At 74.1% G+C, this 111,580-nt stretch carries 106 protein-coding genes and 1 tRNA gene (2 of these 107 running past the window's edge); 61 read left to right on the top strand and 46 right to left on the bottom strand.

The features are described 5' to 3' along the window. Positions 1-468: the final stretch of a Fe2+-enterobactin ABC transporter substrate-binding protein gene (fepB, locus tag ACIRPH_RS18255; RefSeq protein WP_402915769.1), read on the top strand. Its footprint begins 522 nt before the window's first position; the window shows 468 of its 990 coding nt (coding positions 523-990); the start codon falls outside the window, past its left edge; its stop codon occupies positions 466-468. Between the two features lie 165 nt (positions 469-633). Next, a complete protein-coding gene (locus ACIRPH_RS18250; RefSeq protein ID WP_402916019.1) occupies positions 634-3,177 on the top strand; it encodes a penicillin acylase family protein in 2,544 nt (847 codons plus the stop codon). A gap of 84 nt (positions 3,178-3,261) precedes the next feature. Here the strand turns inward: ACIRPH_RS18250 and ACIRPH_RS18245 are convergent, their stop codons facing one another. Beyond that, positions 3,262-4,155, bottom strand: coding sequence for an oxidoreductase (locus ACIRPH_RS18245; RefSeq protein ID WP_402915767.1), 894 nt, complete (start codon positions 4,153-4,155; stop codon positions 3,262-3,264). An 82-nt stretch (positions 4,156-4,237) separates the two neighbouring features. Here ACIRPH_RS18245 and ACIRPH_RS18240 point away from each other — a divergent pair, with 82 nt between their 5' ends. From ACIRPH_RS18240 to ACIRPH_RS18220, 5 genes are all read left to right on the top strand, one after another. Next, the gene (locus tag ACIRPH_RS18240) at positions 4,238-4,828 is read left to right on the top strand and encodes a TetR/AcrR family transcriptional regulator (protein WP_402915765.1); all 591 of its coding nucleotides are present in this window, start codon (positions 4,238-4,240) and stop codon (positions 4,826-4,828) included. 799 nt (positions 4,829-5,627) lie between these two features. Beyond that, on the top strand, positions 5,628-6,770 hold the full coding sequence (locus tag ACIRPH_RS18235) for a sensor histidine kinase (RefSeq protein ID WP_402915763.1): 1,143 nt from the start codon (positions 5,628-5,630) through the stop codon (positions 6,768-6,770). Then, the gene (locus tag ACIRPH_RS18230) at positions 6,767-7,411 is read left to right on the top strand and encodes a response regulator transcription factor (protein ID WP_402915761.1); all 645 of its coding nucleotides are present in this window, start codon (positions 6,767-6,769) and stop codon (positions 7,409-7,411) included. Before ACIRPH_RS18235 ends, ACIRPH_RS18230 begins: the two co-directional genes overlap by 4 nt. A gap of 304 nt (positions 7,412-7,715) precedes the next feature. After that, a complete protein-coding gene (locus tag ACIRPH_RS18225) occupies positions 7,716-8,507 on the top strand; it encodes a BTAD domain-containing putative transcriptional regulator (RefSeq protein WP_402915759.1) in 792 nt (263 codons plus the stop codon). Between the two features lie 195 nt (positions 8,508-8,702). Beyond that, positions 8,703-9,359 carry a MerR family transcriptional regulator gene (locus ACIRPH_RS18220; protein WP_402915757.1) on the top strand — a complete coding sequence of 219 codons (657 nt, stop codon included), beginning with the start codon at positions 8,703-8,705 and terminating at the stop codon, positions 9,357-9,359. Here the strand turns inward: ACIRPH_RS18220 and ACIRPH_RS18215 are convergent. The 7 genes from ACIRPH_RS18215 to ACIRPH_RS18185 form a co-directional block, all read right to left on the bottom strand. After that, positions 9,348-10,538, bottom strand: a complete 1,191-nt coding sequence (locus tag ACIRPH_RS18215) for a lactonase family protein (RefSeq protein ID WP_402915755.1) — start codon at positions 10,536-10,538, stop codon at positions 9,348-9,350. The two genes, ACIRPH_RS18220 and ACIRPH_RS18215, sit on opposite strands and share 12 nt — an antisense overlap. Positions 10,539-10,709: 171 nt before the next feature. Then, positions 10,710-11,771 carry a hypothetical protein gene (locus tag ACIRPH_RS18210; RefSeq protein ID WP_402915753.1) on the bottom strand — a complete coding sequence of 354 codons (1,062 nt, stop codon included), beginning with the start codon at positions 11,769-11,771 and terminating at the stop codon, positions 10,710-10,712. 59 nt (positions 11,772-11,830) lie between these two features. Next, complete coding sequence (locus tag ACIRPH_RS18205; RefSeq protein WP_402915751.1) at positions 11,831-12,817, bottom strand: ACP S-malonyltransferase; 987 nt, start codon at positions 12,815-12,817, stop codon at positions 11,831-11,833. An 84-nt stretch (positions 12,818-12,901) separates the two neighbouring features. Next, positions 12,902-13,360: an ester cyclase gene (locus ACIRPH_RS18200; protein WP_267947875.1), complete on the bottom strand. Its 459-nt coding sequence runs from the start codon at positions 13,358-13,360 to the stop codon at positions 12,902-12,904. A gap of 122 nt (positions 13,361-13,482) precedes the next feature. Further along, positions 13,483-14,184, bottom strand: a complete 702-nt coding sequence (fabG, locus tag ACIRPH_RS18195; RefSeq protein ID WP_402915749.1) for a 3-oxoacyl-ACP reductase FabG — start codon at positions 14,182-14,184, stop codon at positions 13,483-13,485. Further along, entirely contained in the window at positions 14,181-14,843 is a 663-nt protein-coding gene (locus ACIRPH_RS18190) for an HAD family hydrolase (protein WP_402915747.1), read from the bottom strand. Before ACIRPH_RS18190 ends, fabG (ACIRPH_RS18195) begins: the two co-directional genes overlap by 4 nt. Next, a complete protein-coding gene (locus ACIRPH_RS18185; RefSeq protein ID WP_402915745.1) occupies positions 14,840-15,820 on the bottom strand; it encodes an AfsA-related hotdog domain-containing protein in 981 nt (326 codons plus the stop codon). The genes ACIRPH_RS18190 and ACIRPH_RS18185 overlap by 4 nt, the downstream gene beginning before the upstream one ends. 232 nt (positions 15,821-16,052) lie before the next feature. Between ACIRPH_RS18185 and ACIRPH_RS18180 the strand changes: the two genes are divergently transcribed. The 14 genes from ACIRPH_RS18180 to ACIRPH_RS18115 all read left to right on the top strand — a co-directional run bounded on the left by ACIRPH_RS18180 (position 16,053) and on the right by ACIRPH_RS18115 (position 29,080). Beyond that, positions 16,053-16,328: an acyl carrier protein gene (locus ACIRPH_RS18180; RefSeq protein WP_267947871.1), complete on the top strand. Its 276-nt coding sequence runs from the start codon at positions 16,053-16,055 to the stop codon at positions 16,326-16,328. Further along, positions 16,321-17,538 carry a beta-ketoacyl-[acyl-carrier-protein] synthase family protein gene (locus ACIRPH_RS18175; protein WP_402915743.1) on the top strand — a complete coding sequence of 406 codons (1,218 nt, stop codon included), beginning with the start codon at positions 16,321-16,323 and terminating at the stop codon, positions 17,536-17,538. Before ACIRPH_RS18180 ends, ACIRPH_RS18175 begins: the two co-directional genes overlap by 8 nt. Then, complete coding sequence (locus ACIRPH_RS18170) at positions 17,535-18,680, top strand: beta-ketoacyl synthase N-terminal-like domain-containing protein (RefSeq protein ID WP_402915741.1); 1,146 nt, start codon at positions 17,535-17,537, stop codon at positions 18,678-18,680. Before ACIRPH_RS18175 ends, ACIRPH_RS18170 begins: the two co-directional genes overlap by 4 nt. 103 nt (positions 18,681-18,783) lie before the next feature. Continuing rightward, the gene (locus ACIRPH_RS18165) at positions 18,784-19,188 is read left to right on the top strand and encodes a MaoC family dehydratase N-terminal domain-containing protein (RefSeq protein ID WP_402915739.1); all 405 of its coding nucleotides are present in this window, start codon (positions 18,784-18,786) and stop codon (positions 19,186-19,188) included. Continuing rightward, positions 19,185-19,622, top strand: coding sequence for a MaoC/PaaZ C-terminal domain-containing protein (locus tag ACIRPH_RS18160; protein WP_402915737.1), 438 nt, complete (start codon positions 19,185-19,187; stop codon positions 19,620-19,622). The genes ACIRPH_RS18165 and ACIRPH_RS18160 overlap by 4 nt, the downstream gene beginning before the upstream one ends. Beyond that, the gene (locus ACIRPH_RS18155; RefSeq protein WP_402915735.1) at positions 19,619-20,488 is read left to right on the top strand and encodes a thioesterase II family protein; all 870 of its coding nucleotides are present in this window, start codon (positions 19,619-19,621) and stop codon (positions 20,486-20,488) included. The genes ACIRPH_RS18160 and ACIRPH_RS18155 overlap by 4 nt, the downstream gene beginning before the upstream one ends. Positions 20,489-20,584: 96 nt before the next feature. After that, the gene (gene fabG, locus ACIRPH_RS18150) at positions 20,585-21,325 is read left to right on the top strand and encodes a 3-oxoacyl-[acyl-carrier-protein] reductase (RefSeq protein ID WP_402915733.1); all 741 of its coding nucleotides are present in this window, start codon (positions 20,585-20,587) and stop codon (positions 21,323-21,325) included. A gap of 112 nt (positions 21,326-21,437) precedes the next feature. Beyond that, the gene (locus ACIRPH_RS18145) at positions 21,438-21,695 is read left to right on the top strand and encodes an acyl carrier protein (protein WP_402915731.1); all 258 of its coding nucleotides are present in this window, start codon (positions 21,438-21,440) and stop codon (positions 21,693-21,695) included. Next, positions 21,695-22,900 (top strand): beta-ketoacyl-[acyl-carrier-protein] synthase family protein, encoded by a 1,206-nt coding sequence (locus tag ACIRPH_RS18140; protein ID WP_402915729.1) that lies wholly within the window; start codon positions 21,695-21,697, stop codon positions 22,898-22,900. Before ACIRPH_RS18145 ends, ACIRPH_RS18140 begins: the two co-directional genes overlap by 1 nt. Continuing rightward, on the top strand, positions 22,897-24,057 hold the full coding sequence (locus ACIRPH_RS18135) for a beta-ketoacyl synthase N-terminal-like domain-containing protein (RefSeq protein WP_402915727.1): 1,161 nt from the start codon (positions 22,897-22,899) through the stop codon (positions 24,055-24,057). Before ACIRPH_RS18140 ends, ACIRPH_RS18135 begins: the two co-directional genes overlap by 4 nt. Then, positions 24,054-24,770 carry a 2-hydroxychromene-2-carboxylate isomerase gene (locus tag ACIRPH_RS18130; protein WP_402915725.1) on the top strand — a complete coding sequence of 239 codons (717 nt, stop codon included), beginning with the start codon at positions 24,054-24,056 and terminating at the stop codon, positions 24,768-24,770. Before ACIRPH_RS18135 ends, ACIRPH_RS18130 begins: the two co-directional genes overlap by 4 nt. Before the next feature lie 437 nt (positions 24,771-25,207). Further along, complete coding sequence (locus ACIRPH_RS18125) at positions 25,208-26,857, top strand: sensor histidine kinase (RefSeq protein WP_402915723.1); 1,650 nt, start codon at positions 25,208-25,210, stop codon at positions 26,855-26,857. Between the two features lie 27 nt (positions 26,858-26,884). Further along, positions 26,885-27,592, top strand: coding sequence for a response regulator (locus tag ACIRPH_RS18120; RefSeq protein ID WP_402915721.1), 708 nt, complete (start codon positions 26,885-26,887; stop codon positions 27,590-27,592). Between the two features lie 201 nt (positions 27,593-27,793). Continuing rightward, a complete protein-coding gene (locus tag ACIRPH_RS18115) occupies positions 27,794-29,080 on the top strand; it encodes an alpha/beta hydrolase family protein (protein ID WP_402915719.1) in 1,287 nt (428 codons plus the stop codon). A gap of 178 nt (positions 29,081-29,258) precedes the next feature. On the opposite strand, the gene ACIRPH_RS18110 is transcribed toward ACIRPH_RS18115, so the two are convergent. Next, entirely contained in the window at positions 29,259-29,897 is a 639-nt protein-coding gene (locus ACIRPH_RS18110; RefSeq protein WP_402915717.1) for a TetR/AcrR family transcriptional regulator, read from the bottom strand. Between the two features lie 66 nt (positions 29,898-29,963). Here ACIRPH_RS18110 and ACIRPH_RS18105 point away from each other — a divergent pair, with 66 nt between their 5' ends. Continuing rightward, the gene (locus tag ACIRPH_RS18105) at positions 29,964-30,794 is read left to right on the top strand and encodes a class I SAM-dependent methyltransferase (protein ID WP_402915715.1); all 831 of its coding nucleotides are present in this window, start codon (positions 29,964-29,966) and stop codon (positions 30,792-30,794) included. A 227-nt stretch (positions 30,795-31,021) separates the two neighbouring features. Here ACIRPH_RS18105 and ACIRPH_RS18100 read toward each other — a convergent pair whose 3' ends face one another. Next, entirely contained in the window at positions 31,022-31,939 is a 918-nt protein-coding gene (locus ACIRPH_RS18100; RefSeq protein WP_402915713.1) for an ABC transporter permease, read from the bottom strand. 86 nt (positions 31,940-32,025) lie between these two features. Further along, complete coding sequence (locus ACIRPH_RS18095; RefSeq protein ID WP_402915711.1) at positions 32,026-33,156, bottom strand: ATP-binding cassette domain-containing protein; 1,131 nt, start codon at positions 33,154-33,156, stop codon at positions 32,026-32,028. Positions 33,157-33,276: 120 nt separating this feature from the next. Here ACIRPH_RS18095 and ACIRPH_RS18090 point away from each other — a divergent pair, with 120 nt between their 5' ends. Then, positions 33,277-33,924, top strand: coding sequence for a YdcF family protein (locus tag ACIRPH_RS18090; RefSeq protein ID WP_402915709.1), 648 nt, complete (start codon positions 33,277-33,279; stop codon positions 33,922-33,924). A gap of 170 nt (positions 33,925-34,094) precedes the next feature. Beyond that, entirely contained in the window at positions 34,095-34,289 is a 195-nt protein-coding gene (locus ACIRPH_RS18085; RefSeq protein WP_402915707.1) for a DUF1918 domain-containing protein, read from the top strand. Positions 34,290-34,400: 111 nt separating this feature from the next. Here the strand turns inward: ACIRPH_RS18085 and ACIRPH_RS18080 are convergent, their stop codons facing one another. From ACIRPH_RS18080 to ACIRPH_RS18070, 3 genes are all read right to left on the bottom strand, one after another. Then, positions 34,401-34,892 (bottom strand): FBP domain-containing protein, encoded by a 492-nt coding sequence (locus ACIRPH_RS18080; RefSeq protein ID WP_402915704.1) that lies wholly within the window; start codon positions 34,890-34,892, stop codon positions 34,401-34,403. Between the two features lie 275 nt (positions 34,893-35,167). After that, the gene (locus tag ACIRPH_RS18075; protein ID WP_402915701.1) at positions 35,168-36,247 is read right to left on the bottom strand and encodes a DUF2293 domain-containing protein; all 1,080 of its coding nucleotides are present in this window, start codon (positions 36,245-36,247) and stop codon (positions 35,168-35,170) included. Between the two features lie 147 nt (positions 36,248-36,394). Next, positions 36,395-36,598, bottom strand: a complete 204-nt coding sequence (locus ACIRPH_RS18070) for a hypothetical protein (RefSeq protein ID WP_330157263.1) — start codon at positions 36,596-36,598, stop codon at positions 36,395-36,397. Positions 36,599-36,838: 240 nt separating this feature from the next. Between ACIRPH_RS18070 and ACIRPH_RS18065 the strand changes: the two genes are divergently transcribed. Next, positions 36,839-37,705 (top strand): LLM class F420-dependent oxidoreductase, encoded by an 867-nt coding sequence (locus ACIRPH_RS18065; RefSeq protein ID WP_402915697.1) that lies wholly within the window; start codon positions 36,839-36,841, stop codon positions 37,703-37,705. Positions 37,706-37,727: 22 nt separating this feature from the next. On the opposite strand, the gene ACIRPH_RS18060 is transcribed toward ACIRPH_RS18065, so the two are convergent. After that, positions 37,728-38,807 carry an ArsO family NAD(P)H-dependent flavin-containing monooxygenase gene (locus tag ACIRPH_RS18060; RefSeq protein ID WP_402915695.1) on the bottom strand — a complete coding sequence of 360 codons (1,080 nt, stop codon included), beginning with the start codon at positions 38,805-38,807 and terminating at the stop codon, positions 37,728-37,730. 268 nt (positions 38,808-39,075) lie between these two features. On the opposite strand from ACIRPH_RS18060, the gene ACIRPH_RS18055 reads away from it, so the two are divergent. Next, on the top strand, positions 39,076-39,729 hold the full coding sequence (locus ACIRPH_RS18055) for an HNH endonuclease family protein (RefSeq protein WP_402915692.1): 654 nt from the start codon (positions 39,076-39,078) through the stop codon (positions 39,727-39,729). Between the two features lie 24 nt (positions 39,730-39,753). Here ACIRPH_RS18055 and ACIRPH_RS18050 read toward each other — a convergent pair whose 3' ends face one another. The 3 genes from ACIRPH_RS18050 to ACIRPH_RS18040 are packed head-to-tail and all read right to left on the bottom strand — an operon-like array spanning position 39,754 to position 42,934. Continuing rightward, entirely contained in the window at positions 39,754-41,274 is a 1,521-nt protein-coding gene (locus ACIRPH_RS18050; RefSeq protein ID WP_402915689.1) for a tripartite tricarboxylate transporter permease, read from the bottom strand. Between the two features lie 8 nt (positions 41,275-41,282). Beyond that, positions 41,283-41,924: a tripartite tricarboxylate transporter TctB family protein gene (locus ACIRPH_RS18045; RefSeq protein ID WP_402915686.1), complete on the bottom strand. Its 642-nt coding sequence runs from the start codon at positions 41,922-41,924 to the stop codon at positions 41,283-41,285. After that, a complete protein-coding gene (locus ACIRPH_RS18040) occupies positions 41,921-42,934 on the bottom strand; it encodes a Bug family tripartite tricarboxylate transporter substrate binding protein (protein WP_402915683.1) in 1,014 nt (337 codons plus the stop codon). The genes ACIRPH_RS18045 and ACIRPH_RS18040 overlap by 4 nt, the downstream gene beginning before the upstream one ends. 141 nt (positions 42,935-43,075) lie before the next feature. Between ACIRPH_RS18040 and ACIRPH_RS18035 the strand changes: the two genes are divergently transcribed. The 5 genes from ACIRPH_RS18035 (at position 43,076) to ACIRPH_RS18015 (ending at position 49,346) form a co-directional block, all read left to right on the top strand. Further along, on the top strand, positions 43,076-43,969 hold the full coding sequence (locus ACIRPH_RS18035; protein ID WP_402915680.1) for a LysR family transcriptional regulator: 894 nt from the start codon (positions 43,076-43,078) through the stop codon (positions 43,967-43,969). A gap of 138 nt (positions 43,970-44,107) precedes the next feature. Next, on the top strand, positions 44,108-45,013 hold the full coding sequence (kdgD, locus tag ACIRPH_RS18030; protein ID WP_402916017.1) for a 5-dehydro-4-deoxyglucarate dehydratase: 906 nt from the start codon (positions 44,108-44,110) through the stop codon (positions 45,011-45,013). Positions 45,014-45,062: 49 nt separating this feature from the next. Continuing rightward, a complete protein-coding gene (locus ACIRPH_RS18025) occupies positions 45,063-46,691 on the top strand; it encodes an aldehyde dehydrogenase (NADP(+)) (RefSeq protein ID WP_402915677.1) in 1,629 nt (542 codons plus the stop codon). After that, positions 46,688-48,019, top strand: a complete 1,332-nt coding sequence (locus tag ACIRPH_RS18020; protein ID WP_402915674.1) for an enolase C-terminal domain-like protein — start codon at positions 46,688-46,690, stop codon at positions 48,017-48,019. Before ACIRPH_RS18025 ends, ACIRPH_RS18020 begins: the two co-directional genes overlap by 4 nt. Positions 48,020-48,143: 124 nt before the next feature. Continuing rightward, positions 48,144-49,346 carry a mandelate racemase/muconate lactonizing enzyme family protein gene (locus tag ACIRPH_RS18015; protein WP_402915672.1) on the top strand — a complete coding sequence of 401 codons (1,203 nt, stop codon included), beginning with the start codon at positions 48,144-48,146 and terminating at the stop codon, positions 49,344-49,346. 88 nt (positions 49,347-49,434) lie between these two features. Here the strand turns inward: ACIRPH_RS18015 and ACIRPH_RS18010 are convergent, their stop codons facing one another. Further along, on the bottom strand, positions 49,435-49,809 hold the full coding sequence (locus ACIRPH_RS18010; RefSeq protein WP_402915669.1) for a winged helix-turn-helix transcriptional regulator: 375 nt from the start codon (positions 49,807-49,809) through the stop codon (positions 49,435-49,437). Between the two features lie 80 nt (positions 49,810-49,889). On the opposite strand from ACIRPH_RS18010, the gene ACIRPH_RS18005 reads away from it, so the two are divergent. The 15 genes from ACIRPH_RS18005 to ACIRPH_RS17935 all read left to right on the top strand — a co-directional run bounded on the left by ACIRPH_RS18005 (position 49,890) and on the right by ACIRPH_RS17935 (position 66,042). After that, positions 49,890-50,300, top strand: a complete 411-nt coding sequence (locus tag ACIRPH_RS18005) for a RidA family protein (protein WP_402915666.1) — start codon at positions 49,890-49,892, stop codon at positions 50,298-50,300. A 121-nt stretch (positions 50,301-50,421) separates the two neighbouring features. Then, complete coding sequence (locus ACIRPH_RS18000; RefSeq protein WP_402915663.1) at positions 50,422-50,727, top strand: hypothetical protein; 306 nt, start codon at positions 50,422-50,424, stop codon at positions 50,725-50,727. A gap of 337 nt (positions 50,728-51,064) precedes the next feature. After that, positions 51,065-52,870 (top strand): fatty acyl-AMP ligase, encoded by a 1,806-nt coding sequence (locus tag ACIRPH_RS17995; RefSeq protein ID WP_402915661.1) that lies wholly within the window; start codon positions 51,065-51,067, stop codon positions 52,868-52,870. After that, on the top strand, positions 52,867-54,621 hold the full coding sequence (locus tag ACIRPH_RS17990) for an acyl-CoA dehydrogenase family protein (protein ID WP_402915658.1): 1,755 nt from the start codon (positions 52,867-52,869) through the stop codon (positions 54,619-54,621). The genes ACIRPH_RS17995 and ACIRPH_RS17990 overlap by 4 nt, the downstream gene beginning before the upstream one ends. Further along, positions 54,618-56,348: an acyl-CoA dehydrogenase family protein gene (locus ACIRPH_RS17985; RefSeq protein ID WP_402915655.1), complete on the top strand. Its 1,731-nt coding sequence runs from the start codon at positions 54,618-54,620 to the stop codon at positions 56,346-56,348. The genes ACIRPH_RS17990 and ACIRPH_RS17985 overlap by 4 nt, the downstream gene beginning before the upstream one ends. A 27-nt stretch (positions 56,349-56,375) precedes the next feature. Next, a complete protein-coding gene (locus ACIRPH_RS17980) occupies positions 56,376-56,660 on the top strand; it encodes an acyl carrier protein (RefSeq protein ID WP_402915652.1) in 285 nt (94 codons plus the stop codon). After that, positions 56,657-57,592 (top strand): 3-oxoacyl-[acyl-carrier-protein] synthase III C-terminal domain-containing protein, encoded by a 936-nt coding sequence (locus tag ACIRPH_RS17975; RefSeq protein ID WP_402915650.1) that lies wholly within the window; start codon positions 56,657-56,659, stop codon positions 57,590-57,592. The genes ACIRPH_RS17980 and ACIRPH_RS17975 overlap by 4 nt, the downstream gene beginning before the upstream one ends. A 19-nt stretch (positions 57,593-57,611) precedes the next feature. Then, complete coding sequence (locus tag ACIRPH_RS17970; protein WP_402915647.1) at positions 57,612-58,988, top strand: ATP-grasp domain-containing protein; 1,377 nt, start codon at positions 57,612-57,614, stop codon at positions 58,986-58,988. Then, on the top strand, positions 58,985-60,277 hold the full coding sequence (locus ACIRPH_RS17965; RefSeq protein ID WP_402915645.1) for a type III PLP-dependent enzyme: 1,293 nt from the start codon (positions 58,985-58,987) through the stop codon (positions 60,275-60,277). The genes ACIRPH_RS17970 and ACIRPH_RS17965 overlap by 4 nt, the downstream gene beginning before the upstream one ends. A 4-nt stretch (positions 60,278-60,281) precedes the next feature. Continuing rightward, complete coding sequence (locus ACIRPH_RS17960; RefSeq protein WP_402915642.1) at positions 60,282-60,566, top strand: acyl carrier protein; 285 nt, start codon at positions 60,282-60,284, stop codon at positions 60,564-60,566. 7 nt (positions 60,567-60,573) lie between these two features. Next, the gene (locus ACIRPH_RS17955; RefSeq protein WP_402915639.1) at positions 60,574-61,473 is read left to right on the top strand and encodes a hypothetical protein; all 900 of its coding nucleotides are present in this window, start codon (positions 60,574-60,576) and stop codon (positions 61,471-61,473) included. Beyond that, complete coding sequence (locus tag ACIRPH_RS17950) at positions 61,470-62,141, top strand: hypothetical protein (RefSeq protein WP_402915636.1); 672 nt, start codon at positions 61,470-61,472, stop codon at positions 62,139-62,141. Before ACIRPH_RS17955 ends, ACIRPH_RS17950 begins: the two co-directional genes overlap by 4 nt. Continuing rightward, a complete protein-coding gene (locus tag ACIRPH_RS17945; protein WP_402915633.1) occupies positions 62,125-63,279 on the top strand; it encodes an acyl-CoA dehydrogenase family protein in 1,155 nt (384 codons plus the stop codon). The genes ACIRPH_RS17950 and ACIRPH_RS17945 overlap by 17 nt, the downstream gene beginning before the upstream one ends. Beyond that, positions 63,276-64,592 (top strand): MATE family efflux transporter, encoded by a 1,317-nt coding sequence (locus ACIRPH_RS17940; RefSeq protein ID WP_402915630.1) that lies wholly within the window; start codon positions 63,276-63,278, stop codon positions 64,590-64,592. Before ACIRPH_RS17945 ends, ACIRPH_RS17940 begins: the two co-directional genes overlap by 4 nt. A 40-nt stretch (positions 64,593-64,632) precedes the next feature. Further along, positions 64,633-66,042, top strand: coding sequence for a condensation domain-containing protein (locus ACIRPH_RS17935; protein ID WP_402915627.1), 1,410 nt, complete (start codon positions 64,633-64,635; stop codon positions 66,040-66,042). 114 nt (positions 66,043-66,156) lie between these two features. Here ACIRPH_RS17935 and ACIRPH_RS17930 read toward each other — a convergent pair whose 3' ends face one another. Together ACIRPH_RS17930 and ACIRPH_RS17925 are read right to left on the bottom strand one after the other, a co-directional pair. Further along, positions 66,157-66,873: an HAD-IA family hydrolase gene (locus tag ACIRPH_RS17930; RefSeq protein WP_402915625.1), complete on the bottom strand. Its 717-nt coding sequence runs from the start codon at positions 66,871-66,873 to the stop codon at positions 66,157-66,159. Further along, positions 66,873-67,841: a glycosyltransferase family 2 protein gene (locus tag ACIRPH_RS17925; protein ID WP_402915623.1), complete on the bottom strand. Its 969-nt coding sequence runs from the start codon at positions 67,839-67,841 to the stop codon at positions 66,873-66,875. Before ACIRPH_RS17925 ends, ACIRPH_RS17930 begins: the two co-directional genes overlap by 1 nt. Before the next feature lie 583 nt (positions 67,842-68,424). Here ACIRPH_RS17925 and ACIRPH_RS17920 point away from each other — a divergent pair. Continuing rightward, complete coding sequence (locus tag ACIRPH_RS17920) at positions 68,425-69,120, top strand: response regulator transcription factor (RefSeq protein WP_402915620.1); 696 nt, start codon at positions 68,425-68,427, stop codon at positions 69,118-69,120. A gap of 644 nt (positions 69,121-69,764) precedes the next feature. Here ACIRPH_RS17920 and ACIRPH_RS17915 read toward each other — a convergent pair. Beyond that, positions 69,765-69,837: transfer RNA gene (locus ACIRPH_RS17915), tRNA-Thr, on the bottom strand. A 282-nt stretch (positions 69,838-70,119) separates the two neighbouring features. Here ACIRPH_RS17915 and fdhA point away from each other — a divergent pair. Beyond that, positions 70,120-71,346, top strand: a complete 1,227-nt coding sequence (gene fdhA, locus ACIRPH_RS17910; protein ID WP_402915618.1) for a formaldehyde dehydrogenase, glutathione-independent — start codon at positions 70,120-70,122, stop codon at positions 71,344-71,346. A 15-nt stretch (positions 71,347-71,361) separates the two neighbouring features. Here the strand turns inward: fdhA and ACIRPH_RS17905 are convergent, their stop codons facing one another. The 3 genes from ACIRPH_RS17905 to cysS form a co-directional block, all read right to left on the bottom strand. Next, entirely contained in the window at positions 71,362-72,339 is a 978-nt protein-coding gene (locus tag ACIRPH_RS17905; protein ID WP_402915615.1) for a DNA topoisomerase IB, read from the bottom strand. Positions 72,340-72,680: 341 nt separating this feature from the next. Then, positions 72,681-73,646, bottom strand: coding sequence for a 23S rRNA (guanosine(2251)-2'-O)-methyltransferase RlmB (gene rlmB / locus ACIRPH_RS17900; RefSeq protein WP_402915613.1), 966 nt, complete (start codon positions 73,644-73,646; stop codon positions 72,681-72,683). 135 nt (positions 73,647-73,781) lie between these two features. Beyond that, positions 73,782-75,182: a cysteine--tRNA ligase gene (gene cysS, locus ACIRPH_RS17895; RefSeq protein ID WP_402915610.1), complete on the bottom strand. Its 1,401-nt coding sequence runs from the start codon at positions 75,180-75,182 to the stop codon at positions 73,782-73,784. 294 nt (positions 75,183-75,476) lie between these two features. Here cysS and ACIRPH_RS17890 point away from each other — a divergent pair, with 294 nt between their 5' ends. Further along, a complete protein-coding gene (locus ACIRPH_RS17890; protein WP_402915607.1) occupies positions 75,477-77,732 on the top strand; it encodes a DUF2637 domain-containing protein in 2,256 nt (751 codons plus the stop codon). 681 nt (positions 77,733-78,413) lie between these two features. On the opposite strand, the gene ispF is transcribed toward ACIRPH_RS17890, so the two are convergent. The 3 genes from ispF to phoU form a co-directional block, all read right to left on the bottom strand. Next, positions 78,414-78,884, bottom strand: coding sequence for a 2-C-methyl-D-erythritol 2,4-cyclodiphosphate synthase (gene ispF, locus ACIRPH_RS17885; protein ID WP_267947807.1), 471 nt, complete (start codon positions 78,882-78,884; stop codon positions 78,414-78,416). A gap of 35 nt (positions 78,885-78,919) precedes the next feature. After that, the gene (locus ACIRPH_RS17880; RefSeq protein WP_267947806.1) at positions 78,920-79,402 is read right to left on the bottom strand and encodes a CarD family transcriptional regulator; all 483 of its coding nucleotides are present in this window, start codon (positions 79,400-79,402) and stop codon (positions 78,920-78,922) included. A gap of 389 nt (positions 79,403-79,791) precedes the next feature. Further along, complete coding sequence (gene phoU / locus ACIRPH_RS17875; protein WP_267947805.1) at positions 79,792-80,454, bottom strand: phosphate signaling complex protein PhoU; 663 nt, start codon at positions 80,452-80,454, stop codon at positions 79,792-79,794. A 124-nt stretch (positions 80,455-80,578) separates the two neighbouring features. Between phoU and ACIRPH_RS17870 the strand changes: the two genes are divergently transcribed. Both ACIRPH_RS17870 and ACIRPH_RS17865 read left to right on the top strand, forming a co-directional pair. Continuing rightward, entirely contained in the window at positions 80,579-81,775 is a 1,197-nt protein-coding gene (locus ACIRPH_RS17870; protein ID WP_402915603.1) for a sensor histidine kinase, read from the top strand. Further along, positions 81,772-82,467, top strand: a complete 696-nt coding sequence (locus tag ACIRPH_RS17865; RefSeq protein ID WP_013155318.1) for a response regulator transcription factor — start codon at positions 81,772-81,774, stop codon at positions 82,465-82,467. Before ACIRPH_RS17870 ends, ACIRPH_RS17865 begins: the two co-directional genes overlap by 4 nt. A gap of 379 nt (positions 82,468-82,846) precedes the next feature. Here ACIRPH_RS17865 and dtd read toward each other — a convergent pair whose 3' ends face one another. Next, complete coding sequence (dtd, locus tag ACIRPH_RS17860; RefSeq protein WP_402915600.1) at positions 82,847-83,272, bottom strand: D-aminoacyl-tRNA deacylase; 426 nt, start codon at positions 83,270-83,272, stop codon at positions 82,847-82,849. Between the two features lie 69 nt (positions 83,273-83,341). Then, positions 83,342-85,201 (bottom strand): DUF2207 domain-containing protein, encoded by a 1,860-nt coding sequence (locus ACIRPH_RS17855; protein ID WP_402915597.1) that lies wholly within the window; start codon positions 85,199-85,201, stop codon positions 83,342-83,344. A 153-nt stretch (positions 85,202-85,354) separates the two neighbouring features. Between ACIRPH_RS17855 and ACIRPH_RS17850 the strand changes: the two genes are divergently transcribed. From ACIRPH_RS17850 to ACIRPH_RS17840, 3 genes are all read left to right on the top strand, one after another. Beyond that, a complete protein-coding gene (locus ACIRPH_RS17850) occupies positions 85,355-86,233 on the top strand; it encodes a neutral zinc metallopeptidase (RefSeq protein ID WP_402916015.1) in 879 nt (292 codons plus the stop codon). 75 nt (positions 86,234-86,308) lie between these two features. Next, the gene (locus tag ACIRPH_RS17845; protein WP_402915595.1) at positions 86,309-87,322 is read left to right on the top strand and encodes a neutral zinc metallopeptidase; all 1,014 of its coding nucleotides are present in this window, start codon (positions 86,309-86,311) and stop codon (positions 87,320-87,322) included. Positions 87,323-87,537: 215 nt separating this feature from the next. Further along, entirely contained in the window at positions 87,538-89,988 is a 2,451-nt protein-coding gene (locus tag ACIRPH_RS17840) for a hypothetical protein (RefSeq protein ID WP_402916014.1), read from the top strand. Positions 89,989-90,006: 18 nt separating this feature from the next. On the opposite strand, the gene ACIRPH_RS17835 is transcribed toward ACIRPH_RS17840, so the two are convergent. The 3 genes from ACIRPH_RS17835 to ACIRPH_RS17825 form a co-directional block, all read right to left on the bottom strand. Further along, the gene (locus ACIRPH_RS17835; protein WP_402915592.1) at positions 90,007-90,306 is read right to left on the bottom strand and encodes a DUF2516 family protein; all 300 of its coding nucleotides are present in this window, start codon (positions 90,304-90,306) and stop codon (positions 90,007-90,009) included. 163 nt (positions 90,307-90,469) lie between these two features. Further along, positions 90,470-91,414, bottom strand: coding sequence for a M56 family metallopeptidase (locus ACIRPH_RS17830; RefSeq protein ID WP_402915590.1), 945 nt, complete (start codon positions 91,412-91,414; stop codon positions 90,470-90,472). Between the two features lie 5 nt (positions 91,415-91,419). Beyond that, positions 91,420-91,782 carry a BlaI/MecI/CopY family transcriptional regulator gene (locus ACIRPH_RS17825; protein ID WP_267947797.1) on the bottom strand — a complete coding sequence of 121 codons (363 nt, stop codon included), beginning with the start codon at positions 91,780-91,782 and terminating at the stop codon, positions 91,420-91,422. A 370-nt stretch (positions 91,783-92,152) separates the two neighbouring features. Between ACIRPH_RS17825 and ACIRPH_RS17820 the strand changes: the two genes are divergently transcribed. Further along, positions 92,153-92,683 carry an O-acetyl-ADP-ribose deacetylase gene (locus ACIRPH_RS17820; RefSeq protein ID WP_402915588.1) on the top strand — a complete coding sequence of 177 codons (531 nt, stop codon included), beginning with the start codon at positions 92,153-92,155 and terminating at the stop codon, positions 92,681-92,683. A 257-nt stretch (positions 92,684-92,940) separates the two neighbouring features. Here the strand turns inward: ACIRPH_RS17820 and ACIRPH_RS17815 are convergent, their stop codons facing one another. Further along, on the bottom strand, positions 92,941-94,290 hold the full coding sequence (locus ACIRPH_RS17815; RefSeq protein WP_402915586.1) for a cryptochrome/photolyase family protein: 1,350 nt from the start codon (positions 94,288-94,290) through the stop codon (positions 92,941-92,943). Between the two features lie 74 nt (positions 94,291-94,364). Here ACIRPH_RS17815 and ACIRPH_RS17810 point away from each other — a divergent pair, with 74 nt between their 5' ends. The 4 genes from ACIRPH_RS17810 to ACIRPH_RS17795 all read left to right on the top strand — a co-directional run bounded on the left by ACIRPH_RS17810 (position 94,365) and on the right by ACIRPH_RS17795 (position 98,566). Beyond that, on the top strand, positions 94,365-95,357 hold the full coding sequence (locus ACIRPH_RS17810) for a YbgA family protein (protein ID WP_402915584.1): 993 nt from the start codon (positions 94,365-94,367) through the stop codon (positions 95,355-95,357). 467 nt (positions 95,358-95,824) lie between these two features. Continuing rightward, a complete protein-coding gene (gene mshA / locus ACIRPH_RS17805) occupies positions 95,825-97,123 on the top strand; it encodes a D-inositol-3-phosphate glycosyltransferase (protein ID WP_402915582.1) in 1,299 nt (432 codons plus the stop codon). A 22-nt stretch (positions 97,124-97,145) separates the two neighbouring features. Then, positions 97,146-97,658, top strand: coding sequence for a YbjN domain-containing protein (locus ACIRPH_RS17800; RefSeq protein ID WP_402915579.1), 513 nt, complete (start codon positions 97,146-97,148; stop codon positions 97,656-97,658). A 161-nt stretch (positions 97,659-97,819) separates the two neighbouring features. Next, on the top strand, positions 97,820-98,566 hold the full coding sequence (locus tag ACIRPH_RS17795) for a phosphoglyceromutase (protein WP_402915576.1): 747 nt from the start codon (positions 97,820-97,822) through the stop codon (positions 98,564-98,566). Positions 98,567-98,634: 68 nt separating this feature from the next. Here ACIRPH_RS17795 and ACIRPH_RS17790 read toward each other — a convergent pair whose 3' ends face one another. Both ACIRPH_RS17790 and ACIRPH_RS17785 read right to left on the bottom strand, forming a co-directional pair. After that, a complete protein-coding gene (locus tag ACIRPH_RS17790; RefSeq protein WP_402915573.1) occupies positions 98,635-98,997 on the bottom strand; it encodes a DsrE family protein in 363 nt (120 codons plus the stop codon). 14 nt (positions 98,998-99,011) lie between these two features. Next, positions 99,012-99,785, bottom strand: coding sequence for a GIDE domain-containing protein (locus tag ACIRPH_RS17785; RefSeq protein ID WP_402915570.1), 774 nt, complete (start codon positions 99,783-99,785; stop codon positions 99,012-99,014). Positions 99,786-99,996: 211 nt separating this feature from the next. Between ACIRPH_RS17785 and ACIRPH_RS17780 the strand changes: the two genes are divergently transcribed. Both ACIRPH_RS17780 and ACIRPH_RS17775 read left to right on the top strand, forming a co-directional pair. Then, positions 99,997-100,539, top strand: coding sequence for an FABP family protein (locus tag ACIRPH_RS17780; RefSeq protein ID WP_402915567.1), 543 nt, complete (start codon positions 99,997-99,999; stop codon positions 100,537-100,539). Between the two features lie 317 nt (positions 100,540-100,856). Further along, a complete protein-coding gene (locus tag ACIRPH_RS17775) occupies positions 100,857-101,879 on the top strand; it encodes a YgfZ/GcvT domain-containing protein (protein WP_402915564.1) in 1,023 nt (340 codons plus the stop codon). A 185-nt stretch (positions 101,880-102,064) separates the two neighbouring features. Here the strand turns inward: ACIRPH_RS17775 and ACIRPH_RS17770 are convergent, their stop codons facing one another. From ACIRPH_RS17770 to ACIRPH_RS17725, 10 genes are all read right to left on the bottom strand, one after another. Then, positions 102,065-102,985: an NADP-dependent oxidoreductase gene (locus tag ACIRPH_RS17770; RefSeq protein ID WP_402915562.1), complete on the bottom strand. Its 921-nt coding sequence runs from the start codon at positions 102,983-102,985 to the stop codon at positions 102,065-102,067. Positions 102,986-103,425: 440 nt separating this feature from the next. Continuing rightward, on the bottom strand, positions 103,426-104,139 hold the full coding sequence (locus ACIRPH_RS17765; RefSeq protein WP_402915560.1) for a type 1 glutamine amidotransferase: 714 nt from the start codon (positions 104,137-104,139) through the stop codon (positions 103,426-103,428). Between the two features lie 9 nt (positions 104,140-104,148). After that, positions 104,149-105,405: a MurT ligase domain-containing protein gene (locus ACIRPH_RS17760; RefSeq protein ID WP_402915558.1), complete on the bottom strand. Its 1,257-nt coding sequence runs from the start codon at positions 105,403-105,405 to the stop codon at positions 104,149-104,151. Between the two features lie 90 nt (positions 105,406-105,495). Continuing rightward, entirely contained in the window at positions 105,496-107,652 is a 2,157-nt protein-coding gene (locus ACIRPH_RS17755; protein ID WP_402915555.1) for a hypothetical protein, read from the bottom strand. Between the two features lie 400 nt (positions 107,653-108,052). Beyond that, the gene (locus tag ACIRPH_RS17750; RefSeq protein WP_267947782.1) at positions 108,053-108,358 is read right to left on the bottom strand and encodes a DUF1416 domain-containing protein; all 306 of its coding nucleotides are present in this window, start codon (positions 108,356-108,358) and stop codon (positions 108,053-108,055) included. Beyond that, on the bottom strand, positions 108,355-109,200 hold the full coding sequence (locus ACIRPH_RS17745; protein ID WP_402915551.1) for a sulfurtransferase: 846 nt from the start codon (positions 109,198-109,200) through the stop codon (positions 108,355-108,357). The genes ACIRPH_RS17750 and ACIRPH_RS17745 overlap by 4 nt, the downstream gene beginning before the upstream one ends. A 559-nt stretch (positions 109,201-109,759) precedes the next feature. Then, entirely contained in the window at positions 109,760-109,846 is an 87-nt protein-coding gene (locus tag ACIRPH_RS17740; RefSeq protein WP_352983320.1) for a putative leader peptide, read from the bottom strand. 93 nt (positions 109,847-109,939) lie between these two features. Next, on the bottom strand, positions 109,940-110,266 hold the full coding sequence (locus ACIRPH_RS17735) for a TlpA family protein disulfide reductase (protein WP_402916012.1): 327 nt from the start codon (positions 110,264-110,266) through the stop codon (positions 109,940-109,942). 135 nt (positions 110,267-110,401) lie between these two features. Next, on the bottom strand, positions 110,402-111,100 hold the full coding sequence (locus ACIRPH_RS17730) for a DUF2993 domain-containing protein (RefSeq protein WP_402915548.1): 699 nt from the start codon (positions 111,098-111,100) through the stop codon (positions 110,402-110,404). A gap of 263 nt (positions 111,101-111,363) precedes the next feature. Continuing rightward, a protein-coding gene (locus tag ACIRPH_RS17725) for a putative quinol monooxygenase (protein WP_402916010.1) crosses the window boundary here: on the bottom strand, positions 111,364-111,580 show its end. The gene runs 926 nt beyond the window's last position; the window shows 217 of its 1,143 coding nt (coding positions 927-1,143); the start codon falls outside the window, past its right edge — the gene reads right to left on this strand; it ends in the stop codon at positions 111,364-111,366.

The following is a 111,580-nucleotide window of genomic DNA, read 5'->3' as shown; positions in this document are numbered from 1 at the left end:
GCGCGCCAGGACCGGGCCGAGGAGATCGCCGCCGAGTACGGGGCGCTGGTCGAGGACGCCTCCGCGGACCTGGACACCGCGCACGACGTCGTCATCCTGACCGGCACCCCGCACGGGTTCAACGTGTTCACCGAGGAGTCCGCGCAGGGGCGCCTGGCCGCCGACCTCGGGCTCACCGTCCACGAACTGCCCGACGACGTCACGGCCCCGGGCGGCCAGGGCGGGGAGCGCGGCGACATCGTCGAGCTGTCGGCCGAGCGCGCCTCGGACTTCGGCGACGCCACACTGCTGTTCGTCAACACGCAGGGCCAGGAGATCGAGGACTACCTGGAGGTCTCCCCCACCCTGGAGAACGTCCCCGCCTGGGAGGAGGGCCGGGTGTTCACCCTCGGCGCCGCGTCCTTCCGCATGGACTACTACAGCGTCCCGATGGTCGCCGAGCGCCTGGCGGAGGTGCTCGGCTCCTGACCCCGACCCTTGGGCCGGGGCGGCCCGCGCCCCGGCCCGAGGCGGGGCCGGAGCGCGCCGGCCGGCCGCCGAGCCGGGCGTACCGGTTGGTAACAACTTGGGCCCACCCACTCCGATCACTAGAGACTGTGACCTCGGGCACTCTAGGGTTCCGCCATGGGTGTAATGCGTAAGCGTGTGCTTGTTCGTGTACTTCTGGGCTTTCTGGCGACCGTGACGGCCCTGGTGCTCGTCGCCGCGCTCCTCGGGGTCTGGACCGTCCGGAGATCCTTCCCCGAGACCTCGGGCGAGCTCGCCCTCCCGGGGCTGGAGTCACAGGTCACCGTGCTGCGCGACGGCAACGGCGTCGCGCACGTCTACGCCGACAACACCCGCGACCTCTTCATGGCGCAGGGGTTCACCCACGCCCAGGACCGGTTCTGGGAGATGGACTTCCGCCGCCACGTCACGGCGGGCCGCACCGCCGAGCTGTTCGGCCCCGACCAGGTGGACACCGACGCCTACCTGCGCACCATGGGCTGGCGGCACGTCGCCGAGCAGGAGTACGAGCTCCTGACCCCCGAGACGCGGGGCTACCTCGACTCCTACGCCGACGGCGTCAACGCGTGGCTGGACGGGCACGACGGCGCGGCGGCGAGCCTGGAGTACGGCCTCCTGGCCGTGCTCAACGGGGGGCACGACATCGAGGAGTGGAGCCCCGTCGACAGCCTCGCCTGGCTCAAGGCCATGGCCTGGGACCTGGGCGGCAACATGCAGGAGGAGACCGAGCGCGCCCAGCTCCTCGACGCGGGGCTCACCGAGGAGCAGGTCGAGGAGCTCTACCCGGCCTACCCGTTCGAGGAGCACGAGCCCATCACGGACACCGACGAGCACATCGTCCCGGGCGAGGGGGGCGAGGCCGGGGACGGTCCGCCGGAGGGCGACGAGCGCCGCGCCCCCGAACTCCCCGAGGGCGTCGTCCCGGCCCTGACCGGGGTGGCGGACGCCGCCGCGTCGCTGCCGCGCATGCTCGGCCCCAGCACCAGCCCCGACCTGGGCTCCAACTCGTGGGTCGTCGGCGGCGAGCACACCGAGAGCGGCCTCCCGCTGCTGGCCAACGACCCCCACCTGGGCGCGTCGATGCCGTCCACCTGGTACCAGATCGGGCTGCACTGCACCGAGATCACCGACGCCTGCCCGTTCGACGTCAGCGGGTTCAGCTTCTCCGGGCTGCCCGGCGTGGTGATCGGGCAGAACGAGTCGATCGCGTGGGGGTTCACCAACCTCAACCCCGACGTCATGGACCTGTTCGTCGAGGAGATCGACGGCGACGGCTACGTGGTCGACGGCGAGACCCTGCCGTTGGAGACCCGGGAGGAGACCATCCGGGTCGCCGGCGGGGACGACGTCGACATCGTCGTCCGCTCCACCCACCACGGTCCGCTGATGTCCGACACCGCCGTGGGCGAGGGGCTGGCCGCCGTCGCGGAGAACGCCGGGGCGGAGGGCGCGGACGGCGGCGAGTACGCGGTGTCCCTCCAGTGGACCGCGCTGAGCCCGGGGACCACGGCGGACGCGATCTTCACCCTCAACCGGGCCCGCGACTGGGAGGACTTCCGTGAGGCCGCGAGCCAGTTCGACGTCCCCGCGCAGAACCTCGTCTACGCCGACAACGAGGGCAACATCGGCTACCAGGCTCCCGGCGCGGTGCCGGTCCGCGGCAGGGGCGACGGCCGCTACCCCGCCCCCGGGTGGGACTCGGACTACGACTGGGAGGACTACGTCCCCTTCGACGAGCTGCCGAGCGTGTACAACCCCGAGTCGGGCTTCATCGTCACCGCGAACCAGTCGGGTGTGGACGCCGACTACGAGCACATGCTCACCGACGACTGGGACTACGGCTACCGCTCCCAGCGGATCAACGACCTGCTGGACGCGGCCCTCGCGGACGGACCGGTCGACGGCCAGGACATGTCGGACATCCACATGGACTCGTACCACGGCGGGGCCGTCGACGTCGTCCCGCACCTGCTGGAGGCCGAGGTGGACGGCGTCGCCGCCCGGGCCCAGGAGCAGCTGCGCGACTGGGACCTGTTCACCGACACGGACTCGGCCGGGGCCGCGTTCTACCAGGCCACCTGGCGGCACCTGCTCCCCCTGCTGTTCGACGAGCTGGAGCCGTACGCGATGAGCGGGAACTCGCGCGGGATGTACGTGGTGGGCGGCCTGCTCGACGACCCCGACTCGGACTGGTGGCGGGGCGCGGAGGCGAGCGGGCGCGACGAGGTGCTGGCCGCCGCGATGGACGCCGCCGCGGCGGAGCTGACGGAGCTGCTGGGCGACGAGCCCGCCGACTGGCGCTGGGGCGACCTGCACACCCTCACGGCGACCCACGAGTCGTTCGGCACGTCGGGGATCGGACCGGTCGAGTGGCTGTTCAACCGGGGCCCGGTGGAGAGCTCCGGCGGCTCCGGCATCGTGAACGCCACCGGCTGGAACGACGCCGAGGGCTACGGCATCACCGCGGTGCCGTCGATGCGGATGGTGGTGGACCTGTCCGACCGGGACGCGTCCACGTGGATCCACCTCACCGGGAACTCCGGCCACGCCTTCCACCCCCACTACGACGACCAGCTGGAGCCGTGGAGCGAGGGCGGGACCCTGCCGTTCGTCGTCAGCGAGGAGGCGGTGCGGGAGGCCGCCGTCGACGAGCTGGTGCTCACCCCGTAGCGGGGCCGCGGACGACGGAGGGTCCCGCCGGGTTCGGCGGGACCCTCCGTGCGCGGGACCGGTCCCGCGCCCCGCGCGGTCCGCTCAGCCGCGGTCCTTCGGCCGGAGCGGGAACGTGACCCCGGTCAGCTCCTCCGACAGCGCCCAGAGCCGCTTGGCGGCGCGCCCGTCCCAGGCGGCCTCGCTCCGGCTGGAGAGCGCGGGGGCGCCGCGCAGCCCGCCCATGGACTTGGGTCCGGCGAAGGCCGCGCCCGGCACGTCCTGGGTGGCGGCGAAGATCGTGGGCAGCGCGCCGTGGGCGGGGCTCTGGGCGAGGACCCGGTTGCCCAGGAGCAGGAGGGCGCGGGAGACCGGGTTGGCGCCGTGGCTCTGGAGGCCGGTCGCCGCGTAGCCGGGGTGGGCGGCCGTGGACAGCACCGGGGAGCCGGCGTCCTCCAGGCGGCGCTGGAGCTCCAGCGTGAACAGCAGGTTCGCGAGCTTGGACTGGTTGTAGGCCCGGTAGGGGGTGTAGCCGCGCTCCAGGTTGACGTCGTCGAAGTCGATGCCCGGCGCGCTGCGGTGCAGCCCCGACGAGAGGGTGACGACCCGGCCGGTGATGTGCTCCAGGAGGAGGTTCGTGAGGGCGAAGTGGCCGAGGTGGTTGGTGCCGAACTGGAGCTCGAAGCCGTCCCTGGTGGTTCCCTGCGCGACCGCCATGATGCCCGCGTTGTTGATGAGGAGGTGGAGGTCGCCCTCCCAGCGGTCGGCGAACTCCCGCACGGACGCCAGGTCGGCGAGGTCGAGCCGGCGCACCTCGGTGTCGCCGCCGACGCCGTCCGCCGCGGCCCGGCCCTTGACCTCGTCCCGCACCGCCATGACGACGCGGGCCCCCGCCGCGACCAGCATGCGCGTGGTCTCGACCCCCAGCCCGCTGTTGGCTCCGGTGACGACCGCGGTGCGGCCGGAGAGGTCGGGGATGGTGACCTGTGAGGTGTCCATCCCGCCACGGTAGGCGAGCCCCCAACAAGTTGTCAATGACAACAATGGGGGGGCGTCGGCACCTCCGTTTATGCTGGGTGGCATGGCCGACCGCCCCTACCACCACGGAGATCTGCGCGCCGCACTGATCGCCAACGCCGAGCGCGCGCTCGCCGAACGCGGGCCGTCCGCGCTGTCCCTGCGCGAGCTCGCCCGTGAGGCGGGGGTGAGCCACGCCGCGCCCGGCCGCCACTTCAAGGACAAGCAGGCCCTCCTCGACGCGCTGGCGCTCACCGGGTTCGACCGCCTCACCGGACGCCTCGAACACGCCCTGGCCTCCGTCGGGGAGGACGGCGCCCGGGCCCGGGTGCTGGCCCTGGCCCGGACCTACGTGGGGTTCGCGATCGACAACGCGGCGCTGCTCGACCTGATGTACGCGCGCAAGCACGAGCCCCGCTCCTCCGCGCAGCTGTCCGCCGCCGTGGAACGCCTGCTCGACACGGTGGTGCGGCCCATCGTCGACGGCCAGTCCGCCGGCGAGATCGCCGGGGGCGACCCCTGGCCCGTCGCCATGACCGTCTCCGCCGCCCTGCACGGTTTCGCCACGCTCAAGGCCGCTGCCCCGTCCGAGAAGGTCGAGGAGAGCCTGGCCGAGGTGGTCCGGGTCCTCTTCGAGGGCCTCGCCCCGCGCTGAGGCCCGGCCGGGGCAGCCCCCGACCGCCACCGCCGCAGACCCTCCCGCGGACTGCTCCTGCCGCTGCTGCGCGCGGAGCTGGGCGAGGCGGCCGACGGCCTGGACGAACGGCGCCTGCGCGAGGGGGCGGGCTTCAGCGGGGACTCCATGGCGCACGAGTGGGAGCACTTCGTCCGCGACTGCCCGTGGGTGGAGGGCGGCCCCGCCGACTGGGTGGCCCGGTTCGAGGCGGCCCTCGCGTCCGCCTTCGGCCGCGGCTGAGGGGCTGCGGCCGGGGGACGGCCCGGAGCCCGCCCGGGCCGGCCCCTCCTCCCCCGAACGCCCCACCGCAACACGGATATAAGTGACTTAAGCCACAAGTCCGACATTGTGCCCTGACCTGCGATTCTTCCGACTTCTGCCATTGACCGGAACCGGCCCGCGAGAACCTTTTCCGCCCGCTCCGCCATCACATACGCTACTGAAACACAAACCCGAACCAGGCGGGCGCGGACCCCGAACGGATCCAACAGGACATTCGCGCCCGGAACCCTCCCAGAAACGACCTTCACGGGAGAAATCGGGTGGGACTCCGTACCGGCGCCCGGGGAAGCGCTGCCCACGCCGGGGTCCGACGGGAATCGCCTGACCGGGGGGTGGCGCGAACGCACAGGAACGTGAGGACCTCCGCCGGGCCGTGCCCGGACAGCTTCCCACCGGTCGTCCTCGGGGCCCGGATCCGTGGCCCCGAACCGCATTCACGTCCCCTTACACGACAGGTCCTCTCGTGACGCGCTCAATGAATGGACACGACCATCCGATGCATGGTAAGGATTCGGCCTTCCCCGAGTGGGAGAACGGCGTTCTGCCGCCCTTCCCGGAGAACTCCCACGCCGATTCCTTTCTGAGAAGGACCCCCGAACTGGTGGGACGCCTCTCCACCCGCCTCTTCGCGGAGCACAACCCGCTGAGGACCGATCCGGAATCCTGGCCGTACGCCTCCGCGTGGGCCGCCTCCGTCATCCGCGACAGCGCCTGGAGCCTCCACCACGGCCGCCCCTCCCAGCGCGTCAACCGGATGACGGAGACCTACTGGGCCGAACTGGAGGGGGAGTCCTGGGCCATCCACCCGCGCCACACCGGCCAGGCGGCCCGCTTCCTCTTCGAGGAGATCACCGCCGCGCTGCCGCCCGACGCCCCGTCGGCCGGGGTGCGGGCCGCGCTCGTCACCGCCCAGAACGAGACCACCCTGCGCATGGAGGCCGCCCAGATCCGTGCCAACGCCCGCTTCCTGAGCCAGGAGCAGGCCGCCAACCAGGAGTTCCGGCGCTTCCTCGCCCGCGAGCTGCACGACCGCCTCGGCAGTTCCGTCAGCCTGGCCAACCGCCAGCTGGAACTGTACGAGCTGCTCTCCGCCCACAAGCCCGACGCGAAGGCCCACGGGCGCCTGCGCGCCCTCAAGGGCGCGCTCCTCGAACTCAACCAGCAGCTCCGCGTGCTCATCTCCGACCAGCGCCGCAGCGAGCGCGCCGGGTCGCTCGAGACCGCCCTGCGCTCCTACGCCGACTCCCTCGACCTGACGGTCCCCGAGGTCCGGATGGACTTCTCCGGCGAGGAGTCGTGGGTGCCCCCGCACTTCCTCGACGAGCTGTTCCTCGTGCTACGCGAGTGCCTGCGCAACTCCGTGCGGCACGCGGAGGCCGCCCAGGTGCACATCGCCGTGCGCCTCGACCGCACCGAGGTCCGGGCGATCGCCTCGGACGACGGCTCCGGGTTCGACGTGGAGGCGCAGCTGGCCCGCGGCTCCGAGGACGGCGCATCGACCGGCCTGACCTCCCTCTCCGAGCGCATCACCGCCCTGGGCGGGCGGGTCCGGTTCCTCAGCTCCCCGGAGGACGGGACCCGCACGATGATCCTCGTCCCCATCACCACCCCCTCGATCGGAGCGGAGTCCGCACAATGATCCGGATCGCCGTGGTCGACGACCACCACCTGCTGCGCGAGGCCCTCTGCGACCTGTTACGGGCCCAGCCCGGACTGGAGGTGGTCGCCAGCGTGGGCTCGGCCCGCTCCCTGGTCCCGACCGTGGTCGCCGCACGCGCCGACGTCGTCCTCCTCGACCTGGAGATGCCGGAGCACGACCCCCGGCACACCGTGCGGGAGCTGCTGCACCACGCGCCCGACACGCACGTGGTCATCCTGAGCATGCACGACGACTCGGCGCTCGTGAGCGACCTGCTCTCCCTCGGCGTGCGCGGGTACCTGCACAAGACGGTGGACATGGTGACCCTGGTCGCGGCCATCCGGGGGCTGCGCGACCCCGACCGCACGACGGTCGTCGTCTCCTCCCCGAACTGGCACCGGCAGCCGGCGACCGACTCGACGCTCACCCCGCGCGAGGTGGAGGTCCTGAGGCTGGTGTCCGAGGCCATGAGCAACCGGGAGATCGCCCGGAGCCTGGACATCACCGAGGGGACCGTCAAGCGGCACATGCGCAACATCTTCGAGAAGCTCGACGCGGTCTCGCGGATCGACGCCGTGAACAAGGCCGTGGAGACCGGGGCCCTGCCCTCGCACCGCAAGAAGGCCGAGCCGCGCTTCTGACCCCGGGCGGCGCCCCTCCGCCGCCCCTCCCCTCCCCCTCGACGCCCGGCCCCGCGCCCCGGCCCGCCGCCGCGCCCCCTTCCCGTACCTCCTTCGAGGTAGAGGGCTGGCACCTTGCGGACAATCCGCTTGTGGACGCCCGCCGGCGGTCCTAGATTTCCCCTGTGAGCGCAGGTCAGACCACGGTTTCCCGGTGCCGGGCCGGGGCGGGGCGAGCGCGGGCCGCCCCCGGGCGGTCCCGGCCCCGGGCCCCCGGGGGCCCGCCCCGGGCGCGGCCGGGGCCCGAACGAGAAGGAGAGACGCGATGACCCGCTTCAAGATCCTCGGTCCCCTGGAGCTGGAGTCCCGCGGGGGCGAGGCGCTCCGCCGGGGCCCCAAGGTCGCCCGGCTCCTCGGGCTCCTCCTCGTCCGCGCCAACCAGACGGTGGGAGTGGACACCCTGATGGACGAGCTGTGGGACGGCGAGCCGCCGACCACGGCCCTCAAGACGGTCCGCACGCACGTCTACCACCTGCGCGGCGCCCTGGAGCGCTCCTGCGGCGCCGACACGGCCCGCCGCGTCCTGCTGACCCGGGGGTCGGGGTACCGCATGGACCTGGCGCCGGAGGAGCTGGACCTGTTCGCCTTCCAGCAGCTGGTCGGCCAGGCACAGGTCCTGTGGGCCGAGCACCGCCACGACGAGGTGGTGGACCGGGCCGAGCAGGCGCTCTCCCTGTGGCGGGGCCCGGTCCTGTCCGACGTCCGCCCCGGCCGCGTCCTGGCCGGGCACGTGGCGCGCCTGACCGAGACCTACACACGGGTCAGGGAGCTGCGCGTGGACTCCGCCCTCCGGCTGGGGCTCCACCGCGAGGTCCTGCCCGAGCTCCGGGACCTCGTGAGCGTCTACCCCCTGCACGAGGGGTTCCACGCCCGGCTCATCGACGCGCTGAACCGGTCCGGACGCCGCGGCGAGGCGCTGAGCGCCTTCCGGGCGGCGCGGGACACCCTGCACGACCAGTTGGGGCTGGAGCCCTCCGAGGAGCTGTGCCGCCTCCAGCACGCCATCCTCACCGGCGCGGCCGGGACCCGGAACGTCCACGGCGGCCCCGTCGGCTGAGGACGCGATGCCTCTTTCGTGGTATGTCCGGACGTTCTCCGGGCTGGTTGAGTGGACCGAGGGAGTGACGCGGCGACACCGCCCTCCCCCGCGTCATCACTGACCGCGTTCGATCAATCACACAAGGGCCCGGCGTGCGGTCCGGTCCCCCGGGGTTCCGGGCCGGCGCCCCTCGGAGCGGAAAGCGAGCCACCTGTGCGCATCTCGGAGCTGAGCGACCGGGCCTCGGTGCCCGTGGCCACGGTCGAGTACTACCAGCGGGAGCGCCTGATCTCCCATCCCTCCGAGAGACACGGGTACAGCCCCGAGGATCTGCGCCGCCTGCGCCTGGTCCGCGTGCTGGTGGAGGTGGGCGGGCTGGACCCGGACCAGGTGCGCGGCCTGCTGGGCGCCATGGCGGGCGGGACCAGGACGCCGCACGAGACCTTCGGCATGGTCCTGCGGACCCTGGAGGGCGCCTCCTCCGCCCCGCACACCGACGTCGAACCCGCGGACGACGAGGCGCTGGCCCTGGCCAGGAGGGTCGCCGACCGGCACGGGTGGACGGTCGACCAGGACACGGCGTCCTGGCGCACGCTGGTCAAGCTGCTCAGGACCCTCCACTGGCTGGACGACGCCGACACCGCGGTGGTGGTGGAGGCCTACGCGGCCGCCGCCGACCGGATGACCGGCGCCGAGATAGGGGTCCTGGGCCTGTACGCGGACGAGGACGCGCTGGTCGAGCGGCTGGTGCTGTGGACCGTGTTCGGAGACCCCCTGCTCGCGGCGCTGCGGCGGATCGCCCGCCAGCACACGTCCGGGAGGGTGTTCGACCGGGAGTTCTCCCCGGCCGACCGCGGGTCAGCGGTCTGACAGCACGACGCACGAGGGGCTGGCCACCGGGACCGGCGCCCCCACGGGGGTGAGCCGCCCGGCGGCCGAGACGCGGTGCACGGTGACGGACTGCCCGGCCTGGTTGGCCGCGTACACGTAGCGGCCGGAGGGGTCCAGGGCGAGGCCCCGGGGCCAGCGCGTCCCCGGGCCCTTGGTGGTGACCGGCTGGGACTCCACCAGGTCCAGGGAGGCGCCGCCGTCGCGGACCGCGTAGGAGACCACGGTGTCCAGACCCCGGTCGGCGGTGACGACGAACCGGCCGCCGGCGTCGACGACCACGCCGGAGGGCGCGTTGCGCGGGTCGGCGCCCGGGGCGGCCACCGACACGGAACCGCCGGGGGTCAGCACGGCGCCGACGGGGTCGTAGGCGAAGGCGGTCAGGGTGGACCCGAGCTCGTTGGAGACGTACAGGTGGCGGCCGGAGGGGTGGAGCGCGGCGTGCCGGGGCCCGGCCCCCTCCGCGACGAGGGTGCGGCTCCGCTCGGTGAGCCTCCCGGTGCCGGGGTCGAGGGAGTAGACGTACACGTGGTCGTTGCCCTTGTCGGGGACGATCACGTCGTGGGTCCCGGGCACGAAGAGGCACATGTGCGGGTGCGGGGCGGCCTGCTCCACCGGGTCGGGGCCGGAGCCCTCGTGCTCGACCAGGTCCAGCAGCGCCCCGATCGAGCCGTCCTCCGCCAGGGCGTGGACGGCGACGCCCGCCGAGTCGTAGTTGGCGGTCATGAGGAACCGGCCGTCGGGGTGGGCGGCCAGGTGGACGGGGGCGGCGCCCCCGGTGGGCGCGGCGTTGAGGGGCTCCAACCCGCCGTCGCCCCCGATCCGGAAGGCGTGCACGTGGCCGTCGCCGGTCTGGCTGACCGCGTAGAGGATGTCGCCCCGGGGCCCCGCCGCCAGGTAGGAGGGGTTGTCGATGCCCTCGTGGTACCCGTCGATCCGCAGGGAGCCGTCCGCGCCGACGCTGCCGATCCCGATGCCGGGGAGCCCCGGCAGCCCGTACTCGCCGGCGGTGAACCCGCCGATGTAGGCGCGGCGGGCCGCGGGAGGGGGCGGGGCTGCCGTCGCCGGGCGGGCGGCGAACCAGGCCAGCCCGCCGATCCCGGCCGCCGCGGCGGTTCCGAGGAAGGCGCGTCGGCTGGGGGCGGGGCTTCTTCCGGTCATCGTCTGTCCTCGGGGGTGTGAAGGTGCGGGCGGCCGGTGCGGGCCGGGCCGCCGGGAGGGCGTGGGGCGGGCCGGGCGCTGGAGGGCGTGGCGCCAGGCCGGCGGCCGGTGGGGTGCGGGCCGCGGGAGGCCGTGGGGCGGGCCGGGCGACGGGAGCGAGCCGGACCGGGGTCAGACGTCGGAGCCGACGACCAGGCCGGAGAGCAGGACGACGGCGAGCCCGGTCCCGCCGACCGCGAGCAGGAGGTGGGACCACAGGGGCCACCCCCGGGTGGGCGGGAGCGCGCGCAGGGCCGCCGCGACGGCGACGGCCGCCGCCCACCCGGGGACCGCGAGGCGCAGCCCGACCTCGCCGTTGAGCAGGAGTTCGTCGACGGGCGAGGCGCAGGCGAGCGGGGAGCAGTCCCCGGGGGCGTCCGTGCCGAGCAGGTACGCCCCCGCCCCCATGACCGCCGTCGGGAGGAGGAGCAGGGCCGCGGTGAGCACGGCGTACGGGGAGCGCCGCCGGGTCCGCTCCCCGCCGGGGGCCCCGCCGGCCGGCGCCGCCCCGGGGCGCGGTCCCCCCTCCCCCGCGGGGGTTCTCCGGACCCCGGGGGCCAGGCGTTCGGCGGCCAGGACGGCGACCGCCGCGGGCGCCCCGAACAGCAGGCCGAACAGGCCCCCCTGTCCGGTCTGGGCGAGCAGGTGCCACACCGTCGCGGCGGCCCCTCCCGCGGACCCGCCGGCCAACAGGCCCGCGGCGGCGCCCGCCAGCCCCGCGGCCGCGAACGCGGTCACCGGGACCGACCAGGCGCCCGGGAGGGTGTCCGTGCGGGCTCCGCCGCGCAGCAGGGGGTGCAGCGCGGCGACGAGCACGGCGGTCAGCGCCGCCAGGTCCGGCCACGGGGTGGTGACGGCGCCGGGCAGGGGGAAGCCCCCGCCGGTCACCGCCCCGGCGAGGGGGCCGACCAGGGTGTCCCAGTCGGCGAACAGCGCCGCGGTGAGGGCGACGGCCACGGCGCCCGCCGCGGCGCTCCACGGGAGGCCGCCTCCGCGGCCGGGGCCTCCGGTCGCCGGACCGGCGCCCCGCTCCGGGCGGCGCCGCCCCGTGGCCGCGGGACCGCTCCCCTCGCCGTCGGCCGGGGCAGCCTGTACGCCGCTCCCCCGCGCGCGGCCGTCCCCGGCGGAGACGGCCGCGAGGGCCGCCGCCCACCGCCCGTGGCGGGACGTGGTCCTGTCGGCTCCTGCGAACACTGGTGCTCCTTCGTGGTGCCTCCGGGGCCTGCGCGGTGCGGGCCCGGAGCGGGGACGGGTCAGGCCGCCCCGTGGGCGGCGGGGACCGGCGCGCCGTCCTCCCGCGCCGCGCCGACGGCCGCCGCCAGGGCGGGCACGTGGTCGGGCCCGGAGACGGACAGGCGGTCGGTGCGGGGGCTGATGCGCCGGGTGAACCCGGTGAGGACGCGCCCCGGCCCGATCTCGACCAGGAGGTCGGCGCCGAGGTCCCCGGTGAGGGTCCGTACCGCGTCGAGCCAGCGCACCGGACGGGTGAGCTGGTCGAGCATGAGGCCGGGCCACAGGTCCGGGCGGGTGTGGGGGCGGGCGTCCACGTTGGCGACCACGGGTACGGCGGCCGTGCGCAGCTCGGCCCGGGCGAGGGCCGCGCGCAGTCGGTCGCGGGCGGGTTCCATCAGCGGGCTGTGGAAGGCGCCGCCCACGGGGATGTCCACGACCCGGGCGGCCCCCTCGGCGAGGACGGCCTCCGCGCAGAGCGCCACGCCCTCCGGGGCTCCCGACAGGACGCTCTGGCCGGGCGAGTTGAGGTTGGCGACCCACACGCGGGCGCCGTCGCGGCGGAGGCCGGCGGCGATCCGCTGTACGGCGCGGACGTCCAGGCCGAGGACCACGCCCATGGTGCCGGGGGTGAGTGCGGTGGCCCGCCTCATGGCCTCGCCCCGCGCGGCGACCAGGCGCACCCCGTCGTCGTAGGCGAGCGCTCCCGAGGCGACCAGTGCCGTGTACTCGCCGAGGCTGTGCCCGGCGACGGCGACCGGCGCGGCCCCCGGCAGGGCGTCGCGCACCTCGCCGTGCGCGACGCAGGCCAGGACGAACGTGGCGAGCTGGGCGTTGTCGGTGCGGCGGAGCGTGTCGGCGTCCGCCCGGAGCAGCAGGCCGGCGACGTCCCGGCCGCTGACCCGCGACGCGCGCTCCACGAGACCCCAGGAGGGGGTGTGCGCCCAGGGGGCGCCCATGCCGGGCTCCTGTGACCCCTGGCCGGGGAAGACGTAGGCGATCCTGGGCACGGCGTGCCCTCCTTCGTGGTCGGCGCGGCCCCTGTGCGGGGCGCGGGCGCGGGGACCCGGGCGGGCCCGGGCCCCCGCCGGCGGTCAGGAGGAGACGGGCTCCTCGTCGGGGGTGAAGGGGCGCAGGTCGAGCTGGACGGCGCCGATCTGGAGCATGAGGAACAGGTCCTGGCGGCAGCCCCAGTGCTCGACGACCTTGCCGTCCCGGACCCGGTAGATGTGCATGTGCTCGAAGGCGACGTCGGCGCCGGTGGCCTCGATGCCCAGGAACTCGCGGACGTGGCGGCCGGTGAAGCGCAGGTGGATGACGGCCCTGTCGCCGTCGGCGAAGCTGTCGATCCGGTCCCACCGGGCGTCGGCGAAGACGCTGTTCATCCACTTCGCGGTGCCGAGGTAGCCGTCGGGGCCGCCGGGGGTGCCGGGAGGGGCCTCGTGGTCGACGAACTCCGGGGCCACGTACTTGTGGGCGACCTCGGCGTCGAGCCCGTTGAAGATGTCGCCCATCTTGTGGGCGATGTCGAGGGTGGTCTCGGTCTGGGACATGGGTGTCTTCCTTCGCTGTGTCGGTCCGGCGGCGCTGAGGCCGCCGGGCTGCCGTTCTCGTTCCGTGGTCGGGGTCCGCGGCCGTCCCGGGGGCGGGAGCGGTCCGCGGCGGGCGTGCGCGGTCAGCCGACCTCGGCGCCGCCGTTGACGGGGATGTTCGCCGCGGTGACGTAGCCCGCCTCGTCGGAGGCGAGGAAGCGCACGGCGGCGGCGACCTCCTCGGGGGTCCCGGCGCGGCCCACCGCCGTGCGGCCGATCAGGGCCTCGCGGCGCGGGCCCGCGAGGTCGGAGGTCATGTCGGTGTCGACCAGCCCCGGCGAGACGACGTTCGCGGTGATCCCGCGCTTGCCGACCTCGCGGGCGACGGAGTGGGCGAGGCCGATGAGCCCGGCCTTGGACGCGGCGTAGTTGGCCTGGCCGGGGGCTCCGACGAGGCCGGTGAGGGAGGAGACGTACACGAGGCGGCCCCACCGGGCGCGCACCATGTCGGTGAGGACCGCGCGGGTGACGCGCAGCGCGCCCACCAGGTTGGTGTCGAGGACCTCCGTGAACTCGGCGTCGCTCATGCCGAGGAGGAGGCCGTCGCGGGTGATCCCCGCGTTGGAGACGAGGACCTCCACGGGCCCGTGGTCCCGGCGGACCCGTTCGACCGCCTCCTCGACGGAGCCGGGGTCGCGGACGTCGCAGCGCACGCCGTCGAGCCCGTCGGGCGGCGGCCCGTCCCGGTGGGTGACGACGACCTGGTCCCCCTGTGCGGCGAACGCGCGCGCGACGGCCAGCCCGATGCCGCGGTTGCCCCCGGTGACGAGGACGCGGCGGCTCATCGGACGGCGTCCTCGGGCGTGCCGACCAGGCGTGCCAGCTCGGCGGCGGCCTCGGCGGTGTCCCCGAAGCGGATGGCCCGCCAGCCCGCCGCGAGGGCGCCCTCGCAGTTGCGCTCGTTGTCGTCCACGAGCAGGCACTGCTCCGGGGGGACGCCCGCGCGCCGTGCGGCCAGGTCGAACACCGCGGCCTGGGGCTTGCGCGCGCCGACCTCGAAGGACATCACCACGTCGTCGAAGAGGGCGCCGGCGTCCACCATGCGGCGCCAGTGGGCGTCCCAGGTGGGGACCATGTTGGAGAGCATGCCGACGAACACGCCCCGGGAGCGCAGGGCCTCCAGTTCGGCGACCCAGGCGTGGTTGGTCTCACGGTCCTCGAACCAGTCGTCGGCCAGGGTCGTGATGCGGCGGTCGATGCCGTACCGCTCCCGCAGGAGGACGCCGATGCGGTCCAGCCACTCGGCCTCGGTGACGATCGGGGTGTCGATCGGCTCCATGTAGTCGTCGGTGCCGAAGCCCTCGGTGACCTCGCCGATGACCGTGAGCAGGGCGTGGGCGTCGATGCCCGTGCGCGCGCAGAACTTCTGCATGGTCTCGGCGATGGGCGGGGTGAGGACGCCGCCGAAGTCGGTCCACACCGCGGTGACGCGGGAAGTGCTCATCGTGGGGTCTCCTCCGTCCCGAGGCGGGACGTGTCGGTGACGGTCAGGGTGGTGTCGGCGATCCGGGCGCCGTCCTGCTCGAAGCGGACGCGGCGCTCCCCGGTCGCGGCCCCGTCCGCCGGGGTGGAGGCGAACACGGGGGAGGTCAGCTCCGCGAAGCCGGTGAAGCCGGCACGGACGCCCGTGACGCGCCGTGACCCCGGGGTCCCGGCGCCGCCGGGGACGGGCACGGCCAGGGCCAGCTGGCGGGCCGCCTCGGTGAGGACGGCCGCCGGCAGGTGGTCGTAGGGGTGGTCGAAGAGGGACGGGTTGTCCCAGCGGGGCCGGACCTCGGCGGTGAGTGCGCCGTCGCGGGCCTCGGGGGCGCCCAGGACCACGTTCAGGGGGTTGGTGCGGCCGACGGTCCGCGGCTCGACCCCGGCCGGCGCGGCGGTCTGCCCGCTCGTCAGCGGCGCGGGCCCGCCCAGCTGGGCGTGGCGGACGGCCTCGTACTCTCCCGGCGTCAGGAACAGCACGTCCATGGTGTGGGCGCCGGCCCGGACCCCGTCCACGCGGAACACCTGCTCCACGCGCCCGGCCCGGACCCGGTCCCTCCTGCGGCGGACGACGGTGAACCGGTTGTCGATCACCAGCTCGCCGGGGCGGTCGCCGCACAGCAGCGCGGCGGGGTCCGTGTCGATGGCGAACCGGTCCACGATCATCTGCGTCCCGGCCCGCGCCCCCATGTGGGCGTGGGTCCCGGCGATGGCCGCCTGCCGGCCCGCCTCCAGCAGGAGGAGCACGTCGAAGACGGCCGGGCTCCGCTCGTGGTCGCTGAAGTAGCCGTGGTTCAGGGGGAGCTGGGCGGCGGCCACGACGTCGGTCTCCGACACCGGGCGCAGGTCGGTGACGAAGACCTCCGAGACCGCGCTCCGGTGCACCAGCGTGCGGTCGAGGGTCGCCCTGAAGCCGAGGTCGGCCGGAATGTCGATGTCCATTTCCGCGACGGAAGCCATTGCACCACCTCTCGCAAATTCATTGACCTTTGAAGACAGCCTCGCACCGCCGAATAAAACACCGATCAATTTTCGATCAAAGTTGCCCGCATGTCACTTTCGATGAATACGGGAGGTACAAAGGCGCAGTCTTATTGCGCGGCCCGCCGAGCGGTGGCCAAGCTGGGGGAAGACCGGCCCGAACAGCGGGCCCTCCGATCCGAGGGGAACCACGATGACCGAGAGGACGACCGTCGAAGAATCCGGCGCGATGATCGGGAAACTCCGCGAGATCGTCAGCCAGGAACTGGAACTGGAGGACGGAGAACTCACCCCCACCGGGCACTTCGTGGAGGACTACGAGGGCGACTCCCTCTCCCTGATCACCGTCGTGGCGCGCATCGAGAAGGAGGTGGGCGTGGTCATTCCCAAGACCGATCTGCCGCAGCTCCTCAACTTCGAGCTGCTCGCCGCCGCCGTCCGGGAGTACGGCGAGGTGGCCCGTGCCTGAGACCAGACGCGTCGTCATCACCGGCCTCGGGGCGGTGAGCAGCGTCGGCATCGGCGCCGACGCGTTCGCGGCGGCCATCCGCGAGGGCCGCAACGGCACGGCCGAGATCACCTCGTTCGACGCCTCGGGGTTCCCCTTCCGGATGGCGGGCGAGGTCCGCGGCTTCGCGCCCCGCGAGATCCTCCGCCGGATCGACCCCGACCGGTGGGGCCGCAGCGGACAGCTGGCCGCGGCCGCCTCCCGGCTCGCTCTGGAGGACTCGGGCCTGGCCCCGGAGGAGGTGTCGCACGGCCGTTCCGGCGTGATCATGGGGACGACCAGCGGCGAGGCCACCGTGTCCTCCGTGCTCGGGGAGCAGTGGGTGTCGGGGCGGATGAAGGAGTTCTCGTCCCGCGTGGTCGCGCAGGCCCCGGCCAGCCAGATCTCCGCGGCGGTCGGCGCCGAGCTGGGCCTGGGCGGGGACACCCTGACCGTCCCGACCGCGTGCTCCGCCAGCAACTACGCCCTGGGCCACGCGTTCGACCTGGTGCGCACCGGCGAGGCCGACCTGATGTTCGCGGGCGGTGCCGACGCGGTGAACCGCTTCACGCACGCCGGGTTCCACGCCCTGGGCGCCCTCGCCCCCGACGTGTGCCGGCCCTTCGACGAGGACCGCGCGGGCATCATCACCGGCGAGGGCGGGGTCTCCCTGCTCCTGGAGCCGCTGGACTCCGCGGTGGCGCGGGGGGCCCGCGTCTACGCGGAGATCCTGGGCTACGGGGTCAACTGCGACGCCGAGCACATGGTCCACCCGGACCCGGGGAGCATCGCCGCGTGCATCCGGGACGCGCACGCCTCCGCGGGGATCACCCCCGACCAGGTCGACTACGTGTGCGCGCACGGCACCGGCACCCCCACCAACGACGCCACCGAGGTACAGGCGGTGCGCGAGGTGTTCGGCGGACGCGTGCCGCCCATCAGCTCCATCAAGTCGATGATCGGCCACACCATGGGCGCGGCCAGCGGGTTCGGCGCGGTCGTGTGCTGCAAGGCCCTGCACGACGGGTTCCTGCCGCCCACCGCGAACGTCGGCACGGTCGACCCGGCCCTGGGGCCGGGCCTGGACGTGGTCCCGGGGCGCGGGCGCGACGCCGCCCCCCGGATCGTCCAGAACCACGGTTTCGCCTTCGGCGGCAACAACGTCATCACCATCCTCGGGAGGCCCGCATGACCGTCCTGGCGACCGGACCGGGCACAGCGGACCGGCCCGCGCTCCCCGCCGCCGTCCCGCTCGCGATCACGTCCGCCGGCGTGGTGTCGGCGGCCGGGCTGGGCCTGGAGTCCCTGGGCGGCGTGCTCGACTCCGGCGGCATCGGCCACGCCGTCCCGGTGGGCGACGACGCCGACGACTACCCGCCGCTCGGGGTGCGCTCGGTGGAGGGGTTCCGCCTGCGCGACCACGTGGGCCGCAAGGGGACCCGCAACCTGGACCGGCTGACCGGGTTCGGGCTGGTCGCGGCCAAGCTGGCCCTGGCCGGGGCCCCCGCGGGGGCGGAGGCCGACCGCACCGGGGTCGTCGTCACCACCAGCACCGGCAGCACCCAGAGCCTCATGGACCTGGCGGGCGACACGCTCCTCCAGGAGCGCCCCTACCTGGTCAACCCGTCGCGCTTCCCGAACACGGTGCTCAACTGCTGCGCCGGCCAGATCGCCATCTGGAACGGGCTGCGCGGCGCCAACGTCACCCTCGCCGCGGGCCAGGCGTCCGGCATGAACGCGTTCCGGCACGCGCGGATGGTGCTGTCCCTCGGCAGGGCCGACCGCCTCGTGGTCGGCGGCGTGGAGGAGCTGAGCGCACCGCTCGCCTGGGGCTGGCACGCCTCGGGGACCCTGGCCGGGGGAACCCCGATCGGCGAGGGGGCCGCCGCGTTCGTGGTCACCACCTCCGAGGCGGCGCGCGCCGGAGGCGCGGAGATCGCCGCCGAGGTGCTGGGGGTGGAGGTGGGCTTCCACCCCGCCTCGCGCGGGGACCGGGCCGGGGCCGTCGCCGAGCACGTGCGCCGCGCCCTGGCCCGCAGCGGCGTCGCCCCCGGGGACCTCACGGAGGTCTCCCCCGGGTCCACCGGCCTGGTGGGCGTGGAGCGCGCCGAGCGCCGGGGGATCTCCCTGGCCCTGGGCGGCCTCCCGCCCGTCCGCGACGTGACGCGGGCCGTGGGCCAGTGCTACAGCGCGGCCGGCGCCATGCAGGTCGCGGGGCTGCTCGCGGCGTGGCGCGGCGACCCGTCCGACCGTCCGCGCCTGGCCCTGGTCACCGCCGTGGGCCACGACGGCAACCTCGGCGCGCTGGTCCTGCGCGAAGGGGGTGGCGCCTGATGCGCCGCGAGGAGCCCCGGCCCGGGGAGGCGGCCCCGACCGGCACGGCGGCCCCGCCCCGGGCCGCGGGAACCGGACACCACCACGCGGGAGGAGGCACGGCATGGGACTGAACGGCGCACTGGTCGGCCGGGTCTACCGGTCCCCGGACACCTACGAGGTGGGCCTGGAGAAGATCCGCGAGTTCCGCGCGGCCGTCGGGGAGCCCCGGGGCGACGACGCCCCGCCGACCTTCCCCATCGTCCTCGCCATGAAGGCGCAGGAGGCGGCGGTGCTCGACCCGGAGCTGGGCTTCGACTTCTCCCGGGTCATCCACCGCGACCAGTCCTTCCGGCACACCCGCCCCGTCCGCCCCGGAGACGTGCTCACCGTCGAGGTCCGGCTCACCCGGGTGGAGACCCTGGGCGCCAACGACCTGGTGGCGCTGCGCAGCGACATCCGCACGGCCGGGGGCGAGGACGTGTGCACCGCCACCACCACCCTGATCACCTGGGCGGACACCCCATGACCACCCCCACCGCACCCCTCCTTGACGCGTCGCACGCACCCGGCGCGCGGCTCCCCGAGCGGCGCTTCGCGCTCACCCGCGCCGACCTGGTCCGCTACGCGGGCGCCTCGGGCGACTTCAACCCCATCCACTACGACGAACGCGCGGCCGGGGCCCTGGGCCTTCCCGGGGTCATCGCCCACGGGATGCTCACCATGGGCCTCGCCGCGACCGCCGTCACCGGGTGGTTCGGCCCCTCGGCGCAGGTCGCCGAGTTCGAGACCCGGTTCGCGCGCCCGGTGGTCGTACCGCCCGGGGAGGGCGTGGAACTGGCGGTCTCCGGCCGCGTCGACGCCGTCCTGGACGGCTCCCGCGTCCGGGTCGTGCTCACCGCCCTGTGCGGCGGCGAGCGCGTCCTGGCGCGGGCCCGGGCCGTGGTGGTCACGGACCGATGAGCGCACAGGGCACCACGCACGCCTCCCCGCTGGTCCGCACCGGCCGGGCCGGGTCTCCGGAGTTCCGGCTGTTCCTGCTGCACCACGCCGGCGGAGCGCACACCGCCTTCCGGGGGTGGGGCCGCCGCTTCCCCGAGGGCTGGGACGTGTACGCGGTCGAGGCCCCCGGCCGGGGCAGGCTGCTCCACGAACCGTTCGCGGCCGGGATGGGACCGCTGGTCGACCGGCTGGCCGGGGCGGTGGCGCCGCTGACGGACGTCCCCTTCGGGGTGTTCGGGCACAGCATGGGCGCGGCCGTCGGGTACGAGCTGGTCCGGGAGCTGGCCGGTTCGGGCACGGCCGAAGCCGCCTGGCTGGGGATGTCCGGCTACCCGGCGCCCGGCCCGGGGGCCGACGACGACCCCCGCCGGCTGTCCTCCGACGAGCTGCGCGCCCGGGTCGGCGGCCTGAGCGGCATGCCCGCCGAGGTGCTGGCGGACGACGCCCTGTGGGCCCTGTTCGAGCCGCGCATGCGCGCGGACCTGTCCCTCGTGCGCGACTGGCGGGCGAAGGGCCCTCCCGGCCCGCAACCGGTCCCGGTGACCGTGTTCGCCGGGGAGTCGGACCCCGTGGCGGGGCCGGAGCTCGTGCGGGGCTGGGCCGGCCCGGCCCCGCGCTTCCAGGGGCTCCGGTGCTTCCCCGGCTCCCACTTCTACCTGAACCGCGCCCGCGACGCGGTCATCGGGGCGATCGCCGAGGAGGTCGCCCTGGCGACCGCCGCCCGCGGCGCGGATCCGGTCCCGTCCCGGACCGGCGCCGGGCCTCCGGCCGCCGGGGAGGCCGCGGTCCCGGCGGCCCCCGGGCCGGACCGCGCACGTCCCTCCTGAGACCACCCGGGGCCCCGCGCGCCCCTCGGCCGGGCGCACGGGACCACCGCCCCCTGGCACACCCCCCGCACCACCAGAGAACCGGAAGGACCCGACATGACGGACAGACCAGTGGCGATCGTGACCGGAGGATCCCGGGGCATCGGCCGCGCCGTCGCCCTGCGCCTCGCCGACGACGGCTACGACATCGCGTTCTGCTACCGCAGCGCCAGCGAGGCCGCCGCGAGCACGGCCGAGAAGATCCGCGCGGCCGGCGCCGCCTGCTACAGCGCCGCGTGCGACGTCGCCGACCTGGAGGCGGTCCAGGGCTTCGTCGCGGGCGCCAAGGCCGCCCTCGGCGACCCCGGGCTCCTCGTCAACTCGGCGGGCATCCTCCGCGACGCCCCCGTGGCGGTGATGGACGCCGCCGACTGGGGCGCGGTCATCGACACCAACCTCACCGGCACGTTCAACCTCTGCCGCAGCACCGTCTTCGACTTCATCAAGAACCGGCGCGGCTGCGTCGTCAACATCTCCTCCGTCATGGGGATCCACGGCAACGCCGGCCAGGGCAACTACTCCGCGGCCAAGGCCGGGATCAACGGCCTCAGCAAGGCCATGGCCAAGGAGGTCGCCCGCTACGGCATCCGCGTCAACGCCGTCGCGCCCGGCTTCATCGAGACCGACATGACCCGTGGCCTGAGCGAGAAGGTGCGCGACAGCGCCCTCGCCAAGGTCCCCCTGCGCCGCCTGGGCAGCGCCGAGGACGTCGCCGACCTGGTCGCGTTCCTGGCCTCCGACCGGGCCTCCTACATCACCGGCCAGATCGTCCAGGTGGACGGCGGCGTCGTCATCTGACCCGGCCGGGCGCGCGCCCCCGGGCCGCGCCGCCCGCACCGCCCCCCGGCCCGGAACCACCGCACCTGCTCGCGGCCACCGCGAACGGCGCCCACACCCAAGGAGAAACGCCATGTCCGCCACCGACACCGCCCTCATCGACGAACTGCGCGAGATCGTCGCCGACGTCCTGGAGGTCGAGCCCGAGGAGATCTCCGCGACCGGCCTGTTCTCCGAGGAGCACGAGGCCGACTCCCTCCAGGCCATCGAGGTCCTGGCCCGCATCGAGAAGACCCTGCGGATCGCCGTCCCCCAGACCGAGCTGCCCAACATGGGCAGCCTCGACGGCGTCCACAGCGTCGTCTCCCGGTACACGGAGGGGAACGCCTGATGCGCCGGGTCGTCGTGACGGGCCTGGGGCCCGTGTCCAACGTGGGGACGGGGGCCGCCGCGTTCGGCGCCGCCGTGCGCGCCGGACGGTCCGGCGTCTCCCCCATCACCTCCTTCGACGCCTCGGGGTTCCCGCACCGCAACGCGGGCGAGGTGCGCGACTTCGCGCCGCAGGAGATGGTGGAGCGGCTCGACACCGCCGAGTGGGGCCGCTCCAGCCTGTTCGCGGCGGCCGCCGCACGGCTCGCGGTCGCCGACGCCGGGCTCGACCCGGACGAGCTGTCGCGTGCCGCGGCCGGCTCGGTCATGGGCACCACCAGCGGGGAGTCGCAGATCATCGAGCGGCTCACCGAGGAGGAGGTCGCCGGGGGCTGGGAGAGCCTCAGCCCCCACCTGCCCCGGCAGGTCCCGGCGTCCCGGCTGGCCTACGCGGTCAACCGGGAGCTGGGCCTGACCGGCGAGGCCATGACCCTGGCCACGGCGTGCTCGGCGGGCAACTACGCCATCGGGTACGCCTACGACCTGGTCCGCACCGGCGAGGCCGACTACATGCTGGCGGGCGGAGCCGACTCGGTGCTCCGCTGGGCCCACGCCGGGTTCTTCCGGCTGGGCGCGGTCGCCGAGGACGTCAGCTCCCCCTTCGACCGCGACCGCTCCGGCATCATCACCGCCGAGGGCGGGGCGGCCCTCGTCCTGGAGAGCCTGGAGGGGGCGCTGGCGCGCGGCGCGCGGGTCTACGGGGAGGTGCTGGGCTACGGGCTCAACTGCGACGCCGACCACATGGTGTCCCCCGACCCGGTCGGCATCGCCGAGTGCATGCGCCGGGCCCACGCCAACGCCGGGATCAAGCCGGGGGACGTGGACTACATCTGCGCGCACGGCACGGGCACCCCCGCCAACGACCTCGCGGAGGCCACGGCGGTCCTGGACGTGTTCGGCGACGCCCCGCCGCCGATCAGCTCCGTCAAGTCGATGCTGGGGCACACCATGGGCGCGTCGAGCGCGTTCGGCGCCATCGCGTCGCTGATCGGCATGCGGGAGGGGTTCCTGCCGCCGACCACCAACTTCTCCCACCACGACCCGGCCCTCGGCGGGATCGACCCGGTGCCCAACGTGGCGCGCCCGGCCGACGTGCGCATCGTGCAGAACAACGGGTTCGCCTTCGGCGGCAACAACGCCATCACCGTCTTCGGGAGGGTCTCATGAGCAGCACACGGGGCGGGGTCCCGGTCCTGGCCGTCACCGGCTGGTCGGCGGTGTCGCCGATCGGCACCGGGGCGGCCGGGTTCACCGAGGCGGTGCGCACGGGACGGACCGGCGGCGCCGACGTCAGCGGGATGTTCGACGCCCCGCTGCCCTCCGACCGGGCGCACGCCATCCCGGGCTTCCGGGCCGCGGACCACCTGGGCCGCAAGGGCACCCGCCACCTGGACCGCAGCACCGCACTGGCGCTGGTGGCGACCAAGCTGGCGCTGGAGTCCACCGACGCCGCCGTGGACGGCGACGCCAGCGGGCGTGTGGGGCTCGTGCTGGGCACGACGGCGGGCAGCGTCCGCACCACCAGCGAGTTCAGCCGGGACACCCTCGTCGAGGAGCGGCCCTACCTGGTCAACCCGGTGATGTTCCCCGGCGCGACGATCAACTGCCCCGCGGGGAGCAGCGCCATCCGGCACAAGCTGCGCGGGGTGAACGCGACCGTCGCCGGAGGCCAGATGGCCGGGCTCAACGTGCTGCGCTACGGCGCGCGCCTCATCGGCGGCGGGCACGCGGACGTGCTCCTCGCCGGCGCCGTCGAGGAGTTCAGCCCGCACATGGCGTGGGGGCACCGGGCCCTGACCGAGGGGTACGACGTGCCGCTGGGCGAGGGCTCCGCCGTGTTCGTCGTCGAGGACGCCGAGCGGGTCCGCTCCGGGGGGCGGTCCCCGGAGGCGGAGGTGCTGGCGTCGGCGTTCGGCACCGGCGGGCCCGGCGACACCGCCCGCACCCTGGAGGCGAGCGTCGTCCGGGCGCTGCGCCTGGCGGGCGTGGGCGCCGACGAGGTGTGGGGGGTGGCCACGGGCGAGCACGGCGTCGAGGGCCTGGACGGGGCCGAGGACGCGGGCGTGCGGGCGGCCCTGGGCGACGGTCCGGTCCGGATCCGCGTCAAGCGGCTGGTCGGCGAGTGCAACAGCGCCTCCGGCCCGTTCCAGCTGGCGGCGCTGCTGGCCCACCACCGGTCCGACCCCGGCCTGGACGGGCGGGTGTCCGTGCTGACCTCGGTCTCGGCCGACGGCGCCGCGGGGGCGGCTGTCGTCCGCGGACACCGCCTGCCCGACCGCGCCGCTCCCGCGAAGACGCACGACGAGGAGGGTGACGAACTGTGAGGAAGCCGCCGAGACTGTACTTCGCGTTCCGCAGTCCGTTCTCGTGGATGGCGCTGCGCCGCCTGGAGGAGCTGTACCCCGAGGCGGTGGACACCGTCGAGTACCGGCCGTTCTGGGAGCCCGACGCCGACCTGCTGGCCCGGCTGCGCGCCGGCGGCGGCGAGTTCCTGTACACGCCCATGAGCAAGGCCAAGCACCTGTACATCCTGTACGACACCAAGCGGTTGGCGGCCTCGTTCGGCTACACGATGTCGTGGCCGGTCGACGTGGACCCGTGGTGGGAGGTCCCGCACCTGGCGTGGCTGTACGCGCGCCGCGAGGGGAAGGAGCGCGAGTTCTACCGCGCGGTCACCGAGGCCAGGTGGGAGCGCGGCGAGAACGTGTGCGACCCGGCCCTGGTCAAGGACCTGGCCGCGTCGGTCGGGCTGGACGGCGAGACGGCCGCGTCGGCCGCCCACGACCCGGACCTGCGCGAGGAGGGCCTGAAGGCGCTCCACGACCTGTACCAGGACGACGTGTTCGGGGTCCCCTACTTCCGGGTGGGGCGGCACCGCTTCTGGGGGCTGGACCGGCTGGACGCGGTCACCGACGCGCTCGGGCTGGAGCGGGACGCGCGGGCCGCCGACCGTCCGTCCCTGGCCCGGGTGCCCGTCCCCGACCTCTCCCCGGCCCCGACCGACCTCGACACGGACACGGCCGGGGGCTGCGGATAGGCGTCGGCCGGAACCGTCGCGGGGCGGGTCGGGGGCCGCGCCCCGCCCGCCGGGCACCGCCGTCGGGCCGACCGGGACGGGGGCCGGTGGGGCCGGTGGGGCCTGCTCCGGACGGGCCCGTGCCCATGGCCGCCCCCGGTGTCCCGGGGGACGCGGGGGTGACGGGAACTCCTCGAGAACCCCCCGGAGGACGGCCCCCCGGGGGTCGACGGGGACCGGGGCCGGTGCGGCCTGCCCCGGACTGCCCTGTGCCCATGGCCGCCCCCGGCGTCCCGGGGGCACGCGGGGGTGACAGCGCCCGGGGGTCGACGGGGGCGCCCGACGGGCCCGGCGTCCGCGCCCGGTGCCGCGGACGCCCTTCCCGGTCCGCCGCCCTCCCGGCCGACCGGGAAGGGCCGCGGCGGGCCCGGACCCCGCCGTCCGGCTAGCCTGTGCCCATGCGGGAAGGCACGCGCGAGACCGCGCTCCGGTGGGGCCGCCCGGCCGCCGGGGCGGCCCTGTGGACCCTGCTCGGGGCGCTCACCGTCGTCGAGCTGTTCGACTCCCGCGACCGGCCCCCGGTGTTCGAGGCGTTCGCCCTGGTCCTCGCCCTGGCCGTCTCCGCCGTCCTGTCCCGTTCGCGCCCGCTGACCGCCCTGGGCCTCATGCTCTGCGCGGCGGTCCTGCAGATGACGGCGTCCGGGGTGCTCCTGGTGGAGACCTTCGTCCTCACGCCGTGGCTGGCGCTGCTGCCGCTGGCGTTCCTGGCCGGGCTGCGCTCCGAGCGGGTGCGCCCGGTGACCGCGATGGTGGTGGCGGCGTGCGTGTTCACCCTGGCCGTGTTCGCCGCCGCGGGGCTCCTGTCCGGCTACGACACGCGTACCTTCCTGTCCCGCTCCGTGGACTGGCTGGGCGGGGCGCTGACCGTCGCCCTGACCACGGTCACCCCCTGGCTCCTCGGCCGCTACCTGCTGCTGCGCGGACGCCTGGCGCGGGACGGCTGGGCCATCGCCGAGCGGATGGAGCGCGCCCGCGCCGCGGACGCCGACCGCGCCCGCCTCCGGGAGCGGGCCCGGATCGCGGCGCGCATGCACGACTCCCTGGGGCATGACCTGGCGCTGATCGCGGTGCGCGCCGCGGCCCTGGAGATGTCCGCGCCCGACGGCTCGGACCGGCAGAACGCCGCCGCCGGACTGCGCACCGCCGCCCACGAGGCCAACCTGCGCCTGCGCGAGGTCATCGGCGTGCTGCGCGAGGGCGACGGCGACGCGCCCGTCGAACCGGTGGCCGCCCTGGTGCGGCGCGCCGCCGACGCGGGCATGCCGGTCCGGCTCCTACGGGAGGGGACCGACCCCGACCCGGACTCACCGGGCGGCGCCGCCGTGCACCGGGTCGTCCAGGAGGCGCTCACCAACGCGGCCAAGTACGCGCCGGGGTCCGAGGTCACCGTGCGGGTCGTCCGGGAGGGCGGGCTGACCCGGGTGTCCGTCCTCGACACCGGGTCTCCGGGCACGATGCCGGCCCTCCCCGCCCGCCGGGGCCCGGAGGGGTCCGGCCTGGCCGGGTTGCGCTCCCTCGTGGAGGGGCTGGGCGGGGACATCGACGCCGGGCCCGCCGACGGCTCCCCCGGCCGGGGGTTCTCCGTGCGGGCGACCGTCCCCGACGCCCCCTCCGGCGGGAACGGCGCCGTGTCCGCGCCGGGGGACCCGGCCGGGGCGGACGCGCCGTCGCAGACGCGGCGCGCCCACGCCGAGGCCCGGTCACGCGCCCGCCGACGGCTGGTCGCCGCCGTGGCCGTCCCCGCCGCCCTCGGGGCCGGGGCCGCCCTGGCGGGGTTCGCGCTGCTGTGGTGGGTCGGGACGAACAGCGTCCTGCCGCCGGAGGGGTACGAACGGATCTCCGTCGGCGACGACCGGGCCCTGGTCGAACGGGAGCTGCCCCGCTTCGCGTACCCCCGCCAGTCGGTCGACGGCCGGCCGCCCGACCCGCCGGGCTCCGTGTGCTCCTACTACCTGGTCCGCCACGAGAACGGGCTGCCGCCGGTCTACCGGCTGTGCTTCGCGGACGGCGTCCTCGTCGCCAAGGACGAGATCCGGCGCTTCGAGTGAGGGGGGCGCCGCCAGTAGGGTGTCCGGGTGAACGCGACAGACGGTGAACGCGAAGCGGGCGTCCCGGGCAGGGCACTGCGCGTCGTCCTCGCCGACGACGAGACGATGATGCGCGCGGGCATCCGCGCCATCCTGTCCTCGGCGCCCGGCATCGAGGTCGTGGGTGAGGCCGCCGACGGCGCCGCCGCCGTGGCCCTGGTGGCGGAGCACCGGCCCGACATCGCCCTGCTCGACGTCCAGATGCCCGGCACGGACGGCCTGGCGGCGACGGAGGCGATCGTCGCGGAGTACCCGGGGACGGCGGTCGTCGTCCTCACCACCTTCTCCGAGGACGCCTACATCGGCCGGGCCCTGGCGGGGGGCGCCGACGGGTTCGTCCTCAAGAGCGGTGACCCCCAGCAGCTGGTGGCGGGGCTGCGCGCCGTCGCGGACGGCGGCGCCTACCTGTCGCCGGAGGTGGCGCGCCGGGTGATCGACGAACTCGACGCCTCCGGCCCCCGCCTGTCCCGGGCGTCGGCCGCCCGTGAGCGGGTGGGCCGGCTCACCGCGCGCGAGCGCGAGGTGCTGGCGCTGGTCGGCGAGGGCTGCTCGAACGACGAGGTCGCCCGCCGCCTCGCCATCACCCCGGGCACCGTGAAGGTGCACGTGGGGGCCATCCTCACCGGGCTCGGCGTCCGCAACAGGGTCCAGGCCGCCGTCCTCGCCCACGAGGCCGGGCTGCTCCGGGGGCGCTGACGCCGCCCCGGGTCCCGGCTCCGCGGTTCCGCGGTTCTGCGGCTCCGCGCAACCGGGCCCCTCCCGCGACCGCCGGGCGGTCCGCCCCCGCCGACCCGGCCGCCGGGAAGGCGCCCCCCGACCGCCTACCCCTTTGTGCCTATCCGCCCGCTGCCGTCCAGGCGATGTGCGGGGGCGCCCCGGAGGGCGACGATGCTGCACATGATCAGCACTGGCTCCGCCGGGAGGAAGCGCGCGCTCGCCTACGGGTCCGCCGCGCTCGTCCTCGCCGCGACGTTCTCCACCCCCGCCGTCATCACCGCCGCCGCCAACCCGGGAAGCGTGGTCCTCCGCCCTCCCGAGCCCACCGGTCCGCACCCGGTCGGCCGCACCGAACTCCACCTCGTCGACCCCGGCCGCGGCCACCCGTGGGCGGAGGGCTCCGACGACAGGGACCTCACGGTGAGCGTCTGGTACCCGGCCGTGGACGGCGGTGAGGAGCGGGCCCCGTACACGACCAGGTCGCTGCGCGGAGCGCTGCGGAGCGAGCTGGAGCAGGTCGGGCTCCACCGCGACACCGTGGACCTGGAGTCGTCCCGCGCCAACGCCCTCCTGGACGCGGACGCCGCGGCCGACGCGGGCCCCTTCCCCGTCGTCCTGTTCTCCCCCGGCTTCAGGATGAACCGGTTCCTCAACACCTCGAACGCCGAGGAGCTCGCCTCTCACGGCTACGCGGTCGTGTCCATGGACCACACCTACGAGACGCCCGCCGTCGACCTGCCGGACGGGCGCGTCATCCGGACCCGGGTCCCGAACACGGAGACGGAGACCTACCGGGAGGCCATCGCGGTCCGGACGGCGGACGCCCTCTTCGTCCTGGACCGGGTGGCGGAACTGGCCGCCGGGCGCAACCCCGACGCGGACGGCCGAGAACTGCCCGCCGGCCTGGGCGACTCCCTGGACACCGACGCCCTGGGCATGTTCGGCCACTCCGCCGGGGGCCTGACCACCGCCGAGGCGATGCTGGCGGACGACCGGATCGACGCCGGCGTCGACCTGGACGGCTCGCTCTCGTACCACACGGGCGACGGGGTGTGGGCGGACTCCACCCTGGCGGGGTCGGACCGGCCGTTCGCGATCCTCGACGCCGGGCTGTCGGGCGTCCGGCGCCTGCCGCACAACAGCGGGTACAACGAGGCCTTCCAGAGGTTCGTGCAGGCCTCGTCCGCCCCCGTCCTGGAGCTGTACACGGCCGACGCCGAGCACATGGGCTACACGGACCACCAGTGGATCCTGCCCGCCCTCGCCGAGGTCCACCGCCCGGACTCGGACGCGTGGCACGAGGCGGTCGAGACGGGCATCGGCTCGATCGACCCCGAGGAGTCGGTGCGGACCCAGCGCGCCTACATCACGGCGTTCTTCGACGCCCACCTGCGCGGCGAGGACGTGCCGCTGCTCGACGGCCCCTCCCCCGAGTTCCCCTCCGTGGAGTTCGTGGAACAGCCCTGAGCGGCGCCCGCCCCGGCCGGGGGCCGGGCGGCGCGGAAGGCCGGGCGGCGCGCCCCGCCGGCGCCGCCCGGCCCTCCGTGGGACGCGGGGGAGGACGCGCCGGGCACGGCCGTCCGCCCCGGGCCGGGGCACGGGAGCGGGTCCGCCGGGGACGGAGGCCCGCCGGGCACGGCCGAGGTCAGGGTGCGCAGAGCCGTGAGGCCAGCACCCCGCGCGCCCAGCCCTCCCAGCGGTCGTGCGTCCAGCCCCTGTCCCGGACGAACACCAGGTACAGCTCCGGGCTGAGCACCCCGTACAGCTCGTCGGCGGCCTCGGCGGCGCCCCGTCCGGGGGCCGCGCCCCGCTTGGCCGCGAAGACCTCGGCGAACGCCAGCTGCACCGTGTACCGCGGGTCGGCCGGGGCCTCCTCGCCCCAGAGGGTGCGGACGGCGGGGTCGGTCGCCGCGGCGATCCGCAGCATCTCCGTGACGGCGGCGACGCGCGCGAGGACGCGCCCCGCACCGGCGACGTACAGGTCGAGCGCGGCGCGCGCGTCCCCCTCCGCCACCGCCTCCAGGAACCACGGGCGCCCCATGGTCGGCACGGGTTCGTCGTCACCGGCGATCGTCGTGTCGACCACCTGCTTGAGCAGGGCCTTCTTGGTGCCGAAGGTGTAGAAGAGCGTCTGCACCGCCACCCCCGCCCGGTCCGCGACCTCCTGCATGGGCGTGGCTCCGAAACCGTCCCGGACGAAGAGCTCGCGGGCGGCCTCCAGCATGCGCAGCCGGGTGAGCCGGGCCTTCTCGGCCCGCTTCCCCCCGGTCTTGACGTGGTTCATGCCAGCAGCCTATAACTAGCCCTAGTCACTAGTGACAGACTCTAGTGAATAGACCCGGGAGGGCCCATGGCGCCGATCGTCAACACGGAGCAGCGGGAGGTCTGGGACGGGTGGCTCGGAGAGCACTGGGTGACGCACCCCGACCGCTACGACAGCACCCTGGAGGGCTTCAACGGACCCGTCCTCGCGGCGGCCGGGATCGGCCCCTCGTCACGCGTGCTCGACGTGGGGTGCGGCACCGGCCAGCTCACCCGGGCCGCCGCGGCGATGGCCCCGCACGGCTCGGCCACCGGCGTCGACATCTCGGAGCGGATGGTCGCCACCGCGAGGGAGCGGACCCCGGAGGGGGCCGCCGCCGTCTTCGAGGTCGGGGACGCGCAGGTCCACCCCTTTCCGACCGGGGGTTACGACGCCCTGGTCAGCCGCGGCGGCGTCATGTTCTTCGACGACCCGGTCGCGGCCTTCCGCAACCTCGGTCGCGCGCTCGGCGCGGGCGGACGCCTGTCCTTCCTCGTCCCGGGCCCGCCCGAACCCGAGGGCGAGTACGCGCGTGCGACCGCCGCCCTGCGCCCGCACATGGGGAACCCCTCCCCCACCACCCGCCGCATGATGTCCCTGCGGCACCGGGAGGCGGTCGACGGCCTCCTCCTCGCCTCGGGCTTCCGCGACACGGACATCACGCTCTTCCGCTCCGTCTCCGTCCTGGGCTCCGATCCGGAGGACGCCGCGGACTTCGTGTGCGGACAGGGCAGGGTGCGCTCCCGCCTGCGGGAACTCGACGACGCCACCGCGGAGGGGATCCGCAGGGAGCTGGCCGAGGGGCTCGCGGAGTTCCACACCGACGGCGGGGTGAGGGTCGCCGACTCCGGGTGGGTGGTCAGCGCGGTACGCGCCTGAACCCGGCCGGTGCGGGCGGGACCGGGCCCGCGCCCGCACCGGCCGGGGCGGGTCCGTCGGCCACGGCTCCCGGCGGGCCGACCGGAACCGGCGCCGGCGCGACGCGGGACGCCCCGCCCCCGCTGGTCCCGTGCCCGCGGTCGGCCCCGGCGGCCGGACCCGCCGCAGCCGCGGGGCCACCGGGTGCGGGGCCGCGCGGGTGCGGGGCGGGTCCCCGGGCCGACCGGCTAGACGTCGCGGACGCGCAGCTCGGTGCGGGCCACGATCTGCGCGGCCACGGCCCAGCCCACCACCGCCAGGATGTTCACCGGCCCGTCGTAGGGCGCCGTGTAGAACCCCACGTCGCCCCCCGCGTAGAACTCGATGCCGGCCAGTCCCGGCATCAGCGCCGCGGCGTCGCCGATCGCCTGCACCTGGGACAGCTGCATGACCATCGGCAGGCCCAGCAGCACCAGGAAACCCAGGGTGATCGTGCCCGGCATGCTCCGCAGGGCCGTGCCGACACCGGTGAACAGCACCGCGAACAGCGCCATGCACAGGCCCGCGCTCAGCGCCGTCACCGCCGCCTCCGGCACGTCGACGCCCGCGTACGGGGCCACGAACCCCGCCAGCACCGCCACCCCCACCAGGGTCGAGAGCACCCCCACCGCGAAGGCCAGCCCCGCGGACACCAGCGTGCGCGCCGCCAGCACCACTCCCCGCCTCGGCCGCCACAGCAGCGTGCTCGTGACGCTCCGGTTGGCGAACTCGCCGGTGGAGGCGAGCGCCGCGAGGATCAGCACGGCGAACTGCACCAGGTAGTAGTGCCCCTGGGAGGTGAGCCGCATGAACGCGGCGCCGTCCGCCTCGTCCGGGTTCTCCAGGATGCGCGTCAGCTCGGTGTACCCCATCAGGGCAGCGAACACGGCCATGCCCGCCAACGCCACCGCCACCACCCACCACGTGGAACGCAGCGACGACTGCCGGACCCACTCGGCAGCGGTCTCCCGGAGCAGTTCGGCCCCCGCCCCGGGCGGCCCCTCCCCGACGGCGTCCCGGGGCGCCCCGGCCCCCTCCCCGGGAACCGCGCCGCCCCCGGCGGACCCGTCCCCCCGCCCGCCGCGTCCGCCCGTGCGCGTACCGCTCATCCCGTCCAGCCCTCGCATCGCGCCGCCTCCCGTGCCCTCTCCGTCCCGCCCTCGCATCGCGCCGTCTCCCGTGCCCTCTCCGTCCCGCCGCCGTCCCGTCCGCATCAGGCCGCCGTCCCCCCGGTTCCGACCGGGGAGGCCGGGTCCGCCGCCCCGGCACGGGTTCCCGTGCCGGAGGCCCCGGCGGACCGCCGCGCGGCCCGCCCCGCACGGGAGCCGTACTCGACGGCGTCCCCCGTGAGCTCCAGGTAGGCCTGTTCCAGCGAGGCCTCCACGACCCGCAGGCCGTGGACCCGCGCGCCCGCCGCGTGCGCGTGGTCGCCGACCTCCTCCGCGCCGGGGCCGAACACGCGCAGCCCGGCGGCGGGGCCGCCGCGCTCCCCCGGCGTCCGCCCACGGTCCGGTGCGACGGGGCGCGTCCCGTCGCCGGGGCCCTCCCCCGCGCCGGGGCGGCCCGTGCCGGCCGCGCCCCCCGCTCCGCCCCCGGAGGCGTCCTCGACGCGCACCCCCGGGACGGCCTTCTCCAACCGCTCCCGCAGCAGGTCGGCGTCCGGACTGTGCACCAGGACGTGCTTGCGCGACCACGCCGCGATCACGTCGCCGAGCGGGGCGTCCGCGATCAGCCTCCCCCGGCCCACGACCACCAGGTGGTCGGCGACCGTCTCCATCTCGCTCATCAGGTGGCTGGAGACGAACACCGTGCGGCCCTCGGCGGCCAGCCCCCGCGTCAGGTCGCGCATCCACCGCACGCCGTCCAGGTCGAGCCCGTTGACCGGTTCGTCGAACAGGAGCACGCCCGGGTCTCCCAGCAGGGCGTCGGCGACGCCCAGCCTCTGCCTCATGCCGAGCGAGTACCCGCCGACGCGCCTGCGGTCGACCTCCGCCAGCCCGACCTCCTCCAGGACCTCGTCCACGCGGCGCCGCGGGATCCCCGCCCCCACCGCCTTCGCGGTCAGGTGCGCGCGGGCGCTGCGCCCCGGGTGCGCGGCGTCGGGGGACAGCAGTGCGCCGACCTCGCGCGAGGGGCGCGCCAGCCCCGCGTACGCCCTCCCGTTGACCAGGGCCTCGCCCGACGTGGGCCGGACCAGGCCCAGCAGCACCCGCATCGTGGTGGACTTCCCGGCGCCGTTGGGCCCCAGGAACCCCGTCACCCGCCCCGGCTCGGCCGTGAACGTCAGCCCGTCCACGGCCTTCCCCCTCCCGTAGCGCTTGGTCAGGTCTCGTACGGTGATCACCGCGTCCCCCTCTTCTCTCCGGAACCTCGGTGCACCACGCTAGGAACCGGCGCACCCTCTCCACATCCGTGGTTCGTCGGGGCCCGACTACTCACTTGTGCCTAGAGTCCGGAGGCGCCCATGCGCGAGACCGACCGCCGCCACGCGGAGCTGCTGTGGAGGCACCACCTCATGGGACACGGGACGCGCCAGGCCGACATCGCCGTCGCGCTGGGCGGCACCAACCTGGGGGTGGCCGCCCACGCGGCCGGGCTGTACCACCGGGGCCTGTTCCCGGTCCTCGTCCTGAGCGGTGGCAACAGCCCCTCGACCCTCGCCCGGTTCCCGCGCGGGGAGGCCGTCCACTACCGCGAGCACGTGCTCGCGCTCGGCGTACCGGACGAGGCGGTGCTGCTGGAGCCGGACTCCGCCAACACCGGGGAGAACATCGCCTTCACCCGCGACCTCGTCGCCCGGAGCGGGCTGGACCCGCGGACCGTGCTGGTGGTCTGCAAGCCGTACATGGAGCGGCGGGCGTACGCGACCGTCCGCAAGCTGTGGCCGTCCGTGGAGCCCGTGTGCTCCTCCGCCCCCCTCTCGCTCGACGAGTACATCGAGGACATCGGCGACGCGAAGCTGGTGGTGGACATGGTCGTGGGCGACATGCAGCGGGTGATCGAGTACCCGGCGCGCGGTTTCTCGATCCCCCAGCCGGTGCCGGAGGACGTGCTCGCGGCCTTCGACGCGCTCGTCCGCGCCGGGTACGACGGCCGCCTCATCGCCCCCTGAACGACCTGGCCCGGGGCAGGCCCGGGGCGGTGGGGGCGGCACCGGACGGGCGGGCCGCCCGGGACGGCCCCGGTGTCCGCGGCGCGCGCCGGCCCCTCCGTTTCACGGGGCCGGGACCGCGGGTAGGCCCCGTTCGAGGCCGGACCGACCCGGCCGGAACGGGGGAGGACATGCGGGCGTCCGTCGGCGACCACGTGCACATGCACGGCGTCACCAGCACAGAGGGGCAGCACACCGGGGAGATCGTGGAGGTGCGCGGGGCCGAGGACGGCCCCCCGTACGTGGTGCGGTTCCCGAACGGCCAGGAGCGGTTGGTCTATCCCGGACCGGACACGGTGGTGGAGCCCCGCGACCCGGTGGACTGACGGCGGCTCGGGGCGGCGGGCGCCCCGCCGCCCCGAGCCGGGACGGCGGCCCGTCCGGGGGCGGGGCCCCGACCGCCGCGCACGCGGCGGCCCCGCGGGCCGGTCACGCGGTCACGCGGTCACGCGGTCCAGGAAGCCCGCCAGGTTGGTCGTGGCCCGCTCGATCTGCTCGTCCACGGTGAGGGACTCCTCGAACCGGCCGCCGGTCTCCGGCGCCTTCTTGCCGCGCACGTACAGCGAGCAGGCGAAGTCCGTGCACATGTGCAGCCCCACCGTGTTCCCCTCCCTCCCGGCCCGCCCCGCCCGGGGCGCGGCCATCAGGGTCACCCCCTGGCCCGGGTGCGTCGTCAGGCACACCGAGCACATGCTGCGGCGCATCCCCGTTCGCACGCTCGGCAGCCGGAACGCCACCCCCACGAGCCCCTCGTCCCGTTCGATGACCAGGTAGGCGCGCTCGTGCGCGGTGTGGTCACGCCAGCCGAGGAAGTCCAGGTCCTCCCACGGGCGCGTCGCGAGGTCGCGCGGCAGGGCCAGCCTCGTCGCCTCCCCCTTGGAACAGTTGACGAACGATCCGCGGATCTCCTTCTCGGTCACAGCTCTCATGCTGGAAACGCTAGACCTGCGCGGACGCCCCCGGCAACGGGATATCCGCCGCGGAGGCACCACGCGCCCGTACGCGCGCCGACGCCCCGACGAGGGCGCCGAACCCGTCGCCGCCCACCCGGACGCGCGCCGACGTCCCCGGGCGCCGGACCCGGGCGCGGCGAAGGTCCCGGACGGCACGGCCCGCGTGCCCCCGGGGCTCCGAGGGCGGGTCCACCGGCAACGGGACATCCGCCGCAGGAGGCGGGCCTGCCGCAGGCGGGGCCGCCGCGCCGTCAGGCGCCCGGGAGGGCGTCCTCCCGGGCCCACGCGGCCAGCACCCGGTCGATGCGGGCCGCGATGCGGGAGCGCGCCTCCTCACGGGGGACGCCGGCCATCAGCAGTTCGTCGTAGTCGGTGTCCTCGTGCCGGATCGACGCCACGACCGCGCGGCGCACCGCCCCCGGGTCCAGGGCGCGGCCCGCCGCCGACCGGCCCACCCTCCCGCTGCCCCGGGTGCCCGCGTGCTCCGCGATCCGCAGCGCGCGGCCGTCCGGGCACCCCGGGAACCGGAGGGCGATCTCCTCGGCGAAGCGCCCCTGGAACTCCACGTCCTGGGCCGCGCGGCGGACCGCGTCCCGCTCGCGGCGGCGCTCCCGCACGTCCTCGTCCGCGAGGCACAGGGCCTCGGCCCTCTCCAGCGCGAACTCCTCCACGAGCAGGCCCGTCCTCCGGTGCTTGCGGCGGGAGGGAACCCAGCGCATGACGACCGCCGAGAGCCCGCTCTCCTTCTTCGCGCGGCGGGTGAGCGCGGCGTCGCCCGCCGGAAGGAAGACGAGGTGGTCCATGTCGGTGCAGGCCAGGCAGTGCGGGGCGTCGTCCTCCGTGCACTGCAGGTCCGTCCCGGGCTCCCCGCAGGAGGCGCACTCCCACGGCCCCGCGGACTCCAGCACGACGAGGTCGGGGACCTTGGTGCGGCGCTTCTCCTCCCGCTTGCGCTGCGCCCCGGTCGCGTCGGGCGAGATCCAGTGGGCCCGGAAGGCCTCTTCCCAGCGTGGGTCCCCGTCGTCCGTGAACCGCAGGTCGCGCCGCTCACGGGACGCGGCGAGGTACTCGCCCTCCTCGCACGTCATGCGCTGCCGCTCGGCCCACGCGCGCAGGAGCTCGACGGCCTCGCGCTGCCGGGCGGCGGGCGCCTGGACGAGTGCGCCGAGGGAGTCGGCGCGCCCCTGGCGCCAGGTGTCGAGGGCCTTGTCCGTGACCCATCCCAGGGAGGTGAACGCGTCCAGCACGGACACCGCCCCGCGCCGTGCGACGGCGCCGGTCGCGGCGGCCGCCACCCTGCGTCCCAGCTTCGTCTCCAGATCCGGCTGCATGCCCGTGTTCCCCGACCGTTCCGCTCATCCGACGTCCCGGCGCACCAGCCTAGTGTCGCCCCCGCACGGGGCGGTCCGGCCTTCGCACCGGACGGGCGGGCGGCGGGACGCCCGTCGACGCGCCCGGGGGCGCGGCGGGTCCGGGGGTCAGTCCCGGCCGAGGAGCCGGGCGACGTGGAGGACGGCGCCGGAGGCGAGGGCGGCGAGTGCCAGCGAAGCGGCGAAGGAGGCGCCCCAGAGGACGACGCCCTCCAGCGCGACCCACGCCTCCAGGGCGCGGCGGGTGGCCTCCCGGGACACCATGAACACGAGCACGAAGACAGCGAAGGAGACGACGGAGGAGATCCTCACCCTGTCTCCTCCCCTCCGTCCGGCGCCGGCTCCGGCACGGCCCACACCCTATCCGGGCCACGCCGCGGGCCGTGAACCGGGACGCCGCCGGGGAGGACGAGGCGCCCCTCGGGCACACGCCGCGCGCCCGCGGGCCGGGCGGCACGCGTCCAGGCCGTGTCCCACCCCGGCCCGGCCGGGGCCGCGGGCGCACACTGGGCACGGGCCCGGACACCGCCGGGCCCGCGTCGAGGAGGACACATGGAACTCGGTCTGCACATAGCCGACTTCACCTGGGCCGGCGGGACCCCCGCCCTGGGCCGCACGCTCGCCGAGACGGCCCGCCACGCCGAAGCGGCGGGGATCGCCCGCATCACCGTGATGGACCACCTCTGGCAGATGGGAGACGCCACCGGCCCCCGCGAGAACGACATGCTGGAGGCCTACACCACCCTCGGGTTCCTGGCCGCGAACACCGAGCGGGTGCTGCTGCACACCCTGGTCACGGCGGCCGTGTACCGGCACCCCGGTGTCCTGGCCAAGCAGGTCAGCACGCTGGACGTGCTCTCCGGCGGCCGGGCCGGGCTGGGCATCGGCGCCGCCTGGTACGAGGACGAGGCGCTCGGGCTCGGCATCCCGTTCCCGCCGACGGCCGAGCGGTTCACGCGCCTGGAGGAGACCCTCCAGATCTGCCTCCAGATGTGGGGCGACGGCGACGGCGCCTACCAGAGCGAGCACTACCAGCTGGCCCGCACCCTGAACTCGCCGCAGAACCTCTCCGTCCCGCACCCGTACCTGATGGTCGGCGGCACGGGCGAGCGCAAGACCCTGCGGCTGGTCGCGCAGTACGCGGACGCCTGCAACCTCTTCGGCGGCCCCGAGGCGCGGCGCAAGCTCGACGTCCTCAGGGGCCACTGCGAGGCGGTGGGGCGCGACTACGACACCGTCGAGAAGACCGCCACGTTCCCCTTCACGCCCGACACGAGCAGGGGCGCCCTGGTCGGGCAGCTGCTGGACCTGCGGGAGGCCGGGTTCACGGTGGCGTACGCGTTCGGCCAGGGGTTCCCGGACCCCCGCCGCGCGATCGACCTGCTGACCTCGGCGCTCCCCGAGGTCGCCGAGGCGTAGGCCGTGCCACCGCGGACCGGCCCTAACGCCCCTCGGCCCCCAGGTCGGCGGCGATCCCGGCGACGGCCTCCTTGGCGGTGCGGCCGGCCCCGATGAGGGTGGCCGAGGCGGCCCCGGTCCAGTCGCCGTACCCCAGGAGGGTCAGGCGCGGCTCGTCCGCGGAGCGGGTCCCGTCCAGGGCGATCCGCCCCCCGCCGGCCGACGGCACGAGCGGGGCGAGGTGGTCCAGGGCCGGGCGGAAGCCGGTGCACCACAGGATCGCGTCGCAGTCCAGGGCCGTGCCGTCGGCCCAGGCCACGCCCGTCGCGGTGACCCGGTCGAACATCGGCTCCGCCCGGAGGGCGCCGCGGGCGCGGGCCTCGCGCACGCTCGGCACGGCGACGATGTCGCCGAGGTCCCCGGGGCCGGGGACCCCGGCCCCGGAGCCGTCGCGGGCGGCCCTCTGGCGCCGGGTGGCAATGGCGAACAGCGCCCGGCCGTCCACGTCGTCGGGCAGGAACCGCGGCGGCCGGGCGGTCGTCCACGTGGTGGCGGCGACCTCGGAGAGTTCGGCGAGGATCTGCGCGGCCGAGTTGCCGCCGCCCACGACCACCACCCGCCGCCCCGCGAAGGCGCCGGGGCCCCGGTAGTCCGCGGTGTGCGCCTGGACGCCCCCGAAGGCCTCCCGGCCCGGGACGGAGGGGACGTACGGGGCCCTCCACGTCCCGGTGGCGCTGACGACGTGCCGGGCGTGCCAGGTCCGCGTACCGGCGCGGACCGCGAGCCCGCCGGGTTCGCGCTCCACGCCCGTGACGGTCACCGGGCGGCGCACCGGAAGCCCGTAGCGCCGCTCGTACGCGGACAGGTACCGGGCGACGTGCCCGGCCGAGGGGTACTCCCGCCCCTCCTCGCGCGGCATCCACCAGCCGGGCAGCATGCTGTGCTCCGCCGGGGAGAACAGCCGCAGCGACCCCCAGTACTCGGTCCAGGACCCGCCCGGCCGCGTCCCGGCGTCCAGGACGACGAAGTCGGCCCCCGCCCTCCTCAGGTAGTACCCCGCGGCGAGCCCGGCCTGGCCTCCGCCGACCACCACCGCGTCGAACCTGTGGTCACGCGCGTCCATCCCGTCCCCTCCGTGCTCCGTCCCACGGCGCCCGGTCCTCCCCGGCAGACGCTACCCGGCCCGGGACCTGCCCTCCCCGGACGCCCGGGTATCGGCCCCGACCGGGGCGCACCGCGTGGATGACCGATACACCGCGCCCGCCGGGGCCCTTGCCCCGGCTTCCCCCGGTCTGCGCCCGGCCCGCCGGCCCCGTGGCGGGCGCCCGCGTTTCCATGGAGACCGTACGGCGCAGACCCTTCACACACAGCAACCGACGTGAAGGATTCCCTTGCGCCCGTCAGCTCTCACCGCCATCGCCGGCGCCCTCGGCCTCGCCGCCCTCGCCCTCGCCCCCTCCGCCGCCCACGCGGCCGCGCCCGTCCCCCTCGCGGACGCCGTCGCGGCGCTGCCCGTCGCCGACGAGAGCCGGGACGGCTACGACCGCTCCCTGTTCCCGCACTGGACCGACCAGGACGGCGACGGCTGCAACACCCGCATGGAGGTCCTCATCGCCGAGGCCACCACCGCCCCCGAGGCCGACGAGCGGTGCCGCCTCACCGGGGGCGAGTGGCTGAGCTACTACGACGACCGCGTCCACACCGAGGCGCGGGGTCTCGACATCGACCACATGGTGCCCCTCGCCGAGGCCTGGGACTCCGGGGCGTCGGAGTGGACCACCGAACGGCGCCGCGCCTACGCCAACGACCTCGACGAGGAGGTCGCCCTGGTCGCGGTCACCGCGAGGGAGAACCGCGCCAAGGCCGACAAGGACCCCGCCCAGTGGCTGCCCCCGTCGGAGGCCGCCCTGTGCCGGTACGTCACCGAGTGGACCACCGTGAAGACGCGCTGGTCGCTCAGCGTCGACCAGGCCGAGGCGGACGTCCTCGCGACCGCCGCCGAGGGGTGCCCCGACGCCGTGGTCGACACCGTGCCCGCGGCCTGAGCCCCGCCCGCCCGGGCGGGCGGGTCAGGCGTCCGCCTTCTCCCGCTCCGCCCGGGCGGTCCCGCGCCGCGCCCTGAACAGCTTCTGCGCGAGCGGGAGGAGGACCACGACGGCCAGCAGCAGGAGCAGCGTGCCGGAGATCGGCCGGGTGAGGAACCCGGTCGGGTCCCCGTCGAAGACGAGGAGCGAGCGGCGCAGCGAGGTCTCCAGCAGGGACCCGAGGACGAACGCGAGCACCAGCGGGCCGGGCTCGAAGCCGAACTTCTTCATCAGGTAGCCGACGAGGCCGAACACCACCACGAGGGCGATGTCGAAGACGCTGTTGCGGACCGTGTAGACGCCCACCAGCGTGATCAGCACGGTGATCGGGGCGAGGATGCTCCCCCGGACCCGGAGGATCTTCACGAACAGCCCCACCAGCGGGATGCTCATGATCAGCAGCAGGATGTTCCCGATGTACATCGAGTTCACCACGCCCCAGAACAGGTCGGGGTCCTCGGAGACCAGCTGCGGCCCGGGGGTCACGCCCTGGATCATGAGCGCGCCGAAGATCATCGCCATCGTGGCGTTGGCGGGGATCCCGAGTGTGAGCAGCGGGATGAAGGAGGAGGTCGCTGCCGCGTTGTTCGCCGACTCCGGCGCGGCCACGCCCTCGACCGCCCCGTGGCCGAAGCGCTCGGGCGTCCTGGACCGGCGCTTCTCCAGCGCGTACGCCGCGAGGGACGACAGCGTGGCGCCGCCGCCGGGGAGGATGCCGAGGAAGAAGCCGAGCACGGAGCCGCGGCCGATCGCCCCGGACGACTGGCGCAGGTCGGCGCGGGAGGGCCACGCGTTGGCCACCCTGGCCGGGGCGACCGTGCCCTTCCTCCGCTCCTCCAGGTTGTAGAGGATCTCGCCGAGGCCGAAGACGCCCATCGCGATCGGGACGAAGTCGAGCCCGTCCGCCAGGGAGAGCGACTCGAAGGTGAACCTCTCCGCGCCCGTGAACATGTCGCGTCCGACCGTGGCCAGGAGGAGCCCGAGGCACGCGGCGACGATCGCCTTCACGCGCCCGCCGTTGCTGACCGTGGCGACCAGCAGGATGCCCAGCAGGGCCAGGGCCGTGTACTCCGGGGGACCGAAGTCCAGGGCGAAACCCGCGACGACGGGCGCGAGCAGCGACAGGGCCACGATCGACACCGTGCCGCCCACGAAGGACCCGATCGCCGCGATGCCGAGCGCGGTCCCCGCCCTGCCCTTGCGCGCCAGGGCGTGGCCGTCGAAGACGGTCACCACGGAGGAGGCCTCGCCGGGGAGCCGGAGCAGGACCGAGGTGATGGTGCCGCCGTACTGGGCTCCGTAGAAGATGCCCGCGAGCATGATGATCGCGGTCACCGGCTCCACCCCGAAGGTGAGGGGCAGCAGGATCGCGATGGTCGCCGCCGGACCGAGTCCGGGGAGCACGCCGACCAGCATCCCGACCACGACGCCGAGCAAACAGTAGAGCAGGTTGGCCGGTTCGAGGACGACGCCGAACCCGTCGACCACGGGGGTCAGGAAATCCATCGTCGCTCCTAGAAGAGATGGGGGATCGGCACTGCCAGGACAGCGACGAAGAGCAGGTAGAAGGCGACCACGATGCCGAGGCTGGTCAGGGCGGACAGGCGCCAGGACTCGCCGCCGATGAACCGCAGCCACACGAAGGCCAGCGCCGCGGCCGGGATCTCGAAGCCGATCACCCCGATGAGGGAGGCGAAGGCCGCCATGGTGGCCAGGCCGGCCAGGACCGCCCAGCTGGACGAGGAGAACCGCTCGGCGTCCCTGGTCCGCCGCGCCCGGAGGACCAGGGCGGCGCCGAGGCAGGTGATCGCCGCGCTGACCAGGAACGGCCACATGCCGGCGGAGGGGGCCGACGCCTCGCCCAGGCCGAGCGACCACGAGCCGGCCAGCCCGGCGGCGCCGAGGGCGACGACCACGAGGGCGACCACGACGTTGGTCACGGGTCCCGCGGGGGGCGGTGCGGGCTCCTCCGCCGTCTCGGGCCCGCCGGGGCCGGGGCCGACCGGCTCACCGGTCTCCGCTCCGTCCGGGCCCCGCCGTCCGCCGGGGGCCTCCGTCTCCCCGGAGGCCCCGGCGCCGGGGCCGGACCCCTCCGGCGCCCCCGGCGCAGGGGCGTCCTCGCCGGCCTCCGGGTTCCCGCCGCGCGAGGTGATCACTGCGAGCCGCCGAGGTCGATGCCGTACTCCTCCGTCATGGACCGGTACGACTCCAGGGAGGCCGTCCACTCCTCGACCACCTGGTCTCCGGGGATCTCGTGCGCGGTGAGCAGGTTGTCCTCGTTGAAGGACCGGTACTGCTCGGTGGCGAACGCGGCCTCGCACGCCTCGCGCAGGCGCTCCAGGACGTCGTCGGGGGTACCGGAGGGGGCGACGACCGCGCGGTACTGGGCCACCTCGACCTCGTACCCCTCCTCGACGGCGGTGGGGACGTCCTCCAGGAACTCGTTGCGCTCCGCGGAGAAGGTGAGGAGGGCGTTCAGCTCACCGGCCTCGATCTGCCCGATCGCCTCGCCGAGCTGGATCGCGGCGACGTCCACCTGGTCGCCGAGGACGGCGGTGAGCGTGGGCGCGCCGCTGTTGAAGGGGACCGCGGTGCCGGAGATCCCGGCCTGGTTGAAGAGGAGCTCCTGGGCGAGCTGGCTGCCCGTGCCCACCCCGGTGGTGCCGAACTTCAGGTCGTCCCCGGCGTCCTCCAGGTCCGCGAGCGTCTCCAGGCCGGAGGCGGGGGACGAGACCAGCACGTAGTCGTCGCGGGAGATCCCGGCGACCACCTCGAAGTCGTCGATGGCGACGGCCTCGTCCTCGGAGACCGCGAGGGGGGTGATCGCGGTCAGGGAGGCGTTGACGACCAGCAGGTTCTGGCCGTCCGGCTCCTGGCCCGCGACCTCGTTGGCCGCCAGGGCGCCGTTGGCGCCGGGGGTGTTGACCACGGGGGTGGCGACGCCGAGGTCGTCCGTGAGGCCCTCGGCCAGGGCGCGGGCGATCAGGTCGGTGCTCCCGCCCGGGTCCTGCCCGACGGCGATCGTGATCGGCCCGCTCGGGAACTCGCCCCCCGACGCGCCGCCGGACAGGTTCCCGCCGCACGCGGCGACCGAGAGGGACAGAGCCGCGGTGAGCCCGAGAACCGCCCCTGGACGTGCGGCTTTCTTCCCTGGCGTCTGGGTCATGCGAACTCCTTCGATCCGGCGGGCGCCCGCCACTTCGTGCACTGTGAGTGCCGTCACGTTCGTGAGTGTCTGGCAGCCTAAGAGGAGTTATCCATGCATGTCCAAGGCAAATACGGCATAAGATGATACCTTTCTGGCATCATGTTCTCCTTCGACCAGCTGCGCGGCTTCGTCGCCGTCGCCGAGGAACTGCACTTCGGACGGGCTGCCGAACGGCTCTCCATGACGCAACCCCCTCTGAGCCGCCAGATCCAGAAGCTCGAACGCACGGTCGGCGTGCAGCTGCTGGAGCGCGACCGCCGGCGCGTGTCCCTGACCGCGGCGGGCGAGGCGTTCCTCATCGAGGCCCGCCGGCTGCTCACCCTGGCGGAGAGCGCACCGGACCACGCCCGGCGGATCTCGGCGGGGGCGAGCGGGACGCTCAGGATCGGGTTCACCGCGGCGTCGTCCTACGGCCCCCTCGGCGGGCTCCTGAACCGGCTGGAGGAGGTCCTGCCGGAGATCAACATCGAGCTGTTCGAGATGGTCACCCGCGAACAGGTGGCGGCGCTCCTCAACGAGGAGGTCGACCTGGGGCTGGCCCGGCCGCCCTTCGACACCGAGCTGTTCGGCTCCCGGGTCCAGCACCGCGAGCGGATGCTGGTCGCCGTGCCGGAGAGCCACCCCCTGGCACGGCACACGGGGCCCGTGGCCGCGGAGGAGCTGGTCGACGTCCCGCTGATCATGCACTCGCCGACCAGGGCCCGCTACTTCTACGACCTCGTGGTGCGCCTGGTCCCCATCTCCCACCAGAACGTCGTGCACACGGTCAGTCAGGTCCTGACCATGGTGTGGCTGGTGGCCGCGGGGAGGGGGGTCGCGTTCGTGCCCCAGTCGGCGACCGGGCTGGGCATCGACGGCGTCGCCTACCTGGAGATCGCGGACCTGCCGGAGGACCCGGTCGAACTCCACCTGCTGTGGCTGCGGGGGTCGCGCAACCCCGCCGTGCGGCGGGCCCTGGAGGCCTGGCCCCCGCAGGGGGCCGCCGCGCCGTGATACCCGTCCGGTATCAGTTAATGCCCAACAACTCTTGGACAGCATCGATCGCTTCTCCGTACGGTAACGGCAACACCGCCCGGGCCCCTGCCAGGGAGACCCCCCGACCTGCCGACCTAAGGATGACGTGTGACTCTGATGCACCCCGGTGAGCTGGCGACCCGGCTCAAGTCCGGCCTCCTCTCGTTCCCCGTCACCCACTTCGACCAGGACCTCGCGTTCGACGAGACCCGCTACCGGGAGCACCTCGCGTGGCAGTCGGGCTTCGGCGTGGCCGGACTGTTCGCGGCCGGGGGTACGGGCGAGGGCTTCTCGCTGACCTCGCCCGAGATCGACCGGGTCGTGCGCGCCGCGGTCGACGAGGTCGGCGGGGCGGTGCCCGTGCTCGCCCCCGCGACCGGTGGGACCGCGACGGCGAAGGCACAGGCCAGGGCCGCCCAGGAGGCGGGGGCGGACGGGATCCTGCTGCTGCCCCCCTACCTGACCGAGGCCGGGCAGGCCGGGCTGGTCGAGCACGTCACGGCCGTCTGCTCGGCCACCGACCTGGGGGTCGTCGTCTACAGCCGCGCCAACGCGGTGTTCACCGACGAGAGCGTCGCGGCCCTCGCCGACCGCAACCCCAACCTGATCGGGCTCAAGGACGGCGTCGGGAACGTCGAGCTCATGACGCGGATCTACGCCAGGGTCGGCGACCGGCTCATGTACATCGGCGGGCTGCCCACCGCGGAGACCTTCGCCCTGCCCCTGCTCCAGCTCGGGGTGAGCACGTACTCCTCCGCGCTGTACAACTTCCTCCCCGAGTTCGCCCTCGGGTTCTTCGAGGCGGTGCGCGCCCAGGACCGCGAGGCGGTCTACCGGAAGCTCAACGACTTCGTTATCCCCTACCTCGACATCCGCGACCGGACGCGCGGCTACGCCGTGTCCATCGTCAAGGCCGGCCTCAACGCCGTCGGCCGCGACGGCGGTCGGGTCAGGCCGCCCCTGAGCGACCTCAGCCCCGCCGAGACCGACGAGCTGGCCGCTCTCATCGCCAAGGTCTCCTGAGCCGGAACCCCGGACAGAACCCGCCGCACCCCTACCAGGAGGTACCGCAGTGCCCGTCGAAGGAAGATCGCTCGTGGCCGGGGAACCGGTCGAGGGGAACGCCGGTTCCCTCCTCGCCACCGACCCCGCCACCGGCGAGGAGGTCGGACCGGCCTTCGGCCTGGTCGGTCCCGCGCAGATCGAGGCCGCGACGCGGGCGGCGGAGGCCGCCTTCGACGCCTTCCGGAGCCAGACCCCGGCGGAGCGGGCCGCCTTCCTCCGCCGGATCGCCGACAACATCGACGGGATCGGCGAGGAGCTGACCGCTCGGGCCGTGCGGGAGACCGGCCTCCCGGCGGCGCGGCTGGAGGGCGAGCGGGGCCGCACCGTCGGCCAGCTCCGGATGTTCGCCGACGTGGTGGAGCAGGGGGACGCCCTCCAGGCGCGCATCGACCCCGCCCTCCCCGACCGGCGCCCCGCCCCCCGCCCCGACATCCGCCAGGCCCACGTGCCGCTGGGCCCCGTGGTGGTCTTCGGGGCGAGCAACTTCCCCCTCGCCTTCTCCACCGCGGGCGGCGACACCGCATCGGCGCTCGCGGCGGGCTGCCCCGTCGTGGTGAAGGCCCACAACGCCCACCCCGGCACCGCGGAGCTGGTCGGCCGGGCGGTCGCCCGGGCGGTCGCGGACAGCGGGCTCCCCGGAGGCGTGTTCTCCCTGCTGTTCGGCGAGGGCAACGGGATCGGGCAGGCCCTCGCGGCCGACCCGCGCGTCAAGGCCGTGGCGTTCACGGGCTCCCGCGCCGGGGGCCTCGCGCTCATGCGCACCGCCGCCGCCCGCCCCGAACCCGTCCCCGTGTTCGCCGAGATGTCCTCCTCCAACCCGGTCGTCGTCCTGCCGGGCGCGCTCGCCGGCGACGCCGCCGAGGAGCTGGCGGCGGCGTACGTGGGCTCGCTGACCCTCGGAGCGGGCCAGTTCTGCACCAACCCGGGGCTCGTCCTCGTCCCCGCCACGCCCGACGGCGACCGCTTCTTCGCCGCCGCCGAGCGGCTGGTCACGGAGGCCACCGGGCAGACCATGCTCACCGGCCCCATCGCCGCCGCACGCGCCGCGGGCACGGACGCCCTCGCCGCCGAGCCCGACGTCGAGACGGTCGCCACCGGGACCGACGGCCCCGGCCCGAACGCGCTCGCGCCGATGCTCCTCGCCACCGGCCTGAAGTCGTTCGCCACCCGGCCCCGCCTCCAGGAGGAGGTGTTCGGCGCGGTCGGCCTGCTGGTCCGCTACCCCGCGGACGGGCTGTCCGCCGAGGCCCTGGCGGACTCGCTCGCCGAGGCGCTGGAGTCCCTGGAGGGACAGCTCACCGCCACCCTGCACGCCGACCCCGCGTCCCCGGACGACGCCGTCGCCGTGCGGCGGCTGCTCCCCGTCCTGGAGCGCAAGGTCGGCCGCATCCTCTTCGGCGGCTGGCCCACCGGGGTCGAGGTCAACCACGCGATGGTGCACGGCGGCCCCTTCCCCGCCACGTCGGACCCGCGCAGCACCTCCGTCGGCAGCCTCGCCGTCCACAGGTTCCTGCGGCCGGTCGCCTACCAGTCCGTGCCCGACGCGTTCCTCCCGCCCGCCCTGCGCGAGGCCAACCCGTGGGGACTGAGCCGCCGCGTGGACGGCGCCGTCGTACCGGCGGAGGAGCGGGCATGAGCCCCCGGACACCGACCGTCGTGAGCGTCGAGGCGGTGCCCGTCGCCGGGTACGACAGCATGCTCCTCAACCTCAGCGGCGCACACGGCCCCTTCTTCACCCGCAACATCGCGATCCTGACCGACAGCGAGGGCCGGACCGGGGTCGGCGAGGTCCCCGGCGGCGAACCCATCCGGCGCACCATCGCCGACGCCGCCGGGATGGTCGTCGGCCGCCCGGTCTCGCACGTCCACCGGGTGCTCCGCGAGATCGGCGAGGCCTTCGCCGGACGGGACGCGGGCGGGCGCGGCGAGCAGACCTTCGACCTGCGGACCACCGTCCACGCCGTCACCGCCGTCGAGTCCGCGCTCCTGGACCTCCTCGGACAGCACCTGGAGGTCCCCGTCTGCGAGCTGCTGGGGGAGGGCCGGCAGAGGGACCGGGTCCCCATGCTCGGCTACCTCTTCTACATCGGCGACCGGGGCCGGACCCCCCTCCCCTACCTCGCGGAGGAGGACCCGAAGGACGACTGGGAGCGCCTGCGGCGCGAACCGGCCCTCACCCCCGACGCGGTGGTCGCGCTCGCCGAGGCGGCGCGCGAGAGGTACGGCTTCCGCGACTTCAAGCTCAAGGGCGGGGTCCTCGCCGGTGAGGAGGAGGTGGAGACGGTGCGGGCCCTGGCCGCCCGCTTCCCCGACGCCCGGATCACGCTGGACCCCAACGGGGGCTGGCTCCTGGAGGACGCCGTCCGGCTCTGCTCGGGGCTGGACGGGGTGCTCGCCTACGCCGAGGACCCGTGCGGGGCCGAGGGGGGGTACTCCGGACGCGAGGTGATGGCGGAGTTCCGCCGGGCCACCGGCCTGCCGACGGCGACCAACATGGTCGCCACGGACTGGCGGCAGCTCGCCCACAGCGTGCGCTCGCACGCGGTGGACATCCCGCTCGCGGACCCGCACTTCTGGACCATGCGGGGATCGGTGCGCGTCGCCCAGCTGTGCCACGAGTTCGGGCTCACCTGGGGCTCGCACTCCAACAACCACTTCGACATCTCCCTGGCGATGTTCACGCAGGTGGGCGCGGCGGCGCCGGGGAAGATCACCGCCCTGGACACCCACTGGATCTGGCAGGACGGCCAGGCGCTCACCCGCGAGCCGCTCCGGATCGCGGACGGCGCGATCGAGGTGCCCACCGCCTCCGGGCTCGGCGTGGAACTCGACAGGGACGCCCTCGAGGCCGCCCACGAGCTCTACCTCGAACACGGGCTCGGGGCGCGCGACGACGCCGCGGCGATGCGGTACCTCGTCCCCGGCTGGTCCTTCGACCCCAAGCGACCCGCGACGGTCCGGTGAACCCGGCGTCCCCCCGGGGCCTCCCCGGACCCCGCACGCGCCCGGGCCGCCACGGCCGGGGCGCGTGCGCGCGGCGGGTCCCCGCCGCCGCAGCCCTCCCGCACGACCACACCCTGGAGACACGATGACCGCCCAGCCCGGATCCGACAGCGGGACGACCCCCCGCGCCCACACGGCCCCCGCCGCCGCGGACAGGATCAGCGAGGTCACGCTCTCGCGCGTCGACCTGCCGCTCGCCTCCCCCATCAGCGACGCCAAGGTGCTGACCGGGAGGCAGAAGCCGCTCACGTCGGTCTCGATGCTGTTCGCCGAGATCCGCACCGAGGAGGGCCTGGAGGGGGTCGGCTACACCTACTCCAAGCGCGCGGGCGGCTTCGGCCAGTACGCGCACGCCCGGGAGATCGCCCCCGAGCTGATCGGCGAGGACCCCAGCGACATCCAGCGGATCTGGACGAAGCTGGTGTGGGCGGGCGCCTCGGTCGGCCGCAGCGGGCTGGCCACCCAGGCGATCGCGGCGATCGACATCGCCCTGTGGGACCTCAAGGCCAAGCGCGCGGGGCTGCCGCTCGCCAAGCTGCTGGGCGCCCACCGCGACGCGGTGGACTGCTACAACACCTCCGGCGGGTTCCTGTCCACCCCGCTGGACCAGGTGCTCGACAACACCCGCGCCGCGCGCGCCAGCGGGATCGGCGGCATCAAGATCAAGGTCGGCCAGCCGGACTGGCGCGCCGACCTGGCCCGCGTCTCCGCCGTCCGCGAGGAGCTGGGCGACTTCCCGCTCATGGTGGACGCCAACCAGCAGTGGAACCGCAGCACGGCCGTGCGGATGGGCCGGGTGCTGGAGGAGTTCGACCTCATCTGGATCGAGGAGCCCCTCGACGCCTACGACTCCGAGGGCCACGCGGCGCTCGCCCGGGAACTGGCGACGCCGATCGCGACCGGCGAGATGCTGACCAGCGCGGCCGAGCACGAGGAGCTGATCCGGGCGGGCGCGGTCGACTTCATGCAGCCGGACGCCGCGCGCGTCGGCGGGATCACGCCGTTCCTGAAGATCATGGCCCGCGGCCAGCAGGCGGGGATCCGGATGGCGCCGCACTTCGCCATGGAGATCCACCTGCACCTGGCCGCCGCCTACGAGATCGACCCGTGGGTGGAGCACTTCGACTGGCTCCAGCCGCTGTTCGACGAACGGCTGGAGATCGAGGACGGGCGCATGCTCGTCCCCGGCCGCCCCGGCCTGGGTTTCACGATCAGCGACCAGGCCCGCGCCTGGACCGACCAGAGCGTCCGCGTCGACGCCGACGGGCGCACCACCCTCTCGGGCTGATCCCGCCCGACGGGACCGGCCGCCCGTCCCGGCCCGCGGGGCCCGCGCGACACCGCGCGGGCCCCGCGGCGTTCCCGCCCCCGGCCGGTCAGTCCTCGCCGTCGTACCGCTCGCGTGCGCGCTCGACGCCGTCCATGTTGTCGGTGGTCCAGCGCAGGAGCGCGTCGATCAGGTCCTGGAGGGTCTTGCCGAGCGCCGTGATGCGGTACTCGACGGCGATCGGGCGCGTGCTCGTGACGACGCGCTCGACCATCCCGTTGCGCTCGAGGCGCCGCAGCGCCGCCGTCAGCGACTTCTGCGTCACGACGGGGATCGCGCGGCGCAGCTCGTTGAAGCGCTGGGGCTGCTCGCACAGCTCCTCCAACACCTGGAGCGACCACTTGTCGAGCACCTGGTCGAGGAGTTCGCGGTGCGACGCGGTGATCCCGGAGGCGTAGGGGGCGTAAGGGGCGGTTTCCTGCATGACACCTGGTCTCGTTGAAGTTCCTTTTGTGCACCTAGTAGACATGGGATACCACCAAGGCGCAACCGGAGGGATCTCCCATGACCGTGCAGCTGTTCTCCCCCGAGGGCATGATGCAGCCCGTCCCCTACAACCACGTCTCGGTCGCCACCGGCTCCCGCCACGTGCACGTCGCCGGGCAGATCGCGCGCGACGCCGACGCGAACCCCGTCGCGACGGGCGACCTGACCGGCCAGGTCGCGCAGGCCCTGCGCAACACGGCGCGCGGCCTGGACGGGGCCGGGGCGTCCTTCGGCGACGTCGTCCGCCTCAGGTTCTTCGTCACGAAGTGGCAGCCCGAGAAGATGGGCGACTTCATGGCGGGCGTCGAGAGCGTCGCCGGGGAGCTGGGCCTCCCGCAGCCCCTCCCGCCCGTGTCGCTCATCGGCGTCGACTACCTCTTCGAGCCCGACGTGCTCGTCGAGGTCGAGGCGTACGCCGTCCTCGACTGAGCGGTCCGCCGCGGCGGCCCCGCGTCCCGCCGGACGCGGGGCCGCCGGCGTTCGCGGGCCGGGGGCGGCGCGGGCGCGCTCCCCGTCCCCGACGGTCACCCCCGTGGGCGATGCTGGAGTCATGACCGACGCTGACCAGCCGCGCATCCCCGAACCCGACGTCGAACACCTGGCCGCCACGCTCCGCCGCCGCCGCGAGGAGCTCGCCCACGCCTCCGGCGTCCGGATCGGACGCGGGGACGTGGTGCACAAGCTCGCCACGCACATGTGGGCCGGCGTGGCCGTGCCCGCCATCGCCTGCCACGCGGCCGTCGACCCCCTCAGGCTGACCGCCGCGGCGGGCCCCGTCACGTGCCGCCGCTGCCTGGGGCGCGGCCGCGGCGAACGCGACCGCCAGACCCCCGGCCAGACCGTCCTGGACCTCTGACCCGCGCGGACGTGAGGGCGCGGCCGGAGGGCCGCGCCGGGGCGTGCGGCGGGAAGGGCCGCTCGCCCGGCCCCCGAGCCGGTCCCGGCCTCCGCCCCGCTCCGCACCGGACCGCCCGACACCCAGGCCGCCGCCGGGAACCCCGCCGAACCGGTCCGCGACTCCCCTCCGACACAGCAGAGACCCCCGACGACCGCCGCCGACGTGCACCGGGGAAGGACCGGACATGCCCGATCGGCCACGGCTGTTCGTCCGCCGGATCGAGCCTTGTAGCGCTCTCCCGCCCCGGGCACGATGAGCGTGTTCCGGGGGTATTGAGCAGCGGAGTCGAAATTCTGTGGATGAAATACACGAGGCCGGCGCGGTCACGACACTCGTCTCCCGTCTCAGGGCGTACGCGCGCTCCGTTCCCGACGAGGAGGCCGTCGGCTTCGTCGCCGACCCGATGGACGGGGAGGCCCGGTTCCTCACCTACTCGGCGCTGGACCGCGAGTCCCGCCGGGTAGCCGGCCTCCTGCAGCGCCACCTCTCCGCCGGGGACCGCGCGCTCCTGCTGTACACCCCCGGTGCGGCGTTCTTCCCCGCTTTCGTGGGCTGCCTCTACGCCGGGGTCGTCCCCGCGGTCGCACCGCTACCGGACGGTCAGCGGCACCGCAGCGACCGCCTCCGGGAGATGGTCCGCAGCGTCGGGGCCTCCGTCCTGCTGACCGGGGCCTCCGGGGCGGAGGAGGTCGGCACCTGGGCCTCCTCGTTCGACGCCCCGCTTCCCGTCCTCGTCACCGACCGCGACGAGCTCCTCCCGGACCCCGATGCCTGGGCCGACCCCGGTGTCGGCCCGGACGACGTGGCCTTCCTGCAGTTCACCTCGGGCTCGACCAGCGCCCCCCGCGGTGTCGTGGTGCGCCACCACAACATCATCGACAACGCCGAGTACATGCGGCGCCTCTCGGGGTTCGGCTCCGAGAACCGGTTCGGCGGCTGGCTCCCCATGCACCACGACTTCGGTCTGCTGTTCCTGTTCCTGTTCCCCCTCTGCTTCGGCGCCCGCACGCTCCACATGTCGGCCTCGGCCTTCCTGCGCCGACCGCACTCCTGGTTCCGCATGATCGACCGCTTCGGCCTCGACTCCTCACCGTCGCCCAACTTCGGCCTCGACTACTGCGTCCGCCGCATCACCGACGAGCAGACCGAGGGCATCGACCTCTCCGGGTGGCGGGCGGCCTTCACCGGCGCCGAACCCGTGCGCGCCCCGACGCTGCGCCGGTTCGGCGAGCGGTTCGGCCCCCTCGGGTTCCGCCCCGAGACGTTCGCGCCGGGATACGGACTCGCCGAGGCGACGCTCGTGGCCGCATGCGACACCCGTGACCTGCCTCCGAGCGTCGCCCGGGTCGACCCCGAACGCCTGGAGAAGGGCGAGTTCCACCCGGTTCCCGCCGAAGAGCCCGGCCGGGAGATCGTCTGCTGCGGCGACGTGGAGGAGGGAGGCGAGGACATGCGGTTGAGGATCGTCGACCCCGGGAGCCGGCGTGTGCTTCCGCAGGGAACGGTGGGCGAGGTCTGGCTCCGCGGGTCCAGCGTGGCCCACGGGTACTGGAACAGCCCCGAATCCACCGACACGACCTTCCGGGCCGCCACCGCCGACGGCGAGGAGGGGTTCCTGCGCACCGGCGACCTGGCCGCCGTGCACGGGGGAAAGCTCTACATCACGGGCCGGATCAAGGAAGTCATCATCTACAACGGCCGCAACCTGTACCCGCACGACCTGGAGGCGATGGCCCGCTCGGCCGACCCCCTCCTGGAGAACGGGTACGGGGCCGCCTTCACCGTGCTCGGGGCGGAGGACAAGGAAGAGGTCGTCGTCGTCCACGAAGTACGGCCCCGCGGCGCCGACGCCGAGCGCCTGGAGGCGGCGCTCACGCGCGTCCAGCAGTTCGCCTCCCGCGAGTTCGGCATGGTGCTCGGAGGCACCGTGCTCGTCCGCCCCGGAGGGGTGAAGCGGACCACCAGCGGCAAGATCCAACGCCTGGAAATGCGGTCGGACTTCCTCCGCGGGACCCTCACACCCCTGGCCGCGCGGATCCATCCGACCCTGGGCGCACTCGTCCCGGACGTCTACCACGGTTCCCGGAGGAGCGCGGGATGAGCGAGACAGCACAGTTCCCCCCGCCCAGCGGCAGGGGAACGGTCGGCCCTCCCATGGCGGTCGCGGACATGGCGGACCACCTGGACCGCTCCGAGGCCTTCACCTCGGCGTTCAACGCACGTCTGGACGAGGCGGAGGAGTTCCCTCGGGAGGCCTGCCTCGAACTGGACCGCATCGGTGTCCCCCACTACTACGTGCCCCGGGACCTCGGCGGCGGCCTGGACGACTACACCGACCTGGTCGGGGTGGTCCGGGCCGTCTCCCGCAAAGACCTCACGGTGGCGATCGCCCACGTCAAGACGTTCCTGGGCGGAGCCCCCAGCTGGGTCGCGGCCCAGGAGGCCGGCGACGAACGGGTCACGGCACAGGCACGCCGGCTCGCCGACCGGATCACCGGCGGAGCGGTGGTCTCCTGGGGGCTCACCGAGCCGGGACGCGGCAGCGACCTGCTGGCCGGTCAGCTCACGGCCGGCCCGGTGCCCGGCGGGTACCGCCTGGACGGCCGCAAGTGGCCGGTCAACAACGCCACCCGCAGCGACTCCCTGTGCCTGCTGGCCCGTACCGGTCCCCGGAACGGCCCCCGGGACTTCACGCTCCTCATGGCCGACAAGAGCGCACTGGCCGCGGGCAGCTACTCCCACCTCCCCAAGGCCCGCACCGTGGGCATCCGCGGGGCGGACATCAGCGGGATCGTCCTCGACGGCGCGATCGTGCCGGAGGAGAACACGGTCGGCCCCGTCGGTTCCGGGTTCGAGCTGGTCCTGAAGGCCTTCCAGCTCACGCGGACCATCTGTGCGGGCCTCTCCCTCGGCGCCGCGGACCGCGCGCTCCGCTCGACCTGGGACTTCGTCGGGCGCCGGCGGTTGTACGGACGGTTCCTGTCCGGACTGCCCCATGTCCGCACGACGCTCGGAGCACAGTACGCGGCCTGTCATGCGGCCGAGGCACTGGCCTCGACCGCCGCACGCGCGGTGCGCTCCCTCCCCGGGGAGATGAGCGTCTACTCCGCCGTGGTCAAGGCCCTGGTCCCCGAGATCGTCGACGAGGTCATCGCCGAGTGCGGCCAGCTGCTCGGCGCACGCGCCTTCCTGCGTGAGGAACTCGACCACGGGAGCTTCCAGAAACTGGAGAGGGACCACCGGATCGTCGGGATCTTCGACGGGAACCGCTATGTCAACCGCCAGGCCCTGATCCGCCAGTTCCCCCGGCTGGTCGCGTGCTGGAACCGGGGCGACCGGTTGGAGGCAGGGGTCCGTGCCGCGACGGGGGCGGACGAGGCCCCGCCGGAGGGCGTCGGACTCCAGCTGGTGTCGCGCACCGGCTGCAGCCTGGTGCAGGCCCTGCCCGCCGCCGTGGAGGGGCTGCGGGCCTCCGGGGCGTCGGAGCCCGCGATCAGGTCGGCCGAGCGCGTCCTCGACCGGTGCGGGCGGCTGCACCACCGCATGGCCCGGTACGACACGCGTGCCACCGGGATCGGAGCCGAACTGTTCGACGCGGCACGGTCCTACGAACTCTGCGTCGCGGCATCGGCCGTGATCCACACGTTCCTCGCCGGGGCCGACCGGCGGCACACGGACACGGAGTTCGGGGAGCTGCGGCTCCAGGCGGCACTGCTGTGGATCCTCTCGCGACTGGACGGATACGCCGGCGACGAGGCGGACCGCGTGTACGGTGCCGTCGCCGACTCGCTGGAGGCCCGCCTCGCCGAGGGGGACCTCCTGCTGGACGACGCTGAGGAGAACCGCCGATGAACCCACGACCGCGAGGCGGAGGGGCCGACGCCCTGGAGCGCCGCCTCGGAGATCCGACGGACCCCGACAACCCGCTGGGGTTCGGACCGGTCCTGGAGGCCGACGAGGCCGAGGAGATGTTCCCGGCCGGGGAACGCGCGCTGGCGGACTTCGGACTGAACGCGGAGTTCGTCCCCGCCGAGTACGGGGGCCGGCTGATGGGCCTGGACAGGTTCGTCACCGTGATGCGGGCCGTGTTCCGCCGCGACCCGTCCCTGGGACTCGGCTACGGGTTCAGCTCGTTCATCGCCGGCGTCAACATCTGGCTCGCCGGGGACGGGGAGCAGCGCGGAACCGCGGCGTCCCTGCTGCTCGGCGGCCATCGGATCGCCTCCGCGTACCACGAGCTCCCCCACGGCAACGACTTCGCGGGCACCGAGTGCGCCGCTACACGCGACCCCTCCGGCCGGCTCAGGCTCTCCGGCCGCAAAGAGGTCGTCACCAACATCCGGCGGGCGCGCGCCCTCGTGGTGCTGGCCCGGACCTCCGAGCGCCCGGGAAGCCGCAGCCATTCACAGCTCCTGGTGGACAAGGCCGTTCTCCCCCCGGGTGCGATCGCCGACCTGCGGCGCAGGCCCGGTGTGGGGATGCGGGGCGTGCAGCTCGGCGGCCTGGAGTTCCGCGACTGCCCCGTCCCCGACTCGGCGGTCCTGGGGGTCGAGGGCCACGGCATCGAAACCGCGCTGCGCTCGTTCCAGCTCACCAGGACGGCACTGCCGGGAATGCTCTGCGGGGTGCTCGACTCCGGTCTGCGGCTGACGCAGACGCTCGCGGTGGAGCGCATGCTGTACGGCGAGCCGGTCTCGGCGCTGCCGGTGGTACGGGCCCAACTGGCCGACGCCTTCGTCGACCTGCTGATCAGCGACTGCTGCGCGACCGTGGCCGCACGGGGCGCGCACCTCCTGCCGGAACAGATGAGCGTCCACGCCTCTGCCGTCAAGTACCAGGTCTCCGGTCACCTCCTGGAGGCGATGAACAGCCTGTCCGCCGTGCTCGGGGCGAGCTTCTACCTGCGGGACGGACGCTTCGGCGCGTTCCAGAAGCTGCTGCGCGACCTCAAGCCGGCCGGTTTCGGGCACGCCGCCCGCGTCGCCTGCCTCGTGACGATGCTGCCCCAGCTGCCCGTACTCGCCCGCCGCGGGTGGGCGGAGGGCCCCGAGGCTCCCCCGGACGTCTTCCGTCCGGACGTCGAACTGGGCCGCCTGCCCTTCGAGCGGCTGCGCCTCTCCGGAAAGGGCAGGGACAGCCTGCTGACGGCCCTGGCAACCGGAATCGACCAGGCCGCGGACGGAGGCACGGCGGAGGGTTCGCACGCGGACGACCTGCGCATGCTGACGGCGCAGCTGCGCGAGGAGACCGAGGACCTGCGCAAGGCCTGTGCCGAGCTGCGCGCGGCGGACATCGGGGTGGACGCCCCGCCGGCGGTACTCCGCCTCCCCGCCCGCTACGCGGCGCTGCTGGCCGCATCGGCCTGCCTCAACGTCTGGCGGGAGGCCGGTGCACGGCAGGACCCCTCCCTCCAGGATCCCGTCTGGCTGATCGCCGCACTGAACCGCCTGGTCACGCGCATGGGCCGCCCCGGAGTCCAGGGCCTCGGCCCGCTGCGCGAGCACCTGTACGCCCAACTCGCCGAGCGGCACGCGGCCGCCGAGTCCTTCGACCTGTACCGGCGCAGGCTTCCCGGCTGACGCCTGCCCGCCCCAAGGAGTGATCCGATGTCCGAGAGCCGAGCCGAGACCACCGCCGAAGACCTGACCCGTTGGCTGACCCGGCAGATGGCCGCCCACTTGCAGCGCGATCCCGGAGAGGTCGACCCCGACACCCTGTTCGCCGACTACGGGTTGGACTCCGTCTACGCCCTGACCTTCTGCGCCGATATCGAGGACCACCTGGGGATCACCGTCTCCGACACCGTCCTGTGGGACCACCCGACCATCCGCGACCTGGTCGAACACCTCACGGCGGCCACCGTCGGCGCCCAGGGGCCGGCGGCGCGATGACGGCGATCGAAGCGGTGTCCACGTATCTGCCCCCCGGGGCCGTGGCGATCGACGACATCGGTGAGGGGATCGGCCAGACCCCCCGCCAACTGCGCCTGTACAAGCGGTTCCACGGACTGTCCGAGGTGCGCCGCGCCCCGGAGCAGACGCTCGCCGAACTCCTCTCCGCGGCAGCGGGCAAGATGACCGCCCTGAAGGGCCGGGAGCACCTGGTGCGCTACCTCGTGCACGCCCGAACCCTGCAGACGGTCGCCCCCTATCCGGCCAACCCCCTGCACGAGACCCGCCGCCTGCTCGGACTGGAGCACGCCGAGGCGTTCACCGTCACCGAGCACGCCTGTGCGAGCGGGCTGCTCGCGGTGGACCTGGTGGGCCGGCTGCTCCGCGCGGAGGACGACCCCGAGGCCCTCGGGCTGGTGTTCACGGGGGAGAAGACCTTCACCCGGCTCGCGCAGTTCATCCCCGACACGACCTACATGGGCGAGGGCACGGCCGCCGTCCTCCTCCGGGCCGGCGACACCGGCGGCGACACGCTCCGCAGCTACGTCTCCCGCACCCGCGGCGAGTTCTCCGCCGGCCTGTGGATGGAGCCGGAGTTCGCGAGCCGTTTCCAGGAGGTCTACGAGGAGACGCTGGCCGAGGTGATCGCGCGTGCGCTGGCCGAGGCCGGGATCACGCAGGCGGAGCTGCGGCTCATCCTCCCGCACAACGTCAACCGCCATTCGTGGCGGCGGCTGGGCAAGCGCATCGGCTATCCGGCCGAGCGCATGTTCCTGGAGAACGTCCCCGTGACCGGGCACTGCTTCTGCGCGGACTCCTTCATCAACTACCGGTCGGCCGTCGACCGCGGACTGCTCAACCCCGGCGACCACTACCTGATGGCCGCGGTGGGTCTGGGCGCCACGTTCTCCGCCATGGTCTTCCAGCACTGAAAGGACACGATCGCCCACCATGAACGAGTTCACGAAGCGGTTGAAGCGGGCGCTCACCGACGAACCCGACCCCGTCCTCGTCCTCCTCGGCAACATCGAGGTGGAGGAGCAGTGGGCGAAGGGCGAGGTCGGCCTTCCCACCATCTCCTCGGGCGCCACCAGGGCCGTGACCCACCGCATGGACGAGTTCGCGCTGCTGCTCGGCGGGCCGTCCGACCACGTACTGCTGAAGACCGCGCCCGACCCCGACTTCCACGCCTACCTCCGGGACTACGGGCTGTCCCTGCCCCGGGCGCACGCCGTGGGCGCCCAGCAGGCCGGCCGCACCGTGACCGAGGACGTCCTGGAGGACCCGGCGACCCTGGGGCTGTTGACCGAACTCGGCCGCGCCGGAGCCTACCTGGCTCCCCACGGCATGTCCGAGCTGGAGCAGCGGCTCGCGGAGCGGTGCGGGCTCGGTCTGGCCACGAGCCCCGCCGCACTCTGCAAGAGGGTCAACAGCAAGATCTTCAGCCGCAGGCTGGCCGACCGCCTGGGCCTGCGCCAGCCCGCGGGGGTGTGCTGCGAGACGCCCGAGGACCTCGCCGAGGCCGTGCGGTTCGCCGAGGACCACTTGTCACAGGGGCGGAAGGTGGTCGTGAAGGACGCCTACGGGGTGTCCGGCAAGGGCGTGATGGTCGTGGGCGACGAGCGCCGCCTCGCCTGGCTCAGGCGTACGGCGGAGCGCGCAGGACGCCGCGGCGGCAGGCTGGGGCTGGTCGTGGAGGAGTGGATCCCCAAGGCCAAGGACCTGAACTACCAGGTGCTCGTCGCCAAGGACGGGACCGTGGAGTTCGACTTCGTCAAGGAGGCGATCACCGAGGACGGCGTCCACAAGGGGCACCGGATACCGGCCGGGCTCTCCGCCGAGCACGAGGACGCGGTCCACCGGGCCGGCCTGGACATCGGCGGGGCACTCGCCGCGGAGGGCTACAGGGGCGTGGCCGGGATCGACGCGCTCGTCGGAGCCGACGGACACGTGTACCCGATCATCGAGATCAACGCGCGCTACAACATGTCGACCTACCAGGCCGCGCTGCAGGAGACGTTCATGTGGGAGGGCTCGAGCGCCGAAGCCCGGCAGTACCCGCTGCGCCTGCACGCCCGGCTGCCGTTCGCCCTGCTGCGCAAGGAGATCGAACACCTTCTGGTCAAGACCCCGGGGGACACCGGGGTCGTCGTCAACAACTTCGCCACGGTCAACGCCGTCGGCGGACCGACGCAGGGCAAACGGTACTTCGACGGCCGGCTGTACGCCTTCCTGGTCGGGCCGGACGAGGAGAGCATCGCCTCCCTCGACGGCCGGCTGGGCAGCGCCCTGTCGTCGCTGGAGGAAGGAGAGGTGAGTCGCGCATGACCGGACGGCACCGGATCCAGGGGATCCCCGTCACCGATATCGCCGAACAGTTCGGAACCCCCCTCTACATCTACGACGGCGAGGAGCTCGAACAGGGCTACGAGCGGATACGCGGTCGGCTGCACCCGTCCGTCGACATCCTCTACTCCCTCAAGGCCAACCCCAACCTGTCGGTCTGCTCGCTGCTCGGAGGCCTGGGCGCCGGAGCCGAGGTGTCCTCCGCCGCCGAACTCGCGGTGGCACGGGCCGCCGGGGTGTCCCCCGCCGACACGATCTTCCTCGGCCCGGGGAAGAGCGAGGAGGAGGTGGCGGCGGCGCTGACCGCAGGGATCCACTCGCTGATCTGCGAGTCCTACGGCGAACTCGACCTGATCGACAAGATCGCCGGGGGGATGGGGATCACCGCGCCGGTGGCGCTGCGGGTCAACCCGCAGTCGGCCGCCAAGGGGGCCGGGCTGAGGATGGGCGGGAAACCGCGCCAGTTCGGCATCGACGAGGGCATCCTCATGGCCGATCCCGGCCTCGCCGCGCGTTTCCCGTCCCTGCGGCTGATGGGGGTGCACGCCTACCTCGGCACGAGGATCCTGTCGTCGGACGTGGTCGTCGAGAACACCGCGCAGATCCTGGGCATGGCGCAGCGCCTGGCCGACAGGCTGCAGTTCCCGCTGGAGACGGTGGACTTCGGCGGCGGCCTGGGCGTGGCCTACTTCCAGGGCGAGGAGGACCTGGACGTCGATGCCCTGACCGGGCAGCTCAACCCGGTCGTCGAGGCCTTCCGCGCCCAGCAGCCGCGGACCCGCGTCCTCATGGAGCTGGGACGGTTCCTCACCGCCACCGCGGGGCTCTACGTGACGCGCGTGCGCTACGTCAAGGAGTCCATGGGACAGCACTTCGCGGTCACCGACGGCGGGACCAACCACCACATGGCCGCCGTCGGCATCGGCTCCTTCGCCAAGAGGAACTTCCCCATGGGCATCCTCAACCGCGAGCAGGAGCCCACCGGGCAGCTGTGGCAGGTGACCGGCCCGCTGTGCACGCCCAACGACACCCTCGGCAAGAACGTCCCGCTGTCCGAGGTCCGTGTGGGGGACCTGATCGGGGTGCACCGCTCCGGCGCGTACGGGCCCACCGCGTCCCCCACCCGGTTCCTCAGCCACGGATACCCGGCCGAGGTCCTGGTCCACAGGGGGACGCCCCTCCTCGTCCACGAGCGGGAGAGCGTCTCCGACATCCTGAGCCGCCAGCCCGTGCACCACGGGTTGGCCACCACGAGAACAAACGGAGGTTGAGGACATGGAATCATCCGGTGCCGACATCGCGCAGACGACGCACGACGAGGAACTGATCAAGCGCATCGCCGGGATCCTGGCGGGGTTCACCACGGAGTCCGACGTGGAGATCACCGCCTCGACGGGGCTGTTCGACGACCTCGGGCTCGACTCGACGAACATTTTGGAGATGCTGGTCGAGATCGAGGCCGAGATGGGGCTCGAATTCGACACGGAGGAGCTCGAACACGGGCACTTCGAGACGGTGGCGAGCCTGGCGGGGTTCATCTCCGCGCTGCAGGAGAGATAGCCGGGACATGGCCACCGCACAGAAGTCCGCCGGAGGGCACGGCACCCTCGTGAGGGCCCGTCGCCTCCCCGTGCGCCTGCTCGGGAGCTTCCACCGATCGACGTCGACGGACCCGGCCCCGGCGTTCGCGGCCGCGCAGCACCAGGCCGCGATCGACGAGTACCTGGGGGACATGGCCTCCTCCTACGGGAGCGTCTACCGGAGCACGCCGGCCACGGAACCCTCCCGGACCGCGTACAACCGGCTCGCCCACGGCCTCCTCACGCAGGCCCGGGCACGGGGGGAGCGCATCGACCGGATCGTCCTCGCCCACTCCCTGCCGGACAGCCAGCCCGGCTACTCGGTGTGCGCCTCGCTGGTGCACGCCTCCGACGGCCCCGCCACGGCCTTCTCCGTGTCCGACCAGCGGGCGGTGACACCCTTCACCGCTCTGCGCATCGCCGCCGAATACCTGCACGGCGATCCCGACGGCAGGGCCCTGGTACTCGTACTGGACCAGGGCGAGCTGCCGTGGGAGGTCCCCGGGGGGACTCCGGTGCCCGACCGCGAGGTCGGGATAGGCCTGCTCCTCGGCGGGGGCGCCCCGCCCGGGGACGTGCTGCACTGGCGTGCCACCGGGCTCGACGCCGCCGGCGCGGCCCGGGCGGTCACGGACGTCCACACCGACGTGCGGCGCGCGTTCTCCGGCCCGGTCACCTTCGTCCTGGGCGGGGGCGTTCCCCCGGTCCGCGTGAGCGGTCCGGACACCGAGGTCCGGCGCGGCCCCGGCGGCCCCGTCTGCACGTCGGTGTGGACCGGACTGCACGACCTGCGCCTCACCTCGCCGGACCGGGCCGTGGTCGTCGTGGAGTACGACCCGTCCCTCGGCTACTTCTGCGCGGCGGCCACGAACCTGGAGGACCGATGACGGCCACGAGTACCGCACGCCGTGCGGGGCCCCGGCGGCACGGGGCGTGGTGGGAGCCCGCACGCCTCGGCGAACCGGCCGCGGCCTGGGCCGCGCTGGCCGGCGCGGAGCCCGCCCCTCCGGTCTTCGGCGCCTCCGGGTTCGCCCTGACCCCCGCGGCCGCGGGCCCGGTCCTGTCGGCGTCCGACACCGTGGTCGGGGAGATCACGGTGGCGGGCCACCGGTGGTCCCTGCTGGCGTCGACCGGAACACCGGAGCATCCGGCCACGCCGGAATGGCAGGCCGCCGTCGCCTCCATCCGCCTGGGCCTGTCGCTGTGGCTGCGCCGGCAGGCCGTGGGCCGGCTGCGCAAGCGGACCGTCGAGGGGACGGCCCTCATCCACCGGCAACTCGTCCGCGCCGACCTGGCCGGCGCCGCCACCGAGCAGGCCGTGGCCGAGAGCCTGCTGGACGGCGTCGCGTCGCAACCGGGCGCCCCCGCTGCGCTGCGCCGGGCCAGCCGCCGCCTCACAGCCGCCGACCGAACGGTCCTGCGCCTGCTCGGCGCCTCCGGGTTCCTGTCCGACGGCCCCGGCCAGGTGGCGTACCTGTCGGAGCTGATGGCGGACGCCTACCTCGAATCGTCGGCCGAAGACCGTGGAGGAGAGCCCGATGATCGAGCTGGATGACCGGCTGCGCGTGCTCCAGCGGGCCGCACGCGAGTGGGGCGAGGAGCTGGAGGAGCTAGGGGCGGAACTCGACCACGACCCCGACGGAGTCGACCGGTTCACGGACGTGTCGGCCTTCCGGTACGTCTCCCGCATGATGATCCCCCCGGAGTACCAGGACTCGGCCCTGCGCCTGTCCGGCCACTCCTTCCACGGGGACAGGGCGCTGGAGAGAGTCGTGGCGGTCGAGGCTCTGGGCCGCGGGGACGCGGGGGCGTTCCTCGCCGCACCGGGCCCCTCGCTCTCGGGCGGCCTGGTCTCCCTGCTGGGGGACACCGCACAACAGAAGTGGTTCTTCGAGCACTTCTCCGAGGGGCCGGTGTGGACGTTTCTCGGGCTCACCGAACCGGACCACGGTTCGGACGCGTCGGCCATGGCCACGACGCTGACCCCGGAGCCCGGCGGCGACCGTGCGACGCTCACCGGGGAGAAGCGCTACGTCGGCAACGCATCACGCGCCCGGCTGGGCACGGTGTTCGCCCGTACCGGCCCCGGGCCCCTGGGCGTCTCGGCGGTGATGGTGCGGACCGGGTCCCCGGGATTCCACGCCTCGCCGCTGCCCACCGTCGGCCTGCGTGGCGCCCGTATCTGCGCGGTGCGTTTCGACGGGGTACCGGTGCCCGGGGACCAGGTCCTGGGACGCCACCTGCGCGCCTCCTCCCGCGGCATGCACGCGGCCGTCCGCATGTTCAACCAGTTCCGCCCGGGTGTGGCCGCGCTCGCGCTCGGTATCGCCCAGGCCGCCCACGACTACCTCTCACAGCACCGGTCCGACCTGGGGCCGGGGGGAGGGCACGCGCTGGCGGACATGGAGGACCGCCTGGCGGACACCCGGCAGCTCGTGTGGAGGGCCGCGGCCGATGTCGACCACGACCCCGCCCGGGGGTACCTGGCGTCCGCCGCCAAGGCGAGCGCGGCCCGCCTCGCGGAGGAGGCCACGCTCCGCGCCCTGGAACTCCTCGGTCCGGGGGCGAGGTTCTCCCATCCGAGGCCGGAGAAACTGGCCCGGGACGCCAGAGGAGTGGAGTTCATGGAGGGAACGACCCACATCCAGCGGCTCAACGTCGCTCAGGGCGTGGTGACCGGGAGGATCGGATGACCCGGGAGTGGCGGGAGGTCCTGCGCTACGCGGGGCCGATGGTGCTGGCGGACGGCATAGGCACCGCGGTCCCCGTCGTGCTGATCGCGCTCATCGGGACCATGGGCGACGAGGCGCTCTACGTCCGTTCCCTCTTCATGCCGGTGGTCTTCGCCTTCATCGCCGTCCAGATCAGCGTCGCGGTGACGACACAGGTCGCCGTGTCCCTCGGCGCGGGACGCCGGTTCGACTCGGCGGTGGCCTCGACACTGTGGCTGGCCCGCTTCGGTCTCGGCGCGACGGCCGTGGTCAGCGGGGCCTTCCTGCTCACGGCTCCGCTCCTGGCGGACCTGCTGTCCGTTCAGCCCGAGGTCCGAGACCAGTTCGTGCGGTTCGTCCGGTGGGTGGCGCTCGCACAGCTCACAGGGGTCGGCCCGGTCGTGTTCGCGGCGACCCTCCGGGGAGCGGAGCGCCCCCGCCCGGCCGCCGCCCTGCTCCTGCTGGCCGGCGGTGCGGAGGTGGCCGGGGTCGCGGCCCTGGGGCTGCCGGGAGGCGCCGGCTGGGGGTTGTGGTCGGTGCCGGTGGCGATCGCCGGAGCCGGTGCGCTCGGCACCGCGGTCGGATTCTGGCTCCTTTTCCGCAGCGACCTGTGGAAGCGGGGCCGACCGATAGGCCTGCGCCGGGAAACCGTCCTGCTCCGGCAGGTCGGGCTCCCGGTAGGCAGCGCCCACGCGGTCATCTTCGCCAGCAACTTCGTCCTGACCTGGGTGGTCAGCGTGTTCGGAGTGGCGACCGTCGCGGGCTTCGCGGTGGCCTACACCCTCCAGACCATGATCATCGTGCCTGGCATGGCGATCGGGTCCGCGACGGCGATCGTCGTGAACCAGTTCCGCGGCCGGGGGGAGACCGACCGGCTCGGACACGTGGTGCGGGCCGGGCTCGCCGTCACCGGAGCGCTGTACGCCCTGGTCGCCGCAGCGTGCTGGATCGGGCGCGACCGGATCGCGGGAGTGCTCGCGCAGGAGCCGGCCGCGGCCGCGGAGGCGGCCCGGTACCTGGAGCTGGTGGCTCCCACCTACCTGATCCTCGGAGTGGTGCTGGCCGGGATGTCGGTGCTGGAGCAGACCGGGGCGGGCGCCCTCGCCGTCACCCTGAACACCACCTACTTCGTGGCCATCTGCGCGGTGGGCGGCTATCTGGCCCGCCACGCCGGGGAGGCCGCGCCCCTGTACCAGACCATCGCGGCCGTCAACCTTCTCGGGGCGGTCGTGGTCGCTGCCGTCCTGCACCACACCCGCCGGCTGGCCCGTCCGGGCGCCAAGGCCCTTGCCTAGCCGGACCGCCCCCTGCACACAGCGGAACGAGGACAACACCATGGCGGACCTCCGCACGGAGAGGGTCGCGGTCCACGGCTGTCGACCGGCCCTCGCCCCCACCACGGTGGGGCAGCGCAGCATCTGGACCGACATCGAGTACATGATGCCGGACACCTCCTTCTACAACTCGGTCGTCCCCGTGGAACTCGCCCACGGCGTCTCCCTGGACCGGGTGTTCTCGGCACTGCGCGCGCTGTGCGAACGCCACGGCGCCCTGCGCAGCCACTTCTTCAGGACCCCGGACGGGGAGCTGGTCCAGCGGGTCACCGCCGGAGGCGAGGTCACCGTCGAGGTCTGTGACGCCCGGAACGGCCAGGACTCCGACCTGTACGGCCTGGTGGGCGATCTGGAGTCCTCGGTCAGGGGCCACCGCTTCGACCACGGCAAGGAGTGGCCGATCAGGGTCGGCGTCGGAGTGCTCGACGGTGCGCCCCTCGTGGTGCTGCTGACCGTCTCGCACATCGCCGCGGACTACCCCAGCCTCAGGATCCTCGCCGGCGAACTCGCGGCGCTCGTCCAGGGGCGAACCCTTGGCCCGCCGCCCGTCCAACCCGTGGAACTCGCGGCGTGGGAGCGCTCGGAGGAGGGGCTGCGTGTCCAGGAGCGCTCCCTGCGGTACTGGCGCAAGCACCTCCGGACCATGCCGCCGAGCCTTCTCCCCGAGGCGGGGGACGGCCCCGAGGAGCCGCGCTACCCGACGGTCTGGATGCGTTCCAGGGCGGTGGCGCTGGCGGCCGGGACGCTCGGCGCCCGCTACAGGGTCAGCAGCTCGGCGGTGCTGCTGGCGGCGACCGCGCTCCTGCTGGGACGGGCCACCGGAACCCCCCACGCGACCATGGTGCTCATCGCGGGCAACCGGACGCGCACGATGCTGCGTGACTACGTGGGCAACCTCGCCCAGGACGTCCCGACCGGGATCGACCTCTCCGGGGACGACTTCGCCACGGTCGCGCGGCGCGCGTGGTCCGCCTCGGTGAACGCGTACCGCAACGCCTACTGCGAGCGCGCCGCCACCGCCCGTCTCCGTGAGGAGGCGGAGGAGGAGCGCGGAACGGACCTGGAACTCTCCTACTTCTTCAACGACCTGCGCCCCGCCGGAGGAGACGGCGCAGGACCGGTCGCCTCCTCGGCCGACGACGTGAGGACCGCCCTGGCCGACACCCGGACCGGGACCGGCTCCGGGGTCGAGCGGGACAACCTGCTCTTCTTCCTCGACGTCTCGGCCGCCGGGACGGACGAGGTCGAACTGACCCTGAAGGCCGATTCCCTGAGGCTGCGCTCCGACGGCATGAAGGAGTTCCTCATGCGGTTCGAGGCCCTGCTGGTCGCCGCGGTCGAGCACGGCCACGACCACGGTACGGAGCAGCTCCTGGACCTGGTCGGCCCGACCGCCGGAACGGCCGCCTGATCCGCTCGGTCCGCACCCCCTTCCGCGGCGGGCCGCGCCCCCCGAACCTCACGCTCCGGGGGCTCGGCCCGCCGCGCCACGCCCGTGCGCTCACGGACGCGGGACCGGACGCCTCTACCGGGGCCCGGTCCCCGCGTGCGTCCGCGAACGGCCGGTGAGGACCCGCAACCCGGCCGACCCGGTCTCCACACGGACCTCGTCCAGGTCGCGGACCCGTCCGACCAACCCGGGCAGGGGCCCGGTCAGGGCCGCTCCCACACCGAGGCACGGCATACCCGCGGCCCGGGCTGCGGCCAGGCCCGCGGGGGCGTCCTCCACGACCAGGCAGCGTTCGGGTACGGCCCCCAACCGGTCGGCGGCCAGGAGGTAGCCGTCCGGAAACGGCTTGCCCCGCCGTACGCTCTCCGCGGTGACGAAGCGACCGGGTTCGGGAAGGCCGGAACCGGCCATCCTCGCGGCGGCGACGCGGCGGCTTCCCGAGGTGACCACGGCCCATGAGCCGGATTCCAGCGATCGCAGAACTCGCCGGGCGCCGGGCAGCGGTCTGACGGATTTCGCTTCCCGGACATCGAAATCCTCGATGAGTTCGATCTCCGTTTCGACCTGCAGGGAGGGGGCGCATTCCCTGATCAGATCCTCGTCGCGGCGCCCGTGCGCACGGGTGAGCACGTCCTCGGGGTCGAGCCCCCGTTCCAGGGCCCACCAGCGCATCGACTTCTCGATGGCCCCGAGGGAATCGACGAGAACGCCGTCCAGATCGAAGAGAATGGCGTCGAAGCCGCTTTTCCCCACGGCGGGGAGCCCGCGCCCCACCAGGGTCTCCGGGCCCATCACGCACTCCTGGCCGGAGCCGGCGGGCGCGTGTCGGGCAGCGGGCGGGCGGCCAGGGAACGGCAGACGGCCGCCGCCTGGAGCCGGCCCTCGCTCTCCATCGTCTCCGCCTGCTTCAGGTGGAAGGCGCGGAGAAGCTCCGGGCAGTGGCCGGGCTTCAGCGCCCCCCGTTCCAACGCGATGTGCATGGCCTGGACGAAACCGTCCAGATCGACCTGCAGCATGGTCCAGTAGAACCCCTCGCCGTGCCTTTCCCGACTGGCGGATCCGTGATCGCCCCTCGGAACCCGGTACTGGGCCCTGATCTCCTTCATGTACCGGAGTGCGCCCCCGCCCGCCATCATGCGCAGCCAGGCGTGGGAGTCCTCGCTCACGTGGCACGCGGGGAACGGGTAGCGCGCGGCCAGTTCCGTGCGCACCGCGACGGTGCTCGTCAGCGTGGTGTAACCGGTTCTCGTGGCGACGGGGATCCAGGCGTCGCGGCCCTCGACGGGGCTCGCGTGGGAATCCACCACCTCGAGGACCGAACCGGAGACACCGCCCCTGGGCACGGGCCTGCCGTCCTCGTCGATGACGTCGAAGGCCGAGTAGAGCATGTCCGCGTCCGGGTCCTTCCGGAAGTACTCCCTCGTCAGTCGGACGCGGTCCGCGTGTGCCACGTCGTCCGCGTCCTGGAAGAGGACGAACGGCGCTCCGGCCACGGCGGCCCGCCGCACCCCGTGGTTGCGGCACTCCCCGGGGCCGGAGTTCACGGGCCTCCTCTCCAGGTGCATCCTGCTCGCGTCGAACGGCGCCAGGTCCCGCGGGTCCCAGCGGAACGGCGAACAGTCGTCGACGAGCACCGCCCTCCACCGTTCATCGGTCTGGGAGACCAGACTTCCCAACGATTTCTCCAGATGGGCGAGATCCCTCGAATTCTCCACGAAGACCGGAATGACGAAAACCGGATCCGCTACCCCGAAACCCATATTCCACCTCAATCGTTAACCACAAAAAATGAGCACGCGCCGACGATACGAAAGCCCCGGAGTTCCAAGCGACAAAAACGTGGCGCCGGGCGCCCCATACCACACCCACACCGTCCACAGAAACATCCTTTTACAGGGGGGAAATGACTTCTTGACACCGCCACGGCGTCCTCCTACCCTGGGATCCAACCCATGGGAGCGTTCCCATGAGCCGCTCCCAACCGTGCAGCGAAGATCAACTTTCCCCGGATAAGCCCGCGACCTGCGGCATCCCCAAAAGTTGTCCGTTGACCCCCCACGAAAGGGTGATGCGCCCACCTTCACGCCGGCTTCCACCCCCGACCTTCCCGTTCCCACGGACCCTCAGGCACACCCAGGATTTCCAGAGGAGTCGGACCCGCTCTCCGGATCCGCCACCGGTGTGGGCGCCGCCGAACCGGCGACGAACGGGGAGCACATTCGGCATTCTCCGGAAAATTCGGAGCCAAACCCTCTTACCAGCCACGAGAAATGCCGAGGAATTGTTATCCCCTAAAGAAAACCGATTCAAGGGTTCAAATTTATGCGCTCTCCGGGTGAAGACATGATTTCCGACCACGGGACGTCCACGGAACGGACCGTGTTCTCCCTGGGCCGGCAGGAGGAAGAGTTCGTCCAACTGGCCGATACCCGCGTGATCGTGGCCATAGCGAACGGTGTGCTCCGGCAAGGGATGCGGACGCTCCTGGAAGAGCTGCCGCTCGGGTTCCTGCACACCGCCCCGACCATACGGGAGGCGGATTTCGGTGCGGCCGAGTCGCCGCGTTCCGTCCTGATACTCGCCGAGTCCGAGTCCACACCCGCGGACTGGACCCTGATCCCGCCCGGGTTCAAGACCCTCGTCCTCCTCGCCAAACCATCCGGGATCGACTCGCTGGACCGGTACTCGCAGACCGACGGCTTCCTTCTGCAGGACGAACTGGACGTCCACGTCCTCGGCGACACCCTGTCCCGTGTGCTGTCCGGCCAGTTCCCCCTGCCCTCCGCCGTGGCACGCAGGCTGATGACCCAGGGCATCATCCAGAGGACGACGCTGACCCGGGCCGTCCAGCTCACAGAACGCCAGCACGAGACCCTGCGCCTGCTCTCGGAAGGGTTGAGCAACCGACAGATCGGACGCCGCCTCCGCATCTCGGAACACGGCGCCAAACGGCTCGTCGCAAGCGTGTTGACCAAGCTCGACGCCCCCAACCGCGCCGGCGCGGTCGCCATCGGCCTTCGCGAGGGCCTGCTCCCCTGACGGGCGAGGCGAAGGGAAAGGAAACGCGAAATGCCCCTGTGGTGACCGCCCTCGGACCCCCGTTCTCCCCATAAGAAATGGGAGCCCCCGGAACGGGGCGCGGAGATAGTTTTCCTCGACACGAAACCACATTCTCGACAATGAACGCCATGGACACCTCCCCGGTCGACTCAGAATTCAAAGGATTCGGGACCGTGTTGTCATTCATCAGTGTGAGTCAGCCGGACACCACCAGCAATGGCTGAAAGGGCGGCCGTGCTGGCATACCCGTTCGGGTGTGGGGCGGTGTCCCGCAGAAACGGTTCCGCACCGTGCTCACCCCGCCGGGGGCGCGGACGCCGGCCGAACCCCTCGGGAAGGGGACCGGGGCCGGGAGGCGGTGCGGCCGCGCACCGCGACGGGGAGCGGAACGGGTGCGGCGGCCACGCCACCACCCGCCCACCCCGAGGGACGGGGCCGCGGGGGCCGCGGCGTCGGGCGGGGGCCGCTCACAGGATCGGCGTGGAGGCCGTGGGCACGGGATCCGGGGGAAGGACGGGCGGCCTTCGGAACCAGGGACCCGGCGTCGCTACAGGTACGCGCTCCCCCTGCAGGGCCGAGGGCACGGGGTAGGCCCGTGGGAGCCCCGGGCCGGGCATGAGAAGAGCCGACGAGGGGACTTGAACCCCTAACCTATCGCTTACAAGGCGATTGCTCTGCCAATTGAGCTACGTCGGCCGACCGCCCGGAACCCCTGGCCCCGGGTGCGTCCACCCGAATGGTACCGGTTCGGACGACGCCTGGCCCACTCGGATGCGGAACGGGTCCGAAGTCCGCCGATACGTCCCCACCTGGTCACCCATGGCGACGGGGCGGACACGAACGGGGGCGCCCCGGCCACGGAGGTACTCGATCCGGCAAAAAGACGCCTGGAGGGTTTCGACGTCCGGTTAGCCGCCTCCTCCCCCGGAAACGGGAGGGGGACATGCCCCCGACGCGGGGCGGAGAGGTGGGAAGGACATGACCGGCAACAGAGGCGTGGTGTACCAGGGGCCCGGCGAGGTCGAGGTCTCCGACATCGCCTACCCGGAGTTCGTCCTCAGGGACGGGCCCGGCGTCAACCCCGCCAACGTGGGGCGGCAGCTCCCCCACGCGGCGATCCTCAAGGTGGTCGCGACCAACATCTGCGGGAGCGACCAGCACATGGTCCGGGGCCGCACGACCGCTCCCCAGGGCCTGGTCCTCGGGCACGAGATCACCGGCGAGGTGGTCGAGACCGGGCCGGGCGTGGAGTTCGTCGAGGTCGGTGACCTCGTCTCGGTACCGTTCAACATCTCGTGCGGCCGGTGCGTGAACTGCAAGTCGCGCCGGACGGAGATCTGCCTCAACGTCAACCCCGACCGCCCCGGCTCGGCGTACGGCTACGTCGACATGGGCGGCTGGGTCGGCGGTCAGGCGAAGTACGCGCTCGTGCCCTACGCCGACTGGAACCTGCTGAAGTTCCCCGACCGGGACCGGGCGATGGAGAAGATCCTCGACCTGACGATGCTCTCGGACATCTTCCCGACCGGCTACCACGGCTGCGTGACCGCCGGCGTGGGTGTGGGGTCGTCGGTGTACGTCGCCGGGGCCGGGCCCGTCGGGCTGGCGGCGGCGGCCTCGGCCCAGCTCCTCGGAGCCGCGGTCGTGATCGTCGGCGACATGAACGAGGAGCGGCTGGCCCAGGCCCGCGGCTTCGGATGCGAGACGGTCAACGTCGCCGAGGGCGAGCCCGGGGACCAGATCGAGGAGATCCTCGGCGCCCCCGTGGTGGACTGCGCGGTGGACGCCGTCGGCTTCGAGGCCCACGGGTCCGGGAAGGACGCCGGCAAGGAGGCGCCCGCCAGTGTCCTCAACACCGCGATGGAGGTGACGAGGGCGGGCGGATCGATCGGTATCCCCGGCCTGTACGTGACCGGCGACCCCGGCGCCGCCGACGAGGCGGCGAAGGTGGGCTCCCTGTCGATCCGGTTCGGGCTGGGCTGGTCCAGGTCGCACGCCTTCTTCACCGGCCAGTGCCCGGTCATGAAGTACCACCGGGAGCTGATGGCGGCGATCCTCGCCGACCGCGTGCGCATCGCCGACGCCGTCAACGCCGTGGCGATCCCGCTGGAGGAGGCCCCGCAGGGCTACCGGTCCTTCGACAGGGGCGCCGCGAGCAAGTACGTGCTCGACCCCAACGGCTACCTGGGTACAACCGCGTCCTGACCGGCCGCCCCGGGGTCAGGGGTCGGGGTGCTCGCGCAGCAGGCGCAGCACCTCCGCCTCGACGGGACCGCGGGTGGCGAGTTCCCCGACGGGCGTCCCCCTCCCCAGCTCGGTGAAGGACAGGTCGACGGTGATCCCGCGCTCGCGGAGGCGGAACACCCGGGGGTCGATGTAGGAGGCCCGTGCCACCGCCTCCGTGTTCCCCAGGTGCTCGGCCACCTCACGGGACACGTGCGCCGCCAGCCGCCGGTGCGCCGCCCCGCCGTCCGGGTCGGCCGCCACCGCGAGGCCGACCGCCGCGAGCACCGTCCCGTGCCACGTGCGGAAGTCCTTGACCGTGCAGTCGCCGCCGGAGACCTCCCGGAGGTAGGCGTTGAGGTCCTCGCTGCGCACGTCGTGCCAGCCCTCCGGGACGCGGTGGGCGAACAGCCCCTGCCCCGGCGAACGGGCGCGCCGGAGGGCGTCGACGACCCGGCACACCCCCGGCTCGGCGCAGGAGAAGCGCTGCTCCCGGCCGGACTTGCCGGGGAACTCGAACACCACGGCGCCGCCCTCGCGGCGGACGTGCTCGCGCAGCAGGGTCGCCGCCCCGTAGGACGCGTTGCGGGCGGCGTACTCCTCGCCCCCGGCCCGGAGGAACCCCAGGTCGATCAGCCGGACGGCCGCGGCCAGGACGCGTTCGCGACCGAGTCCGCGGCCGGCCAGGTGCTCGGCGACCCTGTCCCTGATCCCGGGGAGGAGCTCGGCGAAGTCCAGCACCCTGTCGTACTTGGCCCGCTCGCTGCGCTGCCGCCACTCCGGGTGGTAGAGGTACTGGCGGCGTCCCGCGCCGTCGGTGCCGTACGCCTGGACGTGCCCGTCCGCCGAGGGACAGATCCACACGTCCCGCCAGGCCGGCGGCACCGCGAGCCCTTTGATGCGCCGCACCTCGTCCGGGTCGGTGACCGGCTCCCCGGAGGCGTGGTGGTAGCGGAAGCCGCGCCCGCGCCGCACCCGGGTGATGCCGGGTGCGTCCGTGTCGCTGCGCCGCGGCCCGGGCCTCCCCGCCCGGGCCGCCCTCCCGTCCCGGCCGCTCACGGGGCCGCCCGGGGACGGCGCCCGGCTCCGCCACGGGCGGCCGCGCGGACCGCGCCGTCCTCCGGCAACGTGCTCACCCGCCTCCGCGGTCGTCCGGCCAGGATCTGGGTGCACAGCTACCCGGGCGGCGGGGCGTGGAAACGGGGCGGACCGACCAAGGGCCGGGACGGCGGCCGCACGGCCCCGGACCCGGCGGGCCCGGGACGCCGACGGCCCCCGGTCGCGGTGACCGGGGGCCGTGCTCACGCGTGCGCGGGTCAGACCGCCTCGGCGCGGCGGCGGGAGACCGCGTAGAGGGAGACCCCGGCGGCGACGGAGGCGTTGAGCGACTCGGCGTTGCCGATCGGGATGCTCGCGACGACGTCGCAGGCCTCGCGCACCAGGCGCGACAGGCCCTTGCCCTCGGAGCCGACCACGACGACCAGCGGCCCGGTGGCCAGTTCCAGGTCGGGGATCCGGACGTCGCCGCCGGCGTCGAGGCCGACCACGAACAGCCCGGCCTTCTTGAAGCCCTCCAGCGCCCGGGTCAGGTTGGTGGCCTGGGCGACGGGCAGCCGGGCGAGGGTGCCGGCGGAGGTCTTCCACGCGGTCATGTTGACACCGGCCGAACGGCGCTCGGGGATGACCAGGCCGTGCGCGCCGAACGCGGCGGCCGACCGGGCGATGGCCCCCAGGTTGTGCGGGTCGGTGACCCCGTCCAGGGCGACGATCAGCGCAGGGGTGTCGGACCCCTTCGCGACGTCCAGCAGGCCCTCCGGGGCCCAGTACTGGTACGGGCGCACCTGGAGGACGAGCCCCTGGTGGGCGGCGCCGGGCTGGCCGTTGCTCTCACAGCGGCGGTCGAGCTCGGTCTTGGTGACCTCGACGACGTCGATGCCCCGGGCGCCGGCCATCTTCGCCGCCTCGTTGACGCGGTCGTCGGGGTCCAGGCTGTTGGCCAGGAACAGCCGGGTGGCGGGCATTCCGGCGCGCAGCGCCTCCACCACCGGGTTGCGCCCGACCAGCAGGTCGGAGTTGTCGGACCGGCGCTCGGAGCGGGCCGCGTCCTGGTGTCCGCCACCGCCACCGCCGCCGGGGCCGCGCTTGGCGGCGCGCTGCCGCTGCTTGCCGTCGTACCAGTGCCGTTCCGACGCGGGCAGGGTGCCGCTCTTGCCCTCCAGGGACCTGCGGCCCTTGCCGCCGCTGCCCTTGGTCGGACCCTTCTTGCTCTTCTTCGCCGTCATTGGTCGCCGCTTCCCCGTACGTGTTGCGAGCATGCCGGAGGCGCGCTGCATCCGGCTGGTGGAATGTCGCCGACCAGCGCGAGGCGCGGCGGCAAACTCCCAGAGTAGTGCCGCCGCGCAACCGCACGCGTCCGGTCAGCCCCGGCGCAGGTCCCATCGGGAGCCCTGCGGGGTGTCCTCGACCACGATTCCCGCCTCGGCGAGCTGGTCCCTGATGGCGTCGGCCGCCGCGTAGTCCTTGCGGGCGCGGGCCGCCTTGCGCTGTTCGAGGGCGACCGCCACCAGGGCGTCCACGACCTCGCCGAGCCCCTGGTCCGCGCTCGACCACTGCTCGCTGAGCGGGTCGAGGCCCAGGACGGTCAGCATGGCGCGCAGTTCGCCGGCGAGTTCGGCGGCCTGCTCCTTGCCTCCGGAGGCCAGCGCGGTGTTGCCCTCGCGGACGTGGCCGTGGACGACGGCGAGGGCCTGGGAGACCCCGAGGTCGTCGTCGAGGGCGGACGCGAACTCCGCGGGCACGTCCGCGGCCGGGGCGATCTCGCCCACCACCTCGACGGCGCGGGTGAGGAAGCCCTCGATTCGCTGGTAGGCGGCGGCCGCCTCCCGGAGCGCGGCGTCGGAGTAGTCGATGGTGGAGCGGTAGTGGGCCTGGCCGAGGTAGTAGCGCAGTTCGACCGGGCGGACCTTCTGGACCATCTGCGGGATGAGCAGGGAGTTGCCGAGCGACTTGCTCATCTTCTCGCCGCCCACGGAGAGCATGCCGTTGTGCAGCCAGTACTGGGCGAAGCCGTCGCCGGCCGCGCGGGACTGGGCGAGCTCGTTCTCGTGGTGCGGGAAGATCAGGTCCAGCCCGCCGCCGTGGATGTCGAAGCTGGGGCCGAGGTACTTGGTGGCCATGGCCGAGCACTCCAGGTGCCAGCCGGGCCGGCCGCGCCCCCACGGGGTGTCCCAGCTGGGCTCGCCCGGTTTGGCGCCCTTCCAGAGGGCGAAGTCGCGGGGGTCGCGCTTGTCCCGGTCCGGATCGGAGTCGGCGGACTCCATGACCTGGTCCAGCCGCTGGTTGGAGAGCTCGCCGTAGGACGGGTAGGAGCGCACGTCGAAGTAGACGTCACCGCAGCCGTCGTCGGAGGCGTAGGCGTGGCCGTCGTCGATGAGGCGGCGCATGAGGTCGATCATCTCGGGCACGTGGCCGGTGGCGCGCGGCTCGACGGTGGGCGGCAGGCACCCGAGGGTCTCGTAGGCCCTGGTGAACGCGCGCTGGTTGCGCTCGGTGACCTGCCACCAGGGCACGCCCTCGGACGCCGCGACCCTGATGATCTTGTCGTCGATGTCGGTGACGTTGCGGCAGAAGGTGACGTCGTACCCGCTGTGGCTCAGCCACCGCCGCAGGATGTCGAAGTTGACCCCGGAGCGGATGTGGCCGATGTGCGGGGGTGCCTGCACCGTGGCACCACACAGGTACAGGGAGGCGGATCCCTCGCGCAGGGGGACGAACTCGCGGACCTGTCGGGCACTGGTGTCATAGAAGCGCAGACTCACGTTGTCAAGCCTATCCGCTTTCCCCTCGGGGCCGCGTCACAAACCACGAACTCCCACGTCGGCCGTTCCCCCTTCGGCCATCCCGAAGTGGGTATATGTGTTAAGCCGTATTCGGGTGGAGGGGGCGCGGGAAAACACCTCCCCACCACCCGCCCCCGGGGATCAGCGGGCCGCCAGACCCTGCATATTCCGACAGACCACCCCAGACCACCCCTGAGTATGCCGGTCGGGAAGCAACCGTAATCGGCCGGAATCTCGTGTTAGCGGCACCGACTCGACTACGCTGCGGTGGCGATGGCCCCTTACAACAACACCCCCGGATCAAGGACACGGAACGGTCGGCCCGCAGGTCGCGTCACGGGAGCCGGAGCTCTCGCGGGTGGTGCCCTGTTCGTCGGGCTCATCGCGCTGTGCGCCCTCGTCATCTCCTACAACGGCATCTTCCAGTTCGCCGAGTACGGCGGCCACGCGGGCAGCGCCCTGGCCCACGTGTTCCCGGTGACCTACACCCTCCTGCTGATCATGGCGTGCTGGGTGAGCTACCTGCTGCGCGGGGCGCACCCCCGCGAGCGGCTCTGGGTGGACCTGGTCCTGATCCCGGCCCTGATCATGTTCGCCACCGCGGCCATGCTGCTGAGCAACCTCGAACTCGTCGAACGGGTGCCCGAGGGGGTCGCCCGGGTCGTCGTCGCGGTGGCCCCGCTCGCCGCCCTGCTCGTGGCGTTCCTGCTGTGGATGACCGTCCGGGCGCACATGCGCAGGCGCCGCCGCCCGCCGACCGCCCGGCCCCGTCCCTCCGACGACCCCACCACCGTGCTGCACGCGCGCGCGGTGGTCCCGCCCGCCCGCGTGCCGGACGAGCCGGACGACACCGCCCTCAGGACCCGGCTGCTGCGCCTGGGCCCCGACGACCGGGACACGGAGCCCGTGGACGGGGGGCGGTCGCACGAGGACGGGGAGTTCGTCCGGATCCGCCCCCGGCCCGAGGCGACCGCCGCCCCGGAGCGGCACGACGGCGGCTCCGGGGCGGCCGGAAGCCGCCGGTACGACGATCCGGACGACGAGTCGGACGGGCTGCCGGAGGACGACCGGGAGGACGACCGCGACCACGGCCCGGAGGAGCACGGGGCCGGGGCGGGACCGATCGCCTCACCGGCGCCGGTGAGGGCGTCCCGTCGGGGACACGGCCGCCCCGGCGACGAGGACGACGGGGCGCCGACGCTCCCGCTCCCCCGGCGCTCCCGGAGCGGGCACAACCCGATCAAGCTGGCGGCCGAGCAGCCCCCCGTGGTGCCCGGCGCCGCGGCCCCCGGTCCCGAGCCCGTGGAGGACCGTTCGGGTGACGCGGCCGTCCCCGCCGACGCCGACGGGCCGGTCCGGGCGGTCGGGGAGGAGCCGGACCACCTCGCCGACGAGGGTTTCGACCACGAGCCGCCGCCCGGCGACCCGGCCTCCGACGAGGCGGAGGCCCCCGCCGCCCTCCCCGTTCCCGGAGGGGGACCGGAGGCGTTCGGCGGCGAGGGGCCCGGGGCCGTGGCGGAGACAGCGCCCGTCCTCGGCGCCCGGACGCCGGCGGAGGCAGCGCCCCGGCCGGAGGGCCCTGCCCACGGGATCCGCGCGGAGCACGGGGGACACGGCGAGGACGGGCCCGACGCGCACGGGTCCGCGCCCGGGTCCGTGCCCGCCCCCGTCGCGGGAACCGGTGCCGGGGCCGTCCCCGAGGACGGCGCCGCCGCCTCGAACGGGAGGGCGGACCTGTCGGCGGGCGGACCGGCGGACGGGCTCTCGGACGGGACCGGGGACGGGATGGGCGAACCGGAGGCGGAAGGACCGCGGGACCCGTCGGCGGACGGGCCCGCGGACGACGGCACCGTTCCCGGGGACGGCCGTGCGTCGGCGACCGCCCTCTGGGAGCCCCCCGCGAGCGCCGACACGGGGGCCGGGGTCCTGTCGGACTACGTGCCCCCGGTGTGGACGCCTCCGGAGGACGACGGGCCCTCGTACGCGGACGAGGATCGCGTGGAACCGGAGCCGGAGCCGGCGCCCGTGCTCGACCACGACACGGGGCCGACGGTGCGCGCGGCGTTCCGGATCCCCCAGGCACCGCCGGAGGCCGCCGACCCGACCCGGGGGCCGACGGTGCCGGAGCCCGCGGAACCGCACCCGGCGGGGGCCGCTCCGGCGCCCGGGACGGGGGGCGTACCGCGGGAGCACGTGCCCGGCCCGGGGGCCGGGGAGCCGGAAGGGGGGACGGACGGGGAGCCCGAGGAGGAACCCCTGCCCGAGGTGGAGGAGCTTCCGTCCGCCTTCGGCCCCGGTGCGGAACCGGGGACCCGGGACCCCTCGGACGGGGAGGCCCCGGAGGACGGGGCCGGGACCCGCACGGAGCGGCCCGGACCGGAGCGCCTGCCCCTGACGAAGCGGAGCGTGCGGACGCCGGTGGAGAAGCGCCCCATGGTGCTCAAGCCGCCCCGCCCGCCGCTGCCCGACTTCGCGGCGGGACCGCCGTCGCGGCGCGTGCGCAGCGAACCGCTCCGCCCCGACGAGTGAGCCGTGCGCCCCGCCCGGTCGTCCACAGCCCCGCGGAAGGGGTGGCGGACGGCGACCGGGCGGGCCATGCTGTTGTCGGGGGCGCGTGAGCGCCCCGCAGGGAGGGGTGGTCCCCCATGCCACAGCATCCCCCCGCCCGTCCGGCGCCAACCGCCCCCGCACGCCCTGTGGACGGCCTGGGCCCGGCCCCCGGTTCCCGCCGGGGGCGTTGCCCGAGGCGCGCCCCGGCGGCCCCTGTGTCCCGTTCGGAGCCTCGGGCGGGACGCCGCGCACCAACCCGCGCGGGATCCGGCAGCGGGCGTGGGGCCACCGCAGGGCGAGCTGCCGCGCCAGGGCCGGAGCCCTCGGCCGCGAGGGGTTCTGCCCCGGCCTGCCCCCGGGTCGACCGGCGATCGCGCAGCACCGCCACCGCCTCCACCGCCGCCGGCCGGGCGCGAGGCCCCTCCGCCGGTCGCGCCGTCCGCAGCACCGGGCGGGGGATCGGACCGCGGGGTCGCCCGCTCCCGGACCCCGCTCACCGCCCGGCCCCGGGCACGACGCGCCCCGGGGCACGACGCACCCCGGACACGACGAAGGTCCCGCACCCCGGGTGCGGGACCCCTCTGTTCGCCGTTCGTCCCCTCGCCGGGGCCGGGTGGCGCCCGAAGACGCACGGGTCCGGCACCGCCGCCGGCGGGCGGGTCAGTCCACCGCCGCGCACAGGGCCGTGGCGACGGCCGCGATGCCCTCGCCCCGGCCGGTGAGGCCCAGGCCGTCGGTCGTGGTCGCGGAGATGCTCACCGGCGCCCCCACGACCTCGGAGAGCGTCTTCTCGGCCTCGGCGCGCCGGGGCGAGAACTTGGGACGGTTGCTGATGATCTGGATGGCGACGTTGCCGATCTCGAAACCGGCCGCGCGGACGCGCGCCGCGGTCTCGGTGAGCAGAGCGGCGCCCGAGGCGCCCTTCCACCGCGGTTCCGCCGTGCCGTAGTTGGACCCGAGGTCCCCCAGGCCGCAGGCGGACAACAACGCGTCGCACGCCGCGTGGGCGGCGACATCGCCATCCGAATGGCCGCTGACACCGTCTTCACCCGGCCATTCCAAACCGGCGAGAAAAAGTGTCCGTCCAGGAGAAAACGGGTGGACGTCCGTTCCGACGCCCACCCGAGGCATATTCGTCATGAATGACGCGATTCCGTGACTGGAGTTCAGGTCGTGAGAACCTCGTCGAGGAGGGCCTCGGCCTTGTCCTCGTTGGTCTTTTCCGCGAGGGCGAGTTCGCTGACGAGAATCTGGCGCGCCTTGGCGAGCATCCGCTTCTCGCCGGCGGACAGACCGCGCTCCTTGTCCCGGCGCCACAGGTCGCGAACCACCTCGGCGACCTTGTTGACGTCGCCCGACGCCAACTTCTCCAGGTTCGCCTTGTAGCGCCTGGACCAGTTGGTGGGCTCCTCGGTGTGCGGTGCGCGCAGCACCTCGAAGACCTTGTCCAGGCCTTCCTGCCCCACCACGTCACGAACGCCGACGTCCTCGGCGTTCGCGGCCGGCACACGGACCGTCAGATCGCCCTTGTCGACCCTCAGAACGAGGTAGATTCTGTCCTCGCCCTTAATGGTGCGAGTCTCGATCGCTTCAATACGAGCAGCCCCATGATGGGGGTAGACAACAGTGTCGCCGACCTTGAAAGCCATGTGACAGGTACCCCTTCCGCTACCACAAGGATACCACGAATCTGTGACTTAACGTACCTATTAGGTTTGCGAACACGCAGGTCAGGACCCCCTTTTCGGGGGTTGACAAAGTGTACCCGAGGCCTGTCGCGGGCCTGGTCAGGACGTGTCCGAAAGGCTTCGGAGCCCCCTGGCCAGCGGAACCGCGCGCCCTTGGCGAAGGGCGGGGAGAGGTCGGGCGCGGCCCGACTCCGCCCCTCTTCCGAGGGGTCGAAGCGACGGATGTCACGATTTTGCGCCGACCGGAACCCCCTTTGTCCCGGCAGTGCCCCGCAGCCCCGCCGACGGTCCCGCGCCACCGGCGCGAACCCCCTCCGCCGCACGGGCGCCACGGGTCTCCCCCCGGGAGGTCAGCCCTCCGGGTCGTAGTCCTCGCGCTTCTCGCCCGTCACCATGTAGACGAGGTTGTCGGCGACGTGGACCGCGTGGTCACCGAAGCGTTCGTAGAAGCGTCCGACGAGGGTCACGTCCATGGTCGCCTCCACCCCGTACTCCCACCCGGGGGCGAGGATGCGCTGGAGCAGCTTGCGGCGCAGGCGGTCCATCCGGTCGTCGTCCTTGTCCAGCTCCAGGGCGGTGTCGGGGTCCCTGTCGACGATGACCTCACCGGCCTTGGTGACCAGCAGCTCCGCCTGGTGGCCCATCTCCAGGACGATCGACCGGACCGGCTTGGGGATCGCCGAGTCGGGGTGCCTGCGGCGCGCGATCTTGGCCAGGTGGACCGCGTGGTCGCCCATCCGCTCCAGGTCGCCCCGCATGTAGAGCGCGGTGATGATGGTCCTCAGGTCGGAGGCGACCGGCTGCTGCCGGGCCATCAGGCTGAAGGCCGTGTCCTCGATGTCCTGGTCGAGGCGGTTGATCGCCTCGTCGCCGGAGATGACCTCCTGGGCGGCGTCGATGTCGCTGTCCAGCAACGCCGTGGTCGCGCGTGCGACGGCGTGCCTGGCCAGTCTCGTCATCTCGACGAGGCGTTCGGTCAGACTGTCAAGGTCCTCGTGGTACGTATCGCGCATGGCGTCAATGCTCCCAGTGGTTGTTTGAAGAGTCGGCCAAGGTTTGGTGAACGATGGAAGAACCTCGGTTGTGTCGTCTGCCCTGACCGGGTAAAGCTCCAGTCCGCACGTTTACGATCGAATCGTGCAAGGGGAACTTCTCGCCGCTGTGACCGGCATCTTCGGACTCGTGACGGGCGTCGTCATCGGCGTCCTCGCCGGTCATTTCTTCCGTACGGGTACCAACGAACGCCGCCAGGCCCCGGTGCCCCAGCGCCACGACGGCACCACCCTGCCCCCGGGGATCGCCGAGGTCCTCTCCGCACTCCCCTCCTCCGCGGTGGTCCTGGACTCTGCCGACAGGGTCCTGCGCGCCTCCTCGGCCGCCCGCGCCTTCGGCCTCGTCCGGGGCGAGGAGCTGGTGATAGGCGAGCTCCTCGTCCTGGCCCGCAAGGTGCGGCGCGACGGGGTCATCCGGGAGACCGACATCGAGGTGGCCGTGCGCAAGTTCGGCCCCGACGCGACGTCCTTCGCGGTGCGCGTCGCCCCCCTGGGGGGCACCGGCCTGGTGCTGGTCCTCGCCGAGGACCAGACCGAGCACCGGCGCGTGGAGGCGGTGCGCCGCGACTTCGTGGCGAACATCTCCCACGAGCTCAAGACCCCGGTCGGCGCGCTGTCCCTTTTGGCCGAAACCGTACAGGACGCCAGCGACGACCCGGAGGCGGTGCGCCGCTTCACCGACCGCATGCAGACGGAGGCCGCGCGGCTGACGGCGGTCATCCAGGACCTCATCACGCTCTCGCGGATCCAGGGCGCGGAGCCGATGGCCGAGCCCACCAGGGTCGAACTCGGCGGCGTGGTGGAGGAGGCCCTGGACGCGGTGCGCATGCCCGCGGACGCCAAGGGGATCGAGCTGGTCGGCAGCGGCGCCGAGGGCGTCACGATCCTGGGCGACGAGGGGCTGCTGGGCACCGCCCTGCGCAACCTCATCGCGAACGCCGTCGCCTACAGCCCCAAGAACACCCGGGTCGCCGTGTCGGTCGGGGTGTCCCGCTCCAGCGTGGACATCAGCGTCGCGGACCAGGGGATCGGCATCCCCCAGCAGGATCGGGAGAGGATCTTCGAGCGGTTCTACCGTGTGGACGCCGCTCGGAGCCGGGCCACCGGTGGTACCGGTCTCGGCCTGGCGATCGTCAAGCACATCATGACCCACCACCGTGGAGAAGTGACCGTGTGGAGCAAGGAGGGGTCGGGGTCGACGTTCACACTGCGTCTTCCCAGACCCGACGACCGGGGGCCCGACGCCACCCGGAACACCGATCAGCAGGAGGCGGCACAGTGACTCGTGTACTTGTTGTCGAGGACGAGGAATCGTACAGCGACGCCCTGTCGTACATGCTTCGCAAGGAGGGCTTCGAGGTCGCCGTGGCGCCCACCGGAACGGTGGCGCTGGAGACCTTCGACCGCACCGGGGCCGACCTGGTGCTGCTGGACCTGATGCTGCCGGGCCTCTCGGGCACCGAGGTGTGCCGGACGCTGCGGCAGAAGTCCAACGTCCCCGTGATCATGCTCACCGCCAAGGACTCCGAGATCGACAAGGTCGTCGGTCTGGAGCTCGGCGCCGACGACTACGTGACCAAGCCGTTCTCCTCCCGCGAGCTCGTGGCCCGCATCCGCGCGGTCCTGCGGCGCCGGGGCGAGGACGAGGTCGTCCTCCCCGCCGCCCTCGAGGCCGGCCCCGTCCGCATGGACGTGGAGCGCCACGTGGTGACGGTCCGGGGCGACAACGTGCAGCTGCCGCTGAAGGAGTTCGAGCTGCTGGAGGTGCTCCTGCGCAACGCCGGGCGGGTGCTGACCCGGATGCAGCTCATCGACCGGGTGTGGGGCGCCGACTACGTGGGTGACACCAAGACCCTCGACGTGCACGTCAAGCGGCTGCGCGCCAAGATCGAGGAGGACCCGGGCAGCCCGCGGTACATCGTGACCGTGCGCGGTCTGGGCTACAAGTTCGAGCCGGTCACGGTCGACGTCTGAGGGCACGGGACACCCGCGGGGCCTCCCCGTCCCCCGTCTCCTCCCCCTTCGCTCCCGTGCCCCGGGCCGTGGACCGGCCACGGCCCGGGCCGCACGCCGTCCCCGCTCCCCGCGGAGCCGGGGACCGATCGGGCGTACGCGCGGGCCCGAGGGGGCCGTAGTCCATGCGCGCGTCCCCGAGGAGCAGGCGCCGGCGTACGCGCGGGCCCGGGGGAGCCGTGCGGCGATCGCCGGCGCGTCGGCGGCCCGAGCGCCCGTCCCGCACGGGCGCACCGCCGGACGGACCGCCCTCCGGGGCCGTGTGGCGGCCCCAGGGCCGCCGGGGCCCGATCCGCCCGGAAATGTACCCGCGGGCGGTCGCGGGCGGGCACAGGGCCCCTCAGGCCTCCAGGACGACCGTGAACGGCCCCTCGTTGGTGAGGGAGACCGACATCTTCGCGCCGAACACCCCCGTGGCGACCGTGGCGCCCAGCCCGCGGAGCTCCTCGACCACCGCGTCCACCAGGGGTTCCGCCACGGGCCCCGGGGCCGCGGCCTGCCAGGTGGGGCGCCGCCCCTTGCGCGCGTCCCCGTAGAGCGTGAACTGGCTGACCACGAGGATCGGCGCGCCGGAGTCGGAGCAGGACAGCTCGCCCTCCAGGATCCTCAGCGTCCAGAGCTTCTTCGCGATCCTGGCGGCCTCGGAGGCCGTGTCGGTGTGCGTCACCCCCACGAGCGCCATCAGTCCGGGCCCGGTGATCTCCCCGACGACCCGGCCGTCGACCGTCACCGACGCGTGCGAGACACGCTGCACGACCGCGCGCATGGTTCCCCCTCGTCCTTCTCTTCCCCGCGCCCGCCGTCCGGCGGGCCGCCGTTCGCCGCCCGGTCCGCGCTACGACGACCGCTGGAACTGGTTGAGCGCCCGCAGGCGCCGGGTGTTGGTGATGATGCCGGTCAGCGACACCACGAACGTGGTGATGGAGTCGGCGAAGTCCTCGATCCTCCACTCCCGGGGGCCGGTGTACCAGGCGAGGCCGTCGCCGGTCAGCTCCTCCGGGGTGAGGTCGGCGAGCGCGGCCGAGGCCAGGATGTTCGCCCACCGGTCGACGTCGTCGAAGATCACCGCGTACGGCAGGTAGCGCGAGTAGAGCTCCACCCTCCGGCCGGGGAGGGCCTGCTCCGCGCGGGGGCTCAGCAGGAAGTCGCGGAAGCCCATCGTGTGCGCGTACACGCTGCTGCCCAGCTTGGTCTTGGCGGGCATGTACTGGGCCCCCGCCGTGACGGCGGCGCCCGCGATGACGACCGCGAGGCCGGAGAAGGCCGCGCTCGTGAAGACCGCGAGGACCCCGGTCAGGACCACGCCGACCGCCGTCAGCGCCATCCCGACCGTGCTCCAGCGGGTGCGCACCTGGCTCGGCGACCGGGCGAACCACTTGAGCCGCACCATGTCCCGGTACAGCTCCTCGCGCACGCGGTCGATCCTGGCGGGGAAGTCGGCGGAGGCCCGCGGCGACCCCAGCTGCGACAGCCGCACCGTGCGCCGCTCGCCGAAGAGGGCGTCCAGCAGCAGCCACTCGGAGGCCAGCAGGGTCTCCCCCGGGGGGCCGTCGAGCCGGACCAGGCGCCAGTCGACGGAGGTGAAGTGCTCGTGCGGCAGCTCCTCCAGGCGGATGTAGCCCCGCACCGCGAGGTCGACCACCGCCCCGGTGAGGTCGGCGATGTCGACGCGTTCGTCGATGAGGGTGCCGATCTGGCCGGGGTGCACGTCGTCCGGCGGCGCGAACCTCAGCTGCCCCCGCTCGCCCTCCTCGACCGGCGCGTGGTCGCCCTCGGAGGCCTCCCGGCGCAGCGCGCGCTCGTCCCGTCCCCGCACCCGGATCAGCACGGCCAGGCCGCCGACCAGGACGACGAGGAGGAGGCCGAACACGCCGGCGGTCGCCGGGGTCACCGCGAAGGCGGACGCGAGCGACCACCTCCGGGTGAGGATGGGTTCGCCCTCGGCGGTGCCCGAGGGGTAGTTGACGACGATGTCCAACCGGTCGTCGGGCTCCATGTCCGCCTGGAGGAAGTGGGCGACGCCCGCCTCCGGCCCCATGTCGGACGCGGTGCAGTACATGGCGCTGCGCGGTTCGCCCGCCAGGCACGAGAGCGCCTCGGGCGGCATGGGCGCGGTCACGGTGACGTCGGTGGACTCCACGGTGTGGCTGTAGGCGCCGACGGCCCTCCACTCCATCTGGACGCCCCGGGTGACCTCGCTCACGGTCCCGCTCACCCTGTAGGTGAGCACCACGCCGGCGGTGGCCGCGGTGGGGATCCGCGCGTACAGCGTCCCGTCCGTCTTCTCGACCTCGACGGCCAGGGAGCCGCCGTCCAGGTCGGTCGCCTCGACACCGGTGACCTCGAACTTCCTGTCGTGGTCCGTGTCGTAGAGCATCGTCTCGGTCAGGGCCCTGGTGAACTCCGCGGGGGCCCCGCCGCTGAAGGTGATGGTCTCCTCGCCGTGGAGGACGCCCGCGCGGTCGAGCTCCAGCCTGACGTCGTTGGTGATCAGCGGATCGGCCGCGTTCCGGAGGTCGACCGCGCCGGTCCGGGCCGGCGCGCCCCCCGGTACTGTGGTGGCCGGCGCGGCTGCCGTCGCGGCGTGGGCCTCCCCTTCCGGCCACACGACGCCAGGCGCCGTGACCAGCACGGAGCACACCGAGAGGACCGTCGTCGCCACGACGGCCGGGCGCCAGGAGCCGACCCACCACATGACGCGAGAGCCTATCCGGTCCCCCCGCGCGCTGTTGTCACAGGGCGCGGCGGGCGGCGCCGTGCTCCCGTCCCCCCGGAGGCCGACGTGGTGAGGCGCGGGCCGGCCCCGGGCCCGGAGTTCTGGTCGGAACGGCCCGGGTTCTTCCAGCGGATGGGGCTGGGCGTGTCCCTCACGCTCGGGACGGGGCTGGCCGCGGTCGGCTTCACCGGCTTCCTGGCGTTCTCGGCGATGCTGTCGTCCTCCGACGCCGCGTGGTCCCACCCGATCGCGTCGGCGGGCCCGGCCGGCGACGGGGGCGGCGAGCACCGGCAGGCCTCCTCCGGGGGAGGGGACATGCTCGGCGACAACCCGCTGTACCGGATCGGGGAGCTCGGCGAGGTCACCTGCGAGGCCCCCGACCTGGACCCGGAGGACCCGGAGTCCGTGGAGGGGTTCGTCCACGAGATCGCCGACTGCCTCGACCGGGCGTGGAGCTCCTACTTCGCGTCGGCGGGGATGGAGTTCTCCTCCCCCAACCGCGTGTACTGGTACTCGGCGGGGCACAGTCCGTGCGGCGCGTTCCCGACGCAGGGCACCGCCGCGTTCTACTGCCAGGCCAACCAGGGCCTCTACCTGGGGGTCGAGGACATCGTGGAGGCCTCGGCCGGGAGCGACAGACCCGAGGCGTACACGTTCCTGCTCAGCCACGAGTACGGGCACCACGTGCAGGGGCAGTCGCGCATCCTCGCCGAGTTCCACGAGGCCCGCGCCGGCGTGGACCACGAGACCGCCGACGAGCTGACCAGGCGCAACGAGCTCCAGGCGAACTGCCTGGGCGGGGTGTTCCTGGGCGCAGCCGGCCCGGGGCTCGGCCACGGCGGGTCCGAGCGGGAGAATATCCTCGACGACGTCGGCCTCCGGTCCGACCGCGGCGGCGACCACACCCACGGCTCGGCGCGCAACGGACGCCTGTGGACGGCGCACGGCATGGACCGCGTGGACCCGGGGGCGTGCAACACCTGGGACGCCCCCGAGGACCTGGTCGAGTGAGGCGCTCGCGGGGGCGCGGACAGGGGCCTGGCCGTCCGGCCCGGCCGACGGCGACGACAGGGCGGGCGGACAGGGGTGTACGCAGGGTTCGGTGAGTCTCCCCGTTCGGCGCCGCCCGGTCAGGCGCGGCGCGCCGACCGGCGGGCGCTCGGTCTGGTGACCGCCCTCGTGGTGGTGCTCCTGGCGCTGGCGATGCTGTCCTGGACGACCGTCAGCGAGGAGGCCCCGGGTTCCGGTGCGGCGCCCCGGGAGGGCGGTGAGGGCGCGGCTCCCGACACCGACTTCGACGACAAGCCGGGGCAGAGCCCCTCGGGGGACGCCGCGGCCACCGGCCTGGCCGACCCGTTCGGGCAGCGGGAGAGCCCGTCGGGGTACGAGGCCCTGGTCGCGAACCCGCTGTACGGGACCGGCCGCCTGAGCCCGCGCCCGTGCCCGGCGCCCGGGCTGGACGTCGACGACACGGAGTCGATGAAGGACTTCCTGGACTCGGTGGCGGACTGCCTCGACGACGCCTGGGCGACCCAGTTCGCCCGCGCGGGCATCCCCTTCACCCCGCCGGAGCGGGTGTTCTGGGACGAGCCCGGGGTGAGCCCGTGCCGCCCCTATCCGTCGCAGGCGGGCGCGTTCTACTGCCGTGCGAGCACGAGCATCTACATCGGGACCGCCGACGTAGTGGAGAAGTGGAACGGCGCCACGCGGCCGGTGGTCTACGCGTCCCTGCTCGCCCACGAGTACGGACACCACGTCCAGGGCGAGTCGGGGCTGCTGGAGTACTACCACGAGCAGCGCCAGCTGGAGGAGGACCCCCTGGAGCGGAACGCGTGGACGCGCCGCAGCGAGCTCCAGGCGAACTGCCTGTCCGGCGCGTTCCTGGCCTCCGTCCGCGTGAGCTTCCCCCTGGACGGGGACGACTTCGAGGCGGTCCTCGGCGACGCCAGGGCGACCGCCGACCGCGAGGACGGCGGCGAGGAGGAGCGCACGCACGGGTCGGCGGACAACAGCGTGCACTGGACCAGCCGGGGCTGGGAGGAGCAGACACCGGGCGCCTGCAACACCTGGGACCTGGACGACGAGACGCTCGTGCGCTGAGCTCCGGCGCCGGTCGTGCGGGCGGTGCGCCGGACCGGGCCGCCCGGAGCGCGGACCGGCCGCGGTCCCCGGGCCCCGGGCGGCGGGGGCGCGCGGCGCGGTGCGCAAGCGCCTGCGGGGCGGGGGATCCGCGCGTCCGGCCCGGACCGCCGAGGGCGTCCACAGGTCTCCTCCGGTGCTGTCGCTCGGACACGCAGCGTGGCAGGATGCTTGACATGTCGGACCTCACCGCCCCCCTCAGCGCCCATGAGCCTGACCCGACCGCCCCCGTCGTCGTCTCCCCGCCGACCGCCCCCGAGCCCTCCTCCGCCCCGACCGCGCCGCGCCCCGCCGCGCACAACTGCGTGGAGCTGCGCGTGCACGGCGTCAGCGGCGGCCAGGCCGAGGAGCTGCTGGACGTCGAGCCCGCCATGCGGGTGGGCGGCGACCGCCTGGCCGGTTTCTTCCGGTGGCGGCGCAGTGCCGACACCGAGACCGTTCCCGGGGTGCGCCGGGAGATCTTCGCCTGGGGCAACCTCACCTCCGGCAGGTCCTCCCGGGCGCTGTGGCTGCTCCTGCTGCCGTTCATGCTGATCAACGTCGCGTACTGGATGCGGCCCGGTCGGATGGACCGCTCCCCCACGGGCGTGCGCCGGCTGGCCAACAACGCGTACGGGGCGGGCGTGCGCCTGCTGGCGCTGACTCTGACGATGCTCATCACCCTGGCCGCCGGGGGGATCGGCATGGACCTGGTCGCCTGGCAGTGCGCCGCCGGGCAGGGCGACGAGTGCGTCCGGATGCGTCCGTGGCTGGCGTTCCTGGCCTCGCCCGCGTCGCCGCTGTCCGGGCCGGGGACGGCCCTGCTGGTCGGCGCCGTGCTGCCGGTGGCCGTGGTGCTGGTGCTGTGGCGGCTGTCGCGGCGCACCGCCGCCGACTACGAGGTGGTCTCCCCGGCGGTGCCGCCCAGGGAGAGCGCGGCGGCGCCGCTGAGCCACGCCGACTTCTGGCTCAACAGCGAGACCATGGCCAGGCTGCGCTCGGCCCACATCTCGGTGGCGCTGGGGACCGTCGCCGCGCTCCTGCTCGTCCCGGCCCTCCGGCACGACCTGATCTCCCCGTCGGGCGGGCCCGGCGGCGACTCCGTCCTGTGGGGGTCCGGGACCGTGCTGGCGGTCCTGCTCTCGGCGGTGGTCGGGGGGAGCGCCCTGAGCGTCCTGGTCCCCGGCGTGGACCCGCGCTGGAACGCCCGGGCCGACCGGGTCTGCCGCCTCCTGCGCGACGCCACCCTGGCCCTGGGCGTCGCGGTGGCCGTGTACACGGTGTGGCCGCGCCCGGAGTGGGCGGCCGCCGGACGGCTGCCCGGCAACGGGGCGATCCTCAACACGCTGTTCGCCGTGCAGGCGTCCCTGCTCCTGCTCATGCTGGCCGCCGCGCTGGTGCTGTTCGCCGCCGACCGGGCCCACGACGGGGCGGCGATGCGCGGCCTGGCCGGACCGGCCACGGCCGCCCTGGGCGCCCTCCTGGGCGGCGGCTTCTCCGCGGCCCTGGTCTACCAGGGCTCGCTGTGGCTGAGCGGCTGCGGCTCCCTGTCCGCACCCGGCGTCGACTGCCTGCCCCTGTCCGCGCCCTCGGCCTACTCGTGGCTCCAGCTGACCTTCGCGCTGGAGGCGGCCATCGCGGTGGGGGTGGGGGCGATGCTCGCGCTCGAACTGCGCCGGAGCACGCGTGCGCACCTGCCGAAGGTCGCCGAGGACTACGCGCGCGGCGTGCACGACCGCCGTACCCGGGAGATCGCGCGGGCCCGGGCGGCGGGGCGGATGACCGAGGTGCTGCCCTCCGTGATGGTGGCCCTCCTCCTCCCCGCGGGGGCGCTGGGGGCCCTGGCGCTCTACTCGACCCTGACGGGGAACCTGGGGGCCGGACCGGTCCCCGCGGCGACAGCCGTGGCGGGCGGGGCGCAGGAGGTCGCCCAGAGCACGGTGTCGGGGCTGATCGGCCTCGGTTCACTGCTCGGAGGGGCGTCCCTGGTGGCGCTGGCGCTGATCGGGCGCGGCGCGTACCGCGACCGGCCGACGCGGCAGGCGGTCGGCGCGCTGTGGGACGTCGGCACGTTCTGGCCGCGTGCGGCCCACCCGCTGGCGCCGCCGTCCTACGCGGAGCGCGCCGTGCCGCAGCTGTCCGCGAGGGTGGCGAGGATGACCCGGGAGGACACCGACGTGGTGCTGTCCGGGCACTCCCAGGGTTCGGTGCTGGCGGCGGCGACGGTGTGGCAGCTGCCGTCCGACTGCCTGGGCCGGATCGCGCTGATCACGCACGGCTCACCGCTGGACCGCCTGTACGCCAGGTACTTCCCGGCCTACTTCGGGCCGGGGCCCTTCGCCGACCTGCGGGAGCGGGTGTCGGTGTGGCACAACCTGTGGCGCGTCACGGACGCGATCGCCGGACCGGTGCGGTTGCGGGACGCGTCCGGAGGGGAGGGGGAGCTGCTCACCGTGGAACAGGCGGAGCCGCTCCCGGACCCCCGGGGCTACGACGCCCCGCCGGGCGAGGCCAGGCGGCCCGAGATCCTGGGCCACTCGGACTACACGGGCGACCCGGCCTACGCCGGGGCGCTCTGGCGGGTGATGGGGGCCATGAACGGCGCGGACGCCTCCCGGACGAACGCGGCCCCGGAGGGGTGCCCGTGACCCCCGGGCGGAGGCGGCCTACCAGGGGCCGTAGGGGCCGTTGTTGCGGTTGCCTCCCACGCCCTTGACCGCCGGGCGCACGTCGAGGAGGAAGACGAGGGTGGCCACCAGGCCGAGGATCACGAACATCCCGCGGCCGGAGAACACCGCCAGCAGGGAGAGGCCCGTGGCGAGGCCGGTGAGGACGATCCACAGCTTCTTGGTCTGCTTGTCCATGAGCTCGAACGCCGCGGCGGGCGTGCGGATCGCCTCGATCAGCGCGTACAGACTGGCCACGAAGGTGACCAGGTAGATGGCCTGCCAGATCAGTCCGAACAAGACGCACACTCCCGAAGACGTTCCGAGCGGGGGGACCGCCCGCTCTCCACCGTAAACGGATCGCGGGCGCCGATCGTGCCCGCGGAGGGCCGGATCACACGTGTCGCGGTCGGGTGACCGGCGGCGCCCACCGGGGCGGACCCCTGACCTGCGGGGCCGGAGGTCACACCGGGATGTGCCAGAGGCAGGTGACCGCCGCCAGGAGGAACGCCGAGCCGCCCATGATGACCGCGCCCGCGTGGTACGGGAGTTCTTCGTCGGGGCGCAGGAGCCGGTTGACCCGTCGCATGACGCCGGGTTCGGCCTCGCTGACCGCGGCCATGGCCCCGGCGGGGACCGGTGCGGGGCCGGCGGCGCCGAAGCGCAGAAGGGCCATGGCGAGCTCGCGCGAGGAGCTGCGGCGGCTGGCCTGGTCGTCGGCGCACATCTCGATGAGCAGGGCGACGCTCTCGTAGTAGGTGCGGACCAGGCGGACCCGCGGGAACGCGCGCTTGAGCGACGAGAACGGCAGGAGCACCAGGTCGTGGCGCTGGCGCAGGTGGGCGTGCTCGTGGGCCAGGACCGCGGCCAGCTCGCGGTTGTCGAGGACCGCGAGCGCTCCGGCGCTGATGACGACCTGGGAGCGCAGGACGCCCGGAAGGCAGTACGCGGCTGCGGCCGGGTGGTCGACCACCCGGGCGCCGGGTACGTCGGGGTGCTCGCTCGCGACGAGTTCGAGGAGGTCGTGGTGGCGCCGGCGGACGCGGACGACCTGCACGAAGGAGGAGACGAGGCCGTAGAACAGAACGAGGGTCAGCACGAGGGCGAGGACGACGGCCACGACGTGGCTGACGCCCTCGACGCCCTGGGAGAGCTCCGTGAGGATCAGCCGGCCCGTGACGAGGTCGGTGGCGAGCGCCAGGGAGCCGCCGGCCGCGCCGAGCTGGTAGGAGGACAGCCCGAAGGCCAGGAGGGCGCCGATGGTCGACACGCCCCAGGCCAGACCCAGGGTCTGCCAGGTGATCACCGCCGTGTAGGGACCGCGCGAGGGCCACTTGGCCCGGTGGAGCGCCTCCATGGCGATGAGGCAGCCGACCGCGACGAGGGAGAGTAGGGCGGCACTGACCATACGGACTAGTTCCTTGGCTGCTCGATTTCCGAGAGTGCGCGCCGGAGCGCGGCAGCCTCCTTGCCGTCCATGGACTGGACGAAGGCGGCCAGGGCGGCGTCGCGGTCACCGGTCTGTCCGAGCGCGTCGAACATCAACTCGGAGACGTAGGCCTCACGGCTGGCTGCCGGACGGTATCGCCACGCACGACCCTCGCGTGCCCGGGTGACGACCTTCTTCTTGGCGAGCCTGTCGAGCACGGTCATGACGGTCGTGTGCGCCAGGTCGCGCTCCGCGAGCGCTTTGCCGACCTCACGAACCGTCATCGGTTCATTCCGTGCCCACAGTACATCCATCACCGCGCGTTCGAGTTCGCCAAGCCGATTCATGACCACGAGTCTACTTGGGGTCGTACTACACGCCGTCGTACCCCCACGTTAAATCCTCGTCTCCTACGGGACAAGGGATTGCGCCCGCCGATTCCGGTCCCGGGGTCCGGCGCCGAAGGGGCGCGGATCCGGTCCGGGCCGTCGCGGCCCCGGCCGGAGTGAGGCGGATCGCGTTCACGGAGACCCTGGTCAGGGGACCGGGGCCGGTGGTGGGGGCCGCGGGCGCGGGTGGAGCGGTCCGCCGCGGGGACGCGTCCGCGCCGGACGCCGGTCGCACGGGCAAGCCCGGCGGGAGGCGGGTCGCGCGGGGCGTCCGGGGTTCGAGGGGCGACCGGTGCGATACTGCCCCTCCGCACCGGAAGGAAGCACCATGGGCTCCCCAGAGCACCCCCGCGTCGACCTCGTCCGCGGCGACATCACCGAGCAGGGCGTCGACGCGGTCGTCAACGCCGCCAACAGCTCCCTCCTGGGCGGCGGAGGGGTGGACGGCGCCATCCACCGCAAGGGAGGGAAGGCGATCCTGGAGGAGTGCCGCGCGCTGCGCGCCGGGCACTACGGGGGCGGGCTGCCCGTCGGGCAGGCGGTGGCGACCACCGCGGGCAGGCTGCCCGCGCGGTGGGTGATCCACACGGTGGGACCGGTGTACAGCCGCACCGAGGACCGGAGCGCGCTGCTGGCCTCCTGCTACGTCGAGTCACTGAGGGTCGCCCACGAACTGGGGGCGGGGTCGGTCGCGTTCCCCGCGATCTCCACCGGCGTCTACCGCTGGCCGATGGACGACGCGGCGCGCGTGGCGGCGCACGCGATCCGCACCGCGCGGCCGCGTGTGCCGGAGATCCGGATGGTGCTGTTCGAGGACGCGGCGCTGGCGGCGTTCCGGGCGGCGTTCGACGCGCCCTGACCGCCGGCCGGAGGGCGCGGGACGGCCCTCCCCGGAGGCCGCCCCGCACCCCCGTGCTCATGCGGCCGGGGCGGCCGTCCGGTCACGGCCCTCCCCGGCGGTCCGCACGGGGGAGGCGACGCCCCGGGAGCCTCGCGCGGGCGGCCTCCGGCAGCGGGCCCGGACGCCCGCCGTCGGCCCCGGGCGCACGCGGTGCGCCCGTCCGGTCGGCCGCGGTCCCGGACGGGTCGCGGCCCCGGGGGCGGAGCCGCCCCGGGTCAGTGGCCGGGGTCGGCGATCGGCGGCGGATAGCCCTCCGGGGGCGTCTCCTCCCTCCAGGGGGTGTGGGCCCGGGCCCCCGGCAGATCGGCGAGCTCGGGCAGGTAGCGGCGGACGTACACGCCGTCGGGGTCGAAGCGCCTCGCCTGGCGGAGCGGGTTGAACGACCGGTTCGGCCGGGTGTCGTTGCCCGTTCCGGCCACCCACTGCCAGTTCCCGTAGTTGTTCGCCACGTCCCCGTCGAGGAGGTTCTCGAAGAAGTGGTCGGCCCCCTCCCTCCAGTGCACGCGCAGCGTCCGGGTGAGGAAGGCCGCGGTGATCATGCGGGCCCTGTTGTGGACGAACCCCTCGCGGAGCAGCTGCCGCATGCCCGCGTCGACGATCGGCACCCCGGTGCGGCCCTCCTTCCACGCGGCGAGGGCGTCGGGGTCGCGCCGCCACTCCTTGCCCCGGGGCCGGTAGTCGCGGACGTTCATGGCCGGGAAGGCCGCGGTGACCTGGTGGTGGAAGTCGCGCCACGCGAGCTGGCGGACGAACTCCGGTCCCCCGGGGCGCCCGTCCGCGGCCAGGGCGGTCTCCAGCGGGGACAGGCAGCCGAGTCGCAGGTCCGCGGACAGGCGGGAGGTGGCGTCGCCGGCGAGGTCGTCGTGGCGGTCGGGGTAGCCGTCCAGGCCGTGCCGCACCCACGCGGCCAGCCGCTTCCGGGCCGCGCGCTCACCGCCCTCGGGCAGGTCCGCCGCCAGGGCGCCCCTGCCCCGGCCGTCGTCCCCGGGAAGGCGGCCGGTCCGCACGCCCTTCGGCAGGGCCACCCGGTCCGGGGCCGGGAGCGGTGCGCGCCACGGGTGCGCCTCCCAGGCCCGCCAGTAGGGCGTGAACACCTTGTAGTGGTCCCCTCCCGCCGGGGCGACCTCCCCGGGCGGGACCACGGTCAGGCCGGGGAAGCACTCCACGGCCAGGCCCGCCGCGCGCAGGCGGTCCTCCCGGCGCGCGGCGAGGGCGGTGACCCCGGCGGTCGTGTGGACGGTGTCCGCGCCGAGGGCCCCGGCCAGGGCGGGGACCTCCTCGGCGGTGTCCCCCCGCAGGACCACCAGGTCGCCGCCGCGTTCGCGGAGGCCGGCGCGCAGGGACGCGAGCGCGTCGGCCAGGTGCGCGACCCGGTTGCGGGCGGAGCGGTCCGCGACGGCGGGGTCGAGCACGAACACCGGGACGACGGTCCGGGTGCGTTCGAGCGCGGCCGTGAGAGCGGGGTGGTCGCGGACGCGGAGGTCCTGGGTGAACAGGACGAGTGTCGGGGCGGACAAGCGGCGCTCCTTGCCTGGATCGTGCAGAACACTACGCATCGTGTCCATGCGGCTACCCTAGGACCACGGAACGCGCCGGGAGAATACCGGTGGCGGTTTCCCGGATCGGGTAGGGATGACGCATGACGACACGCCTTCCACCTGCACAGAACACCTCGGAAACCCCATCGCGTCCACTGGTCGGGGTGTCCAGCTGCCTGTTGGGGGCGCCGGTCCGCTACAACGGGGGGCACTCGCGCTCCCGCTTCCTGACCGACGAGCTCGACCGGCACGTGAGCTGGCTCCCCGTCTGTCCGGAGGCCGAGATCGGCCTGGGCGTCCCGCGTCCGACGCTGCGCCTCCAGCGGCGGGACGGGGAGGACAGGGTGGTCTCCAGCAAGAGCGGGGCCGACGTCTCGGAGGAACTCGCGCGGACCGCCGACCGGCACCTCGCCCAGCTGCGCCGCCTGGACGGGTACGTCCTCAAGAACAAGTCGCCCAGCTGCGGGCTGTACGCGCTGCCGGTGTTCGACGAGGACGGCGGCCGCGTGGACGGCAAGGGGCGGGGCGCCTTCGCCCGCAGGCTGACCGAGCTGCTGCCGTCCCTCCCCGTGGAGGAGCAGGGGCGCCTGTCCGATCCGGTCCTGCGCGAGCTGTTCGCCCAGCGCGTGTTCGCGCACGCGAGGCTGCGGACGCTCTGGGAGTCGCCGTGGCGGCCCCGTGACCTGGTGGACCTGCACACACGGCACAAGTTGCAGCTGATGTCCCACTCCCCCGAGGGGTACCGGGAGACGGGGCGGATCGTCGCCCGCGCCGGCACCGCCGACCGGGAGGAGACCGTCGCCGCGTACACCGAGGCCTTCCACCGGACGATGGCGGTCGTGCCGAGCCGGGGCAGGCACGTCAACGCCCTCCAGCACGCCTTCGGGATGCTGAGCCCCCTCCTGGACGACTCCCGCAGGCACGACCTGCTCGAGGCGATCCAGGACTACCGGAGGGAGCAGACGCCGCTGAGCGTGCCGGTGGCGCTGCTGCGCCACCACTGCGCGGGGGAGGACGTCGCGTGGGTCAGGGACCAGACGTACCTGCGCCCCTACCCCGACGACCTCCGGCTCCGGCACGCCATCGCGGTCTGAGCGGCCGGCCCCGCGTGCGGCCCGACGGTCTGCGGCGGGCCGGGTCCGGCGCGCCGGCGGCCCCCTGGAACGGGCCCTTCCGCCCGGACGGCCCGCACCGCCTCCTCGGCGACGCCGCCGGGCCCGGGGCGAGGCGGGCGGCACCGGCTTCGCGCCGCCGGAGGGCCGCGACGGCCGCACCCCGCCCGGGGAGGACCGTGTCCCCGGCCGGACGGACCGATCCGCCGTCCTCCCCGCCGCACGCGGTATGACGGTGGCCACAGTCCGCCCCGGCGGAGGGCACGGCTCCAGCACGTGCGATCGCGGCTTTCCCGCCACGGCGGACCTCCCGGCTGCCGGCCGGTCCGCTACACCCTGAATGCCGACCGGTCAATAGCAGACCCCTCGGACAATCCGGGCGGGAACAGTGTGTACCTTCGTCGCTGTTGACGACAGCGGCTGTATACGCGATCTGAAGGGACCCACCGGTGTCTGGAATCGTTCCCGTGGGAGAACAGGCGGCGGTCCCTTCCCGAGTCGCGACCGTCAGTCTGCACACCTCGCCGCTCGACCAGCCGGGCACCGGTGACGCCGGGGGGATGAACGTCTACGTGGTCGAGGTGGCCCGCCGGATGGCCGAACGCGGCGTGGCCGTCGACGTCTTCACCCGCGCGACCGAACGCGACATGCCCCCGGTCGTGGAGCTCGCCCCGGGCGTGAACGTGCGGCACGTACCCGCCGGACCCTACGGCCGCCTGGACAAGAACACCCTCGCCGAGCACCTGTGCCCGTTCATCTTCGGCCTGCTGCGCGCCGAGGCCCAGGGCGAACCCGGCCACTACGACCTCGTGCACGGCCACTACTGGCTGTCCGGTCGCGCCGGTGTGGTGGCGGCCCGCCGCTGGGGCGTGCCGATGGTCCAGTCGATGCACACCATGGCACGGGTGAAGAACGCCGCCCTGGCCGAGGGCGACGTGCCCGAACCCGAGATGCGCGTGCGCGGCGAGGACCAGCTGGTCCACCAGGCCGACCGGCTGATCGCCAACACCGAGGACGAGGCCCGCCAGCTCCGTGAGCACTACGGCGCGCGCGACGGCCAGATCAGCGTGATCCCGCCCGGGGTGGACCTGGAGGTGTTCAGTCCCGGTTCGCGCCGGGACGCGCTGACCCGCATCGGCCTCCCACAGGACACCGAGCTGCTGTTGTTCGTGGGTCGCGTGCAGCGGTTGAAGGCCCCCGACGTGCTGATCCGCGCGGCGGCGGACCTCCTGCGGCGCGACCCCTCCCTGCGGTCGCGGCTGGTGGTGGGCGTGGTCGGCGGCCTGTCCGGCGGCGGTATGCGCGAGCCCCGGATGCTCACCGACCTGGCCCGGTCCCTGGGCGTGGCGGACGTGGTGCGGATCGAGCCGCCCCAGACCCGGGAGCGGCTGGCCGACCACTACCGTGCGGCCGCGGTGACCGTGGTGCCGTCCTACTCCGAGTCGTTCGGCCTGGTGGCGGTGGAGTCCCAGGCGTGCGGCACACCGGTCCTCGCGGCACGCGTGGGAGGACTGACCACGGCCGTGGCGGACGGGGTGTCCGGGGTCCTGGTGGACGGGCACGACCCGGCGGACTACGCGGCCCAGCTGCACAGGATGATCGTCGAACCGGCCTGGCGTGCCAAGCTGGCGTTGGCGGCGCCCGAGCACGCCGCCACCCTGGGCTGGTCCCGGACGGTGGACGAGCTGCTGAACGTGTACAGCGCGAGCATCAGCCCGCCCGCGCTGCCGCTGGCCGCGAACAGGTGACCGAGTGAGGGAGGCGTACGAGGTGGGTACCGATGGGGCGCGCGAGGCCGCGGCCGCGGCGATCACCGCCGCGGTGACCGAGTCGGGGCTGGAGGCGGAGTGCCCGCGCGAGGGGTCCTTCCTCGTCACGCTCCCGGGCAGGGCCAAGCTCAAGACCCTCGTGTGGCTGGAGACCGGTCCGCACAGCCTCACCCTCACCTCGTTCTTCTGCCGGCAGCCGGACGAGAACCACGCCGACTTCTACCTGTGGCTGATGCGCAAGAACTCCGACATGTACGGGATGGCGTTCGCCGCGGACGAGGTCGGCGACGTCTACCTCCGTGGCCGCCTCCCGCTGGAGGGCGTCACCCCCGGCGAGGTCGACCGCCTGCTCGGGTGCGTGCTCACCTACTCGGACGAGAACTTCAACGGCGCCCTGGAGCGCGGGTTCGCGTCGGCGATCCGCAAGGAGTGGAAGTGGCGCGCCGAACGGGGCCACGACATGCGCAACCTGAGGGCGTTCGCGCACCTGGCCGAACCCGCGGACGAACTGTAGGCCGGGCCCGGGCCCGCGCCTCCGGGACCCGCGTCCCGTGCGGGGCTCCCCCGCCCGCGCCGTCCGGGCCGGGCACGGCCTTCCCGCAGGCAGCGCCGCCGCGGCGTCCAGGTGGCGGGTGGGCGACCGGGCCCGGCCGCCGGGTGGCTAGGCTTGCCCCCATGGGAACTCTGGTACTTCTGCGACACGGTGAGAGCGTCTGGAACGCGAAGGGCCTGTTCACCGGCTGGGTGGACGTCGACCTTTCCGCGACGGGCGAGGACGAGGCCCGACGGGGCGGGGAGCTGCTCAAGGACGCCGGGGTGAGGCCGGACGTCCTGCACACCTCCCTCCTCAAGCGCGCCATCCGCACGGCGAACCTCGCCCTGGAGACCGCCGACCTGCACTGGCTGCCCGTCGAGCGCAGCTGGCGCCTCAACGAGCGCCACTACGGCGCCCTCCAGGGCAAGGACAAGGCGCAGACGCGCGACGAGTACGGCGACGAGCAGTTCATGATCTGGCGCCGCTCCTACGACACCCCTCCGCCGCCCATCGCGGACGACGACCCCTACTCGCAGGCCGGTGACACCCGCTACGCCCAGCTCCCGCCGGAGCTGCTGCCGCGCACCGAATGCCTCAAGGACGTCCTGGACCGCGCCCTGCCGTACTGGTACGACTCCATCGTCCCGGACCTCGCCGCGGGGAAGACCGTGCTGGTCGCGGCGCACGGCAACTCGCTGCGCGCCCTGGTCAAGCACCTGGACGGCGTCAGCGACGCCGACATCGCCGGGCTGAACATCCCGACGGGCATCCCGCTGGTCTACGACCTGGACGACTCCTTCGAGCCGACCAACCCGGGCGGCACCTACCTCGACCCCGAGGCAGCCAAGGCCGCCATCGAGGCCGTCGCCAACCAGGGCAAGAAGTAGCGCCTTCCTCCGCCGACCCGTGCCCGTGCCGCAGTCAGCGGCGCGGGCACGGCCGCGTCCGGACCCGGTCAGTACACGAGGGCCTGCGCGCCGTCCTGGACCGCCTCCTCCACGAAGGAGGGGGCCCCGGCGATGCGCACGCCGTCCAGGAGGTCGCCCGGGGCGAGCTCCCGCCGGGCCGCGCACTGCGTGCACACGGTGACCCGGCCCGCGGCGAGCACCGCGTCGAGGAGGTCCTTCAGGGGGGCCGCGTGCGGGAGGGAGAACTCCTCCGCCCGGCCGGGGACGGCGAACCACGCGGACTCACCGGTCAGCCAGAGGGAGACGCCGACCCCGCTGGCCAGGGCCGCGGCGGCGACCGTGAACGCCTGGTTGCACCGCTCGGGGTCTTCCTCACCGGCGGTGACCTTGATCACCAAGGAACGAGACATGGTCGTCAGCCTACTCACAGGGCCGTGAGGGTCAGGATCGCCCCCACCACAGCGCAGAAGCCGAAGGCGGCGGTGAGGACCATCGCCTCCGTCCTGCGCGGCGACACGCGCACCGGCTGCTCGTCCACACCGTGCTCGATGGTGATCGAGCCGTCCTCGGGCGCGGTCAGGAGCACGCGTCCGTCCCGTACCCGGAGCTGCCCGGTGACGCGCACGCGGGCGCCGGGCCGGATCACCCACTCCCGGTACTCGAACTCGATGGTCTCCCCCCGGAAGACGCCGGAGATCCGCCCGCGCACGCGGGGCAGCAGGTCGTCGGCGGGCGAGGCCACGCCGGGCTGGGGGCGGCCGACCAGGCGCTTCAGGCAGAGTTCGGCGCCCGTGGGCCCGGTGTCGCCCGGGACGACGAAGACCCGGTCGGCGTCGCCCCCGCGCCCCTCCGCGACCAGACCGAACAGGTCGTCGGAGCCGTAGTCGGCGATGGAGTCGCAGGCCCGCTCGCGGACCGCGCCCTCGGCCCGGTCGCGGTTGAGCGGCCAGTAGTGGCGGAGCACCTCGTGGCCGTGCCACACGCACTCCACGCCCGCGAGGCCGGAGGTGATGGGGCCGTCCGGCCCCGGCGCGGCCACCCCGGTCAGCGTGACCCTGCGGCCCTCCTGGGCGGTGAGGGCGCCCGGCCGGAGCTGGGCGAGTCCGCGCTGCCGGAGCCAGCGCCGGAGGGCGAGAACGGTCAGCGGGAGGAGGACCACCGCGGCCACGAGCAGCGCCGAACCGATCACCAGTAACACAGGCCGCCCCTTATGGAAGTGCGTCGGAGGTCTTCGTCGGCGGTTGGCGTAACACCCCGTGGCCACACCGCGTTGCTGACAATCTTTACCAGTTCTCCGGGAAAGCGGGGCCAATTGGGCATGTCCGGACCACGGCACGGGAGTGGCCGGGGCCGCCGCTCGCACGGCGGTGGTCACCGCCACTCGTCCGCCGCCGCTACGCTCTGGTGTCATGGACGCTGAGGCACATCCCGATCTGGCGAAACTGTCCTTCCTGATCGGTCACTGGGAGGGCGTCGGCGTCGCCGGTTACGCCGACGTGGAAGAGTTCCAGTTCGGACAGGAGATCGAGTTCACACACACGGCCGGTCTTCCGTACCTCGCCTTCACCAGCAGGGCCTGGCGGATGGGCGCGGACGGCAAACCGGGCGAGCTCGTCGCCGAGGAGTCGGGGTACTGGCGCGCGCGCCCGGACTCCGAGGCCGGGAAGCGCGAGGACGGCGAGCAGGTCGTGCACCTGGAGGCGCTGATCTCGCACCCCGAGGGGTTCACCGAGGTCTACCTGGGCAACGTGTTCGCGAACCGGGTGGAGATGCACACCGACGCGGTGGTGCACACCGAGACCGGTATCGACGCGACGGCCTCGCACAGGCTCTACGGCCTGTTCGGCGACGACCGGGACACGCTGGGGTACGCCTGGGACCTGGCGGCGCGCGGCCACAGCCTGCGCTCGTACATGTCGGCGCAGCTCAAGCGGACCGGCGCCGGCGCGTAGAGGCGGGGTCCGGGCAAGGACAGACCCCGGGCTGGTTCCCGCCGCGGGGGCGGGGCCGGTCGGACGAGTCCGGCAGCCCGGGGTCCGGGTGTCCGTCTGGGATTCGCTACGGGCGACGCCGCGCGAACGCGAGCGTCGCCCTAGCGGACGGCCACCTCGCCAGTCCTGAGATCAATCACTCTCAGACCACCTCCTTTCTTGCGTGACACCGACAGTACGTCCCGCGGCCGACTCGGGGCAAATGTTTTTCCTGTGCGCGAAACCGCAGGTCAGAGCGGTGTTTTCGGACTCTTTACGGGGCGGCTAGTCTCGGCTGTATGACTTCGCCGCTGATGAGCACACCGGGCGCCGTGGGCGCCGAGTCCCCCGACTCCGGGGTCGCCGCGCACTACGGCGACCCGGCCCACGAGGGGCGTGCCATGGAACGTTCGAGCGCGTGGGTCGACCGGAGCAACCGGGGCGTGGTCCGGGTCGGCGGTCCCGACCGCCTGGGGTGGCTGAACGACCTCACGAGCCAGTCGACCAGGGGCCTGGCCCCGGGGACCGCCACCGAGGCCCTGATCCTGGACACCCGGGGCCACCTGCGCCACCACCTGTCCCTGGTGGACGACGGCGAGGCCGCCTGGATCCACACGGAGCCCGGCGGCGGGGCCGCACTGGCCGCGTTCCTGGACTCCATGCGGTTCATGCTGCGCGTCGAGGTGGAGGACCTCGGGGACTCCCGTGCGATCCTGACCGTGCTCGGCCCGGACCGCGCGAAGGCCGTCGAGGCCGCCTCGCTCGGCGACGTGCCCGTGCGCGCGGCGGAGGACGGCACCGACCTGTTCCTCCCGGTCGAGCGCCTCTCCGCCGCCGCCGAGGCGCTGACGGCCGCCGGGGCGCGTCCCGCGGGGATGTGGGCGTACGAGGCGCAGCGGATCGCCGGGCACCGGGTGCGCCCCGGGCTGGACACCGACGACCGCACCATCCCGCACGAGGTGGACTGGGTGGGCAGGGCCGTCCACCTGGAGAAGGGCTGCTACCCGGGCCAGGAGACGGTCGCCCGGGTGCACAACCTGGGCCGGCCCCCGCGCCGGCTGGTGATGCTGCACCTGGACGGCACGGCGGAGCGCCTGCCCGAGGTGGGCAGCCCGATCGAGCTGGAGGGCCGCCCCGTCGGCCGGGTGGGCACCTCGGCCCGGCACCACGAACTGGGCCCGATCGCCCTCGGCGTGCTCAAGCGCTCCGCGCCCGTGGACGCCGACCTGGTGGTGGAGGGCATCGCCGCCGGGCAGGAGGTCGTGGTGGACCCGGACACCGGGGCCAACGCCCAGATCACCCTCCGCAGGCGCCCCCGCTAGCCGTCGGCGCGGTCCGGCCGCTTCAGGCGGGCGGGCCGTGTCCGCCCGTCCTCCGGGTCCCCGACGCCGACCGCCCCGGGCCCGGCGGCCCGGAAGATCCGGACGCGGTCCCGGGGGTCGGGGGCCTGCGCGGACGCGGTCCGCCCAGGCCCCCGGCCGCCTCCCGCACGGGGCTCCCGTGCCGGTCAGACCGTCAGGACGATCTTCCCCCGGGTCCGGCCGGCCTGGCTCAGGCGCCAGGCGTCGGCCGCCTCCGCCAGCGGGAACACGCGCTCGACGTACACGGAGACCTTGCCGTCGTCGATGAGACGGGACAGTTCGACGAGGTCGGCGGCGTCGGGGCGCACCCACACGTAGTGGCCGCCCCTCGCCACGACGTCGGCGTCCGCGACGGAGGCGACCCGCACCGGGTCCCCGACCAGCGGAAGGGACTGCTCGGCCGCCCCGCCGCCGACGAAGTCCAGCACGGCGTCGACGCCCCCGGGCGCCAGGGCGCGGACCCGGTCGGCCAGGCCGTCGCCGTAGACGACGGGCTCGGCCCCCAGGGAGCGCAGGTAGTCGTGGTTGCGCTCGCTGGCGGTGCCGATGACGCGGGCGCCCCGCGCCACCGCGATCTGGACGCCGAACGACCCGACGCCGCCGGCGGCGGCGTGGACCAGCACCGTGTCACCGGCTCCCACGCCGACACGCCTCGACGCCTGGTAGGCGGTCAGCCCCGCGAGCGGGACCCCCGCGGACTCCTCCCAGCCCAGCGACACCGGTTTGGGGGCGAGCATGCGCACGCTCGCCGAGACCAGCTCGGCGTAGGTGCCGTTCTTCGCCCAGTCCTTGCGGAGGTACCCGTAGACCTCGTCCCCGACCCGGTACTCGGGCGAGTCGAGCCCGACCGCCTCGACGACGCCCGCGACGTCCCACCCCGGGATCAGCGGGAACTCCGCCTCCATCACGGGGTCGAGCCCCCCGGCCGCGAGCTTCCAGTCGACCGGGTTCACCCCCGCCGCCTTCACGCGGATCAGGACCTCCCCCGGCGCCACCTTGGGCTCGGAGAGCTCCACGGGGGCCAGGTCGTCAGCGGAACCGTACTGGTGCAGTGCCATTGCCTTCATGCCCAGGGCAGCGTTGTGGGGGGCCTGTTCATTCCGTCTGCCCCGCGACCGCACGTGTGGCGGGGGAGGCCCCGGAGGCACCGGGGACGGTGAAAGCCCGGGAGGGAGCCGGTGGCGCAGGAGGTATGTGCTGCGGGGCCCGGGAGGTACGGAAGACACGGGAGGTACGGGAAGCCCGGGTGGCGCAGGAGACCCAGGAGGCCCGGAGGTATGTACTGCGGAGGCACGGGAGGTGCGGGAAGCCCGGGTGGCGCAGGAGGCCCGGGAAGCACAGGAGGTACGTGCTGCGGGGCCCGGGAGGGAGCGGTGGCACGGGTGAAACGGGTGGCCCGTGCCCGGGCCGGTGCGGGCGGAACACCGGCGCGGACGCGGGCGGGGCCCGGCGGACAGGGAGTGGTTCCGTGTCCGCCGGGCCCCGCGGCCGTGCTCCGGGCGCCGCGCTACTGGCGCAGCGCCGCGGCCAGGCGCTCGTCGTGCAGACGCTCGCCCCAGGACGGCGCGAGCGGGGCCAGCTGGCCCACGCGCCAGCGCAGCAGCAGGTCGGCCAGCTGCGGGTTGCGGGGCAGGGCGGGTCCGTGCAGGTACGTGCCCAGCACCTGGCCCTGGTAGGCGCCCTCGGTACGGTCGTCGTTGCCGATGCCACGCACCGTGGTGGACAGCGGGCGGGCCGAGGGGCCGATGGCCGTGCGGCCCTGGTGGTTCTCGAAGCCGGTGATCCGTCCGACGCCCAGGGAGGGCTCGACGTCGGCGACGATCTCGCCGACCGCGCGCGTCTGGCCGCGGCCGCTGCGGATGTCGAGGATGCCCACGCCCGGAAGCGGGTTGGCCTCGTCGTCGCCGTAGGTCTCGCCGATGATCTGGTAGCCGGCGCACACCGCGAAGACGCACGCGCCGCGGGCGGCGGCGCGGGCCAGCCCGCCGTCGGCGCGCAGGCGCTCCGCCGCGAGGATCTGCGGCCGGTCCTCGCCGCCGCCGAGCAGGTAGATGTCCCCCTGCTCGGGCACCGAGTCACTGGAGTGGACGTGCACGATCTCGGTCGGGATGCCCCGCAGCTCGGCCCGGCGCTTGAGGATGAGGACGTTGCCCTGGTCGCCGTAGGTGCTCAGGAGGTCGGGGTAGATCCACACGATCCGCAACGCACTGGTGTTCGTCATGACTCTCCCCTACTGGACGCGGCCGTACGCCGTGCGGATCTGCTGGAAGGCGGTGTAGTTGGCGATGAGGTCGACCTTGGTGATGTCGGGCTGCTCGGCCTTGAGGCGGCCCAGCACCTCGTCCACCCGGTCGGCGATCTCGAACCGGACCCCGTCTGTCTCCAGGCGCAGAGCCAGGTCGGTGCGGCGCTCGCCCATGACGAACACGCGGCGGTCGCGCAGGACCGTGTAGTCGACGTCCCACAGCCAGGACGTGTCCTTGCCGTCGGGGACCTGGGCGTTGACCGCGAGGATCACCGGGGTCCGGGGCGGGTCCAGCACGGCGAACGACTCCAGCCACCCGGCGGGGTTCTTGGAGAGCAGCAGGCGGACCTCGACGCCCATGGTCACCACGGACGTGTAGCGGCCCGCGACGGAGGTGATCTCGCGCAGGCGCTCCACGGTGCGCTCCGGGTGGATGCCGTACCCGGCGGCGGTCGCGGCAGCGATCGCCGCGTTGGCCCGGTTGGCGTCCCCGGGCAGGTTCATGCGGAGCTTGATCCTCCGGCCCTCGGGCGTGAGCAGGGTGTCGGTCTCGTTCTCGACCGCCCAGCTCGTCCGGGGTCGCGCCAGACCGCACTCGGGGCACTCCCAGTGCGGGTCTGCCTCGCGCCGGAGGTGGCCGCCGCACTCGGGGCAGCACCAGGAGTCCTCCTTCCAGCGCTGGCCGGCGGAGACCCAGGTGGCGTTGGGCGCGCCCAGGCCCGCCCAGGCGACGAGGGGGTCGTCGGCGTTGGCGATGACGTGCGCGTTGCTCTTGCCCAGGGCGGTGCGCCACTTCTTGGCGAGCAGGTTGATCTCCGAGGCGCGGTCCATCTGGTCGCGGCTCAGGTTCATGAGGACCACGAACGCCGGCTGGGTGGCGAGCAGCACCTGCGGGAGGTACTTCTCGTCGACCTCCAGCACGCCGTTGACGGCCGAGCGGTTGTCGGACAGCGCCGTGATGTGCCCGGTGGGCATGTTGGCGCCGTACTCGTTGGTGGCCACGTCGCCGAACTCGCGCAGGGCCTGCGCGATGAGCCTGGTGGTGGTGGTCTTGCCGTTCGTGGCGCTGACCAGGGCGAGCCTGCGGCCCCGGGCGAGCTTGGCGAGCAGGTCGGGTTCGACCTTGAGCGCCACCCTGCCACCGATGACGGAGCCGTCTCCCCGCCCGGTGGCACGGGACAGGCTGGCTGCGCTCCTTCCCAGAACCGATGCCAGTTGGGCGCGCAAGGGAAGCTCGCTCATCTACTCTCCAGAATTGCTGGATCACCCGCGCCGTTCGCTCCTGGGAGGCGGCGGGCGATGTGTCGGGCCAAGCTTATTGTCCACCTGGGATCAGACCCGCCAGTCCAACCTCTCCGGCGGCGGGCCCAGGTTGGGCGGTACCTGCCCCCGGGGCTCGCCGGCTCCCGCGGGGGCCGGCGCCCCGTCGCGGACCGCGGCGCCGTCGGGTGTGCCGGAGGCGGCGGAGGGGGCGTCGGCGCGGGGTCGGCCGCCCTCGGCGTGCCGTCCCGTCCTGCCCCGGCGGCTGTCGGCCGCCCCGGTGCCGCGCACGGCCGGCGGCGTGGTGCTGGAGTTCTGGGAGTCGTCCACGGTGGCCAGTGTGGCTGTGGACAGGGTGAGGATACCCGGGTTGGTGTCCGCGAGGACAGGACCGTCGGCGGTCAGGACCACCGCGGCGGTGTGGGGCAGCCCGCGGAGCGCCTCGGCGTCGAGCGGGCTGACGCGGACCGATGCGTCCTCTTCCTCCCCGTCCGCGCCCGGTGCGTCGATTCCCGCGGCCTGGGCGGTGGCGCGACCCCATGACGTGGCGGATCTCACATGACGAACCAGGTCCAAGGGGGCGATAGCGGCGGCGGCGTTGCGGATGACCGCTCCGGAATCGGTGTGGGGGGAGGCGAAGAACCGGTCGTCGGCCTCGATCTCGTCCTCGGGCCCCTCCCCCGCGCCGGGGGACGGGTCGCCCGCCGCCTCGCCGACCGCCTCGGTCAGGCGGTGCAGCCCCAACCGCGCGGGATCGTGTGCGGGCGGGCCCGGGACCGCGGCCACCGCCCGCTCGACGGCCTCCGCCGACTCCCCGTGCTGACGCATCACCACCGGCAGGCAGGCGGGGTCCGCGAACCTGGCGAGGGCCGCGGGCGAGGGCGTGCGGAACATCAGGACGACCTCCACCCCGCTGTCGGCCCCGGCGGAGAGGACCTGGTCGACCTCCTCCGGCGGGAGCGTCTCGGCGCCGCAGACCACGACGGTCCGCGTGCGGTCCGGCCGGCGGCGGCTCCCCCCGCCGCCGGGGGGCGGGGCCGTCCCCTCCAGGAGCTCGCTGAGCGCGGACACGGCGTAGGTCCCGTACACGCGGGCCGCGGCACGGCCGGAGGCCCGGTCGGTGGAGATGATCTTGACCTGCGCGTACTCGCCGTCGTCCGCGCGGGTGCCGACGGCCTCGAAGGGGCTGAGGCGGCGTTCGAGCTCCCAGGCCCGCTCCCGGACGTCGGGGCGGTCCGCGCAGCGCTCGCGCACCCGGACGCGCTGGTCCGGGGTGAGCAGCGCGAGTGCCGGGTCGTCCTCGGCCGCGTCCTCCAGGGGGGTGATGAGGGCGCGCAGGCCGCCGATGAGCTCGGCGATGCCGACGCGCGGGCCCAGGACCTCCAGCAGGCGCAGGATCAGGGTCTCGTCGGCGTCGGCGTCGTCGGCCTCACCGGACGCGGCGGCGACGGCGGACAGGATGCGCGCCCGCTGGCCCGCGTCCAGGTTGGTGCCCAGCGTCATCCGGGGCAGGTCGGCGGGCAGCACCCAGCGGCGCGGGTCGACGGCGCAGCGGCGGGCGAGTCGGACGAGTTCACGGGCCACGGAGCGCCCGGTGAGGTCGACGACGGTGAGGTCGCCCCCCTCCCGGAGCCGGGAGACGCCGACGGTGGCGAGCAGCGCCGACCACCCCGCCTCCGTGCCGCCGACCACGACGACAGCGCCGGCGTCGGCGGGGACGGTCACCCCGTACCAGCGGGGCTGGGCCTCGTAGGCCCGGGAGGCCGCCTGCCACTCGGTGTACCGGCGGGCGTGGTCGCGCTGCTGCTGGTGCAGCACCCGCTCGCGCTCGTCGCGCTCGGCCGCCAGCCGCTCGCGGGCCCTCTCCAGCCGTTCCGCGACGACCTGCCGGCTCTGGACCAGGGCGAAGACGACGGGGGCCGCGACGGCCGCGCACGCGAACACGCCGCCGAGGGCGAAGCTGCCGGGGAGGATGCGCAGGCTCCACAGCAGCGGACACAGCAGGGCGAACAGGCCGAGCCCGGCCAGGGCGTAGTAGAGGGGGCGGTTGGTCTGGGCCTCGCTGTCGCGCTGGGCGGCGATCCACTCCTCGCTGACGCCCTCGGAGTCGGCGGGCACGGGCCTGCGGGGTGCCGGTCCCGGAGGCGGGAGGAGCACCGCGTGGCGCCAGCCGACGTAGGTCCGCCCGGCCTCTCCTCTGGCCGTGCCGCCGGTTCGGGGGTCGGGCACCGTCCTCACACCTCCTGACCGGCCGCTGGGGAGGGAGCGGCCGGGGTCGTTCACGCGGGACCCCGGCGGTGGCCGGAGCGTGGGCCCGATGCTGCCACCTGCCCGGCGTGCTTGTCACGGTCCCACCGCGGTCGACACGCGGCCGGAGGCCGGTACCGGCCGGGCGGCCGACCGGGCCGCACTCCCTCCAGTGAAGCAGGGCCCGGAACGGCCTGCCAGCCCAGGACGCGCCCTGTGGACGAACGCGCGGCCGACCCGGCCGCGGGACGGCCCCGGCGCCCCCGGCCCCGGTGGCACGGCCGCCCCCGGCGCCCGGCCCCCGACAGCGCGGAGCGCCGGTCCCGGACGGTCTCCCGTCGGCACCGGCGCTCCGCGCCCTGACCGTCGTGTCGGTCGTGGGTCAGGCCTGGACCCTGAGGTCGATGACCTTGCCCACCTCGGCCCGCACCGGGTACTCGCCGGTGAAGCCCTTGGACGCCAGGACGCGGACCTTCCAGTCGCCGTCGGCGGCGAAGAAGCGGAAGGTCCCCTCGTCCCCGGTGGCCACCTCGCCGACGAAGTCGTCGGAGGCGTTGAGCAGGCGGGCGTAGGCACCGCGCAGCGGCTCGCCGTCACGCGTCACCGTGCCCTGGATGACCGCCTGGTTTCCCGCGTCGACGTCGGCGAGGGCGACCCCGCCGACCGGCGCTCCGCAGCTGTCGCTCACTTGGCCTCCGCCTCTCCCAGCTCGACGGGCACGCCCACCAGGGACCCGTACTCGGTCCAGGAGCCGTCGTAGTTCTTGACGTTCTCCAGGCCCACGATCTCGTGCAGGGCGAACCAGGTGTGCGAGGAGCGCTCGCCGATGCGGCAGTAGGCGATGATGTCCTTGTCCAGGTCCACGCCGGCCCCGGTGTACAGCTCCCGCAGCTCCTCGGCGGTCTTGAACGTGCCGTCCTCGTTGGCGGTCTTGGCCCACGGGATGTTGCGCGCGGTCGGGATGTGGCCGGGGCGCTGCGAGGTCTCCTGCGGCAGGTGCGCGGGGGCGAGCAGCTTCCCGGTGAACTCGTCGGGCGAGCGGACGTCGACCAGGTCCTTGACGCCGATGGCCCCGACGACCTCGTCGCGGAAGGCGCGGATCGAGGTGTCCTGCTCCTTGGCGGTGTACTCGGTGGCGGCGCGCTCGGGCACCTCCTCCACCAGCTCGCGGGAGTCCAGCTCCCACTTCTTGCGCCCGCCGTCGAGCAGGCGGACGGCGTCGTGGCCGTACAGCTTGAAGTACCAGTAGGCGTAGGCCGCGAACCAGTTGTTGTTGCCGCCGTACAGGATCACCTGGTCGTCGTTGCCGATGCCCTTGGCGGACAGCAGCTTCTCGAACCCGGTCCGGTCCACGAAGTCGCGGCGGACGGGGTCCTGGAGGTCCGTCTTCCAGTCGATCTTGACGGCGCCGCGGATGTGTCCCTTGTCGTAGGCGGACGTGTCCTCGTCGACCTCGACGAGGACCACGTTGTCATCGTCCAGGTGAGCCTCCACCCAGTCGGCGTCCACGAGGACGTCGGAGCGGCTCATAGGGAACCTCCTGTGTTTCTTGTGCGGTGTCGCGTGTGCGGTCGGTGCGCCCGGGGTGCTGCGGTCCCGGGACGCGGGGGATCGAGCCGTCCTGCCCGACGCCGTGCGGCGGAGGGCGAGAGGGTGCGTCCCGCAGCCGTGGCGCAGGCCGGTCGGCCTCCGGGGAGGGCTGCGGGGGGTGCGGGGGCGGACGCGGCGATACCGGGCCGCTCCGTGTCCGCCGGGTGAGCGGCGGATGCGGGAACGGCGAAGGCGTGTCCTGCTCCGTGCGCGGACCGGGACGGCCGACCGCCCTCCGGTCCGGCCGGTGGGCCGGAGCGGGAGCGTACGGAGGCGGGGGACGGCGGACCGAAGGGCGGGTGACCCGCCCCGGCGACCACCGCGAACGCGAGGACCGGCGCCCGGAGGCCCCGGGCCCCGTGGTCCGTCACGGGTACGGTCGGGACAGCGGATGAGCACTGCCCGCGAGGGTCGGCCTGCATGGTGTGTCGTCCCCTGCTGCGTACACGGTGGAAGGCCAGTCGCGCGGAGGGAGCGGGGGTCGGGAAGCCCGTCCGCCCTAGGGACACAGACAGAGCGCGGCGGCGACGCGGCAGAAGTCCACTGCCCGTCGCTTCGTCAGATACGCGCTCGTCAAGGAAGTCACGTTCTAGACGCTACAGTCCCCGCGACGCGTTTGTCACGCGTGGGGTAGATCACAGGAGGCCCCTCCGCGCCGGGGCGCACGGGGATCGTCCGCTCAGGGGACGGCCCGGCCGAGCGCGGCGATGACGTCCGCCTTGCGCGGCTGGCCGCCCGCCCGGCCCACGATCCGGCCCCCGGCGTCGAGGACGAGGACCGTGGGGGTGCCCGCGACGTCGAGCCTGCGGACGAGGTCGAGCCGGGACTCGGCGTCGATCTCCACGTGCGCGACGCCGTCGACCATCCCCGCGACCTCGCCGAGGACCCGGCGGGTGGCGCGGCAGGGCTGGCAGAAGGCACTGGAGAACTGGACGAGCGTGGCCCGCACGCCCAGGTCGGCGCCGATCTCGTCGGAGGTCAGCGCACCGGGCGTCCCCGGCCCCACCGCGTCGGGCCGGTCCCCCGGCGCGCCCCCGCCCTGCGTCGTCACCGCTCCGTCCTCCTCCTGGTGTGCCTTCGGCGCGTCCCCGCGCCGTGCGTTCCCGGCGGCCCCGGGACCCCGCCGCCGGGCGCGGGGCCGTCAGGCCGCGTCGGCCCCCATCAGGGGGACGTCGGAACCGGTGCCGGTGATCCGCAGCCCGGTGGAGGTGGGCTCCATGTCGGTGACGGCCAGGCCGAAGGGGAGGGCGGGCGCCTGCGCGCTGAAGGTGAGGGAGCCGGAGACCAGGCCGCTGACGTCGCCCGGGACACCGTCGACCTGGATGTCCTCGGGGGTGAAGGACAGCGTGTCGCCGTCCACGCCGAACTGCCCGCCCGCGTTGACCGAGGTGCTCAGACCGAGCTCCGGAAGGGCGAGCTCCCCGGTGATCCGGGGCTGCCCGTTCTCCGTCGTGATGGTGATGCCCTCGGGCAGGTAGGCGTTGAAGTAGGAGTAGGGGACGACGGCCGAGCCGTCCAGCTGCCCCGCCACCACACTGGGCTGGTCGAGCAGGTCCGCCAGGGGCGCCTGCACGTCGGCGGCGGTCGCGTCGATCTGCTCGAGGGTGACGCCGTTGAGGGTGGCGGTGTCGGCGGTGATGCGGATCTCGGAGTACTCGCCCCCGAACACCTGCGGCAGGAACGCCCAGCCCTCGATCTCGACGGTCGGCTCCTCCGCCATCTGGAGCTGCTGTGCGAGCTGGCGCGCCACGGCGCTCTGCGCGAGGCTGCGTCCCCCGACGTCGGCCGCCACCACGAGGGCGACCAGGAGGATCAGGAGGACGACAAGAAATTTACGCATCGGGAATCCCAGCACACTTTCTTTCGCTCCGGCGCGCCTCTCGGCTGGGCTGTCCGGCCGGTCTCGGTCACACGCCATCGGTGCCCGACGGGCACCGGTCAGGAAAAACCTGTAGGGAAGGGTACTTCACCCGGGGTTGGACGCCGGGGCCCCGCGACCGGTTCGGCGCTCCGGGGAGAAGACACCGGTTCGAGACCTCCCCCGGCGGGGGCCAGGGGGCCGCACCGGGGCCCGCCCTGCCGCGCGGGCCGCGAAGGACCAGGTCAGCGGGGCATCAGCAGGCCGGCGAGGCCGTCGCTGGCCGAGGCGCCCGCCAGGGAGAGCTCGATCACGTTGGTGGCGACGACGTGGTTCGCGCCGAGCCGGGCGAACTCCGCGACGTGCGGCTGCCGCTCGTGCTCCTCCTGCGCCAGCTCGTCCCGGTAGATCGCGTAGACGATGCGCTGCGAGGGCGCGCTGGGAACCGTGTGGCAGGCGAAC

The organism is Nocardiopsis sp. NPDC101807 (assembly GCF_044766605.1).
Lineage (GTDB): Bacteria > Actinomycetota > Actinomycetes > Streptosporangiales > Streptosporangiaceae > Nocardiopsis > Nocardiopsis tropica.
The sequence above is the reverse complement of the archived record's forward strand: the minus strand, read 5'-3'. Positions and strand labels throughout refer to the sequence as shown.

Bases quoted from the DNA above. Each gene is read 5' to 3' on its own strand.
- ACIRPH_RS18250 (WP_402916019.1), top strand. From the start codon at position 634: ATGCGTAAGCGTGTGCTTGTTCGTGTACTTCTGGGCTTTCTGGCGACC.
- ACIRPH_RS18245 (WP_402915767.1), bottom strand. From the start codon at position 4,155: ATGGACACCTCACAGGTCACCATCCCCGACCTCTCCGGCCGCACCGCG.
- ACIRPH_RS18240 (WP_402915765.1), top strand. From the start codon at position 4,238: ATGGCCGACCGCCCCTACCACCACGGAGATCTGCGCGCCGCACTGATC.
- ACIRPH_RS18235 (WP_402915763.1), top strand. From the start codon at position 5,628: ATGCATGGTAAGGATTCGGCCTTCCCCGAGTGGGAGAACGGCGTTCTG.
- ACIRPH_RS18230 (WP_402915761.1), top strand. From the start codon at position 6,767: ATGATCCGGATCGCCGTGGTCGACGACCACCACCTGCTGCGCGAGGCC.
- ACIRPH_RS18225 (WP_402915759.1), top strand. From the start codon at position 7,716: ATGACCCGCTTCAAGATCCTCGGTCCCCTGGAGCTGGAGTCCCGCGGG.
- ACIRPH_RS18215 (WP_402915755.1), bottom strand. From the start codon at position 10,538: ATGACCGGAAGAAGCCCCGCCCCCAGCCGACGCGCCTTCCTCGGAACC.
- ACIRPH_RS18200 (WP_267947875.1), bottom strand. From the start codon at position 13,360: ATGTCCCAGACCGAGACCACCCTCGACATCGCCCACAAGATGGGCGAC.
- fabG (WP_402915749.1), bottom strand. From the start codon at position 14,184: ATGAGCCGCCGCGTCCTCGTCACCGGGGGCAACCGCGGCATCGGGCTG.
- ACIRPH_RS18190 (WP_402915747.1), bottom strand. From the start codon at position 14,843: ATGAGCACTTCCCGCGTCACCGCGGTGTGGACCGACTTCGGCGGCGTC.
- ACIRPH_RS18185 (WP_402915745.1), bottom strand. From the start codon at position 15,820: ATGGACATCGACATTCCGGCCGACCTCGGCTTCAGGGCGACCCTCGAC.
- ACIRPH_RS18180 (WP_267947871.1), top strand. From the start codon at position 16,053: ATGACCGAGAGGACGACCGTCGAAGAATCCGGCGCGATGATCGGGAAA.
- ACIRPH_RS18170 (WP_402915741.1), top strand. From the start codon at position 17,535: ATGACCGTCCTGGCGACCGGACCGGGCACAGCGGACCGGCCCGCGCTC.
- ACIRPH_RS18165 (WP_402915739.1), top strand. From the start codon at position 18,784: ATGGGACTGAACGGCGCACTGGTCGGCCGGGTCTACCGGTCCCCGGAC.
- ACIRPH_RS18160 (WP_402915737.1), top strand. From the start codon at position 19,185: ATGACCACCCCCACCGCACCCCTCCTTGACGCGTCGCACGCACCCGGC.
- ACIRPH_RS18155 (WP_402915735.1), top strand. From the start codon at position 19,619: ATGAGCGCACAGGGCACCACGCACGCCTCCCCGCTGGTCCGCACCGGC.
- fabG (WP_402915733.1), top strand. From the start codon at position 20,585: ATGACGGACAGACCAGTGGCGATCGTGACCGGAGGATCCCGGGGCATC.
- ACIRPH_RS18145 (WP_402915731.1), top strand. From the start codon at position 21,438: ATGTCCGCCACCGACACCGCCCTCATCGACGAACTGCGCGAGATCGTC.
- ACIRPH_RS18140 (WP_402915729.1), top strand. From the start codon at position 21,695: ATGCGCCGGGTCGTCGTGACGGGCCTGGGGCCCGTGTCCAACGTGGGG.
- ACIRPH_RS18135 (WP_402915727.1), top strand. From the start codon at position 22,897: ATGAGCAGCACACGGGGCGGGGTCCCGGTCCTGGCCGTCACCGGCTGG.
- ACIRPH_RS18125 (WP_402915723.1), top strand. From the start codon at position 25,208: ATGCGGGAAGGCACGCGCGAGACCGCGCTCCGGTGGGGCCGCCCGGCC.
- ACIRPH_RS18115 (WP_402915719.1), top strand. From the start codon at position 27,794: ATGATCAGCACTGGCTCCGCCGGGAGGAAGCGCGCGCTCGCCTACGGG.
- ACIRPH_RS18110 (WP_402915717.1), bottom strand. From the start codon at position 29,897: ATGAACCACGTCAAGACCGGGGGGAAGCGGGCCGAGAAGGCCCGGCTC.
- ACIRPH_RS18105 (WP_402915715.1), top strand. From the start codon at position 29,964: ATGGCGCCGATCGTCAACACGGAGCAGCGGGAGGTCTGGGACGGGTGG.
- ACIRPH_RS18100 (WP_402915713.1), bottom strand. From the start codon at position 31,939: ATGCGAGGGCTGGACGGGATGAGCGGTACGCGCACGGGCGGACGCGGC.
- ACIRPH_RS18090 (WP_402915709.1), top strand. From the start codon at position 33,277: ATGCGCGAGACCGACCGCCGCCACGCGGAGCTGCTGTGGAGGCACCAC.
- ACIRPH_RS18085 (WP_402915707.1), top strand. From the start codon at position 34,095: ATGCGGGCGTCCGTCGGCGACCACGTGCACATGCACGGCGTCACCAGC.
- ACIRPH_RS18080 (WP_402915704.1), bottom strand. From the start codon at position 34,892: ATGAGAGCTGTGACCGAGAAGGAGATCCGCGGATCGTTCGTCAACTGT.
- ACIRPH_RS18075 (WP_402915701.1), bottom strand. From the start codon at position 36,247: ATGCAGCCGGATCTGGAGACGAAGCTGGGACGCAGGGTGGCGGCCGCC.
- ACIRPH_RS18065 (WP_402915697.1), top strand. From the start codon at position 36,839: ATGGAACTCGGTCTGCACATAGCCGACTTCACCTGGGCCGGCGGGACC.
- ACIRPH_RS18060 (WP_402915695.1), bottom strand. From the start codon at position 38,807: ATGGACGCGCGTGACCACAGGTTCGACGCGGTGGTGGTCGGCGGAGGC.
- ACIRPH_RS18050 (WP_402915689.1), bottom strand. From the start codon at position 41,274: ATGGATTTCCTGACCCCCGTGGTCGACGGGTTCGGCGTCGTCCTCGAA.
- ACIRPH_RS18040 (WP_402915683.1), bottom strand. From the start codon at position 42,934: ATGACCCAGACGCCAGGGAAGAAAGCCGCACGTCCAGGGGCGGTTCTC.
- ACIRPH_RS18035 (WP_402915680.1), top strand. From the start codon at position 43,076: ATGTTCTCCTTCGACCAGCTGCGCGGCTTCGTCGCCGTCGCCGAGGAA.
- kdgD (WP_402916017.1), top strand. From the start codon at position 44,108: ATGCACCCCGGTGAGCTGGCGACCCGGCTCAAGTCCGGCCTCCTCTCG.
- ACIRPH_RS18020 (WP_402915674.1), top strand. From the start codon at position 46,688: ATGAGCCCCCGGACACCGACCGTCGTGAGCGTCGAGGCGGTGCCCGTC.
- ACIRPH_RS18015 (WP_402915672.1), top strand. From the start codon at position 48,144: ATGACCGCCCAGCCCGGATCCGACAGCGGGACGACCCCCCGCGCCCAC.
- ACIRPH_RS18010 (WP_402915669.1), bottom strand. From the start codon at position 49,809: ATGCAGGAAACCGCCCCTTACGCCCCCTACGCCTCCGGGATCACCGCG.
- ACIRPH_RS18005 (WP_402915666.1), top strand. From the start codon at position 49,890: ATGACCGTGCAGCTGTTCTCCCCCGAGGGCATGATGCAGCCCGTCCCC.
- ACIRPH_RS18000 (WP_402915663.1), top strand. From the start codon at position 50,422: ATGACCGACGCTGACCAGCCGCGCATCCCCGAACCCGACGTCGAACAC.
- ACIRPH_RS17990 (WP_402915658.1), top strand. From the start codon at position 52,867: ATGAGCGAGACAGCACAGTTCCCCCCGCCCAGCGGCAGGGGAACGGTC.
- ACIRPH_RS17985 (WP_402915655.1), top strand. From the start codon at position 54,618: ATGAACCCACGACCGCGAGGCGGAGGGGCCGACGCCCTGGAGCGCCGC.
- ACIRPH_RS17980 (WP_402915652.1), top strand. From the start codon at position 56,376: ATGTCCGAGAGCCGAGCCGAGACCACCGCCGAAGACCTGACCCGTTGG.
- ACIRPH_RS17975 (WP_402915650.1), top strand. From the start codon at position 56,657: ATGACGGCGATCGAAGCGGTGTCCACGTATCTGCCCCCCGGGGCCGTG.
- ACIRPH_RS17970 (WP_402915647.1), top strand. From the start codon at position 57,612: ATGAACGAGTTCACGAAGCGGTTGAAGCGGGCGCTCACCGACGAACCC.
- ACIRPH_RS17965 (WP_402915645.1), top strand. From the start codon at position 58,985: ATGACCGGACGGCACCGGATCCAGGGGATCCCCGTCACCGATATCGCC.
- ACIRPH_RS17960 (WP_402915642.1), top strand. From the start codon at position 60,282: ATGGAATCATCCGGTGCCGACATCGCGCAGACGACGCACGACGAGGAA.
- ACIRPH_RS17955 (WP_402915639.1), top strand. From the start codon at position 60,574: ATGGCCACCGCACAGAAGTCCGCCGGAGGGCACGGCACCCTCGTGAGG.
- ACIRPH_RS17950 (WP_402915636.1), top strand. From the start codon at position 61,470: ATGACGGCCACGAGTACCGCACGCCGTGCGGGGCCCCGGCGGCACGGG.
- ACIRPH_RS17945 (WP_402915633.1), top strand. From the start codon at position 62,125: ATGATCGAGCTGGATGACCGGCTGCGCGTGCTCCAGCGGGCCGCACGC.
- ACIRPH_RS17940 (WP_402915630.1), top strand. From the start codon at position 63,276: ATGACCCGGGAGTGGCGGGAGGTCCTGCGCTACGCGGGGCCGATGGTG.
- ACIRPH_RS17935 (WP_402915627.1), top strand. From the start codon at position 64,633: ATGGCGGACCTCCGCACGGAGAGGGTCGCGGTCCACGGCTGTCGACCG.
- ACIRPH_RS17930 (WP_402915625.1), bottom strand. From the start codon at position 66,873: ATGGGCCCGGAGACCCTGGTGGGGCGCGGGCTCCCCGCCGTGGGGAAA.
- ACIRPH_RS17925 (WP_402915623.1), bottom strand. From the start codon at position 67,841: ATGGGTTTCGGGGTAGCGGATCCGGTTTTCGTCATTCCGGTCTTCGTG.
- ACIRPH_RS17920 (WP_402915620.1), top strand. From the start codon at position 68,425: ATGATTTCCGACCACGGGACGTCCACGGAACGGACCGTGTTCTCCCTG.
- fdhA (WP_402915618.1), top strand. From the start codon at position 70,120: ATGACCGGCAACAGAGGCGTGGTGTACCAGGGGCCCGGCGAGGTCGAG.
- rlmB (WP_402915613.1), bottom strand. From the start codon at position 73,646: ATGACGGCGAAGAAGAGCAAGAAGGGTCCGACCAAGGGCAGCGGCGGC.
- ACIRPH_RS17890 (WP_402915607.1), top strand. From the start codon at position 75,477: ATGGCCCCTTACAACAACACCCCCGGATCAAGGACACGGAACGGTCGG.
- ispF (WP_267947807.1), bottom strand. From the start codon at position 78,884: ATGCCTCGGGTGGGCGTCGGAACGGACGTCCACCCGTTTTCTCCTGGA.
- ACIRPH_RS17880 (WP_267947806.1), bottom strand. From the start codon at position 79,402: ATGGCTTTCAAGGTCGGCGACACTGTTGTCTACCCCCATCATGGGGCT.
- phoU (WP_267947805.1), bottom strand. From the start codon at position 80,454: ATGCGCGATACGTACCACGAGGACCTTGACAGTCTGACCGAACGCCTC.
- dtd (WP_402915600.1), bottom strand. From the start codon at position 83,272: ATGCGCGCGGTCGTGCAGCGTGTCTCGCACGCGTCGGTGACGGTCGAC.
- ACIRPH_RS17855 (WP_402915597.1), bottom strand. From the start codon at position 85,201: ATGTGGTGGGTCGGCTCCTGGCGCCCGGCCGTCGTGGCGACGACGGTC.
- ACIRPH_RS17850 (WP_402916015.1), top strand. From the start codon at position 85,355: ATGGGGCTGGGCGTGTCCCTCACGCTCGGGACGGGGCTGGCCGCGGTC.
- ACIRPH_RS17840 (WP_402916014.1), top strand. From the start codon at position 87,538: ATGTCGGACCTCACCGCCCCCCTCAGCGCCCATGAGCCTGACCCGACC.
- ACIRPH_RS17830 (WP_402915590.1), bottom strand. From the start codon at position 91,414: ATGGTCAGTGCCGCCCTACTCTCCCTCGTCGCGGTCGGCTGCCTCATC.
- ACIRPH_RS17825 (WP_267947797.1), bottom strand. From the start codon at position 91,782: ATGAATCGGCTTGGCGAACTCGAACGCGCGGTGATGGATGTACTGTGG.
- ACIRPH_RS17820 (WP_402915588.1), top strand. From the start codon at position 92,153: ATGGGCTCCCCAGAGCACCCCCGCGTCGACCTCGTCCGCGGCGACATC.
- ACIRPH_RS17815 (WP_402915586.1), bottom strand. From the start codon at position 94,290: ATGGACACGATGCGTAGTGTTCTGCACGATCCAGGCAAGGAGCGCCGC.
- ACIRPH_RS17810 (WP_402915584.1), top strand. From the start codon at position 94,365: ATGACGACACGCCTTCCACCTGCACAGAACACCTCGGAAACCCCATCG.
- ACIRPH_RS17795 (WP_402915576.1), top strand. From the start codon at position 97,820: ATGGGAACTCTGGTACTTCTGCGACACGGTGAGAGCGTCTGGAACGCG.
- ACIRPH_RS17790 (WP_402915573.1), bottom strand. From the start codon at position 98,997: ATGTCTCGTTCCTTGGTGATCAAGGTCACCGCCGGTGAGGAAGACCCC.
- ACIRPH_RS17780 (WP_402915567.1), top strand. From the start codon at position 99,997: ATGGACGCTGAGGCACATCCCGATCTGGCGAAACTGTCCTTCCTGATC.
- ACIRPH_RS17775 (WP_402915564.1), top strand. From the start codon at position 100,857: ATGACTTCGCCGCTGATGAGCACACCGGGCGCCGTGGGCGCCGAGTCC.
- ACIRPH_RS17770 (WP_402915562.1), bottom strand. From the start codon at position 102,985: ATGAAGGCAATGGCACTGCACCAGTACGGTTCCGCTGACGACCTGGCC.
- ACIRPH_RS17765 (WP_402915560.1), bottom strand. From the start codon at position 104,139: ATGACGAACACCAGTGCGTTGCGGATCGTGTGGATCTACCCCGACCTC.
- ACIRPH_RS17760 (WP_402915558.1), bottom strand. From the start codon at position 105,405: ATGAGCGAGCTTCCCTTGCGCGCCCAACTGGCATCGGTTCTGGGAAGG.
- ACIRPH_RS17745 (WP_402915551.1), bottom strand. From the start codon at position 109,200: ATGAGCCGCTCCGACGTCCTCGTGGACGCCGACTGGGTGGAGGCTCAC.
- ACIRPH_RS17730 (WP_402915548.1), bottom strand. From the start codon at position 111,100: ATGCGTAAATTTCTTGTCGTCCTCCTGATCCTCCTGGTCGCCCTCGTG.